The sequence below is a fragment of the Bacillus sp. FSL R7-0672 genome, assembly GCF_038601465.1.
Classification (GTDB): domain Bacteria; phylum Bacillota; class Bacilli; order Bacillales; family Bacillaceae; genus Bacillus; species Bacillus pumilus.
The window spans coordinates 749,397-864,739 of sequence record NZ_CP152010.1 but is presented as its reverse complement, the minus strand read 5'-3'; the positions used below and the strand labels follow the sequence as shown (position 1 = coordinate 864,739).

The following is a 115,343-nucleotide window of genomic DNA, read 5'->3' as shown; positions in this document are numbered from 1 at the left end:
AATCCCGCATCCCACTATAAAAGGCGGTGTACATTCCTGCTGGACCGCCGCCAATAATGGTGACGTCAAACAATTCAAGCTGATCTGTCATTTGAGTCCCTCCAGTTTTTCATCGATTGATCTATTTATAAGTGATATTGATTCTCATTATCATATGTACCTATTGTAGTCTACTCTGGTGAAGGGAATCAATAGCTTTCTGCAAAAAAAGAACAGGACGAGCGCTTTCTCGTCCTGTCATCCATCACACAATCGTTAATCCAAGGTCTTTTAATTCAAGCGAAACAAGTCTTGCAATCGCATCTGCTCCTTCTTTTGTAAAGTGCGTGCGATCCTCTACGCCTGTTGACAGCATAAAGTAAGAAGTCGTTTTCTCTATGCCGGAAATTTGATAAAATTGAAGGCTTGCCGTATTTAAATCAACAAGAAGGACTTCTTCTTCATCAGCTAGTTCTTTCATAGCGGCACAGTAATCAGGGAAATCATTGATATATTCTCCGTCTTTTTCATGAAAGCGGCCGACTGGCGTTAATAAAAGAGGTGTAGCGCCTTTCGCTCTTGCTCCGTGAATATATTGAGACAAATAGCTTTTATACGTCGTGAAAGGGTCTGTATGCCGTTCAGGCTTCTCCGTTGAAGCATCATTGTGCCCCATTTGTGTAAGCAGCCAGTCCCCAGGCTGAATGTCAGCCAATATTTTATCAAGCCGTCCTTCTTCAATGAATGTTTTTGAGCTTCTTCCACCGATTGCGCGGTTGTCGACGCTCACGCCTTGCGCTGTATAGCGATGTAAAAACTCTCCCCATCCTCCTTGAACAGGACGATCCGGGTAAGATGCAACGGTTGAATCACCAGCTAAATAGATGGTTGTCATGTTCATACGCCCCCTTGTTCATATAGCCACTTTTATAAGCGATGCGGACATCCAAGTGGCTGCTGAAAAGATATGAAACAATCAGCATCGCTACTTCATTCATTCTCTTTTTAATGATCAAAACCCTGCTTACCGGTAGATGTGAATACGTTAAATATGCGGCGGAAGTTCTACTTTTGTCTCAACGGCTTGCTTTAATGCCTGAAGCATATAGCCAATTCCTTTATATGGAGCTAGCGGATAAATCGCTGTTTGATGAGGAAGTAATAAAGGATCGATCACCTTTCGATATTTCTTTCCACCTAGTATCACTAGTTCATCATATGCAGTGAGATGTTTTTCATGAAATTGCTCACTTAGTGCTTCTCTTGTCATCTGATCAGCATGCGGTGTACCAAAAGCCACATCATAATTTTCATGAATGATTTCATCTTCTTTTAAGAATCCATGCTTCGCTGATATGATCAGCCAGTCTGAAAAGAACGTTTGGGCATAGCTTTTCGTACGCTGATGCAGTGGACTTAAATAAACGAGGTTCGCCGGCTGGCTCCCTGCTTCTGGATGGACGTCCCAAATTTTCTTCGCCCCACATGGAATGATACATACTCGCTTCACTTGATTTTCTCCTTCCTTCGTCGATACATTCGATACAACATACAACCTAGCGCTGTGCCGAGTGTATTTAAGAGAATATCATCTATATCGCTGCTTCTTGTAATCATACCAGATTGCGAGAATACCCATTGAAGCACTTCAATCATGGTTGACAAGAAAAAGCCAGCAAGAATCGCCTTTTGCCAGCACATGGTTCGGAATGCTTGATAGAGAAAAAAACCAAGTGGCACAAATAACAAAATGTTCCCTGCCAAATTTAAAAAAACAAGATTGGGATAGCCGTGATGATAGGCATGGAGATTTTGATAAATGGACTGCAAAGGCATGAGGTTGACACTCACCTGATCCCTTGGTGCGGAAAAACGATTAGGAAAGACCGTCAAATACAATAAAACATTCGTATAAATAAACAGACAGGCAAGAACGATTTCTGTTCGTAAATAGATAAATCGTTTTTGCTTTTTCGCCTGTCTGTATCTCATATGTAAATAGAGCGGGACGAGCAAGAGAAAATAGGCAATGGAAAACATCGCACTGAATGTCATACGGAGAGCTGCCCCTTTCTCACATGATGCTTGACCATATTTACAGCTTATTCAGGCCTGCCCGCATCTATTCATCACTTATTCTCCTATTCAATAACGAGACACCCATATTGACAAATCGTCAGTTTTCCGCTAAACTGACTGACATTCAGTCATTTAAGGTCGGTGATGATGTGTCGAAACGAGAAAAGATTATGCTTGCTGCCATTGACGCGTTTAAAGAAAAAGGAATCGAAAAGACGACCATTTCGGATATTGTGAAAGTAGCAGGAGTGGCGCAAGGAACATACTATCTATATTTTCCTTCAAAGCTGTCTGTCATGCCTGCTATCGCAGAACATCTGATCTCGCAGATGGTCCCAGCTATTGAAAAGGAATTGACTCAGCATGCGGATGTCCTCGATCAAGCAGATGCGCTTGTTGAATTCATCTTCTCTTTTACAAGACAATACCGTGACGTCCTTGCTCTGACCTACTCAGGCTTAGCTGCCACGGAGCATTTAAAGGAATGGGAAGATATTTATGAGCCGATTTACAAATGGGTCGCTGCTTTTTTAGAAAAAGCTAAGCAGGACAAAAGAGTCCGTGCGAATTTGAACTGTCAATATGCAGCCAAATTCATTATCGGTTTACTTGAATCGTCTGCTGAACAAATGTACTTATTTACAGAAACAGATACAGAAGAGGTTCTGATTCAAAAGCTAGAGGTAAAGCAATTTCTTCTTTACGCACTTGGCATAGAGACACCTTAACTTAGTACAGCACTTGCTGTACGCTCTTTTTTGGTTTTAAAATGACGAATCGTCAGTTTTAAGTTTTAGGAGGAAATACGATGAAAAAAAGCTGGATGTATGTCGCACTCACTTGTTTATTCGAATTACTTTGGGTGTTTGGTTTAAATAGAGCTGATGCGGTGTGGGAGTGGGCGATCATTATCTGCCTGATCCCGGTTGATTTTTATTTTTTAATGAAAGCCTGCGAGAAGCTGCCGACAGGGACCGTGTACGCCGTGTTTGCCGGAGTTGGAACGATTGGTACGTCTTTGATGGATTACGCGCTGTTCGGCGGTTCGTTTTCATTAGAAAAGCTCTTATTTATGGGCATTTTAATTCTCGGCATTATTGGACTAAAAGTGTCTGATGGAGATGCACATGAACAGAAAGGAGAAGCGGTATAAATGGGTTGGTTTTTTGTACTATTAGCCTCTGCCTGCGAAATCGGCGGAACCATTGGTCTCAATATGTTTAGTAAAAAAAAGCAAATCACGACAGGCATTTTATTTGTCGGCGGATTTGCCTTATCCTTTTTGTTTTTATACGCCTCGTTCTCTTCCGTTCAAGTATCCGTTGCCTATACGGTCTGGATTGGACTTGGGACGGCGGGCTCTGTCTTGTTTAATATGATTCTATTTAAAGAGCCGAAAAACATGATTCGTATACTCAGCTTGCTGCTGATTGTGATTGGCGTCGTTGGGCTGAAGTTATTTGCGTAATTGAATAACAAAAAAGGAAGGGAGTCAAAGCCCCTTCCTTTTTCATTTCTCGTTTAATGGGTATCTTGCTGCTCGAGCAAGAGATCCATTGCGTAAATCGATTCGCCTTTTTCATCTAATAAAAAGTACACAATTAAAGGTTCTCCAAAAGCTGCTGTCTGCTGCGTGAACAAAACACAGGTGAATTTTTCGATACCAATTGGAAGCTTTTTTTTCAATATAGGATGAAGAATAGGCGAAGTCCGAATTGTATCTACATCAACATCCCAACGTTCGTTTTTTAATGTTGGATAATGCTCTGATAACATTTGGTGTAACATGTCGGTCGTCCACGCTGCTCTTCCATTGTACCCATCATCTATTATGTTGATGTTATACATCCGACGGTTGCTCACCCTTTGAAGCATTGATTCGTATTCCTTTTAAGACAAATCGTTTCTGACCATCAAGAGTACAAGTGATCAATGTCAGTTCATTTTCCCCACGATCCTTTAGTACATCAACATCCGTCGGTTCAATCGTAGCTGAGCTGACAATTTTGTATTCATATGTTTCAGCTTGATGATGTAAGACGACTTTTTCTCCTTTCGGCACCTCTGGCAGCTGCCTGAAAAGCCGATCACCTCTATACCCTCTATGCCCTGCAATCGTGAAATTCCCTTCACCTGGCATTTGATGAGATTTGATCTGAGTCAGTGCAATACCTAAATTTTCTTTTGATGTAACAGGAAGCACTTTTTCGTTTAAATCAATTGACGGGATCTCTAGCTCCATCACATCTCGAAGGTCTTCTTCTGACACAGTTAGATGTGGAATAGAAGAAAGGGCATCACTGTCATTTTCTTCAATCATCTTTAATGCCTGTTCCATTGCTGCTGTCTCTTGAGAAGTTCGCCACTCATATATAAAAGGAACGGAGATGAGCATTAGCCCCGCGACCACCAAAAAGCTGCCTAATAAGGTTCTTTTTTTCATCAATACACTCGTTCCTTCCTTTTACTGAATGGTTCTTCTTCTAAGAACAAGAAGAACAGTTCCAGAAACTACTAGTAAAATCCCTGCATACATCATATAACGCAGCCATTCTTCTCCAGTCTTTGGCAGTTCACCGTTTGAGTCATGAGGTGGATGTTGATCCCCTTTAGGTGAGGCTGGAGGATTCGTGTGGTCCTCTTCATTCTTCACTGGAGCATTTTTCACAATCATTGTCTTGATCTCCATTTCGCCCATTTGAATTGTAAAAGCGAGTGGTTTCTTTAAAGCTACATAACCATTTGGAGCTTTCGTCTCTGTGAGTGTATATTCACCAGGTTTAAGCCCTTTGACAATGGCTTCTCCGTCTTTTCCTGTTGTCACAGATTTTATGGTTTTCCCGGCTTTTGTACGAATGTCAAAGGCTGCACCTTTTAAAGTTCTATCTGTCTGCTGGTCTACCTTTATGATACGCAGACTTCCTAAGATCAAGTGATTCTTCGCTGTTAATTGAAGTGGCTTCTGCTGATTTTTCTCAATTGTAAACAGGATCGGCTTATGATCCAATTCATAGCCATGAGGTGCTTTCGTTTCAACGAATTGATATTCTCCCGGTTTTAGATCGTTGATGCGAAGCTTTCCTTTCTGGTCCGTTACAAGTGATTTCTTCAACGTTTTCCCTTCTTTACTCAGAAGAGCAAACTTTGCATTTTCGAGCGTATGTCCCTCATCATCCACTTTGGTCAGTTCCACTGCTCCCGGCGTCAGTTTGTTGATCATTTCTACTTTTGCTGGTTTGTCTTGACCTAAACGGATCGTAAATGAGACAGGTGTCTGATCCAATTCATAGCCGGCAATGCTTGCTGTTTCGACAAATTGATAGGTTCCTGGCTTCAGTTGATCGACTGTCAGTTGACCGTTTTTGTCTGTCTTTAAGTCTTTCTTCACACGCTGATCGTGCGCATCAATCAGGTCAAAGGTCACGCCAGCGAGCAACTGACCATCCTCCCCTTTTTTCTGAAGCTTCACAGCACTTGTCGTCCGAATATTTTCTTTTGTCACTTTTACCAGTTGATTTGGATTGAAATCAATCTTAAAGTCTACTGGTTCTGCATCAAGTTTATGTCCAAAAGGAGCCTTCGTTTCAACCAATTGGTAAGCGCCTGGTTTCAAATCGTTGACAGTGATGATGCCTTTCTCGTTGGTTGTTAAACCTGACATCAATTCTTTACCATCGTCATTGAAAAGTGTAAATTCTGCGCCTTTCAATCTTTCTTTTTCTTCCCCTATTTTTGTTAGTTCTACAGAACCTTTCTTGAGCTGATTGATGGCCTCCACTTGAATCAATTCTTTTTGACCTAATTCAACTTGAAAGACAAGTGGTTTCGCACTCAATTCATAGCCTTCAAGACTCTTTCTTTCAACAAATTGATAGGTTCCAGGTTTTAGACCTGTGAAGGTGATTTTTCCATCCTGATTGGTTGTAATCCCTTCTCCTCCTGCCACTATCTTTCCTTTGGCATCAGATAGATCAAAGACAACCCCTTCTAATGATTTCCCATCTTCGCCTTTTTTGTGTAACAGCACTCCGCCTGTTGTGCGGCCATTTTCTTTTGTCACACTGACCAGCTTCTGAGGGTTAAATGGAATAGCAAAAGTGACAGGTGTTTCGTCAAGCTCGTGACCGAATGGAGCCTTCGTTTCAACAAACTGATAGGTTCCAGGTTTAAGATCGTTGACGATGATTTCCCCGTTCTGATCAGTGACGAGACCTGTTTTCATCTCTTTTCCATTTGCATCTACAAGCTTGAATTCTGCTCCTTCAAGCGCTTCATTCTTTTCACCAAGCTTCGTGAGCTGGACAGCTCCAGTTTTGAGATCATTGATCACTTTGATCTCTGTCGGTGTTTTTTGTGCGATTTCGATGGTAAACGGATAAGGTTTATTTTTCTTTTGATAACCATCAATACTCTCTGTCTCCGCGAGCTGATATTTGCCCGGGTTGAGGTTATCGACCAAAAGCTTCCCATCTTCATCTGTTGTCAAATCTTTACGTACAACTTCGTCATTTTGATCCGTGATTTCAAATCGAACACCTTGAAGCTTCTTACCATCTTCCCCTTCTTTCATCACTTCTAATGCACTTGTTTCATATAGGTTCTTTTGTGAAATGATGACTGGTTCTGTTGGATCGAGTGGTACTTCAAATTTGATTGGTGTTTCATCTAATACATAACCATCAGGTGCTTTTGTTTCAATGAGCTGATACGTACCCGGTCTTAGTTCGTTTATCGTGATATTGCCATTTTCTCCTGTGACAAGCGAACCATTTAGCTCATGCCCGTCTTGATCTAAGAGCTTGAACTGTGCACCTTCTAGTCTCTCTCCGCCTTCACCTATTTTGCTCAATTCAGCAGAGCCTTTGATGATGTCATTTACTGCAGTTACAATCGTTGTTTCTGTTTGATTTTCTTTGATTGTGAACGGCCATTTTTGCTGATTTAATTGATAGCCTTTCGGTGCGTTTGTCTCAACAAAATAATAGGAACCTGGCTCAAGATGTTTGAAAAGGATTTCTCCTTTTTCGTCCGTTTTCAAATGGGTTTGGACGGTATCTCCAGATTCATTTTTTAGTTCAAATTCTGCATTCTCTAATACCGCACCCGTCTCTTTGTCTTTTTTCGTTAACTTGACATGCTGACGGATTTCTTGGTTCTGCACCGTCATGCTATTTCCTGTTTTCGCTTGATCCCCTGATTCGTAGGGCTGATCAATCGTTACATTGATTGGTTCCTTCGTCTTAATATAACCATCAGGTGCTTTCTCTTCTTTCACGATATAGTCACCATACAGAAGACGATCAAATCGAAGAGCTCCTTCTTCATCTGTTGTCTTTGTTCCAATGACGATACCGCTCGCCGCATCTGTCAGAGAAAAGCTTGCTCCTTTTAGCGCTTTTCCACTACTCTCATCTACCTTATTAATGGTTAAAGCGCCAATCGCTCCTGTGCCATCTCCCATGCCAGCGGTGCGTTTGACTACAATTGAGGCTTCGGATTCCTTTTTGATTTCTTTTACATTTTCACCTCTAAACGTTACTTCGTTTTGAAGTGTACTTCCCACCTTATCTAAAATGAGAGATTGGTATTCTAAAATATATGGTCTCGTGATTTCTTCTTTAAATTTGATTTGAAAAGAATCTGGATCGAATTCAAGGTCTAGTTCATAATCCTTCCCTTTTTCCAGCTCTTCCTTTTTGGTCACTTGCCCCTTTTCATCTATTGTCGTTGAATACAGATGAAATGAGTTTTCTATTATGGCTTGGTTACTGCTCGGATGGTCTATAATCGTCGCATCTTGGACTGTTGATTGACCAAAGTTGATATTCAGTTTCCAATCAATGACCTTCCCTTGTTGATTTCCTGATTTGCTCGTGTATTTCCCCCCATTTGGAATGGACACCACAGCATTCACGTCTGATTCTTTCGTCTTCCCATCATAAAGAGTCGCTTTATTTTCGTAGGTTTTCTGTACTAAATCCATTCCTTCAACACTTGTTTGATACGTGATTTTGTACGGGGAATCAATGGTTTTTTTGAAAATGACTTCGAAGCCTGATTCTCCTTTTTCATTTTCAAGGAATTTGATGTCATAATGTTCTTTCGCTAATACCTCTTTTTCTTCCGCTCCATTTTCCCCGCCTTGTAAATCAAGCGAGTAGATGGTGATTGAATCTTTAAGCAAACGCTGATTTCCTTGAATGAAATCCTCGATTTTCGCCTCTTCTAAATGTTTCAAGTTATAGTTCACACCGATATTCCATGTGATCTCTTTTTTCTTTGCATCATAGGTTCCGTTCTTGAACCCATTTGACTGTGTGTATGTGTCAGGCGTGAAGACAGATTGATTTTCCTTCGTCAAATCCTTGCCATCTTCATTTATCCATTCAAGCTTTACATGATTACGCAGGTTCTTTTGATCTTTATCTGCTCTTTTTTCATAATCAAAAGACGTTGTATATGTGACGGTATGTTCTGTCTTAATTTCTTTCGTAAATTGAATATCAAATCCATTTGCATGTTCAACTATTTGATAATCTGTGCCTTCTTCAAGCACTGTATTACCTGTCGTCACTTTTAAACTATCTTTTTGCAGCGTCAATCCTTCGTTTGTAAACGTATCTTTTAATATCACGTTGTTCATGGTTTGTTGATCTTTGTTGAAGGTGATACGCCATGGAATGGTCTTGTTCTTGTAATTCGGTGTTCCATGATTTTTCGTTAGGATTTGTTGGTCAATTCTTTGCTTCCCTTGTTTGCTCTCTTTGCCAGTTGTTACAGTATTGATAATCTCTTCTGCTTCAAAAATCCGCTCGGTTGCTTTTGTTTGATATGTGATGAGATAAGCCGATTGAATATCTTGATTGAATTGCAAGGTAAACCCGTTTTGTTCATCCTTTTTTTGAGGTTGAACCACGTAATTTTCAAATGCTTTTGTTCCTGCTTCGTTGCCGTTCTGATCAATTGTGACTTCTTTGACTTGAATTGAGTCAGATATTAGCGCCTGTGTGCCGTTAAAGAAGTCTTCTATCAAAGCATCCTTTTGAGCCAGCTTTTTTTCGTTATAGTTATACCGAATTTCCCAAGTAATCGTTTGTGTGACTGGATCGTAGTGGGCGGCTTTTTTATTTAAAGGGCTGCCTCTTGTCACATTCACGGTTCCTTCTGCTGAACTAATCACTTTATCAGCAGAGATAAGGGATGCTTTATTACGAAACGCAGACTGATCTTGATTCGTAATGTCCGTTTCATACATTAAACGGTAAGCTAGATGCACGTCATCTTTAAATTCAATCGTGAAATCTTGACCATCTGCTGTTTGGCCAATTGTGTAGTGGTTTTCGTCAAGCAGCTGACCAAGCGATGTTTCACCATTTAGCTTTGTATCAACACGATAAAGCTTGATTGAATCTTTCTTTAACGCTTGACCTTCTTGAATCGGATCTAAAAGTCTCGCTTGTTTCACATCGTCTAAGTCCATATTAAAATCGACTGTCCATTGAATGGTTTCAGCATTGTAAGATCGATTTGGTTCTCCCTTTTTAGAGACGTTTGGACCATTTGGAATGTATTGAATCGGGATCGATATCGTATCTTTGCCTTCAATCGGGGTAATGACCACTTCTTTTTCTTCAGTAATGACTGTTTTTTGATCTAATTGCGTCCACACTTGAAGTGTTCCATGGATATTTGAAAATTGTTTGATAAAATCAGTGAATTCGATGGAGGCATTTCCGCTCTCATCTACAGAAAAATAACCAATGGTTGCCTGATTAAATTTCATCTCGAGACGATCGATTTTTTCATAAATCACTAATTCCTCTGGAACCTTGAAATGGAATTTATCCCCGCCATTATAACTATGACCATTTGGGATCGCCCACTCATAGTTAATGGAAATAAGCGAGTTGATGTCAGGCTTATCAATTGAATTTCCTTCTTGATCTTCAAAAATTAATTTCGCATCAGTGAGAAGATTTTCTTGTATCTGCATTTGTTTTGAAACACTTTGCAGCCCTACACGCTTAGATACGCTCACTTTGTTTTTTAGTAATTCATCTTCATCACTTTGTTTCGTTTGAGCGGCTTCTTGATTCTTATCGTTTTTTTCAGATGAGGTTGAGTCATCTTTTGGAAGGCTTTCTTCACGCTCTTTTTGCTTTGTTTTCTCTTTTGGCTCAGCTATACTGGTGACATCGATGTCTATTGATCCTTCTAAATTTGGATCAAGCTCAACATCTTCTTTAAATATGACCGTTACTTCATTTTGTTTTGAAACGGTATACTCACCAACAAGTATGTCACCCACAGTAATGGGTTCTTTCTGCTCCTTCTCTACCTGTATGGCTGAAGGAAGAGAGAGAACATAGGGATGTTGCTTTATTAGATCCATTCCTTTTATCGACCAATGGACAATTGCCTTTCTGACTTGCTGGTCTTCCATGCTTGATAACTTGTTTCCTTCGCTGTCAGCAAACTCAATATCTCCATAAATGTTTTCTTGGCTTTCTTTTGCTTGTGCCCCTGCTAAAGGCAAGATTCCTAATATACTAGACTGTATGACTAACACCGCGATGAGAGCCAATGACAATATTCTTTTCAATACATCCACCCTTTTCTAAAATTAATTTTCAACAATGATAAAAAAATCATTTGTATACTGTCAGATCAATCACTCCGCTTCTGATCAAATATTTTCTACAAATTTGCACCTTAAGACCCTATGAATAAAATGAGTTGATCAATCATGAGCTTGAAAGGAAATCATGAGTAGTGGATATAATAACTGGATAGGGGTCTATAGAAATGGGAAATAGTGAGAGGATCGTGAAAAGAATAAATGTGAATTTTTCTATTTATACTGGAATGAACAATAAATAATGTGTACATGCATATATAAGCATGTACTCACATATGGTTCGTTCATATGAAACAAGCATGTATCATATGGTATGTATGGTGAGACAGTTCAGCATCATATAGATCGCATTCCTTTCTACTCCCTTTCATATGGTAATCAAAAAGCTGCTGCGTTTTATTCTTACATTTACCGTTTCAACAGCAAAAAAATAAACAAAATATCTAAAATGATCCATTTTTATAGGATTCATGGCTTACTTATCACCTTTTAAATGAAAAATATGGAGAATCAGGGCATAACATTTGTTTTCGTCTAATTTTTTTCTCTTTTATCATGAAAAGTGAAGACAAAACGATTTAGCCTAAACATTACAATCATTTCATGCCTATTTTGAGAATCAAATGTTCTTTAAGTGAACTTCATAATATAGAGGCAAGCCAAAGGAAGGAGTTAGTTGTTTGATGGAGCTCATTGATAATAAATCAAAGAGATGGATAAACATTTTAAAACTGCTTGTATCCAAAAATAAGTGGTGGAGCCTTCAAGAGATATCGAATGAACATATCGGTTCGGTTCGTGCCATTCAAAGCGATTTAGAACAAATGAAATCGTTCAAAACAGAGAACGGTGAGCCGTTAATCCACATAAAGCCAAGACAAGGCATATCCATTTGTTATACACAGACGATACGAGTGGACTACTATATCAAGGAAATTTTAAAAGATACGATTGAAATTCGATTGATTGACGGCATTTTTTTCGAACAAAACAGGTCTTTCTATGAATGGATGGACACGCTTAATATCAGTAGATCCACATTGTATAACACCATTCATAAAATCAATTCCATTCTTATCTCTTATGACATTGAGTTACGCCCAGATAGTATGCAGTTCCATGGAAATGAGAAGGAGATTCGTCAATTCTTTGTTGAATTTTTGTTTGAAGTGTATGGAAGCCGGCTTTGGCCATTCGATGATATTCAAAAGCAAGATGCAGTTGATTTATTACAAGAGCTATTTCAGGTGATCGAAGTCAATGTACCAGATGTGGCGATAGATAAATACTGCCTGTGGTTCGCCGTTTCCATTCACCGAATGAGGAAAAATTTCACAATAAGCCGTAAATATACGTACTCAATGAAAGAGGAAAAACAAACTTCTGCAGCCAAAGGGATCTATGATCAAATCAAAACATGGGAAGAGCATATTTGCCGAATGACCAAAGACGTATTTGATGTGACGCTGGATCATCATGAATTTGTCTTCTTGCTATTGATCGAACCAGCTATTGGACACTTTAAATCAATTGAAACTGTCGAAGAAAAATTGACGTTCTTCCAGTCACATACACCACGACTTTATGATGCCATTCATTCATTTATCAACCAATTGGAGTCGATTTTTCATCAAGAAATAGCGAATCGCAAGGTGATGACACTCGTTCTTCTCCAATATTATGTGTATTCCAATGAAATTACCGTGAGAGATGGATTCCTTTTCAAAAAGAAATCGAGCTATTTATCAGAGGTGAAAAAACAGTTCCCTTATTTCTATTCGAGGATTACTCATATCATCCAAGAGTTAAAAACAGACGATATCCTCGGTCCTTTTGTGAAAAATGAACGGGAATTGATTCGTATGATTACGTCGTCCTGGAGAGGGCTTGTTCAATTGGAAATGGAACGGAGAAACGTGTTGAACATATTTGTTATTTCAACATTAGGCTATTATCATAGTTTGTTTATTGCGGATTTAATTAAATTAAGCGTGCCTCCTCTCATTCACATTTTCACAAGTCCAGAGAATACATTAAATGATGTCACGATGGAGGAACTTGGGATCGATATGATTGTGACCGATACTGAGCTGCCTCTTCAATTCGGACAATCTACGCTACTGATCAGCTCTTTTCCAACAAAGAAAGAATTGGACAACTTGCACTCAAGATTGGTTGATATGATCGACTAATGTATATCAAAAAAAGCTGCTGAGGAGCTCTCAAGCAGCTTTTTGCTTCTGTATTAATGAAGCACTATTTGTTCATTCATCAAATCAATGGCATAAAGTGATTGCTCATATTCATCTAATAGAAGGTATACTTTGAGCGGTGCAGCCGTTTGATCTGTCTGCTGCGTGAATAGGACACAAGTGAATTTTTCGATCCCCTCTGGCAGCTTGCTTTTCAGAAAAGGATGAAGAATAGGAGAGATTCGAAGGGTATCAACATCTTTTAGCCAAAGTTCATCTTGTAACGCAGGATAATGGTCAACCAAAAACTGACGAAACACTTCCAATGTACTCAAGGTAGATATCCTCACTTTCTTCTATCATGGCTTCAAGCTTACCTAAACCAAACATGTTCAAAGTCATCCTATGATGTCAGCCCACCAAATGTCGTATACTACTAGAGACACGATTTCATTTTTTTCAAAAAGCATTGTAGATCAACTTTACTGTCATGAGTGTTTCATATGAATGACGTCTACTAAATTCCAACCGATGGACCTATGATCATATTCTTATCTGTTTCTTTCGTGATGAAACGACAACTTCCTGCTACAAAATTCCAAATTTCTTCAAAAAATTGGTGCGATGAGACAAAAAAGAACAGCTCCTCACTGTTCTTTCAAAGAAAACACTTCGCCGCTCTCTGCATCAACACCATCATGGCAATCGAGCTTTCCGCATAGAACATAATGTTTTTGCGCTTCGTCATAGACGTAAATAGGTGTAAGTTCAAGACGTTCTCTCAATTTTTCAAAAGCTTCTTTCTGAGATACAGAAATTTCACTTGCCGCTTGAGAAGGGCTCAGTATCCCGCACACTTGAAACATTTCTTTTTTATCTATGTAATTAACGGCTTCAAACGAGGTGGCGTCAATGAAGATTTTGATCTTGTCCATAAACCCACTGCCTTCTTGCCCGTTCGTTTTTAATATCGCATCGATGTATCCATGATCTCGATGGAGTGTTTTCAGAACCCACTTCCCTGTATCCTTTGGATATTTTTGCGCCAAGAAGGTTCGGACTGCTTTGATACACTCAGCTTGCTCTTCTTTTGATATCGGGAAGGTATCTGGTGACGGTTCCAATGAGAAAGCTTGTTCAGCTGAAATATTCTCATGAATATTCATTTCCTTTTTTTCAAAAGCATTATTTAACGGTTCATTCCACTCAATGATCTCATTCATGTGTATACAATGCGTTTCTTCACGTCCAATTTCAAACGGAAGAGTTCCTGTTCCATCGTTCTTCACATAAATTTCTTCTAACGCATAAATAGATCGGATTCGATTGTGCTCAAAGGAAGGCCATTGAAACAGCTCCACTTGCTGCTCAGCTAAGTTCTCCAGCTTATCAAGGGAAAGCGCATATTCCTCAGCTTTCAGTAATGTTTTGGCTAAAAATGGGCCGTGGTGTGTAAAGTACATGAGCTGTCCATGTTCATTCCATTTCACTTCGATTATGCCTGAAGGTGTTACTTTCATACCATCTATTGCTTCTTCGAAAGAAAGTTCCCCTTTCTTCTTCTGATGCATATGAAAATGCTCACCATAGATCAATCCTGTTTCTTGTTCGATCCATTGAATGACATGAACTGGATAAGGTCTCTTAAACATGACCCCATGCTGCGCATAGGTTTTATCCATGACAAAAATAACCGATTCGATCTGTCCTGTATTCAAATTGACTTCAATGACAGCTGTGCCGTCTGGGTTGACATCGTCGTCCGCAGGTTCAGCTTCATGAGAGGGGAACCATTCCATATTCAATGTATAAATCGTTTCATTGAACATGTTGACGTAACGATGAAAGCTGTGTCTTTTTAGATCATAAAGATCTAAGCCAAATTTCGACTTTGTCTGATCAATCAGTTGTTGAATGTTTGCATTCAATCGTTTCACCTCAAAATAATGATGTTTTATGGAAGAAGAAAAATGACGATAAAGATGAAGATGATGATTACAGTAAAGAACCCTAAAGCTATTGCCATTATGTTTGACTCTTTTGTGTAGCCTGTTAATTCACCTACAGTCGATCGGTCGATTTTTCTAAAGCGAAAAAGCATGCTTATATTAATAAGAGCTAGAGCCATAATCAATAAGAAAAGTAGAAACATAGGTTGGATATCAAAGAATGGGTTCGATACATCTTGGAAGCTAAGTGACTGAAAGAACATAAGCCCACTCATTATCAGTTTCCAAACATTATCCATCCTCTGTTCCTTCTCCCACTCTTTCCCTAATTTTTCTCTTTCATAAATAGCTATCTGCTCGAAAATTGGAATAAAGGACTTTGTTGATCCTTTTTTAATAAAACCATAAATGCTTTGAAGGAGCATTAAAATTCCTAAACAAAGAAAGAAATGTGTAAATCGAATTTCAACAATTTGAATCAACATATAAAAAGCGATGATTAAGATAACAGCTATTAAATTAGAGACAGCTATTTGTTTCGTCCTCATCTTTTTTAGTGCAGCTTGTTCCATGCAATACTCCTCTCCGTTTCAAAGGCTTCTGTGAACGCTCTATCTTTATTACGATTTTACCCGAAAAAATGTTTCAATATTTTCCCTTTCTATTGTCAATTCGGCTTTTTTCGCAAATGAAAAGACGCCCATCATTCAATGAACGTCTTATCCTTCTTCATGAAATCAGCACATCATTTCTTGAGCAACTGTTCTGTCTTTTATTTGTTGAGTTGCCAGATGTTTAAAGTCATCAATAGACAACTGTCTAGATGTCTTTTCTCCATGCTGTCTGATATTCAGTGTTTTTTCTTGCATTTCTGTATCGCCAATGACAGCGATATAAGGGATTTTTTGCATTTGTGCTTCTCTCATTTTATAGCCGAGTTTTTCATCCCGTTCATCGATTGTGACTCTGATTCCAATCTTTCTTAATTGCTGCTGCACCTCAAGGCAGTGGTCGAGGTGAACCTTTGAGACAGGGATGATTTGTACTTGTACTGGTGCCAGCCATAACGGGAAGGCGCCTGCAAAATGCTCGGTGAGAATGCCAAGGAAGCGATCAAGAGAACCGAAAATGGCACTGTGAATCACAACTGGCCGTACCTTTTCATTCTTTTCATTGATATATGTTAAATCAAATTTCTCAGGCATTTGAAAATCTAGCTGGATTGTGGCGCACTGGTGGCTCCGCTGCAAGGCATCTTTAATATGAAAATCGATCTTCGGGCCATAAAATGCCCCATCTCCTTCATTTAACTGGTAATCGACCTTTAGCCGATCAAGCACATTCTTTAGCGCTGATTCAGAAATATCCCAAATGGCATCATCCCCTAGCGCTTTTTCTGGACGAGTGGATAGTTCCACAGAGTACTCAAAACCAAATGTCCGATACACATGATCAACTAATTGGAAAATCCGTTTGATTTCAGCTTCAATTTGATCTTCTCTCAAAAAAATATGGGCATCATCTTGGCAAAATGTCCTGACCCTGAACAATCCATTTAATGCTCCGCTAAATTCATGACGATGCACCTGACCAAACTCAGCCATTCTGATCGGGAGGTCTCTATATGAATATAAGTTATTTTTAAACATGAGCATATGTCCTGGACAATTCATCGGTTTTAAAGCAAAGCTTGTATGATCTACTTCTGAAAAATACATATTTTCATGATAATGATCCCAGTGCCCTGACTTTTCCCATAGCTCTTGGTTCATCATAAACGGTGTGCTCACTTCTTCATATTGCGCTTTGCTTCGTACTTCTCTTGAAAAAGCCATTAATTCATTTCTCACAAGCTGACCTTTTGGTAAATAAAACGGCATACCTGGCGCTTCTTCTGAAAACATGAACAGAGATAATTGTTTCCCTAATTTCCGGTGATCACGTTTGTTTGCTTCTTCTATGAAATGAAGATAATTAGCTAGTTGTTTTGGATGTTGAAATGCGACACCATACACTCGCTGCAATACATCTTGATGACTATCACCCCGCCAATAAGCCCCTGCAACACGTGTTAGCTTAAATGACTTTACGAACCCAGTAGAAGGTAAATGAGGCCCGCGGCATAAGTCGATAAATTCACCTTGCTGATACACTGTGATGGCTTCTCCAGATGGGAGACGTTTTAAAATATCCAGCTTATATGGATCATGCGCAAACATCGATTCAGCTTCTTTGTAGGAAATCTCCTTTCTTTGGATATGATGATTCTCGTTTATGATGTTTTCCATTTCTTTTTCAATAGCAGCCAAATCCTCTACACTTAATGTTTGATTCAGCTTCATGTCATAGTAAAATCCATTTTCGATAACAGGCCCGATTCCAAGTGTGACATTGTCGTATAACCTTTTCACAGCTTGGGCTAATACGTGTGCAGATGTATGGCGCAGCACTTCAAGGCCTTCTTTTGAATCGAGTGTGACAATAGACAGCCGAGCATCACTTTCCAGCTGATGACTGACATCGACCATTTGTTCATTGATCTTTCCTGCCACTGCTTTCTTCCTTAAGCTTGGGCTAATATAGGAGGCAATATCTGCGACAGTCGTACCTGCAGAGAACTCCTTGATCTTTCCATCTGGAAATAGAATCTTCACCATTTTTTCTCTCATGACTGACACACCTTTCATTTTTTGAAATAAAAAAACACACCCATCCCTCATAAAGGGACGAATGTGTAATCCGTGGTTCCACCCAAATTCCCATAACGCATATTCGCTTTATGGCTCTGGTGCCGTAACGTGGCATAGTCGGTATTGGATACTTCAATTTTCCCCAATACAGCTCAAAGGTGGTAAGACAACTTTTCTGCGTTAGGAAGATTTCAGCGTGACTTCCCTCTCTGGTAACCGATAAAAGCGGCTCATGTCCTTTTCAAAGCAATGATGATAGTTGAGTGAACAAAAAAACACACCCATCCCTCATAGAGGGACGAATGTGTAATCCGTGGTTCCACCCAAATTCCCATAACGCGTATTCGCTTTATGGCTCTGGTGCCGTAACGTGGCGTAGACGATATTGGATACTATGATTTCCCCAATACAGCTCAAAGGTGGTAAGACACTTTTCTGTGTTAGGAAGATTTCAGCGTGACTTCCCTCTCTGGTAACCAGTAAAAATGGCTCATGTCCTTTTCTTCGCTTTTAATTTCTCCATATCTTACATGAAGATGATGGATCATGTAAAGCTTTATTTTTTGCATCGCAATTGAAATTCATTCTTTAAATGAAATATTGCGTGTATTCACTTGGGCTGTATTCAATTTGAAACGCAGGGGATAAGGCTCGTTTCACTTCTTCAGTGATACGCTCTCCTTCTTGATTGAATTTCTTTTCCATGTCTGCACCATTTAGTACCAATTCATCTGTCTCTTCGTCAAACCAGCGGCCATACTGCATGTTCCAATTCCAGATTTTCGAGAAAAGTGTATCACTTATTGGTACATCGTCTTTTTCTAAATGACATTGACAATGCCCACAATGAAAAGGTTCATATCCATAATCTCCTTCAATTTTCACAAAAGGATGATCCTCATACTCTCGACAGCACACCCACTTTTTGAAGTTCTGACCGAATTCTGTCAGTTTAATTGAGTAATAACGCATAGAGGTGCGCCTTCCTATCATGTCAAAAATCCCTTGATCAATTAATGTCTTAAGTCGATACTCAATAAAATCATCATCGATATACTGTTCTAAATAACCGATGACTTCCCCAATTAAACGTGGCGTTACGATGTACTCCTCTTCTGGATGGGACTGATGAAGCCGCTTAGCCATTTTCACTAAATAAGCATCAAATTCATCTTCTGGTACGCTGATCGTTTGTCCTTTTTGCCATATTCGCAGCGTATGATTTTCTTTAGCAAATGAAAGCCATTCGATGAGGAATTGCGCTCTTTCTTCTTTTGTTACTGAGTGCATATGCTCTTTACTTTTGTACAAAACTTTCAATTTTTCAGTTGTGATTTCACCGGCATGCCGAATATCCATTCTTCTTGTATTTGTATTGAACAGTTGATCAAATGCAGTCGTTGTATTGATGAGAGACAATTCAATGTTTTTCTCTTTTAATAAATAGATGGCATATCGTAAGCCAATTTGCTCATGTGCATTACTGCCTGTCCAGATGAAGATACTCGTACCATCTTTTATATCTTTTATTTGCTGAAGCATTCTATGCTGATCGGTGACCATGTCGTCAAAATGTCCAAATTCATTTGATATCACGTTACGTAGCCACTCTATACGTTTCTCCTGTCCTTCATGTTCATGCAAATGCAGAAGGGGTCCAATCGAATAAATGTCATCAAAGGCGATGATATCATTTACTTGGTCTTGCTTCATTTCGCGCAATGCTTGTTTTAAACTACCGGCAGCTGCTGCTCCAAATACGATATGTATCATCAGTCGTCTCCCTTTATATTACAGTTTACTTCATCTTCACCTATTCATGGTTCCCTCGTCAATTCTATTGAGTCAATTTCATTCAAAAGTATGACAATGAGATGATCAGAGATCTTTACATAAGTGATAAAGGCAGAACCGCGGAAGCTAGACTTTTACGAAAAACGAAAAGCCCCTCGAAGTGGGGCCATTTGCGTACACCCCGCTCTTGAGGCTTTCTTTCTGATTGATTTGTTTATGTAAATATTCTTAAAAAAGGAATTTCAGTTCAAGCCCTTATTCACAGATTTCCCTTCACAATCGTTCTCTTGGCTTTCTTAACAATTCTGCTAGTCGCTTTTGTATCAGAATCCTTTGACCACTGTTCACAAAGGCTCACGACCCAATTGGGCTGTGTTTTACTCGCGTCATTGAGCCAGTTTCCTACAGAATCTTGAACATATGTGGATGGATCGGATTTGAGTAAATTTAGAATAGGCAGTGCCCTCTCTGGCTCCTGTTTTAATAACTCAATATGCTTTGTCCATACCCCTCTCGGACGGATTGCCTCTAAAGAGAAACGGCGAAGATTTTCATCCTCGCTTTTTGCCCATTCTGTTAAATGCTCTATACTTTGATCGAGCTGAAGACTTAGACTTTCTCTCACTGACATCCACGCAATTTCTCGAACACCAAAATGATGATCAGCTGCAAATGGCTGAATGTACGCAAGTTTCTCTTCCAGTGTTGATAAACTCTGTTTGTTCATATAAGCAGCCCAACAGCGAACGCTATCAGATACATGGTGAGCAAATACCTGTAGCACTTCCGTTTGTTTTTCTTCATTCTCTTCATGTAGCACGTCATCTAACAATTGACCAATGAGCCGAATGGCTTTCATTCCTGATTCAGCTTTTTGTTTAGTGATCTCAGATGATACATCGTCTAAACGATGCTCTAAACCAACGGACGGCAAAACATGCTGTATTAGCGTCATATGATTGACAGCCAGCCATTCAGTTAAATTCACACTTTCGATCTCTCCCTGATTCAAAAGGGTCAAGACGTCATGAGGGATATCAGTCCCCTTTCGAGCGCCTTTTCGATTGATCATTTCCTCACTTATTGGCATTCTGTATTCTCTCCTTGTCTAGCAGCTTGGATATTGACTCCTATTGTAGCAAATAAACAACTTCACTGGTGCATTCTTCAAATCAAAAAGGAACTACCCGAAATAAGTAGTTCCTTCCATACAAAATTGAATGTAAGTTAGCTTCCTTGCTCGATCATCTTCAAACTCTTACGCTGAGAAAACCGATCAAACGCTACCATTAGAATGGTCATGAGTAAAGCGAGAAAAACAGTGCCAGCACTGATCCAGCTTAGGTTTAATATAGATGTTTCGCTTAGCACAATCCCTCCTACACCAGAGCCTAAGGCAAATCCGAATTGAATAAATGATGTATTGACACTTAAGGCGATATCAGGAGATTTTGGTACAAGTGTGACAAGATATAACTGCTGAGCTGGTGATGTGCTCCATGTAGCGATCATCCATATCATGATGACAGCTACCATGACCACGAGATTACCTGTGACAAATGATAGCAGCAAGAGCATGATGATTTGCAAAATGATTCCTGAGAAAATCGTGAATATTGGGCCTTTTTTATCTGCCGCCATCCCTCCAAGACTGGAACCCAAAAAGCTGCATATTCCTGCTAGTAACAAAATACCACTGATTTCTGTGATGCTAAGGTTTGCTGATGCTTGCAGGAAGGGCGTTAAATAGGTAAATAACGTGGAATATCCACCTACATAGAATAGCGTCACTGCCACCGCGAGTAAAATTCGCTTATCTTTTAAAATCGATAACTGCATACGAAGCGTCACCGGTTCTTGTTCTTTCATAGAGGGAATCCGCCTATACACAACAATCAGCGGAATAAGCGTGATCAATCCAATGGCTGCGAATAATGCTTTCCATCCGATCATACTGCTTAAAAATGTCCCGATTGGAACGCCTAAAACCAAGGAGCTGCTGAGTCCCATTAAAATGATACCAATAGCTGTTCCTCTTTTTTCACGTTCTACAAGACGAGTCGCAACAGCCATTGCCACCACAATAGCCGTCCCCCCACTGATTCCTTGTAAAATCCTTGTCATCATCACCATTTCAAACGAATGGCTGACACTTGTGATGAAATTACTTAAAATAAAAATAATCAGCATCCATGACAATATTTTTCTGCGGTCTATATTGATGGTCAGTGCAATGACAATCGGTGCGCCGATTGCCGCTGAGAGCGCTAAAGACGTGACCAATAATCCAGCGGCAGACGTCGTGACATGTAAATCATCTGCGACCATCTGGATAATGCCTGTAATGATATATTCGATTGTTCCGATTAAAAAGGCTGCTAATGCAAGTAAATAGACAACGGTTTTATTTTTCATCGTGACGTTTCTCCTTTGGGCAATGTTTACGATTTGATTTCATCTATAATAGGAATTTGAATTTCAATGAGTCTGCCTTCTTCATTTTCAGACAATGGGTAATAAATCTCTCGGCCCGGCTGGTCTTCTTTCACGCGGTATCCATTATTTTCGATCCATGTCGCCAGGTCAATACAAGCTGTTTGTGCGGATGGAGAATGTGAATGAAATAATAGTGTCGCCATGGTTTCTTCAGCGGGTAACGTACGTATCTTGATTCCTTGAGGAAGAGTGCCCCTTAACGCTTTGACGGAATACCCCACCTCAAACTCGAACTCACTTTCTTTTTCGAATGATTCCCTCCATAGCACTACTTGTGGTCCAGAGATCGATTCTTGTTGATGTTTAAGTAATAAATGATGAAACATTTGAAAGAATGAAGGAATTTCGTCAACAGATCCGTTGGATTGAAAAGACATGATGCGTTTGCTTTCAACGGATTTGATGATGACTTCCTGTTCTTTTTCAACACATCCCTCTCGTTTGATGAGGTGCATCCGCTCCTTAATACGCGCTAATTTCTGTTGTTCTCTCTCGATCAATTGCTGAATTTCACTTTCTTTCAGCAGAAACATGCCCTGAATTTGCTCTACTGAGATATCTTCACGAAGAAGCTGAGCCATTTGCTTTAACGTAAAGCCCAATTCCTTGTACAGAAAAATTCGGTTGACCTCAAGCAGCTGTTCAGCTGAGTAATAACGGTATCCTGAATCTTGATCAATCTGCTTAGGCTTTAATAAATCAATTTGGTCATAATATCTTAACGTTTTGACAGGGACTTTACTTAACATAGAAAAATCACCGATTTTGAACATCCTGCATCTCCTCCGTTTTGTTGATCTGATCACAGTATAAACCCTTCAGTTAAGGGGAAGGTCAACAGAAGATTTTAAAATAAAATTTACCGCATATAAAAAGCCCTATATCAAATAGGGCTCATTGTTTGATGAACTTTATTCGTCCTCCAAAATATGTTTAGCCGCTTCTAGTGCTGAAGCTGCTTTAGGCCATCCGCTATAAAAACTAAGATGGGTGATGAGTTCAATCAATTCTTTCTTCGTTACACCATTTTCTTTGGCAAGATGTAAATGATATTCCAGCTGATTCAGGTTGCCCGCACTTACTAAGGCTGAGACTGTAATTAGACTGCGATCTCTTAGAGAAAGTTCCTCTCTCCTCCACAAATCTCCAAAGAGAACTTTTTCTGAATACTCAACAAATGCTGGAGCAAAATCTCCGAGAGTGAATTTTACAGTTGGCTTGATTGGTTGATGCATAGCTATTTCCCCTTTCATTCGTTCCGTTACTTGATCATCTGCGCAAGCCCTTCTCCAAAGGACCAATTCTCCAAGCCTGTCTCAATCAGCATAATGAATACATTTTCTTTACGTATATTGAGCTGGCAATACAACTGGTCAGCTACTTCCTTATATAAAGACTGCTTCTGTTCCTCGTTTCTTCCTGAACCACATGTAATTTGGATATATAAAAGACGATGATCCCTCTCATGACGAAGAAGATAATGGGGATCATAAAAAAATTCTTCTTTCTTATGTGAACTGAACACCTGAAAGTAGTCTTTTTTAGGAACTTGAAATTCTTTCATCAGAGCCTTCATGATCGTTTGGCTAACAGAAGCTAAGCTTTCTTGATCGTACGCCTTTTCCATATAACTGACTTTTACAAATGGCATGAATGTCATCTCCTTTTTTCTGTCTTACTTCATTTTACATCCCAATACTCATTTTATATAATTGAATAATATATAAAATTATATTCATATATCGAATGGAGATTATTAGAAATGGACTTAAAAGAGTTAAAAGCATTTCAAGCCGTGATTCAGGAAGGGACATTCTCAAAAGCCGCTCAAAAATTGAATTATGCACAGTCGACCATAACGAATCAGATCAAACGATTAGAAAAGGAGTTAGGATTTCAATTGTTTGTAAGAGGATGGGAGGCTGAATTAACCCCTTCAGGACAATTGTTTGCCAAAGAGATTGATCAGTTGATACTCCATTGGCACTTTGTATTAGAACAATCACAAAAACTCCAAAAAGAAGAAATCGGAACCTTGAATATAGGCGTCATAGAACCAATTGCTGCCACTATTCTTCCTTCCGTCCTTCAAATATTCAGGAGACATAAACCGAATATCACATGCCACTTTATCATCGGTAATACAGACTTTCTTCACAAGCTTCTGCTCAAGGGTGAGATTGATTTTGCCATTGCAGGGGAACCAGTGATGAATACACTTGCGTTTGAGGAGTTGTACAAGGAGGAAATGTCATTTATTATCGCAAAACAGCAGGCAGATCAAGTTGGAACGATTTCATTGATCAAGGATCTTTATCAACAGCCTTTGATCATAGGCGGGGAAAGCTGTTTATATCACATGAAGTTACAAAAGGAACTCTCAAGAATAAATGTGGAGCCGTTCACTTATACCATCAGCCAGATTTCAGCAATTCCATCATTTCTAAAGGAATTCCCCTCTGTCGGAGTCGTCCTTTCCTCTATCCCATTGTCAGACGAGTTTGTGCAAGTTCCAATTGAAATGAAGGACCCTTTTATCTCGATAGGAATCTTAACTCATAAGGAACCCCATCTTTCTCTGGAAAAGACCAAGCAGCTGCTGCTTGATCTATTTCGTCAAGAAGCGGAGCAATTCACATTCTCGTGATCTCGTTTCAGAAACAAAAAACCTAGATTTCATACATCTAGATTTTTCAATCTTTCAAGCCATTTTAAGATGGCTCCACTTTTAAAGGAATTGAATATGGTACCATCGCAAAACCGCTCAGCTCTCACCACTCCCATGATGAGAGCAAGCACACACTGCGCATTTAAACTAGAGATGTCCACATTTTCCATATCGTTCGGTCCACCTTCAATGCCATTTTCTTTGAGGATCTCTCTGTAGCGGGTAAGCTCCAGCTCTTGATGTTGTTCCGCAAAGTTATAGACATCTTCGATCAAGTGACGGACCGTTTCGGAATATTTCACAAAAGGCATTTGAATTGGATGTTCCGCTGTTCCATCATTTTCTTGATCGATCACCCATTCTCCAATATGATCTTCTTGAAGCATCGGTATGTATTTAGTCAACATCTTGAATTGACTCATTCTCATCCTCCTCTATTCTAATTATATGGTTTACTTTGTTTCTCGCGAATTCATCAAGTATTCTACTAGTGAAATTTTTTAGCCAAACTGGTCTACCCCCAGAACGAAAAATTGTGCTTACTTGTCATAAACATCTCATTTTTCGTTTTGAGTAGATGGTCTACCTCAAACCTTTTATTTATCCCATACTCTCATCTGCTTTATGACCAATGCTGCTGTTTCACTCGGATGGCTAAGTGGGAAATGATGACCATATGGAACAAAATCAACCTGACCAAGATGCGATGGGGCAGAATAGCCTTTGTCATAATCCCCCCAAATAACATGGAGATTATCCTTTGTGACCTCATTGAAATCATCTTGATCGGTTTTCTGTAGTAAGCTGTTAAGCTGAACCGTCGTATTTAATATTCTAGGAGACGTAAAGCTGTTTCTGATTTTTTCAATATAATGTTCAGGGATGCTCTCCGCCCTTTCAAACAAACCATTACTTAATAAATAACGCTCTATCATAATAGTCGTTGCCCATTTCAATGTCCATTTGTTCATAAATTGTGGAACATTTAGCGATTTAGCATATTTCTTATCAACAGGTGGCTGAAGTAAAGTGATTGAATACTTCTTATCGATGTACTCTTGTACCAATGCCTCCAGAAGAATATACGCACCGAATGAATGGCCGATTAAATGTGCACCATTCGTCGCTTTCTCCAATACCTTTTTCACGACATTCAAATAGATATCTAGAAGATGTTTCTCTCGTTTAAAAGGAGAACGTCCCAAACCTGGAAGATCCAAAATCCATACAGGTTGACCCGTTTTTTCATGAAGCTCTTGTGCTAAAGGGAATAAATCCTCTCCATCACTTAATAAACCATGTAGTAAAATAAACGGTTTACCCTCTCCTTGTAATTGGTAAAGGGTCGTGTTATCACATAATGTTCGTTTAAATAAATGATCATCCTTACCGTTTGGATTCATCATTCGATAATCCAGATCAGCTACTACAGCAGGGAAAAATTTCATGACACTCGTCTTCTGAAACCAATCTTCTCCCATTATTTTTTTTACTGCAACATTTGAAAATGTTCGTTTTGTCATAAAGTTCAGTCCATCAGAAGGAATGTTTGTTATTTTACTTACGCCACTATTCATCATAGCTTTCATCAGTGGCATTGGGACAGAGATTTTTGGTGTCCTCATATTCATACTTTTTGACATCATACTTAATAATTCACCAATGTTCTGATCGTGCTGCCAGTCTTCAACAAGCGTATATGTTTGAATAGCTGGCTGCTCCAATCTGAAAACCTGCACAATAAACCTTGCAAACTCATCGTTTGAAATAAGTGGCAATCTATAGTCCTTACCTCCAGGAATCACCGGCATGAGCCCTCTTCGCATACTCTTCACAAGCAAACCTAATCCTGCTATTTGCTCTGTACTCCCCGTTTGACTACTACCGACTACAGTTGGCGGATTAATGACAGAAAGCGGATAACCTACTGCTGATGCCTGTTGACGAATATAAAGATCTGCTAAAAATTTTGTTCTCTCATATGGATTTTTTATTTTCAAATAGCTGTTTCCTTCTTTAAACACATCAATTGTAATCTTGCTATTTTGATCATCAAAGGGACTCATATAACCGACAACATGAATAAATTGTTGCAAGCCCTTCAATTGATGAATACTTTTAGCTAAGTCACTCATATGTTTGGCGCCATTTAAAAAGACGGAAGCTGCCTTTTTACTTGTCGCTTGAATATCCATGGGTCCTCCTGCGTGAATGATCACATCCGTTTTCAACACCTTCTCCTTATCTTCAGCACTTAGACCCAAATCGACTTTCGTCAAATCACCTTCAATAAAGTGCATCACTGCTTCTTTTAAGATGCCTCTTTCTTGAAAAATGCGTGTTGCTTTACTTTTCGATCTCACTAAAAGAAGAATGTTCACATCCTCATTGGCTAATTCTTTCACTAACTCCTTTCCAATAAAGCCCGTTCCACCAATTAATAATACTGTTCTCATATAAAATCTCCTTTTAGTACTATTCAGTACTAATTTAATGTAAAAAAAAGCTTCTTTATCGAAGCAAGTTAAAAATATGATCGGCTGTTTTTGTGATGACAGTGGCATCCTTCAATGTTTCTGAAATAAATAACGCGCCTTCAAGATTGGTAATAAACAGTGATGCAACCTCATCAATATGAATCGTCGTTCTGAATTCTCCATTCTCTACTCCTTGTTTCAGTAATAGAGAAACCTTCTTTTGTAATCCTGTAAAAAACAAACCTATTTTTTCTTTTATTTGCGTGGCCTGATTAGGACTTTGAATATAAAGAGTAATAAATGGACAGCTTCCCTTATATTCTCTCGATTGAACTCCTTGTGATAATTGCTTTAAAAACAGTTGGATACGTTCTTCAACTAAAAATTGGTTCTGAGATAGTACATCATCAATTGCAGATTGATACATGTCAATCCAATAATCAACGACCCCTTCTAATAATTCTTCCTTATTAGAAAAGTGATAATACACATTAGACTTTGACACTTTGCTTACACGTACTAATTCATCCATGCTTGTATAAGCAAATCCTTTTTCTAAAAATAAAGTTGCAGCTACTTCAATCACACGTTTTTGATTCATTAATTTTACTTTTTTCATAATTAGAACTATATAGTACTAATTTAAACATTGCAAGTGTTGATGTTCATTTAGAAAAAAGTCTGATGAAAGAAATGCCCGCAAAACAAAAAAAGCTCGAAAATCTAATATTGATTTTCGAGCCTTGATTAAAGTCTATTTTTTCACGAGCGATACAACAGTCTCCACATGTGCCGTATGCGGGAACATATCGACTGGCTGCATGTATTCGATTTTGTAGTCTTTTGACATGTATTCGAGGTCTTTTGCTAGTGTAGATGGGTTGCAAGAGACGTAGACAAAGCGTTTTGGTTTGATTTGTTTGACCGTGTCTAAGAAGGTGCTTTCGCAGCCTGTTCTTGGCGGGTCCACGACGATGACGTCAGGACGGAAGCCTTCTTTGACCCATTTTGGCAGCCAGTGTTCGGCTGTTCCGGTTACATAGGTCGCGTTTTTCATGCCGTGTTTTTTGGCATTTTTCTTGGCATCATCAATTGATTCTTTGATGACATCCATTCCTCGTACTTCTTTGGCGCCATCTGAAAGCCACATCCCAATCGTTCCAACGCCGCAATACGCATCGACAATTTTTTCTTTGCCAGTCAGTTTTGCCGCTTTTTTCGCTTCGTCGTAAAGCTTTAGCGTTTGCTTCGGATTCAATTGGAAGAAAGCACGTGCACTCAGTTCAAAGGAGACGTCTCCTAAAAATTCTTGAATGACCATGTTGCCAGCTAGGTGAGATGTCTTATGACCAAAGATGACCGACGTTTTTTCACCATTGATGTTGTGCATAATGGACGTCACTTCTGGCAGACGTTTTTGAATGGCTTCGGCAATTTCTTTTTTCTTTGGAAATTCAGGTTTTGATGTGACAAGAACGACTTGTACTTCACCTGTTTCAAAGCCAACTCGAACAACAATCGACCGCACGTCACCTTTTCTTGTCCGTTCATTGTAGACCGATACACCGAATTTCTCTAAAATTTTGCGAACAACGCCTGTTGTTTTGTTCGTTTTCGGATGCTGCACGATGCATTCCTTGATCGGTACAAGCTTATGAGAGTTCAGTCCGTATAGCCCCGCAATAATGTCGCCGCTATGAGAACGCCCTACTTGGAACTGACTTTTATTCCGGTAGTGCCATGGATCTTCCATACCGATCGTTGGTCGAATATCCAGCGTTTCGACCGATAGCTTCGTGTGTCGTTCCATTGATTGAATGACAATATCACGTTTTTCCTTTAGCTGCTGCTCATACGCCAAATGCTGAAGCTGACATCCGCCGCACTCTTCGTATACTGGGCATGGCGGTTTCACTCGATGCTCGGAGCGCTTTCTAACTTTTCTAACCGTACCTTCTGCATATTTTGCTTGGACATTCGTTGCTTCCACAACCACTTCTTCGCCTGGAAGCGCACCTGGGACAAAGACCACTTGCTTTTTAAAATAACCGACCCCTTCACCATTAATGCCAAGGCGTTTAATGGTAAGCGGAAACTGCTGTCCCTTTTGCAAAAGGGCACCTTGCTGTTTTTCCTTCACTTCATTCTCTCCGTTCTATCTGAACCCTTGATAGGTTGTCTTCATTTTATTCCATCTCATTAGTATACCATGACTTGGACAAAGAGAGAAAATCCCTTTCATTTATCTGTCTCAATGCTTCTCCATAAATATAAAGAAGCGTAGCTTAAATAAGGAGTCCAATCCTTGCTTAATGCTGCCATCTCTTCTTTTGTCGGCTTTGCAGGCAGGTCAAAGTGCCGTTTGATGGCGTTTTGAATCCCGATATCTGCCATCGGAAAGAGATTCGGTCTTCCAAGTCCATTCATGAGCACATTTTGAACTGTCCAAGGTCCAATCCCTCTAATCGGAAGCAGCCGTTCTTCCACCTCCAGATCAGTTAAATCATGTAATTCTTCTAAAGAAAGAGAGCCGCTCACAATTCGCTTTGAGACATCGATGACATATTCCGCTTTCCTCTGACTAAATTGGAGCTTTCTCAAATCCTCTGTTTCAAGTGAAGCGATGGCTTCTGGTAAAGGATCAAACCAAACCCCCTCTATTTGCTCGCCGTACGTATGAACAAACCGTTTCGTGAGTTCATAAGCAAACGCCAGATTGAGCTGCTGATGAATGATGCATTTCATCAAGCAATGATATAAGTGAAAATCCAGCATGAGCGGTGTTCCCTTATGACGCTCAAAAACGGGGGCTAGATTTGTTTGAGAAAAATGCTCATGCACAGCGTCTAATTGATGCTCCATGCCAAATATCCGCTTCACCTCACATATGAGAGGTTCCTCAGGACCATTTCCTTTCACCCGAAACGTGGGCGCTTCTTTTGTTCCGGTGGCTTGAACGACGACAACGTATGGTTTTTGTTCTAATCTGATTGGTACTTTGATTTCTCTTTTATTCAAATCGACTGCTTTTAATGGATCATTTGATAAGCGTCTTAGCACTTGATTGAAGTGATATGGCGGTTCAACGGTCAGCTCTTTTTCCCACATGTTTTCCTCTTCCTTTCTGCAAACACGCAGATGCGATTGTTTCACTTTGCATGAATGATTCTCTTGATTGAATACATTTAAACATAAAGAGTACAAGAATTTATCAGTTATATCTTCCTTATTTCCGGTCATTTTCCTTTTGGATGAAAGAACATTTTTAGTCGAATTCAGCTAAAATTCGACAGCACCCTTCAAGATTTTAGGCTCATTTTCCTTAAATTAGAAATAGAACCTCTGGGTGATATCTTCTATTCCAAAAATATTTGTATAATTATGACATATCAAGGAGGTGAACAAAGGAATTAGCTGATTAGGCAATCATTTGTTTTATCTTGCAGGAACATATTTTACCTCATTGATAACCGGCTTCACCTAGTTTCACATTTTACGAAAAAGAAGACCCAAAATTAAAAAACAAAGGAGATCCGACCAATGAAAAAAACCATTCTTTCTATTGCCCTTGCCACTGCTGTTTCTTCGACACTACCAGTATTCGCTGATGCTGCTGAGAAAAAAACATCAGCACCCGTCTCAACTACACTACAGCAAACTGTCTTAAACAAAGCGGCTGAAGGAAAAGCTGGAACGACTGCTAGTCCTAATGTTAACGTCAACTTCGATGTTCTTGGAATTGCCAATGCAATTGTTAACGCAGTAAACGCAAATGCCAACCGTTCTGGATTCGTTAAAAGCGTGATGGAAAGCACATTCTATGCTGCTGGTGGCAGATATAATGTCATGGTCTTTAACCTAAGCCAAAATTATGAAGACCGTTTTAACGGCGTGAAAACTTTCGCTACTGCTAATCTTGGTAACGTTGTTTACGGTATTTGGGTATTTGAAAGTGGTACCTTTAAAAACAACGGCGATGGCGGCTGGGATAACTGGGCGTTCAGAGGCTGGTTCGATCGTCAAGATAAATTTGTTACGTTCCATCGTCCTTAATTCTCGGTTTTATCCATCAATCATACACGCACATTGGACCGATCTCAGTGATGAGATCGGCTTTTTTATGGAGAAACTGTATAAGTTCACTGGCGTTGCTTCATGATATAATGCAAGTCTGGAGGGGTGTATATGCTGAAAAAACTTGCAGTGACAAAGAACGGAGACTTGATTGAACATGCAACATTGCAGCAGCTTTCAAGCCCCGATATCGCCTGGTATTGGATTGATTTTCATGCGCCTACGGAAAAGGAAGCAGCGCTTTTAAAGGAATACTTTCAGTTCCATCCGCTTGCGATTGAGGATTGCTTCCATTATTTACAGCGGCCGAAGCTTGATTTTTATGAAGGGTATTTATTTTTTGTGCTTCATGCCCTGAATCAAAAGACGCTTCGATCTGAGGAAATCGATCTGTTTGTTGGTGAGAATTATATTGTGACCTTTCATTTGAAGGAAGCACCATACATTGATTGTGTCATTCGAAAGCTCAAAGAATCTGACAAAACCCGAAATAGCGGACCTGAGCATATTGCTTATATGCTGATTGATCAGCTTACCGATGATTATTTCCCAATCATTTATCAAATTGAGGACAGGCTGAATGAAATCGAGGATGAAGAAGGTCATAAAACATATGGAACGCTGATGAACGAAGTATTTGGAATTCGATCCGATTTGCTCAAGCTGCGACGAACGATTATCCCGATGAGGGACCTTTTATATCGTATTGTAAACATGCACATGATGAAAAGCGATACAAATCGTCAAGCATATTTTAATGATATTTATGATCACTTATTGAAATTAACAGAGATTGTCGAGTCGAACCGAGAAATGACAGCAGATTTAAGAGACAGCTATCAGACGCTGAATTCCAATCGAATGAATGCGATCATGATGACGCTGACCATAGTGTCGACCATTTTTATCCCATTGACCTTTATTGTTGGAGTGTACGGAATGAACTTTGATAACATGCCTGAATTACACTGGAAGTATGGCTATTTTGGCGTACTGATTTTCATGGGTGCGCTCGTCTCGGGTATGCTTTTGTGGTTTAAGCATAAAGGATGGTTCCGCATATTCAAATAATGTGTGGAGAGAATGGCTGAGGAGGCGGTTAGATGAAAAACTGGATTCCATTGTCTCATCAAGAACTAAAGCTCGTATGGGAGACGCTCTATCGAGATTTCAAATTTAATCCGAGCATCTCTCGTTTCCCTTCATTTCGCGTACCTTCTCCTTTCATTACATATGATATTTCTGCTTATTTTGAGGACTCTTCCCTTCTACATGCAGATGAAGACCTTGAAGAGAAAGCATTACTTGTTTTTCAGGAGCTTATCAGAACAGACGAATATATGCTGGCACTTGACTGGCAGCACGAATGCTACTGGATCACACCATACGGCTCATTTGAAAAAGATGAATTTGGAGAATGGACAGTACCTGTCCTGCCGAACGGGGATTATTATTTCTTTTTATCAAAAGAGATGCATTGGGGCTTGCTAGGACATCCTTGGGAGCAAAGTATCACGATTTTCGGTGAGGGCTTGATTGACTCTTTCACGCGTCATCATCCGATTTTGTTTCAGCGTAAAATAAGAGAAGGATAAAGAAAAAGCTCGCAGGTCTTCTGCAAGCTTTTTTCTATAGCTGAGGCAGATGCCATACTTTTTCAAGCATGAGATCGTCTAGGCTTTTAAAGGAATAACCTTGTTTTTTCAGTGCCGTGATGGCATCATCCAATGCCTCGGCATTGTCTCTTGAGACGGTATGAAGTAAGTAAATGGCACCTGGATGCGCCTGCTTCATCATTTGATCGTAAGCATACTGTTTTCCTTTTTGATGATGAATATGCCAATCCACAAACGCCACTGACCAAAAAACGGTTTGGTAGCCTAGCTCTTTTGTTTCCTTCAGCACTCTTTCACTGAATACACCGCGCGGCGGACGAAGATAGAGGTTGTCTTGTTTTCCAGTGATTTTGTACACGGCTTCATTGACACGCCCCAGCTCTTCTTTGATTTCTTCCGTACTCTTTGTTGTTAAATCTGGATGGTGATAGGAATGGTTGCCGATGATATGACCTTCCTCTGCCATACGTTTGACGAGCTCAGGCTGATCCTTTACAAAATGCCCTGTCACAAAAAAGGTGCCTGGTACTCGATGTTTTTTCAGCACATCTAAGATCTTCGGTGTGTACCCATTTTCATAGCCATTGTCGAAGGTAAAATAAATCTCTTTCTTTTTCGTATTTCCTAAATAGAAGGCATCATACTTTTTTAAAAGAGCGTTCAGTTCTTTACCCGCATCTGCTGGCTTGTGTTCTTTGCTTTTCGCAAATCCCCAATGGACGGGCTTATTAGATACGGCTTCCGCTTCTGAGAGAGGCATGGATACAAAAAGCGCACATAAACAGATGAGCATGTATTTTTTCATTTACGTCACTTCCCGGTTTTTCTTCTATTGTGCAGAATAAGACCGAGACTCATACACTGATTCACCTGCCAATTTAAAGAAAAAAGCCCGCACTGTGCGAGCTATTCTTCCTTCCAATCACTTTTAAACCGTTCATATTTCGCTTCTAGGTCGTCAATCATCTGGATCAGTCTGTCTATATCCTCAACATCTGTTGATTCAGGATCTAATGAATCAATCACATTCATAAACATATCTAATCGGTTCTTTAAATAATCAACCTGCTGCTCTTTGCTGTCTGCTGCCTTGCCCATAGATACACTCCCTTTAGCATTTGTTTCTAGCTTATCTTTTTTTCCCTTGTAAATCAATGAAACCCCACTTGCGTATAACGGTGATGGGGCTTAAAATTAACTGTTGGCGGGTCCACGTTTGCCCGAATGAAAAGGAGATAGATACCATGAACCAAAAAACAGCACTTCGTCCGATTACACCTGCATATGACCCTTGGGAAGCCTATCTCGATGTGCAGGATTACGGAGAGATGAAGCTGACAAATATTGAATTTACAACAACGACGTTGTGTAACATGAGATGTGAGCACTGCGCGGTCGGCTATACGTTGCAGCCAAAAGACCCGAATGCACTGCCGCTTGATTTACTGCTTCGCCGTTTAGATGAAGTTCCGCTACTGCGCTCCATCAGTATTACAGGCGGAGAGCCGATGCTTTCTCTCAAATCTGTGCGGGAATATGTCGTCCCTTTATTAAAGTATGCCCATGAACGCGGCGTCCGTACACAGATCAATTCAAACTTAACACTTGATTTGGCGCGATATGAAGAAATTATTCCATACTTAGATGTTCTTCACATCTCACATAACTGGGGAACTGTCGAAGAGTTTGCAACGGTCGGTTTTGCGATGATGGACAGAAAACCAACCTTTGAGCAGCGCGAGAAATTATTTAACCGCATGATTGAGAATAGCCGGGCACTTGTCAAAGCAGGTGTTACCGTATCTGCTGAAACCATGCTTAATAAACGCACACTTCCATATATTGAACACATCCACCGGCAAATTGTGGAGGAAATGAAATGCCAGCGCCACGAAGTTCACCCGATGTACCCAAGTGATTTTGCCAGCGCCCTTGAATCATTGACGCTACCGCAAATGCGTGATGCGATTCATCAACTGCTTGATATTCGTGATCAAGACACATGGATGCTGTTTGGCACCCTGCCATTTTATTCTTGCAGTACAGATGAAGAAGACCAGCGCCTTCTCAAACGATTGCGTCAGGAGAAGCATGTCACGGTACGAAATGACCCTGACGGACGCTCACGGTTGAATGTGAATATTTTTGATGGGAATATTATTGTGACGGACTTTGGTGATACACCGCCGCTTGGAAATATTGCGACCGATACATTGCAATCAGCTTATACTCGCTGGATGGACACAAAATTAGCAAAAGAGCTGAATTGTCATTGTCCAAGCGTACAATGCCTCGGTCCGAATGTTCTTGTGAAAAACAGCTATTATCAAGATGTTGATTTTACTTCTCGTACAGCCAGGGGGTAACCGATAGATGGACGATACATTTCTGACAGTGGTCAAGAACAAATACATTGAAATTCTAATTGTTGGACTTGTTCTTTGGCTTGCCGTCTTTATCATCAACAAAGCCCTTCAGATTTTCTTTAAACGAACGGAGTTTATTGAAGATAAGAAGAAGAAAACGATCGAGAGCTTGGTCAAATCTGTGACGAAGTACACAGCTTCAATTTGCTTTGTATTCTATGTCATTTCTCTCTTCTTTCATGATTTTGGAAAAATTCTTGCAGGTGCTGGTGTTGCTGGGATCGTCATCGGTTTTGGCGCCCAGACGCTAATTCGTGATATTTTAGCAGGCATCTTCCTGATCTATGAACGTCAGATTCATAAAGGGGATTATGTGACAGTGAATAACCTCTTTAATGGAACGATTGAAGAAATTGGTCTCCGTTCTTTGCAAATTAGAGAATGGAGCGGCAAGCTGTTAACCATTTCTAACGGAGACATCCGGCAAATTCAAAACTATAACATGCACTACATGCGGATTACGGAGTCTGTATTAATTAGTGCGAATCAAAACCCAGATACAGCCTTTCAAGCACTAGAAACGGCCTGTGACAATTTAAATCAAATGCATCATGATTTTCTTAAAAAAGATGAATTCCAGCATGCCATTGAACCGTTTCAAGTCCATGGCATTATGGGTCTGAACAAGCTGAACCGCGGGATTGAGATCACATTGAAAGGAATGGTCGAAGACGAAAAATACTTCGATGCCGCCCTCGCTGTCCGAAAAGAAATGATCAAACAACTTCATCAGCATGATGTCAAATTGCTTGAAGATCTCGTTTATCCCCAGCCTGCAAAATAACCTCATTTGTGATGGGGTTATTTTTTATATCATTGGCCCTTATTTCTTTATTTATTAGGTGCGCCGAGCTGACTCGGGTTCTCGAAAAACATGAAACGCTTGAACAGCTTGGACACATCAGCTAAGAAATCTCTTCATTTCAGCCCTCTAACTTCTATCCTCTTGACTAATTCATGTATAATAGAAAACAGAATGATTTCATGCAGCATGGGGACCCTCATACTGTGTATTTTCTAAGTGAAAGAGAGTGAATAAGATGGGTCGTAAGTGGAACAACATTAAAGAAAAGAAAGCATCAAAGGATGCCAGTACAAGTCGTATTTACGCAAAATTCGGTCGTGAAATCTATGTGGCTGCCAAACAAGGTGAGCCAAACCCAGAATCAAACCAAGCACTTCGTTTTGTCCTAGAACGTGCAAAAACATATAGTGTCCCAAAACACATTGTAGACCGTGCCATTGAAAAAGCAAAAGGCGGTGCGGAAGAGAATTTCGATGAGCTGCGCTACGAAGGATTTGGTCCAAATGGATCAATGGTAATCGTTGATGCCCTTACCAATAACGTGAACCGTACAGCGTCAGATGTTCGTGCGGCATTCGGGAAAAACGGTGGAAACATGGGCGTAAGCGGCTCTGTTGCCTACATGTTTGACCAAACAGCTGTCATCGGTGTCGAAGGAAAAAGTGAAGAAGAAACGCTTGAGCTTTTAATGGAAGCAGACGTTGATGTACGTGACATCATGGAAGAAGATGAAACAGTGATTGTGTACGCTGAACCAGATCAATTCCATCAAGTACAAGAAGCATTCAAACAAGCCGGCGTAGAAGAATTTACTGTTGCTGAAATTACAATGCTTCCTCAAAATGAAGTGACATTAGATGATGAATCTAAAGAACAATTCGAGAAACTAATCGATGTATTAGAAGAGCTTGAAGATGTGCAGCAGGTTTATCATAATGTGGATTTAGGGGAATAAAAATTTAAGCCATAGTCGAGGTTGGGTTCATAACTGCTGCTATGGCTTTTTTATTTTCTCAAAACATGTAATATATAAATAAAATGTTAATTTCTACAACTCTTTAAGGAGCTGAGCTTCATTTTTAAAACATGGTGGTTTTCTTATTATGGATTTATGATCATTCCTATTCTTGGGCTAAGTTTAATTTTCAGCAACTTCATGATAGTAACAAAAATTTTCTTCTTTCTCTTCATCGCATGGTATTTATATACCATATTTGACTTTTACAAAAGTGAATTGAAAGGGAAAAATGATAAAACCAATTAGCAAAAAACAGTCATCTCCCCTTGATAAGAGGAGATGACTGTTTTAATTCATCCCTTGAAACCCAAACGTCAGGTGATCCTGAACAGGAATCCAAGCACCGATTCCTTGTGAGGTCACGTTTTTCACGACGAGTTTGCGTTTATTTCCTTTTAGTACAAGGTACACTTCTCCGTATGTGACCTTCCCTTTTTCGTTAATCGCTGGTGCATAGGCATGAAGTGACGCTGCTTTTTTCGCAGAGACATGGTACGACTGATCTCGTTTTGTTCCTGCGCCAATGACTGTGTCAAATGCGAGGGGCAGCTTTGTTTTTTGAATAGCTTTTTGCATCATCAATGTTTTCACATCTTCCGGGTTTGGTACCTTTGCTGTGAGCCCGCCGCTTACTTTCACTTGCTGCTTTTGAACGTATTTGCCAATGGCTGTTTTGTTGCCGCCTCTGTTATCAATATGGTTCGTATTCACTTTTTTGTATTCCCAGTTGGCGACCGTTTCGTTTGAATCGTAGCTCAGTGCCCATCTGCCAAGGAAAATGGTCGCGCGGTAACCAACAGCTAATGGCGTCCCTGAAATGCTGGATTCATTTAGCATTTTGATCAAATGGGTATTCTCAATAGGAACATTCGTTGTTTTAAACAATTCTGCTGTCAGCTCGCTCGGTTGGAGCAATGGCTGATCCTGTGACGCATTCGGATACGTATTCTCCTTAGAAATACTGGCGACAGACGATGGCACCTTAAATGACTTCGCCGCCTCCGCTGGAAAGCTGTATAGAAAACTTAAGGATAAGAGAACAACAAACATGATGCGGGGCATCTTTTTCATATCATCACTCTTTCTCATTCATTTTTCCATAGTATTTTCCGCAAAGACGTCCCTTATCCACAAAAGATTATAAAAGGAAAAATCCAATCGCCATAATGAAATAGGCAGCAAGTAATGTGGCGCCTTCAAACCAATTGGTATCTCCGTCATTAGATAAAATGACTGTGAGTAACACAGCGGATGCCATCGCAATGAGCTCTGGTAAGGAGAAAATGAGTGGCATCTGCGTATTGAAAAAAAGCGAGCTGATGACAAGGATTGGTGCCACCATCATCGCAACCTGAAGTGTGGAACCAAAAGCAATTTCCACTGCGACATCCATTTTGTTTTTATACGCCATGATGACAGCTGAGGCATGTTCTGCGGCATTGCCGACGATGGCCACAATAATGACTCCGATAAACAGCTCACTCCAGCCAAATTGTTCCCCCACTGTATCAAATGTATGGACGAGGCGCTCTGAAATGTACGCAACGGCCATCGTTGCAAGCAGCAAAATCAAAGTGGCAAACTTACCAGACCATTCAGGTATTTCTTCTTCCGTCTCCGCCTCTCCGTCCATGCTCTCCTGCTTGGCAACATAGACACCTCGGTGGCTGACCAATTTGAAATAGAGTGCTGCAACATAAAGCAAAATCATCACAATGCTAATGCCAATACTTAAAACAAATTGCTTATCCTCAGCCATCTCCACCGAAAATACTTCTGGAATGACAAATGCCACAATAATGGCAAACATGAGCAAGCCCGAGTTGTGCCTTGCATCGTGGACATTGAACACTTGGCGCTTATATTTTAAACCGCCAACGAAAAAAGACAGCCCCGCCACGAGCAGTAAGTTTCCGATCACTGAGCCAGTTAACGATGCAAGGACGATGGCTGTCAGTCCTTGCTTTAATGCAAAAAACGAAATGATTAACTCCACCGCATTTCCAAATGTGGCATTTAAAAGCCCACCAATTCTTGGGCCCGCTATGATAGCTAGACTTTCTGTGGCTCTTCCCATAAAACTAGCAAGGCCAATAATGGCGATACAATACACAGCAAACATGATGACCTGCGGAAAATGAAGAAAACTGCCAATCACCGATAGCGGCACACCAATTGCGACAATCACAAGAAACAAACGATTCATACAGCCATTCTCCTTTACATATGTCTGACTGTTATTCTTTCGTGAGTGCCGGCTTCATATACATTTAGATTCTCTCGTGTGAGAAGGTGATTTCAATACTTCCTTTCACGGACTGCACCATCGCGCAGTGCTTCAATGCAAGTGTAATGACTTTCTCTATTTGTTCAGCAGATGTACGGACGCCTTCAAATAAAATATGTAAATGAATACGGGAGATTTTGTTTACAGCTCCTGCTCTTGTCGTTTCAGGTGTAATCGTCAGCCCTTCCCAGGATATTCGCTTTTTCCGGCATACATGAATGAGCATTTCTCCAAAACAGCTAGCAATAGCTGAGCTGAACAATTGAGATGGTCTGTACCCCGTTTCTTCATTTGCTGATATATACAGCTTCCTTTCATCTATTCCCGCGATCCACCGGCCTGATTCGTATATCAGTTTCATTCCTTTTCCACCTTTCTATTGAAACCGCTATGGTTCCATTGTACGATGAAAATATGAACTTGTAAGGAGCTTCTTATGTCGAGAATTCACTTTATGATTTTAATTTTACTTGTATCTGTATCTGGTTTTTCGCAGGGAGCGTTATTGCCTGTCATTTCGATTATTTTTGAACATGCCGGGACTTCTCCTACGTTAAACGGACTGCATGCCACAGGCTTATATCTCGGCGTGCTGCTAGCATCTCCCTTTATGGAAGCGCCGCTTCGCCGGTTTGGATTTAAGCCGTTAATTGTCATTGGAGGCGCCGCTGTCTTTTTAAGCTTGTTCAGCTTTGTGTTTTTTGAATCTTATGTTGTGTGGTTCTTCCTGCGGCTCATGATCGGGATTGGTGATCATATGCTGCATTTCTCTACACAGACTTGGGTGACCTATGCGTCGTCTTCAAGAAATCGCGGGCGAAATATTTCATTGTATGGGTTATCCTTTGGACTTGGTTTTGCCGCTGGACCTTTTTTAACACCACTCATTGAAATCAACCCATCTTTACCTTTCATTGTTTCCGGTGCTGTTAGTTTATGTATTTGGCTGCTTGTTTTTGTTTTGAAAAATACATATCCAGATACGGACGAAGTGCAGACGTCAGAGCAGACAAACAGTTTGAAGCGCTTTAAGAAAGCCTTTCAATTTGGCTGGGTCGCCTTTATGATGCCGTTTTGCTATGGCTTTTTAGAAACGACACTCAATAGCAACTTCCCTGTGTATGCACTTAGAAGCGGGGTGACCGTAGATGCAGTGGCGTTTATTTTACCTGCTTTTGCCATTGGAAGTATTGTCTTTCAGCTGCCTCTCGGTATGCTTAGCGACCGGTTTGGCAGGCGCCGCATCATTTTATGTGTGACTCTCGTTGGGTCTTTCTTTTTTCTACTAGCAGGGATTTTCATTCAATCAGTTTTAGCTGTTGCGATTTGTTTCTTTATTGCCGGAATGGCTGTAGGCTCTACCTTCTCACTTGGCATCAGTTATATGACCGACTTATTGCCAAAGCATCTGCTTCCTGCTGGAAATTTGATGTGCGGAATGGCATTTAGTGCGGGAAGTATTCTAGGGCCTGTTCTCGGTGGAATCTTTGTGCAAACGTTTGAAGGAATGAATTTACTTTACCTTGTCAGCATCGTGATATTGTTCGTATTTTTCTGCGTTCGATTTGGGCGAACGGCGGCAGTGGTGGAAAGTCATTAAAATGGAGGGTCGATCTTTGTTTTCATACGACGTCACGAATGAATTGACTTTAGCATCTCTACAATTAGATGATGCGGACACATTATTGGAGCTTATTCAAGAGAATCAGGCTCATTTAGGGGAATGGCTACCGTGGGTTCATCACTGCAAAAGCATAGAGGATGTCAAAACGTTTATTCAATCGACTCAAACCATCTACAATGAACAAAAAGGGTTGGAAGCTGGCATTAAGCTGAATGACCAATTGATCGGGGTGTTCCGCCTGACGTTTAATCAGAAAATAGGCAATATCGGTTATTGGATTCGTCAAGACGCACAAGGTCGAGGCATTGTGACAACGATCTTGAAATATATGACAGAAACATTTTCTTCAAAAGTCGATGGATTTGAAATTTTTTGTCCCGTAGGTCATGTTCGAAGTGAACGTGTAGCAATGAATGCCGGATTCGAGCTAGATCCTCACTATGAGTCAAAGCCTGATGCCGCTTTTATCCTTAAACGATATATACGATTGTGAATGAAAAACTCCCCTGCACACATGCAGAGGAGTTTTTTTCATTTAGTGATATCCATTTTGCCCGTTCGCACTGCCGCTTGTTTTGTGCTTAGGCTGATGGCCTTTGTTTTGTTTCGTATTGCTTCCGCCTTTTTTCGATTGTTTGGACATATGTGGTTTCCCCCATCCATTCAGTTTGAACTTGATCGTTCTTCTTTAGGATGCCCGGATTTCTTTATAGTTTGCCTGGTACGATTTTACGCTTATGTAAAAGCGCATTGAGCTCGCCGCCAAGGATAATCATGATGCCGGTTAAATAAAACCAGATCATTAAAATAATGATTCCCCCAATGCTTCCGTACATCGCACTGTAGTTAGCAAATTCGCCTACGTAAAATGAAAATAGCATGCTGACCAAAATCCATCCAATCGATGCAAAAATGGCACCTGGCAGAACAAATTTTAATTTCAGCCTAATGTTTGGAGCAAAATAGTATAAGGATGTAAAAACAATCAATAAAATCAGCGGGCTAATGATCCATCTCATTGCAGTCCATACGGTGAGAAAGGCGTCTGACTGCCCAACTAATTTAGCGACAAATAAACCGAGTTCTTTGCCAAAGACAGGTAGCATCAGGGCAAATATTATGGTCAAAACCATCGCGATCGTTAAGATGATCGATGTTAAACGTACGAGAATGAAGGAACGATTCTCCTCAACTTCGTAAGCATGGTTAAATGCTCTGACGACGGCATTAATGCCGTTAGATGCTGACCAAAGGGCGGCAATAATCCCGAACGACAATAACCCGCCGTTCCGATTATTCAGCGTCTGTTCGGCAATGGATTCAATCATCGAAAGCGCTCCTTCTGGCGCATAGCCAGAAATGACGCTCAGAACATCCTTTGACGTCAGCGGCAAATACCCGACCAGCGTCAGCACGAAGATGAGAAACGGAAATAATGAAAGCAAAAAGAAATAGGCAAGCTCAGCAGATTTTGCCGGTCCTTCATGCAGCAAAAAGCGTTCAATTAACGCTTTAATAAAACCCATACGCCTCATCTCCAATGATCAATCTGTCTGTTTCGATTGAAAGTGATCCTTTGTTTCTTCAATAATTTCTAATACCCTTGGGGTTGTTTCCTTTAACTGATTGACCTGTTCATTTAAAAATGACAAATCATCTGAGACTGTTCGCATCAGCTGCTTCGTTTCTTCCATCTTTTCTTTCATGCAAGCCGATATTCTGCCTGGCTCCTCACGGTACTCATCAAGCTTTTGCTGGCAGTCATTCCATTTTTCTTTGAGTGCAATTCTTGTTGGCCGATGAAATAAAGTCAGCAATGCGCCGCAAGCTGCACCTAAGAGAGCTCCTCGGAGCACGATTTGATTTTTTTCTTCCATCTCGTCTGATCTCCTTTCAGTTAAAGGTGGTTCTCTTTCTTTACATACGTCAAAAAACGGTCAATTCCTGTTTCAATTAATTCATGGACTTCCTCAAAGTTCCCAGTGTAATAAGGATCTGGCACATCATCTCGATCGTCGTCTTCTACAAAATCAAGAAGACGGCCAATAAAGTGATGTTTCCCATAGCCGGCTATACTGCGAAGTGCCCCTACATTTTCAGCATCCATCGCAATGATATAGTCATATGTTGTGATGTCCTCATCCATGATTTGTCTTGCGGACATTCCTTCATAGCTGATGCCTTTTTCATCAAGCAGCTTTCGCGTTCCTTCATGCGGAGGACTGCCTTGATGCCAGCCGCCAATACCTGCTGAATCAATCACAAAGTACTCGCTAAGCCCCTCATCTTCTACTTTTTTTTCTAAATATGGCCTCTGCCATCGGTGACCTGCAAATATTGCCAAGACACACGAATAACACATGAATCATCCTTCATTCTCCTCCTATCTTTTCCCTAAGAGTTCTTTTCGAAAACCTTTTCTCTATCATATCAAGCCCTTTTTCTTTTGGAAACTTTGCAAGAAAAACTCTCATCGGCATTGACAAAATACACAAAAACAGGAGAAACTTTAGGAGAATTATACAAACAAAGGGGGATATTAGATGGGGATAATTGAGCAGTTTGTCACAACGATGAACAATTTTTTGTGGGGGCCTCCCCTGTTGATTTTAATTGTTGGTACTGGAATATACCTCACCTTTCGCGTTCTCTTCATTCAAATTAGATTACTTCCTTATTCTTTAAAGCTCGCTTTTTCAAAACAAGACAAAATATCAGAAGGGGATATTTCCCATTTCCAAGCGTTAATGACGGCTCTTGCTGCAACTGTCGGTACAGGAAATATCGTAGGTGTGGCCTCGGCTGTTATAGCGGGTGGTCCTGGTGCAGTATTCTGGATGTGGTTTGCTGCATTTTTCGGGATGGCCACCAAGTTTGCAGAAGCTGTTCTTGCTGTGAAATACAGGGTCAAAAACGAAAAAGGCGAAATGTCTGGCGGACCTATGTATTATTTAGAGCACGGGTTAAAGCAGAAATGGCTAGGGGTGCTATTTGCTGTTTTCGGTGCCAGTGCTGCCTTTGGGATCGGCAACCTGGTACAGTCTAATTCCATCTCAGGCGTTATGAATTCTACTTTTCAAATTCCAACATGGATAACAGGTATCATCATTACAGCTTTTACGGCACTTGTGATTTTAGGCGGAATTAAAAGCATTGGCCGGGTCACATCTATATTTGTACCGGTCATGGCTTTATTTTACGTCATTTGCGGTCTGATCATTCTTGTTATGAATGCTGATCTTGTTCCAGGCGCAGTCGGTCTTATTTTCTCAGATGCCTTTACCGGTCAAGCCGTGGCAGGTGGTGCAATTGGGACTGTCATTCGCTGGGGTGTGGCACGAGGAGTATTTTCCAATGAAGCAGGTCTTGGGTCAGCACCAATTGCTGCTGCGGCTGCGAAAACGGATATGCCTGCCCGTCAAGCTCTCGTCTCTATGACGCAAGTGTTTATCGATACAATCATTGTTTGTTCTATCACAGGCATTACCATTGTCATGGCAGATATGTATTTAACAGTGAAAAGTGATGCACTCACCTCGTTATCCTTTGCACATTTCCTCGGTCCAGTTGGCTCAACCATTGTGGCAATCGGTCTGCTCTTGTTTGCCTATTCCACCATCATTGGCTGGTCCTATTATGGCGAAAAATGCTTTACATATTTGGCGAAGGATTCGTACGTCATGTATTATCGCATCGTGTTTGTTATTGCTGTCTTTTTCGGTGCCGTGTTTAAAAATGACTTCGTCTGGGGTGTGGCAGATATGCTGAATGGACTGATGGCGATTCCAAACTTAATTGGGCTCATCGGTTTATCAGGGGTTGTCGTATTTGAATCCAAACGAATCATTGATAAGATTAAGCAGGAGAAAAAGGAGAAAAACATCTCCGTATCGTCTTAATAGCCCTTTTATTCTTTTGCTTTTCTGTTAAAATAGACATATTATTCAACACATATGCAGGAAAGGACGTGCCGCCCTTGTCAGAGCAAAAAGCGGCTGAAGTCAATCAGCTGATTGAAGACATTTCGCAAAAGTTAAATATGCTGAACATTGGAGTCATCAAAGCAGAAGACTTCAGTCCAGACAAGTACGAAGATATCGAATTTCTTCACCAAATGGTGATGAAAAAATCTTCATTCAGCCCAAGTGAAATGCAAGCCATCGCAAGCGAGCTAAAAAACTTAAGAAAATAATGGTGCAAAAGGAAACTGTTTTTATGGTCTACACGCAGTTTTCTTACATCATGCACACAAAAAGCCAGCACCCCGCAAGATGCTGGCTTTTTTATATCCTTTTACAACTGCGGTTTATTTCTCAAGCAGTTTTAATGATTCACGGTTAAAGGCTGGAATGTCATCAGGTGTACGGCTTGTCACAAGCTGATCCTGACAAACGACGACCTCTTCGTCTTTAAATTTAGCGCCTGCGTTTTCCATATCGACTTTGATGGATGTATACCCAGTCGCGCCTCTTCCTTCAAGCGCCTTCGCTGTAATGAGCAATTGCGGTCCGTGACAGATCGCAAATACTGGTTTTTTCTCATCCATAAATGCTTTAGTGAATTGGACGTAACGATCATCTGCACGCAGAATATCTGGTGAGAAACCGCCAGGAATGAGAAGTGCATCGAAGTCTTCAGGCTTCACGTTGTCAATAGACGCATCCACTCTCACTTCTGCCTCTCCTTGCTTCCCTTTCACTGTTTTTCCTTTTTCATTTTCAATGACTGTGATCTCATGACCTGCATCTTTAAAGGCTTTTGCAGGCTCGGTGAATTCAACATCCTCAAAGTAATCTGTTAATACAACTGCAATTTTCTTACCCATGTAGAAACCCTCCTGCTTGATTATCGTTTACACTACACACTATACCCGGGCATGTTGAAATCAAACATCCTATCCCTATCAGAAAACCCCTTATGATAAAAATAAGTATTTCGACTCATTCACATTCCCTCAACAAGGTAATTCGTATGATTTATGTTATCTTTACAATAATCTGCAAAAAATAACTACAAAAGTTAACGAAACATTTCTACAATAGGTATTGTGGTCAAAAAAATTAGAAAGGCGGAGATCAGGTGAAGAAGCAAGCACATAGGTCTAAACGAAGGAAAAACCTGTCTATTCTGCTCACTTCCATTATGATGATTAGTCTCATTCTCCCAGCAGTACCTACTCATGCAGAAACAGAAAACGGCAAAGCCGTAAAGGTCAGCATCTTAGCCACAACCGATGTTCATGCGAACATGATGAATTATGATTATTACAGCGACAAAGAAACAAATGAATTTGGTTTGGCAAAAACAGCCGAGCTCATTGACAAGCACCGATCACAAAACCCAAATACACTCCTTGTGGATAACGGAGACTTGATTCAAGGAACCCCTCTTGGAGAATACGTTTACAAACATGAGAAAGACAGCATCATCAATCAAACAAAGGTTCACCCTATTATTCATACACTCAACAAACTAAAATACGATGCAGGAACACTTGGCAATCATGAATTTAACTACGGATTATCCTTCCTTGACGGTACCATTGCGGGCGCAAACTTCCCTATTGTCAATGCGAACGTCAAAAAGCTAAATGGAGAACACCGTTTTACACCTTATGTGATCCAAGATAAAACCTTTAAAGATGCAAACGGAGCCTCACAAACTGTGAAAGTTGGTTACATAGGATTCGTCCCACCACAAATTATGACGTGGGATAAGAAGCATTTAGATGGACAAGTCCAAGTGCAGGACATCGTCGAATCTGCCAACGAAACCATTCCTGAAATGAAAGAGAAAGGCGCAGATGTCATTGTCGCTCTTGCTCATACAGGAATTGAAAAAACCGCTTCACCTAAAGGATCAGAAAATATGATCTTTGACCTTGCCACGAAAACAAAAGGCATCGATGCCATTGTATCAGGCCACCAGCATGGCACATTCCCAAGCGCTGAATATAACGGCGTCGACAAATTCAATGTCTCAAAAGGAACCATCAATGGCATCCCAGTCGTCATGTCAAAAAACTGGGGCAGCTACCTCGGGGTCATTGATTTAACACTAGAGCCTGACGGCAGCAACTGGAAGGTCACAGACGGAACAGGCAAGATCGAATCTGTTGCCGGAGTATCATCTCAAAACAGTACCGTAAAAGACGCCATTCAAACAACGCATCAAAACACACTTGATTACGTGAGAAAGCCTGTTGGCAAAACAGAAGCAGACATTAATAGCTTTTTTGCTCAAGTGATGGATGACCCTTCGATTCAAATTGTGACAGATGCCCAAAAATGGTATGCACAAGAAAAAATGAAGGACTCATCGTATAAAAATTTACCGATTTTATCTGCAGGTGCTCCGTTTAAAGCCGGCGGCCGAAACGGTGTAAACTATTATACAAATATCGCAAAAGGAGATTTAGCGATTAAGAATATCGGCGATCTCTACCTTTACGATAACACTGTGCAGATTGTGAAACTGAAAGGCAGTGAAGTGAAAGACTGGTTAGAAATGTCTGCCGGTCAGTTTAATCAGATCAAACCGAACGATGCAAAAGAACAGCCGATTTTAAACGAGGAATACCGCTCGTATAACTTTGATGTAATTGATGGCGTGACATATCAAGTCGATGTGACGCAGCCTGCTAAATACAGCACAACAGGCACACTTCTCAACGCCAATGCCAACCGCATCAAAAACCTGTCTTACAACGGGAAACCCGTCTCTGACAATCAAGAATTTTTAGTCGTAACAAATAACTATCGTGCTTCTGGCGGCGGAGGCTTCCCTCACCTGACGCAAGATAAAGTAGTGCTTGCCTCAGCAGATGAGAACCGTCAAGTACTGATGGATTATATTATCGAACAAAAAACGATCAACCCAATTGCAGATCAAAACTGGTCTATTGCACCGATCAAAGGCGCAACAGTCACTTTTGAATCTTCTCTTTTAGCCAAACCGTTTGCTAAAGAATCAAGCAGCGTAGACTTTATTCGTAACGCAAGTACAGATGGTCTTGGTGTGTACAAGCTAGCCTTTAAAGACGATGGCACAACAGAACCGCCTACATCAGACAACTGGAATTTAACAGTGATGCATACGAACGATACACACGCACACCTTGATGATGCGGCAAGACGCGCAACAAAGATCAAAGAAGTCCGTGCTGAAAACAAGAACAATATTCTATTAGACGCTGGAGATGTCTTCTCTGGTGACCTGTACTTCACAAAGTGGCAAGGGCTTGCCGATCTGAAATTGATGAACTTAATGAAATACGATGCCATGACGTTTGGTAATCATGAATTTGACAAAGGTCCTTCTGTACTCCGTCAATTCCTGACAGGTGATGCATCAGATGTCGATCCGAAAAACCGTCATCAATTTGAAAAGCCTCGATTCCCGATCGTGTCATCAAACGTGGATGTCTCGAAGGAAAAACAATTGAGTGACTTAATGAAAAAACCAGCCTTATTTAAAGCTGGTGAGAAAAAAGAAGCCGGGATTTACCCTTACATCCTGCTCGATGTAAACGGTGAAAAGGTGGCCGTATTCGGTTTAACGACTGAAGACACAGCCATTACATCCAGCAGCGGTCCTAACATTCAATTTAAAGATGCGTACAAGAAAGCAAAAGAAACAGTCAACACCATTCAAACAGAAGAAAAAACCAATAAAATCATAGCGTTAACACACATTGGCTACAACCGTGATCTTGAGCTCGCTCAAAAAGTCGATGGGATTGATTTAATCATTGGCGGTCACACGCACACACTTGTAGAAAAATTAAAGGTCATCAATAAAAAAGAACCTACGATTGTCGCTCAAGTGAAAGATTATGGACAATTTTTAGGAAAAGTAGACGTAGCCTTTGACAAAAAAGGTGTCATCCAGCCAAAAGAATCTTCTTTTGACCTGATTCCGATCGATGACTCTGTCAAAGAAGATGCAGAGGCAAAAGCGATCCTTGATGGATACAAAGCAGATATTCAAGATTTAAAAACAGAAAAAGTCGGCCATACAGATGTTCTTTTAGATGGTCAACGTGAGCATGTCCGTGCGAAAGAAACGAATCTTGGGAACTTTATCGCCGACGGCATGCTGCAGAAAGCGCAAGAATCTGCTGGAGCTGACCTTGCCATCACAAACGGCGGCGGTATTCGTGGAAGCATCCAAAAAGGTGATATCACTTTAGGTGATATTTTAACGGTGATGCCTTTTGGAAATACACTTTATGTCGCAGATTTAAAAGGCAGTCAAATTAAGAAAGCTCTCGAACAAGGGCTGTCAGGCATTGAGGAAGGCGGTGGCGCATTCCCTCATGTAGCTGGCATTGAATATACGTTTACGCTCAGTAAACCAGCTGGCAGCAGACTAATTGATGTGAAACTGAAAGATCAAAAAGGTCAACTGACAGACATTGATGATGAGAAAACATACCGCGTAGCCACAAACGCATTTGTTGGCACAGGTGGCGACGGCTACAGCGTCTTTACAGAAGCCTCTCACGGCGAAGACTTAGGGTATGTCGACTATGAAATTTTCAAAGAGCAAATTGAAAAGGCAGACGGTCAAATTTCGCCTGTTATCGATCACAGGGTGAAAGAAGTATTCCTTCCTCGCGTGAAAGGAAAAGGCGCTTATGACATTCAAGATGACAATAAATTCCAAACGTATGTACAGCATACAAACAAAGCATTGCTCTATCTAGACAAAGCAAGCAAAGCGAAAAACGTTCAATTGTCTCTATCAAAAGCACAAGTAGCCGAGCTGAAAAAAAGAGAGCAAGATCCAAACGTCACCATCTATCATGACAAAGTGGGGCTCGCATTACCGCTCTCGAATTTGTCCGAGACAAGCGCAGATATATGGATGACAAAGACGGATAAAGTGAAAAACGCATTAACGGATACGTATGATTTCCAAATCAAACAAGACAAGAAAAAGGTTTCGACCTTTAAAGACCCGGTCACACTATCCTTTACACTAGACGAACCTCAAAAGGCGAAAAAACCTAGTGTATATTATGTGGATCGCAAGAAAAATCGTTACACCAAAACTAGTAATGGATCATTTGAAAACGGAGTCGTATCAGGTCAAACTGAGCACTTCAGCGAATACACGGTCCTTAACCAAAGCGGGGCAGCTGGAACAACTCCAGATCAAACTGGCGGAGACGGCGGAACAACAGCACCAGGCGGAGGGACAGGTACAGATCCAAACCAAGATGGAACAGGCCTTCCTGGCGGCACATTGCCGAATACTGCCACAATGATGTATACAGCTGTATTGATTGGCGTGCTCATGCTCGCTGCTGGCGGTATCCTATATTACTACCAGCGCAAGCGTACAAGAAAAAATGTATCATCCTAAAGGAAAAGGACAGAGCCTATGCTCTGTCCTCCAGATTGTTGACAAAGGGCTAAAATGATCTTGATTTTAGCCCTTTGTCTTCTTTTCAGCTTGATAGAAAACCTTTGAAGTCTAGGAAGGACGAGTACTGGCGCGGAGCGAATTTGACATTCGTGAGCACCAGCACGCAGGACTGACACCGAATGCAAGGGTTTGCCTACATGCTGAAGGACAGAGCCTATGCTCTGTCCTCTTTTCTTGGAATAAGACATCAATCTTGAGATAAATAGATCCAATTGCGGTCGTCGAATTCTTTTACATCATCTGACCCTATATGCCGAAGCATCCTATTAAAGAACATCATGTCATTTTCATCATCGACATCATATAAATCCTTTAAAACATAATCTCTCGTAATAAAATTCGTTAAGTCCGTATTATTTACTAAATCAGCAAAAAAACCTTTTACCATCGTTAAATCCTCTTCACTTAATTTTTCATCATTGATAATGGAAATATGAAAAACATTCAAAATCGCTTGTATATCTTCTTCATCCATATAACATAATGGCTCTAGCTTTCTGTCTTCTGCCGTAAACGGTTTTCGCGTATCTTCAATGATGACATAACATAAAATCTGATGATCTTTCATCACGCTGAATATTTCTAAGTCTCTTAATTTTAGTGGTCTATTTAATCTCATCATCTTTCCTCCTGAAAATGGTGATCTATTCGTCGTCTACTTCTCCCAAAACCTGAAAAGGACAGAGCCTATGCTCTGTCCACTTTTTCTCTTCTTGCAAAATCGACGAATCTGAAGCGGTCTAATCGGTGACGGCTTTCTGTGTATTGAAATAAACTTGTATCTTCTAAGAACACGTAATTCTTCACAACGACGACATGGTCAAACCCGTTCAAATCAAGATACTTGGCGTCCTCTTCTGTACATGGCTCTACCACAAATTCCTTTTGGGCATAGCTGATTGATACACCGAGCTCTCCTTCAATATACTCGTAGATGGATCCTTCGCATATGTCCTTCGACAAGACCGACACATGCTTTTGCAAAAAGTAATCCTTGTCTAAAATCACTTCTTCTCCGCTAATATTACGAGATCGAATGACTTCCCAGACATCCTCCTGCCCATTAATTTTCAGCTGAGACTGAATATACTGATCCGGTTTGATTAAACCAAATTCGTGAACCGTCGTAACGGTCTTTCGGCCAAGCGTTTGGGAAAGTTCTTTAAAGCTGACAAGACCCGAGACGGGGAATTGCATTTTCTCTCGATTCAGCAAAACAGAACCTTTGCCGCGGATTTTTTGGATATAGCCATTTTGCACAAGGATATTTAATGCCTTTCTTACCGTCTCACGGGATGTGTCATACATCAAGGACAGCTCATGCTCTGATGGCAAAATGCCTTTATCCTGCCATTCACCTTGTTCAATTCGTTTTGCGAGCTGATCATAAATCACTCGAAACTTATTCTCTTTCATTTTCCCTCCGCCCCATTTTCTAGCGTTTGGTTAAATGATAAACGATTGACTCGTATGGACGCAACGTAAATCCCTTCATATCTGCCGGTGCATCCTCATAATTGGATAACAGCACTTGCCCCTCCATCTCATCTACAGCCTGCATAAGCTCATCAGGAAGCGTAAAGTCCGTCTCTCCTGCATAAAAGTGATTGATCACAAGAAGCTTCTCCTCACCGCTTTCTCTCACATAAGCAAAAATCTTTGGATCTTCTGCTAAGAGTAAAGTGAAGCTTCCATATGTGATCACATCAAGTTCTTTACGCAGCCTGCAAAGGGCTTGATAATGATAGAAAATAGACGACTGGTCCTTTAACGAAGTTTCGACCGAAATGTCGTTATTGGCTGGCTCAATCCAAGGTGTCCCTTTTGAAAAACCTGCGTTCTTTTCTGAGGTCCACTGCATCGGTGTTCTCGCATTATCTCTTGACTTGACCTGTAAAATGGCGAGCGCTTCTTCCTTTGATTTCCCTTTTTCAAGCATAACTTCATACATATTGAGTGATTCGATATCGCGGTAAGATGAGATGTCCTCAAACTGAGGATTCTTCATGCCAATCTCTTCCCCTTGATAAATATATGGAGTCCCTTGCATGAGATGAATGGTGGTCGCCAGCATCTTCGCTGATTGCTGATGGTATGTTTCATCATCACCGTATCTTGAGACGATACGCGGCTGATCATGATTGCACCAGAAGAGCGCATTCCAGCCGCCGCCCTCATGCATTTTCGTCTGCCACTCAGACAGAATCGACTTCAATTCCTGAAAATCAAATGGTGCGAGGGCCCATTTTTCTCCGTTTGGATAATCGACCTTTAAATGATGGAAATTAAACGTCATATCCAGCTCCTGCCGATCCGGTCTTGTATACCGAATGCAGTCTGCAATATTCGTTGAAGACATTTCTCCAACTGTCATGCTGTCATATTTCGAAAAAACCTCTTGGTTCATTTCGTGCAGAAACTCATGAATTCTTGGACCATCCGTATAATACATTCGGCCGTCTCCTTGCACAGACTGCCCGGCGTCATCTAAGAAGCGTTGATCCTTTGAGATGTTGTTGATGACATCCAGCCTGAATCCATCAATTCCTTTTTCAAACCAAAAATGCATGATGTCATATACTTGCCTGCGCACCTCATCCTTTTCCCAATTGAGATCCGCTTGGGTGACATCGTATAAATGAAGATAATACTCTCCTGTTTCTTCATCTAGCTCCCATGCCGGACCGCCAAATTTTGACTGCCAATCATTCGGCGGTGATCCGTCCGCCTTGGGCTCCTTCCAAATATAATAATCTCGATAAGGATTATTCTTTGACTCGCGTGATGCTTGAAACCACTTATGGAAAATGGATGTATGATTGACGGCTAAATCCATGATGACTCGTATACCTCGATCATGGGCTTCTTTCAGCATGTGTTCAAAATCCACCATTGTGCCGTACATGTCATGGATTTTTGTATAATCACTAATATCATAGCCGTTGTCATGCTGCGGGGACTCATACATTGGCGTGAGCCAAATACAGTCCACCCCAAGCTGTTTGATATAATCGAGCTTTTTTGTCACACCATTGATATCGCCTGTACCTGAGCCCGTTGTATCTAAAAAGCTCTTCGGATAAATTTGGTAGACCACCGCTTTTTTCCACCACGGTTCGTTTGTTTGTTGTTTCAATTTCCTTCACCACCACTAGTTAAGTTCTTGTGATACATCTTTCTTCTTTTTCAACTTTGCATACAAAAGGGTTCCGATGAATGGGGCGATGAGGACAATGACCATCCCTATCGCAAATGCGCCCCAATATTTCGGGATAATAGAGAAGATTCCTGGAATGCCTCCAACACCAACTGAGCTTGCCAGCACCCCTTGAGAGGCGATAAACATACCGGCTAAACCAGAGCTAATGAGTGCGAAAATAAATGGGAATCGGTAGCGCAAGTTGACGCCAAACATTGCTGGCTCGGTAATTCCTAAGTAAGCAGAAATACTTGATGTGAGTGAGAGACCTTTTTGCTTTTCATCTTTCAAAACAAACATCATCGCAAGTGCGGCTGATCCTTGTGCAATATTAGACAGTGCGAGCATTGGCCATAGAAACGTGCCGTGCAGTTTTGAATTAATCAATTGAATATCAACAGCAAGGAACGTATGATGCATTCCAGTAATGACTAACGCCGCATACAAACCGCCGTATAATAGACCACCTAGTGCTGCGAACTGCTGGAATACAGCGACAAGTCCAGATGTTAACACGTTGCCGATTGCAAATGTAATAGGTCCAATGACGATAAAGGATAAAAAGCCAATAACTAATAACGTAATCGGAGCAACCACTAATAGCTGAATGCTTTCAGGTGTCCGTTTTGTGATAAACAATTCGAGCTTCGCTAGTAAATACGAGGCGACGAGTATCGGAAGAACCTGTCCTTGATAGCCTACCTTTTGCACTTCAAGTCCAAACAAATTCCAGACTGGAATCTCACCGGACTTTTCAGCCGCTCCATAACCCCACGCATTTAATAAGTCCGGGTGTACGAGCATCAGCCCAAGAACCATCCCTAAAAGCGGATTTCCTCCAAACCGCTTCACGGCTGACCAGCCGATTAATGCGGGCAGGAATGTGAAGGCAGTGCCTGCAATCAAGTTGATCATATTCGCTAAATCAGCCCATGCCGGATACACATCAACAATCGATTTTTGATCAAAGAAAATATCAGGAGCTGTTAAAATATTATGAATCCCCAATAATAAGCCGGCTGTGACGATGGCAGGAAGAATCGGAATAAAAATATCCGCAAGCGTTTTCACAGCACGCTGTAATGGATTTAATTTTTGATCAGAGGCACGCTTCACATCCTCTTTTGTGGCTTCCCCAATCCCCGTCTGTTTCACCATTTCGGCATATACCCGATTGACGACCCCTTGGCCGATCACCACTTGGTATTGACCGTTCGCTGAGAAAGATCCCTTCACTTCTTCTATTTGTTCAAGTGCTTTCTCATCAACCTTTCCTTCATCCTTCAGCACAAAGCGCAGCCTTGTCACACAATGTGTCGCTTGATCAATATTTTCTTTGCCGCCGATGGCTTTCACAATCTGATCTGCTGCTGCCTGGTAATCAGCCATGCTATCCCCTCCGAGATCGTTTTTATAAGAAAAAAGAACCAAGAAAACTTGTATATACATGTTTGATTATTATTTTATATTTGTATATACATGTAGTCAATAACAAAATGTAGCGCTTTCATAAAAAAAGCCCCCTCAATGTGCTCAGGAGAGGCAGCGTGTCATCATCTTTTTTTATGCTCCGTTAATTTTTCGTAGACCCTGTTTTTATAAAAGGAGGAGGCTGGACGGGCAAAAGTTTGGCGCTTAGATGTGAGTTCATCCAGTCGTTTTTGTTTTTCTTCACATATGAGAGAAAGCTTTTTTCTTTCCTCTCCGTCTATACTGGAGTGAAGCAGCTCTTTGACGGTCATGAGTTCTTTTTTCAGTGCTGTTTCTTCCCCAGCAAAGCCAGCATTTTTCATCATCCGGTAGCCCATTCTTAATTCTTCAGGTACATGAGCAGCGTCATCTTTAGGCAGAGGTTTGCCAAAGCCAGATAATCCTTCAAAAGCCCCGTGATCCATCGCTTTTTTGATCCGTTCTTCTGATAATCTCTGCGCAAAATCCATGGCGTTCTCCTTTCGTCTGAAACGATTTGATTTATCATAGCAAAAAAGCTGACTCTCTCACAAGAGTCAGCTTTCTCGTTATTTATTGTCGATTTTGAAAGTAGAAACCATATGTGCTAAGTCCTCTGACATATCAGAGAGCTGTTCAATCGCACTTGAAATTTGCTGCATGCCAGCACTTTGCTGTTCTGTTGCTGCCGCTACTTCTTGAGAGCTGGCTGCATGTTCTTCTGACACAACAGAAATTTGTTCAATCGATGTAGAAATCGTTTGATATGCTCGTTCTACCTGCTTAATGGATTGAAGCAAATTGTTCGTTCTGCTTGCAAATTGAGACACTCCGTCGTAAATACCAGTAAAGTTCTGTGACGTGCCTTTCATTTGCTCACGTCCTTCTTCCACTGCTTTACTGCTTTCCTCTACGCTTTCAAGAACGCGCTGACTGTTTTCCTGTGTGCCGATGACAAGGTCTGAAACGGTTTTAGCCGCATCCGCTGATTGCTCAGCTAACTTGCGCACCTCATCTGCCACAACAGCAAACCCTTTTCCTTCTTCTCCAACACGTGCCGCTTCAATTGAAGCATTCAGTGCAAGCAGATTCGTTTGGGCTGAAATGTCCGTAATGATCGAGATGACACTTTCAATCTCCGTTGAATGAGATTGTAATTCTTCTGCTGCCTGCTTTGAGTTGGTCATCTTGTCATGTAGCATATTCAGATGATCAAGCACATGGTTCACTAATTTTTGACCAGATTCTGACTGCTCTTGTACGTCAGATGAAACAGATTTCATTTCATCGACTTCTTTTGTGACGCCTTCGATTTGAGTATCGATCTCAGCAACGGATGTCGTACAATCCGTAATATTTGCGACAGAATCATTGATTCCTTCACTCATATTCGTCATAGCTTCTGATACTTGCTGCGCACTTTGACTCGATTCGGTCGTCACCGTACGAAGCTGTGATGACATTTTAGACACTTCACTAGATGAGTGAGAGATTTTCGAAATAAGCTCTTTGATCCGCCCCTGCATCTTTTGGAAGGATGCGGCAAGCTGGCCGATCTCATCTTTACTTTCAACCTCTACCATACCAGTTAAATCACCGTCAGCAATTCGGTTCGCTGATTCCATCAAGGAACGTGCTGGTTTCGCAATTCTTCTTCCCATAAAGAATGAGAAGAGTAATCCACCGATGAGCACAATGGCAGAGGCCACTGTGATATAGATCGTCAGCTTCTTCGTTGTTTCTGGCACAACTGACGCATCTAAATCAATTCCTAAAATACCCGTCAGCTCACCGCCTGAATCTTTAATTGGTAAAAAGACTGATTTATGTGTTCCAAATGAATCTTTGTAAATATCACTTTTGACTATTTTATCTTCAGAAAGAGCTTGTTTCATCTCATCTGAAAATACATAATCTTGATCAAAATCATTTTCTTCCCCGGTTAATATAATAATTCTTTCTTTGCCGCCTTTATTAGATAGCACGTATAAGTTCTCAAGCGTATGATCTTCTTGAAGCTCTGTGAATTTCTTTTTGACCTCCACATAAAGGGGATCATCTTTCCCACTAATACCAAGGACGTTCCCATCCAGATTATCGATCTCTTTCTTCGCTGTATCAACATCTGTTGTTAATCGATAATCAAATTGCTTTAATAACTGGGATGATAAATCCTGGCTGACTAGATAAAATGTTAGAACGAATAGTGCAACGGTTGCGAGTAATGTTACGACAACGACTGACATGATTTTAGAGGATATCGTGAGTCCTCCAAATTTCCTTTGTTTCGCCATTTTTTCCTACATCTCCACTCTCAGATTTGATTTAAGCATGTACATGTTCAAATTGTCCACAAACAGATGCGATCACATCTTTTAAATAAGATACGATATGTGGGATATGCTCTGGTAACGTATAAGGTGAGATGACAAAAAACTTACTAACACTTAGATAGAATTCTTGTCCTTCTTTTGCATTTACAAGTAAGAACTTCGTTGTATCACCAAAGAACATTTCGTCTCGTTTCTCTCCAAGCTTTTCAAACAGCATTTTGTTCAATTCATTGTTCCGCTCAATTTCCATTGCCGTCGCTTCGCCTGAAATTTCTTCTTGAAAGCGTGGTGAGCCGTCTAGGTAAATTCTAAATAATGTAGCCATTCCGACGTTGTCATCATTTACGACTTCTGCTTGCGGAATTTCTTGACTGAGTGCTTCTCTGAAGGCAAGGTTCACCTCTAAGAATTGACCGAGCAAGCGCTGGTAGCCTTCAACTCCAAACGTTAACAGCACACTCAGCATACTGATCGAGCTTCCCATTCTTGAGCATTCCAGCGTATAACCTGTATGGTATTCGCCGTAGCCTCTATGACCAACGTATGGTGTCTCTTGTTCTTCCAGATCTAAACGCTTTAGGTCTGCCGCGTTTTTCACTAAGAATAAACTAGATGTGTAAGGTGTTTGGCCGAGCTTTTGAAAGTCAAAGCACATCGTGTCAGCAAGAGAAAGATGCTGGAATTTCGCTTTGATTTCTTTTAGCATACGAAGAACACCGTCTGAGAATTGCAGCGGGTTTTCAGCTAGATCATACTCATTAAAGAAAGCAAAGAATCCGCCGAGCGCTGAATCCGCATGAATATGCGGCACCTTTAGACCATACTCCTCAGCAATGGCTTCTGCTGTTTCACGTACCCCTTTTACATCATCAATTGCAATGGCATCTGTTGTTCCGGTTGTTGCGACAATATAAACGGGAATTCCGCCATTTTGTGCAACACGTTCCATTTGACAACGCAAATCTTCCATATCCATCGAATGATCTTTATTCGTTTTAATTCTGATCAAGTTGTCTGTGCCAAGTCCTGTTGCTTCCATTGACTTAAATAAGCTGTAATGTGCCGCATCAGAACAAAACGCATAAAGGTTTTGTGGAACACCTTTTCGCAGTGACTCCGGCGCAACTTTTGCAATCGCTAAACGCAGTCCTGAGAAAATGGCTCCTTGACCTCCCCATGTTGTATATCCCCCGCTCACACTTGGATCATATCCGATGAGCTTAGACATCATTGAGACCACTCTGACCTCAGCCTCCGCTCCTGCTGGTCCATACACATCCCATAGGTTGTTTCCATTTACCAGCATCGCCGTCAGCATGCCTAGAATTCCTGGTGTACTTGCCATCGGCAAAATGTTCGTGAAGAAATACTTTGTGTGGTAAGGATGGTTATGTAAAAGCTTCAGTAATTCTTCATTCACAAGTTCCGCTTGTTGGCCGTTCAACGGAATTTGACTTGTTTCAGTGAGCTTTTGGTAAAAATCCTCCTCGCGATTCTTTTCACCCTTTAGGTGTGCACGGTTCGGATCTTTCAGGTGATCGACCCCTGAAACAATCTGCTCCATCAATTTGATGAGTTCTTTACGCTCTGCTGCATTTCCGTCCTCACTCGGAAACCAGTTCTGAACGAGGTTGTTTGCTCGTACAGTCATATACTATCAATCCTTTCAATGGAAGATTTCCTGTCAAAGTCTATATCGACCCCAATTCAAAAGTTTATAGTCTCGAAATGTCCACTTAAGTATATTTAGATAATTTGTTCATTCATCAAAACAAATAAAACCCTTACAAAACACATCGAAACCATTTTGTTGATGAAATAAAAAATATATCAATATATCTTATATCAGGAAATTTCATCCATGCCCTTTCTCCATTCTTCTTCTCATTTTTTTTACTTAACCTGCATAAACATTAAGAAACACTGGAAATACTCTCTAAATCATCATTGTAGAAACCAAATTAATTCTTTAGACTCGTGCCTTTTTGCCTGTTTTATTGATATAACAACTGGAAAATAGCTGAATTTTCTGTCAATAATAGGGTGAATTTCACAAAAAGTTTTTCGAAGAGTGAATATTTTCGTTTTCTTCCTTTTTATTGCTCGGACAGGCTGCTAGACACTCTTCGCCGGTTATCACTTTTCTATTTGATCATTTCATGGTATATTCTAATGGTTCGTTTTCTTTCGTTCCGCCTCTTCCGTGTATCGGAGAAAAGGAGTGTTTTTATGAAAACATTTATTCAAAAACGAGGCCTCGGCTTCTTTGTTATTGCAGTCATCTTACTGTGGCTCAAAACGTATTCAGCGTATTTAATTGAATTTAAACTTGGTATATCAAATGTGCTTCAGCATATTTTGCTTTTCGTGAATCCTATTAGCTCCAGCTTGTTCTTTCTTGGCTTTGCTTTATTGTTCAAGAAAAAATGGCAGCCTGCCGCTATCATTGTGATTCATTTTTTCATGTCTTTTTTACTATACGCAAACATCGTGTACTATCGATTCTTCAATGACTTTATCACGCTGCCTACCGTGATGCAGGCAGGAACGAATGGCGGACAATTAGGTGATAGTGCATTTTCACTCATGCGTTGGACTGATATGTTTTACTTTATGGATACCATCATTTTGATCGTACTCGCAGTCCGCATGAAAAAGAAGCAGCAAACAAGTACAGCTACTGTACCTGTTCAAAAGTCAAAATCGTTTAGACTCGTCCTTGTGTCCTCTGTTGTAATCTTTGTGATGAATTTAGTCGCTGCAGAGATTGATCGTCCAGAGCTTTTATCAAGAGCATTTGACCGCAATTATTTAGTGAAATATTTAGGTGCTTATAACTTTACTGTGTTTGATGCCATTCAAAATGTGAAGTCAAACAGCCAGCGTGCTCTGGCAAATTCAAATGACGTCACAGATGTAGAGAACTATTTAAAAGCGAACAGCGCTGATCCTAACCCGGCTTATTACGGGAAAGCAAAAGGCATGAACGTGATTACGATTTCTCTTGAATCTCTGCAAAAATTTGTCATTGATTACAAAGTAAACGGAAAAGAAGTAACGCCATTCCTTAATTCATTGGCACACGACAACAAAACGTTTTACTTTGATAACTTCTTCCATCAAACAGGACAAGGAAAGACGTCTGATGCTGAATTTATGATGGATACTGGGCTATTCCCATTATCACAAGGCTCTGTTTTTATTAACAAAGCGCAAAACACGTATCAGGCACTTCCTGGCATTCTGAAGAAGGATCAATACACGTCAGCAGAATTCCACGGCAATACGAAAACCTTCTGGAACCGTAATGAAATGTTTAAGTCGTTTGGATATGACAGGTTTTACGATTCTGAGTATTACGATATGAACGAGCAAGATACGAAGAACTATGGGCTGAAAGACAAACCATTCTTCAAAGAATCTATGCCAATGCTTGAAAACTTGAAGCAGCCGTTTTATTCGAAATTCATTACGTTATCGAACCATTTCCCATTTGGAATGGATGAAGGGGATACCGATTTCGAACCTGGTGACTTCGGAGACTCTGTCGTCAATAACTATTTCCAATCGGCTCATTATTTAGATGAAGCGATTGAACAGTTCTTCAACGACCTGAAAAAGTCTGGACTCTATGACAATACAGTCGTCATTATGTACGGAGACCATTACGGCATTTCTGAAAACCACAATGAAGCGATGGAAAAAGTGACAGGACAAAAAATCGGAGATTATGAAAATGCGCAACTCATGCGCGTACCGCTCTTTATTCATGTACCAGGCGTAAAAGGCGGACAGATTCATAAATACTCTGGTGAAGTCGATGTCGCACCAACCCTTCTGCACCTGCTTGGTGATGATACGAAGAACTATTTAATGTCTGGTTCTGATATCTTATCGAAAAATTTCAAAGAGCTTGTGCCATTTAGAAATGGTGACTTCGTCTCTAAGGATTACACAAAAGTAGGCAATAACTATTACAGCAACAAAACAGGCGAGAAAATCGAGCCGACTGATAAGGCATCACAAGAAAATGAAACGGTGAAAAAGATGCTTGAGACATCTGATAAGATCGTCACCGAAGATTTACTCCGTTTCTACAAGCCTAAAGGCTTTACACCGATTGACCGAAATCAATATGACTATACAAAGAAAGTACAGGATGAAGAAGATTCCTCTTCCGCCAAAGATAAATCCGGCACTTCATCAAAATAGCTTTCTCATTTTAAGAACCAGCCGATCCATGATCAGCTGGTTCTTTTTACGTTTGACCCCTATTGCACCGGGTATAGAAAGAAGAAGGAGGGATTTTAAAATGAAGAAAACAACCGCTTTTGTCATGACTGCTTCACTTTCACTCGCTACGTCCGCCCTCATTGGATTCAGTCCTGCAGTCTCAGCACACGCCATGAACAAAACAGCAGTCGAACAATCCGTTCCTCAAGGTCCGAAAACCGCACTAAACAACATTTATGAGCTGGCACATAAAGGACAAATGCCTTATTATGCAAAAGGTCTTAAAATTGGAGTTCAAACAAAGATGGATGTCCATCATAAACTAGGAAATCCATATCCAGAAACAGGTCAAAGCAGCTTTGATTTGTATCATGCTGAAATGGGGAATCCGGGATTTGCTTTTCATTATGATGCCAAAGGCAAAATTGACGAAATCCGTTATTTCGGTACAAATGTAGAAAAAGAAACGAATATCGGCGGAATGACCCCTTCCCTATTAAAGAAACAACTTGGACAAGCAGATTCGGTCAGCACCATTCCACAGACAAAAGAGAAAAAATACGTGTATCGTACTGGAGATTATGAGCTGGAATTTATCGTCGGCCATGACCCAGATATAAATCAGCAGAAGCTCACCGTCCTGCATATTAATCTGGTGAAAGCTGATTCCTAAATAAAAAAAGCATCCTTGAGCAGAAGCTAAGGATGCTTTTTCTTTATTATGAAGCCACTTCTAAATGCGGCTTTCTTTTCATTGTACGTTTCAAGACTGGACCTGCGACATAATCAAGTCCAAATTTGCCTGCATTTCCTTTCGCAGCCATGATGACGATGGCAATGAGCAGAAGAAGCGGGTTGACAGAGACGGTACCAGCTAGTAAGAAAGAGACATTCATCATGCTTCCGAAAAAGGCTGCAGTTGTTGTGAATAATCCAACAATTAATCCTAGACCTACTAAAATTTCCCCCCACATGACCATGGCACTAAATAGTCCAGCATTCGGCAAAGCGACATTTTCTAAAAACCATACATAGAACGGATACACGAGGTTTCCATCTTTGACAACAGGTTCAGCTATCGCAAATTGTAAATATCCTGATGCATCGAATCCGCCTGTTAGTTTTCCTATACCAGATGTGAGCCAAGTCCAACCGATATAAAGTCTTGCTGCCAAAAGGATAACCGCTGCCCATACATTCGTTTGTAAGAATTTTGTAAACATGATGATGCCTCCCTTTAATTTATGTGAATTTTTTCACATTTTCTTTATGATCTTATTATACTACGTTAAAACTAGTTTGTGATCTTTTTCACATACATATTCACAAATTGTTCATGAATATATAGGTCAGGTAACTTTTCCCTTGCTAAATCCGTCTTAGTCATTTCAGACAATGAAAAGAGGTTTCATTTTGTATGAAAACATTATTCCAGTTTGCTTACTTACAGGCGATGTCGTGTCTATTCCCCGTCATGATCTTTGCGGCGCTTGCCCTATCAAAGATAGTGACGATTCCTTTTCTACACCGGTATGATTTCATTCTACTACTTTGCCTTCTTGCCCAGATGCTCATGCTGACGCTTCGGCTGGAGACATTGAATGAATTGAAGGTGATCTGTCTATTTCACATAATAGGTATTGGCTTAGAAATGTATAAAGTTCATATGGGTTCTTGGTCCTATCCTGAAGAGGCTTATACGAAGGTCTTTGGGGTTCCGCTCTATAGCGGATTTATGTATGCGAGTGTAGCAAGCTATATTTATCAGGCACTGTCCCGGCTTCACGTGCAGGTCAGTTCATGGCCCCATCCGTTTCTTTCAATTGGGATTAGCTTGTGTATTTATCTCAATTTTTTTACGCATCACTGGCTCTATGATCTGAGATGGTGGCTGACATTACTGCTTGTTGTCATATTTCGAAAAACGTCCGTCTCGTTTCAGGTTGGCTCTTCTACCTTTCGAATGCCGCTTGTCATCTCTTTCTTGCTGATTGGTTTCTTCATTTGGATTGCCGAAAATGTCACCACCTTTTTAGGGGCATGGCAATATCCAAATCAACAGCACGCTTGGTCTCTCGTACATCTTGGGAAAATCAGTTCTTGGTTTTTACTTGTTGTGATCAGTATTGTGCTCGTCATCGAACAGCGCAAACAAAAAAACGTTCAGCCCATTTGACCTGGCTGAACGCTTTTTTTAATCTCGATCGACTTCCTTGCGGAGATCATTTGCGACAAATTCTACATTCGTTCCAATGATGATTTGTACGGAGGTTTTCCCTGAAGTCAGTACCCCTTTGGCACCTGCTTTTTTCAATGTGCCTTCATTTAATAAATGTGTATCTTCTACTGTTAAACGCAGGCGGGTGGCACAATGATCAATGGCGGTGATATTGTCTTTGCCGCCAAGTCCCTCTAAAAGTATACTCGCACCTGCCGTCTTCGTATCATCGGCTGCAATATCTTCAATGTCTTCATCTTCTCTGCCCGGTGTTTTAAGCTTTAACAGTTTAATGAGGAAATAGAAAACGACAAAGTACACAATGCCATAAAGCACACCAACCCCAAGCAGCATGAGTGGTTTTTGTGCAATGCCAAAGCTTAAAACGTAATCAATCGCTCCTGCTGAAAAAGCGAAGCCGCTATGAATCCCGAGAATGTTCACAATAAAGAGCGAAAGACCCGTTAGTACAGCATGGACACCATATAAGAGTGGAGATAAAAACATAAATGAAAATTCAATTGGTTCAGTGATCCCTGTAATAAATGACGTAAGCGCCATCCCAATCATCAAGCCAGCCGTTGCTTTTCGCTTTTCAGGCTTTGCGGTCACAATCATGGCTAGACATGCCGCTGGCAGACCGAACATCATCACTGGGAAGAAACCAGTCATAAAGACACCCGCGCTTGGATCTCCTTTAAAGAATCGCGCTAGATCTCCTGTTGCCCCGCTGAATTCCCCGAATTGAAACCAAAATAAGTTATTCAGCACATGATGAAGCCCTAATGGAATGAGCAAGCGGTTAAAGAAACCAAACAGCCCTGCACCCGTTGCACCAAGACTTAAAATCCATTCCCCTAATCCATTGATCCCGCTTTGAATCGGAGGCCATACAAATCCGAAAACGGCTGCTAATAAAATGGTGAAAAGTGCGGTCATAATTGGCACAAGCCGTCTTCCGCTAAAGAAACCTAAATATTCTGGCAGCTTCGTATCCTTGAAGCGATTGTACACATAACCTGCCAATAGCCCGCATAAAATACCGCCCAATACCCCCATATTGTTCGTTGAATTAATCGACGTTGTACCAGCTGATAAAATAAAATAAGAGATCGCACCTGATAATGCCGCTGCCCCGTTACCATCCTTTGCAATACCGATCGCTATCCCCATTGCAAAAATTAAAGCCAAGTTTGCAAAAATGGCATTTCCAGCCGCATGAATAAACGGGATATCGAATACATCCTCCCGCCCAATAGCCAAAATAATCCCTGCTGCTGGAAGTACAGCGATTGGAAGCATAAAAGATTTGCCTAGCTTTTGAAAAAACTGAAATACCATTTGTCTTCTCCCCCTTTGTCATCATCATGACTAAACGTGCATGATGCTCATAAAAAATATATCATATGCACATCTAGTTATCTATACCAATTTGTCCACATTCATTTGAATTCCGCTCTTTACTCTTTTTGCGTAAAATGTGGTAAGCTATTGAATAGAATGAAGTTATAGAAAGCGGGAATGAACAGTGATTGTCAAACATGATCATGAGTTAGAAGCCTTAAAAAAAGTCGGCCGAATTGTCGCTTTGGCAAGAGAAGAAATGAAAAGCCAAGCGAAACCAGGCATGTCTACAAAAGAACTAGATTTGATTGGAAAAAAAATATTAGAAGAGCATGGGGCGAATTCAGCACCCGAAAAGGAATATGACTTCCCTGGGACGACTTGTATCAGCGTGAACGATGAAGTTGCTCACGGTATTCCAAGTGAAAAAACCATTTTACAAGAGGGCGACCTCATCAATATTGATATTTCAGCAGAGCTGGACGGCTATTATTCCGATACCGGTATTTCATTCGTATTAGGTACAGGTGATGCTCGTCTTGAAGCATTATGCCAGTGTGCAGAGGATGCATTCCTCGAAGGATTAAAGCATGCAAAAGCCGGTAAAAGGCAAAACCAAATTGGCCGTGCGGTCTACAATACAGCAAAAGAACAAGGATTTACTGTCATTAAAAACCTGACAGGACATGGCATTGGGAAAAGTCTACATGAAGCACCTAACCATATTTTAAACTATTATGATCCTTTCGATAATGCTTTGTTTAAGAATGGCACCGTGATCGCCTTCGAACCTTTTATTTCAACAAATGCTGAATCGATTTATCAAACTGATGACGGCTGGACATTTAAAACACCAGATAAAAGCCTTGTCGCACAGATTGAACATACCATTGTCATCACAAAAGACGAACCGATTATATTAACGAAGCTATAAGCCAGCTGATCCCCTTCTTCATTGGAGGGGATCTTTTCGTTTCCCTTTCACGAATCTGTCACGACTAAACAAAAATGCCTGTGGTAAAATAGGCAAAGATATGCGAAAGGGGTCTTATTTGATATGTGGTTCATCATCATCGGCGTTATCTTTTTGATTGAAAGTATTATCTTAACGGTTGTAGGTATTAAGAAAAAACAATCCATGATGACTTATCTTGGTATTGTCATCATGATTATGACGGTCGGCATGATCATCGTTACCCTCAACCCGCCAAATTCATAAATGATTATTTCCAGCATATACATGGATCATAGGAAGATAGAATCAGTTTTCATTTATTCATACCTGCACACTTTTCACGTCCTTTTTTGTGGTGTTACAATGCAGGCAGTTTCAATTGAAAGGAGTTTTCTATCATGCATTATGGTAGCAAAGGCTGGTATGTCGAAGAATTAAAGAAGCTTGGTGTGACCAAGCATGAAGGAAGAAAGCTTCAAAGCTTAAAAACATATTTCCTTGCAAATCTTCTTGAGCAAAAGAAACCTAGCTCATAAGCGCTTAAAAGCCGTACATCTTATGCTGATGTACGGCTTTTTTTAAATGGGCTGAATTCGTTTTTCTAAAGACTTCCTCACGACATCTGCTAAGGCATCTACTTTAAGAACGGCTTTTAGCCTCTCTGGACTTGTTTGACGATATTTGACCTCGTTCACTTCATGAACTGTAATGTGATGAGATGCTTTTTCTACTAATACTAGAGAAGCATCAGCAGGCACTAAGCCTTCTTTCAGCACTCGTAAATAAAAACCGGTATACCCCGTTTGTTGCACTTCCTTTACAAGCTTCATGTTACCATGCTTAAAAGATAGTTTCACACACGGCTGTCTTGGCTGGCTCACTTCAACAAGTGCTTCTCCTAGCTGAAATACATCGCCAATCCGCACTTCTGTTTCAACTAGTTGGTGCACGGTTACATTCTCGCCGAAGGCAGCTTCCTGTAACGGAACCCCTAAAAACTGCTCAAAATAAGCATAATGATCGTATGGAAAGACGCAGACGGCTTTATCATATCCTCCATGATGAACCAAATCACCTTGACCATCTCCCTCAAAATTGACCTTACTCAAATAGACAGGCTCATGAATTCGCTTTTTGTTGATGGCTGTTTTGATTTCTTTTCCGTTTGCATAGGTCGTGATGGGTTGTCCTACTTGGATTCCTACTATGTCGTATCTCTTCTGTCCCACGTTGACCATCTCCTTTGGTTGTCTCATGGCTATTATTTTACATCGTTAGACAATGAAATCATAGTCGATGCGTGAAGGTCAGTTACATGCTATGGTACGATGAGAAAAAAGGAGAGATGACATTGATTCATTACCATGCCATTGTCACAGGACGGGTGCAGGGAGTCGGTTTTCGCTATTTTGTACAAGGAGAAGCCGTCAATCGCGGGATGAAAGGCTGGGTACGCAACACAGATGAAGGGCATGTTGAGTTAAAGGTAGAGGGTGAGCAGCAGGAAGTGCTTGATTTCTTAAAGACTGTCCGGAAAGGAAGCCCTTTTTCAAAGGTCACAGATATGCAAATGGAGCCGCTCACTGAGTTCGCTCATTATCAGGATTTTTGCATAAGGTAATAAAAGAGCTAGGCTTTTCTCAGATTGTTGACAAAGGGCTAAAATGATGTTTATTTTAGCTCTTTGTCTTCTTTTCAGCGTGATAGAAAACCTTTGCAGCCCTAGGAAGGACGAGCACTGGCGCAGAACGAATTGAACATTCGTGAGCACCAGCGCGCAGACCTGCGGGCGAATGCGAGGGTTTGTCTACACGCTGAAACCTAGCTCTCGCTAGGCTTTTTCTGTTCCATGATAGGGCTTTTCCTGATAAAAATAATTCGGCTTCACAATGGTATTGTCGTAATGCTTGTGGAAGATGTGGGTAGCAGCTGGTGATACCGGCGGAATCAACCAAGTCCAGTCCCCAGTCAGCTTGCGGTCAGCCTTTTCTTCCTGCTTTTCAAATTGTTTGAATTGATGTGCTGCTGTATGGTGATCAACAATGGTCACCCCTGCTTCTCGGTAAGAATGAAGAACCGCCACATTCAACTCAACAATCGCTTTGTCCTTCCAAAGCGACGCATTCTTTGTCGTGTCCAGTCCTAAAATCGAAGCGACTTTTTTCAGCATATTGTAGCGATTTTCATCGGCTAGGTTACGTGCGCCAATTTCTGTGCCCATATACCAGCCATTGAACGGTGCTGCATTGTAATGAATACCACCAATCTCCAATTTCATATCAGCAATAATCGGTACCGCATACCATTTCAGTCCTAAATCACGAAATCCTTCATACTCAGGATGGATGATCTCGACTTCTTGGACGATTTCTTTCGGAAGCTCATACAGAACGGGCGGCTGATCCTTTAGCTGAAACATGAGAGGCAGAATATCAAAGTGCGTGCCCTCCCCTTTCCAGCCATGGGCTTCACACAACTTAGTTAATTCAAGAGAAGCCTCGTCGCCGATGATGCCATACTCCGTCTCATAGCCTGCATAACGAACGAGCTGATGATTATAAATGACGACTCCCTTTTGCGAATGATTTTCTGGAGGAAAGATCGTAATGGATGGTTTGATTTTCCCATCATTTGTCGCATACTCAATATGATGAAAGAGTGCCTCTTTCACCTCTTCTTCTGTCTTCACGTGACGGCAGTCGTGAACATGCAGAGTTGACCAAAATAAACGGCCAATGCAGCGGTTGCTGTTGCGCCATGCCATTTTCGCCCCGTGCGCCAATTCCTCTTGTGTGTGAGTATACGTCCCTTTAGAGTTAATTTCTTGTTTTATTTCATGCAGACGTGCTGCTTTCTCTTCATTTGACTTGCCCAATTCTTCATAGCATACAGAAATAAAAGCTTCTGCTTCATTCCACAACGCTTCTTGATTACTCAAACATACTCGCCTCACTTTAATACGAATATATCCATTGTAGCGGTTTCTATTTATAAATTCACTAGTTTCAAACCATTTTTTATCATATCATCCGACCATTGTCCTTAGAGCGTGGATGAATCAATCCGTTTAAGGGTTTGCTCGAGCCAGCGGACATAGCCTTTTTCTCTTTCAATTGCCCTTGTCAGCACTAAGTAATGCCCAAATTGGGCTGAATGAAGCGATTCAGCACCACGATCTTCCTCTATTAACGCGTGCAGCTTCTGCTTTAGCATGTCTACTTTCTTCGTGCGCTCTAGTAGTTGATGTGTAAACAGGTCAGCCGCTTCTTTTTTGTCCATGGAGGAGATGAAAAATGTTTTGAGCATGAATTCATCCTTTGTTGTTTCTGGGATCGGGTCTTTTGTCCTTAACCACTGATGCAATGCCGCTTGCCCTGCCTCTGTGATTTGATAAACCTTCTTCTCTAGCTTCTTTCCTTGTATACGAACATCAAATTCAATAAACCCTTCTTCTGTGAGCCGTTTTAGCTCAGGGTAAATTTGGCTATGCTTCGCGCTCCAAAACTGTCCAAGGGAATCCTTAAAATGTTTGGTGATATCGTATCCAGTCAGCTCACACTGATCTAGTAAACCAAGAATGGCATATTTCAAAACTCTCATGATGTGCCTCCAACGTTTATTCTTTGACAATATTATACCACAGGCTTTAAAATAAACATGTAAATCACGACATGTTTGAAACAACATCATTCTAATGAAAGAAGGAATAAACATGGATCAATTCGTTGGACTTCATATGATTTATACGTATGAAAATGGCTGGGAATATGAGATTTACATTAAAAACGATCACACCATTGATTACCGCATTCATAGCGGAATGGTTGGAGGCCGCTGGGTTCGTGATCAAGAAGTGAATATTGTGAAGCTAACAAAAGGCGTTTACAAAGTTTCTTGGACAGAACCAACTGGGACAGACGTCTCTCTGAACTTTATGCCTGAAGAAAAACGCATGCATGGCGTCATCTTCTTCCCAAAATGGGTCCATGAACGTCCAGATATCACAGTTTGCTATCAAAATGACTACATCGATCTCATGAAAGAATCTCGTGAAAAGTACGAAACATATCCGAAATATGTTGTTCCAGAATTTGCGGACATTACGTATATGAATCATGCAGGTGTAAATGACGAAACGATTATCGCCGAAGCACCGTATGAAGGCATGACAGATGAGATAAGAGCAGGACGAAAATAAAAAAGCAGCACACACTGTGCCGCTTCTAGATTGTGGACAAAGGGCTAAAATGATGTTTATTTTAGCCCTTTGTCTTCTTTTCAGTGTGATAGAAAATTTTTGCAGTATAGGACACGCTGAGGGCTAAATCATTTTAGCCCTCTAAATCATTTTAGCCCTTTTTATTTAATGCCTAACGTCCTTTTAGATAGCAAGAACCGGTACACTGGCAGTTCATCGCCTACTTTTGAAGCAATAAATCCAGATGACATATAGCTATCTTTTGATTCTGGTTCAAGGGCAAGTGACAACAAATTCGTTTGCGGCTGCGCCGTGAAATATACCTTTGTCCCTTTTGGTAGCTGACGTTTCTTTTGGGTGAGTTCTGTTTCAAGCTGAATATCTGTTTTGCTCTTTTCGTCTCGTTTTGTTACTTGATAGGCTTGTACCGGTACTTTTACACTGGCAGGCAATGTGATACTTTTTAACCCTAAGGTTTGAAGCTTCCGTTCTACCCCTTCATGTCCAGGTAAAACAAGATAAGCTGTCGGTCGTTCTCTCGATATGACAGGAATAGCATCGCTCGCACTGTGAAAGCGTACAGGGACATTGATGGTCTGTCCTTTTTCAATATCTACCATTTCAAGCGAATCATCCACCGGCGCTTTGAAATCATCTTGAATGACCACTTGATCGTCATCATTCGATTGGAGACCTTTTTTCACCAGCTTCAAACGCTCCGTCACCATTTGCTGCTTCACCTGCTTTGCATGTTTCACCGTTGTTTCAATGATTTTTTCATGAGTGGTGACTTGTGCTGCGACGCGGCGGGTAAAGTCCTCTCTTCCAATTCCAATCCCTCTGCTTTCTACAAGAAAGGATAGCGCTGGGGAGAGCGCCAGAGCATTTCGACCAATTCGTGCATCCGTTCCGCCTTCATAGAGATCGATCTTTCCATCCTTTCCTCTTGTGCTTGTATAATATAAATCATTTGAAAATCCTTGATTTGTTAGCGTTTCACGGACGCCGTTCACGTATAATTCATTTGACGTGAGCCGGATGCTTTCTGGAATATTCAAGTTCTTCCCTGATAAGATCAGTAAATCGTGATATTTGAGTGCACCCGCTGATCCGATATCATCAAACTGTTTTTGTCCTACATCGTATTCATGGGCATCAATGACCACTTCTGGTGCATACCGATTAAATTCTTGATGCAGGGCTGTGAGCTCTGGAGATTCTAATGTCATATGATCACGGTTTCCATCCATTCCGTTTGCAAGTCTGCGGTCAAACGCATAAGCACCATCAGGATTGATTCTCGGGACAATGATGATATTGACATGATTGAGTATACGCTCTCCTTGTTCACCAGCTAATCGTTTTGCGATGACGAGAGCAGATTCACCGGAGGCTGGTTCATTTCCGTGTATTTGTGCTTGAAGCCAGATCGTTGGCTTTTTTGAAAGTGGAGAAATATGACGATCCTTTGTAAAGTAGAGGGCTGGAATGGACCGTCCTTCAATGGATGTTCCAATCTGCTTCTGCGTAGCGTAAGGACTTTTGCGGACAATATCACGTAAGAATTGTTGAAGCTCTTCTTGTGTGGTGAAGGCTTCTCCTTTTTTCTGAAATGCGGGGGTATCGAACGTCTCATCAGGCTCAGGGTATAGCTTCTTCACTGAGGCTGGCTGTTCATAACTCTTTCCATAATAAGGGGTGTCTGCATGAGCTGAATCTGGACTCACCATCGACAAACTTCCTGCTATGAGGCATACTGCAGCAAAAAGAATCGTGCCTTTTCGTTTGGACATGCTATCCTCTCCCTTCGTTGATTTGCATTATAAAGAAAAAAACAGTAAAAGTGTCAGTATTTTTCAAAAATATATCTTTTGGAGGAAAAGGCATGTTTTTTGTATAGGGCAAATGAATTGAGCCTGCTCGGCAATATGACCTAAAAAAAGTGCCTGCTCAGGTAGCAGACACTCTTTTATTTACCAAATGGAAATGGCCCCAATGAGTACCGACATGACCGTCATGGCGACAACTGCAAGCACAGCCCATTTCATGCCAAACTTCTGATGCTGATCCAGTGATACCCCAACAAGTCCAACAAGTAAATGAGTGGATGGAACAAGTGGGCTTAACATATGAATCGGCTGGCCAATAATAGAGGCTCTCGCGATTTCAATTTTATCAACACCGTATGCTGCCGCTGTTTCTGATAGGATCGGCAGGACCCCATAAAAGTATGCATCATTCGGCATAAAGAACGTAAATATCCCGCTCGTTAACGCAACAATGACTGGAATAAAGCCGCCAAGCTGCTCTGGAATGGCAGATACAATCGAAATCGCCATTTCATCGACCATTTTTGTGCCTGTTAAGATGCCTGTAAAAACCCCTGCCGCAAATATCATGGAAGCAATCGCTAAAACGTTGGTTGAATGAGCCGCAATCCGCTCACGCTGCTGTTCAAGGTTCGGATAGTTCACGATAATCGCCACACAGAATGCAAGAACAAATAATACCGTTAAGCTGACTTTTCCAGAGACGAGAAGGAGCACCAATAACAACGTAAGCGACAGGTTAAACCACCAAAGTTTCGGTCGCTTGATGTCATCCTGTAGTGCCGCTGCCATTTCATTTGCATGAATCGGCTGTTCGAGCTCAATGACACCAAGACGCTTTCTTTCAGACTTCCCAAGAAAGTATGCCACCACAATCATGCTCAAAACCCCTGCACCAATGACTGGAATCATCGGACCAAATAAAAGTGATGGATCAACACCAAGTGCACTCGCCGCTCTAGGTGTGGCTCCTCCCCATGGAATCGTATTCATAATCCCCATGCCAACTCCGGCAATCCCCGCTAAAATAATCGGCCGGATGCCAAGCAGCGTAAATAATGGAAGCATCGCTGTTGTTGTAATCATGTACGTTGTTGTCCCATCACCATCAAGTGCAACAAGCATGGTCAGGACAGCTGTTCCGACGACAATTTTTAATGGATCGCCTTTGACAATGTTTAAAATTTTCGCCACCATCGGATCAAATAAACCCGCATCAATCATAATGCCAAAGTACAAAATCGCAAACATGATCATGACCGCTGTCGGTGCAACTTGCTGCACACCTTTGACAACCATGTCTGAAATTTCAGTAAAATGAAAACCTGCAATAAGAGCAAAAGCAATTGGTGTTAATACCAATGCCGTTAAAACAGACATACGTTTCGTCATAATCAAAACCATAAATACAACCATCATAAGAAATCCTAAGATTGCTAGCACTTTGTTCACCCCTTATGTTGTATACGCTTTCATTAAATGTTGGTATCCCATTTCCAACCCTTTCTGTCATGATATCTGACGCCTCAATTGAAGTAAATATTATGAATTTTAATTCTTTTTCGGTCGATAAATGCTTTTTGTTCATTTTGTTCAAACCTTGGTTTTGATGAATTCCATGAAAAAAAGCGATCTCATTCGACCGCTTGTTCCCCTTGGATAAACTGCTCATATCGCCTTAATTGCTCTTCCATAAAGATCTTTGCCTCTTTACTGTTCATATAGCGACCTGTCCAGCCCTTTTGCTTTAATTGTTTTTTCCAGGACTTAGTCTGTGTCATTTTTTGAAGAAGCTGATCCCATTCACGAATCTCGTGCTGATTCATTTGTTTGGGTCCCATGACACCACGCCAATGAGAAAAGATGAGCGGGATTCCTTGCTCTTTCCAAGTAGGCACATCTTCAAATCCCTCTAAACGCTGATTGGTTGTGGTCGCTATGAGTTTTAGCCTCTTCTTTTCATAATCATGACGAACCTCTGTAATCGTTGTTGTTGCTGCATCCACCTCATGGTCAATGAGCGCCTGAAATAAATCATCTGCACTGTCAAACTTCAAAAATTGAATGCGGTATGGATCAATTCCTGCCATTTCTGCCGCTCGTGCGAATGAGATTTGATCATCATTTCCAAAGTCTGGGGCAAATCCAATTTTTAAGGAATCCGGTTTCTTCTTTAGTGTGTTTAATAGCTCCTTCCCATTTGAAAAGGGAGAATCCACTGGGACTGCGACGACCTGCCACTCTTCCGCAAGAATCGCAAGTGGCGTGACATCATTCATTGTCATGTTACTGCTGCCAAGCAAATTACGGCTTAACAATAAACTTGAATTCAAACTAATATAGTTGGTATCTCGCTCCAACATATATGTCCATCCTTTATCCACCGTTCCGCCTCTTTGATAAAGGATATTCACCGGCCGCTTCACCAGCTTTTCCTTCTCGAGCACTGATTTCATCACTTGAGCTGTTTGGTCAAATCCGCCGTCAGGGACACCAGACACCACGATAGATAATGGGCTGTGCTGCAGGAAAGAGTCACCTCCCTTTTTTTCATTAAAGGTGAGCGTCATACAAAGACATATTATGATCACGACAAGGCATATTGCTTTTTTCATCTTTTAAGACTCCGCTTGCTTTTTGGCAGGATAATATTTTCGCTCTGGTCTGCCAATGATTCCGTACGCAAGCTCTGCCCGGCATTCTCCTGTTGTCACGAGATACTCAACATACCGTCTCGCTGTTGTACGTGATGCCCCCATCTTTTCTCCTAGTTCTTCTGCTGTAATTCCATTATTCTCTGATGCCATCAATGTTTTCACCTTGTCCAAAGTCAGCGAATTGATGCCTGTAGGCAGGTCTCTGTCATCCTTTTCCTTCGGCTCTTCTTGCATCTGTCCAAAAAACAAATCAATCATCGTTTGATTGACTTCATCCTTGGAATTGATGATGTCTTTCTTCTCTTTATATTCGGTTAAAACTTGCGCAAACTTTTGTGCGGTCACTGGTTTGATTAAATAATGAACCACTCCGTATTGAAGGGCATCTCTTAAAAGTGTCGTTTCCGTAGCCGCAGTGATAATAATCACATCTATTTCTGGATAGCGTTCTCTTAAAAGCGGCAACAGGTTTGTGCCGAGCTCATCGGGCATATACACATCAAGCAAGATGAGGTCGACTTGTTCCTTTTGAAGCGCATCCCACATATCCTTTGCACTCTTTGCCTTTCCGGCGACTTGAAATCCTTCTATTTGTTGTATATAAGATGCATGAATGGCTGCGATTCGAAAATCATCCTCCGCAATGAGTACCTTCATCACAATCTATTCCCCCTTTGTGCCTTTCGGTATGTATGCAGTGAAGATGGCACCGCCTTCTTTTTGGTTCGTCACTTCAATCCAGCCCCCAAGTTCGTCCAATACTTCTTTCACATTCGCTAGTCCATAGCCTCGCCCTTCTCCCTTTGACGAATGACCCCTTGTAAAAATGTGTGACAATTCCTTATCATTGATGCCATCACCTGAATCAGAAACTTCTATAATAATATCAAATCCAATATCTGTGATAAACAGACCTACTTCTCGCTTCTCTTTGTTTAATACGGCCTCAAAGGCATTGTCTACAAGATTGCCAATGATGGTGATAAAGTGAGATAAACTTAAATGAGCGGGAAGCGGCTCCAATGAACTATTTTCATCAATCTGGAAATGAACCTTTTTCTCAGATGCCTTTCCTAATTTCCCTAGTAAAATAGCTTGAATTTTAGGAGAACGAATTTGCTTCATGAGTAAATCATGCTGACGATTTTGCAGCGTATATTCTTCCTTAATTAAGTCGATCGCTTCATCCACTTGTTTCAGCTCAAGCAAGCCTAAAATGGCGTACAGCTTATTTGAAAACTCATGTGTTTGCGCTCTAAGGTCTTCTGAATATTGGCTTACCTCTGTTAATGTATCCAGCAGCTTCGTCAGCTCTGTTTTCTCCCTGAAGCTCACAATTCCTCCGAACACTCTATTGTCCTGCTTAACTTTTTTCACGTTTAACACAAAGGTTTTATTATTGACGACTATTTCTATGTTAGGCTCAATCGTCTCTACCGTTAAATAGGATAGAAGATTAGCATTTGGCAAGACTTGGTCAATATGAAGGGGTCGCTTTGAAGAAACGCGCAGCATGTGTTCAGCTGACGTATTCATCATCGTCATCGCACCTTTGCGGTCAAACGCAATAATCCCCTCTTTAATGGCGAGCAGCATCGCTTCTCTTTCTCGGTATAATGATGCAATCTCATGTGGTTCAAGCCCCAATGTATCTTTTCGAATACTCCTTGTTAAAAAAATCGCTCCGAATAGGCCAGGCAAGAGCACAAGAAGGGCAATATAACTCAACTTGAATAGTTGATGAGCTGTTGCTTGGTCGATTTCTCTTTTTAAAAATTCGACAGTAACTATCCCAATAATTTCTTCATGCTGTCCTGTTTCTTTCATAATCGGCGCACTGCCTCTGACAACGGTTTCACCGTCAGAATCACCAGTGGATATGGAGGTTCCTCCAAACAGCAAAGTACTCCTTCCTTCCGATACACTGATGGTTTTACCTACATCCTCATGATTCGTATGAAAAAGGACCTTTCCTTTTTGATTGGTGATGAAGATAGCATGTCCTCTTACTTGCTCCTTCATTTGCTCAAGCACTGCCTGTTCTTCATTTTTCGATGCAGATGTGGCCACCGATGTTTTAATGGGCGGCATATATGAGATTGTTCTAGCGGTTTGCACCGCCAGTTGTTCTGCTTGCCGCTGCCTTTCTGAGGTCTGCAAAAAACCAAAACAAATGGTCAATAACGCAATGACAACAAGCAAAAGCCCGATAATTAATCCAAAAATTTTCGTTTGTAAAGTGACTTTCCTTTTGCCCATCCTCACCGCCACAACCCCTAATTCAAGTAGATTCATCGAATAGACTCTAAGAAAATCATATCATTTTTTCTTGCGAAGTTAAGAGAAAATTCATGCAAACAAAAAAGGACGACTCAAATCGAGTCATCCCTGTTTCAATTACGTGATGGATAAGCCTGCACTCGCATAACCTGCCACGGTGTTAATTAAAGATAAGCCTGTTGCAGTCGCAGAGAATACAACCAGTAATCTTGTTTCTGCTGTAACTGGCACATTCAGACCAGTAGCAATGCCGTTTGAAATGGCACCAAGAGTTAAAATCCCCGTTAATGGTGGTGCCAACGTGACACTCGCTACTTGAGTGAAGCTGTTATTTGGTGTCGGCGAAGCAAATAATCTAGCTGTCACTGTAATACTCGTGCCGACTAAAGTCAATGCTGCCGTAGTACTAAAGTATCCGGCAAATGAAGTAATAGTACCATCTCTTGGTACAGAGATTGCCATATTTAAAAGCGTACCTGCTGCACCTGTTAAGTCGATGATACCACCAAGTATGCTAACGCCTGTTGCAGAGCTACCAAATCCGACCAAGCTAGATGTTCCAACAAGACCGCCTGCAATTGTAGTCAAGACAGCAGGGGTACCTGATGCAACTGGAATAATCGCACTCGCTCCAATTACTCCAGTTGCTCCCGTTGCTCCGGTTGCTCCGGTTACTCCGGTTACTCCGGTTACTCCGGTTGCTCCGGTTGCTCCCGTTACTCCGGTTGCTCCTGTTACACCCGTCGCTCCGGTTGCTCCCGTGACTCCAGTCGCTCCGGTTACTCCGGTTGCTCCCGTTACTCCGGTTGCCCCCGTTACTCCAGTCGCTCCGGTTGCTCCGGTTGCTCCGGTTGCTCCCGTTACTCCGGTTGCTCCTGTTACACCCGTCGCTCCGGTTGCTCCCGTTACTCCAGTCGCTCCGGTTACTCCGGTTGCTCCGATATCTCCGGTTGCTCCGGTTGCTCCGATATCTCCGGTTGCTCCCGTGACTCCCGTTGCTCCCGTTGCTCCCGTTACTCCGGTTGCTCCGATATCTCCGGTTGCTCCGATATCTCCGGTTGCTCCAGTTACTCCAGTTACTCCAGTCGCTCCGGTTGCTCCGATATCTCCGGTTGCTCCGGTTGCTCCCGTTACTCCAGTCGCTCCGGTTGCTCCGATATCTCCGGTTGCTCCGGTTGCTCCCGTTACTCCAGTCGCTCCGGTTGCTCCGATATCTCCGGTTGCTCCCGTTACTCCAGTCGCTCCGGTTGCTCCGATATCTCCGGTTGCTCCCGTTACTCCAGTTGCTCCCGTTGCTCCGGTTACTCCGGTTACTCCGGTTGCTCCGATATCTCCGGTTGCTCCGGTTGCTCCAGTTACTCCAGTCGCTCCGGTTGCTCCCGTTACTCCAGTTGCTCCCGTTGCTCCGGTTGCTCCGGTTACTCCGGTTACTCCGGTTGCTCCGGTATCTCCCGTTACTCCGGTTGCTCCGGTTGCTCCCGTTACTCCTGTGACTCCGGTTGCTCCTGTTACACCCGTCGCTCCGGTTGCTCCCGTTACTCCAGTCGCTCCGGTTACTCCGGTTGCTCCCGTGACTCCAGTCGCTCCCGTTACTCCGGTTGCTCCGGTTACTCCCGTGACTCCAGTCGCTCCCGTTACTCCGGTTGCTCCCGTTACTCCGGTTGCTCCGATATCTCCGGTTGCTCCGGTTGCTCCAGTTACTCCAGTCGCTCCGGTTGCTCCGGTATCTCCCGTTACTCCGGTTGCTCCGGTTGCTCCCGTTACTCCTGTGACTCCGGTTGCTCCTGTTACACCCGTCGCTCCGGTTGCTCCCGTTACTCCAGTCGCTCCCGTTACTCCGGTTGCTCCCGTTACTCCGGTTGCTCCCGTGACTCCAGTCGCTCCCGTTACTCCGGTTGCTCCGGTTGCTCCGGTATCTCCCGTTACTCCGGTTGCTCCGGTTGCTCCCGTTACTCCAGTCGCTCCGGTTACTCCTGTTACACCCGTCGCTCCGGTTGCTCCCGTGACTCCAGTCGCTCCCGTTACTCCGGTTGCTCCCGTGACTCCGGTTGCTCCGATATCTCCGGTTGCTCCAGTTACTCCAGTCGCTCCGGTTGCTCCGATATCTCCGGTTGCTCCCGTTACTCCAGTCGCTCCGGTTGCTCCGATATCTCCAGTTACTCCAGTCGCTCCGGTTGCTCCGATATCTCCGGTTGCTCCCGTCGCTCCGGTTACTCCGGTATCTCCTGTTACACCCGTCGCTCCGGTCGCTCCGGTTGCTCCCGTTACTCCAGTCGCTCCGGTTGCTCCGATATCTCCGGTTGCTCCAGTTACTCCAGTCGCTCCGGTTGCTCCGATATCTCCGGTTGCTCCCGTTACTCCAGTCGCTCCGGTTGCTCCGATATCTCCAGTTACTCCAGTCGCTCCGGTTGCTCCGATATCTCCGGTTGCTCCCGTCGCTCCGGTTACTCCGGTATCTCCTGTTACACCCGTCGCTCCGGTCGCTCCGGTTGCTCCCGTTACTCCAGTCGCTCCGGTTGCTCCGATATCTCCGGTTGCTCCCGTCGCTCCGGTTACTCCGGTATCTCCTGTTACACCCGTCGCTCCGGTTGCTCCGGTTGCTCCCGTTACTCCAGTCGCTCCGATATCTCCGGTTACTCCGGTTGCTCCGATATCTCCGGTTGCTCCAGTTACTCCAGTCGCTCCGGTTACTCCGGTATCTCCTGTTACACCCGTCGCTCCGGTTGCTCCGGTTGCTCCCGTTACTCCAGTCGCTCCGATATCTCCGGTTACTCCCGTTACTCCGGTTGCTCCGATATCTCCGGTTGCTCCCGTTACTCCAGTCGCCCCGGTTACTCCGGTTGCTCCCGTTACTCCAGTCGCTCCGATATCTCCGGTTACTCCCGTTACTCCGGTTGCTCCGATATCTCCGGTTGCTCCCGTTACTCCAGTCGCCCCGGTTACTCCGGTTGCTCCCGTTACTCCAGTCGCTCCGATATCTCCGGTTGCTCCCGTTACTCCAGTCGCTCCGGTTACTCCGGTTGCTCCCGTTACTCCAGTCGCTCCGGTTACTCCGGTTGCTCCCGTTACTCCAGTCGCTCCGATATCTCCGGTTGCTCCCGTTACTCCGGTTGCTCCAGTTACTCCGGTTGCTCCAGTTACTCCGGTTGCTCCAGTCGCTCCTGTGATTCCCGTGGCACCGGGATATCCTGTGGCTCCCGTGGCGCCGGTTGCTCCTGTAGCTCCCGTGGCGCCGGTTGCTCCCGCAGTTCCTGTAGCTCCTGTGGCTCCCGTGGCGCCGGTTGCTCCCGTGGCGCCGGTTGCTCCTGCGGCTCCCGTGGCGCCGGTTGCTCCGGGATCTCCTGTGGCTCCCGTGGCTCCCGCAGCTCCTGTAGCTCCTGTGGCGCCGGTTGCTCCTGTGGCTCCTGTGGCGCCGGTCGCTCTTACTCCGGGTCCTATTGGCCCCGTTGGCCCTGTTGGACCTGTTGGACCTGCTGGGCCTCTCCTACCTCTACCTCCTGACGGACCTTGAATAATACAAACACAAGGATCTTTTCCGCAGCAAGAATTTTTCTCTGGGTTTCTTGTTCTTCCTTTCTTACAACTATCACATTCCCATCCATCATCCTTATACACATCATACCAGCTTCCTTTTTGGTAATGGCCTTTAGAATGAAAGGGATAGGTTTTTCCACATTGTCTACACCTTTTCATAGAATCACCCCCATCCATTGTATTCATCCCCATGGTGAAAGGTGTATGTACATTTTTATTTTTATTTGGAAAAATTGAAAAGACCTTGCACTCCATGCACAAGGTCTTTGTTTCATTGAAATCTCATCGTCATTTTTAAATCTTTTCCTACCATACTATATTCAATATCCGCTGGACGGATCGCCTCTTTTAGTTTTTTCACACCTTCTCCTTCGAAGAAAGTAGGCGCATGTTTTCCACCTATCAATAAAGGTGCCATATAAATAACAACTTCATTTACAAGTGACGCTTCTAAAAATGATGCACTCACGCTTCCTCCTGCCTCTACAAGTACCGACATCACAGAACGCTTCTTTAACATGTTTAACACTTCATGAATATCTGTCCGTTGTTCCCCGTTTGTGACAAATACTTCATACCCTTTTTGCACAAGCTGATCATACTTTTTTTGATCGTACATTCGTGAGGTACAAATAATGGTTTCCGCCATGTGATCTGTTAAGCATTTAGCATGAAGCGGAATTCTTAATGTGGAATCTAAAATGACACGAATGGGCTGGGTGATGAATGAATCCTTCACAATTAAACCTGCATCATCTTGAATAATCGTTTCCACTCCTGTAAGTACCGCATCTGCTTCTTGGCGCAATTGCTGCACTTCTTGCCTCGCTTCTGTTCCTGTGATCCATTTACTTTCAAGATCAGCCGTTGCAATTTTCCCATCTATTGAAATAGCTGATTTTAATATGACGTAAGGAAGGTCTGATTGAATGAAATGAAAAAAAGGCACATTTAAGCGGTCCGCCTCCTGTTTACATATTCCTTCATCTACTTCGATCCCTGCTTGTTTCAACACGGTAATCCCTTTACCTGCTACAAGCGGATTCGGATCTTGCGTCGCAATGACTACCCGTTTCACACCACTTTTGATAATCGCTTCTGTGCAAGGACCCGTTTTCCCATGATGCGAACAAGGTTCGAGCGTTACATACAGATGAGCTCCTTCTGCCTTTTCTCCTGCCATGTGCAGTGCATGAATTTCAGCATGCGGTTCACCTGCCTTCATGTGAGCACCCATTCCAACAATTTCACCTTGCTGTACAATGACTGCACCGACAAGCGGGTTTGGGGAGGTTTGCCCTTTCATTGCCTTTGCGTTGGCAATCGCCAGTTTCATATAAAACACATCGTCTTTCATGTGAGTCTCCTTTCTTCTCTTTCAAGGGAAAGAACTCCTTCAGGAAATGAAGGAGTTCTATTCTCATATTTTTTCCATCCGTTTCTTTTCAGATCGATCATAGTAAGGCAAGGAATAAAAAAGTTTATATGATGCTCGTTGTTTACAAAAACAGCATTTGCGACATTCATATTTATTAATGAGGAGCACATGCGGACAATTGAGTACAGTCAGGCCTTTTTTCATATGTTCCTTGCAAACACTTATCATGAGAATCCCCCGCTTACATTCTTTTTCTTAATGAGAGATTACTTCTTTTGGAAATTGTTCAAATAAGCGCAGTACTTCGGTATACGTGCCATCTTCTCGAATATGATAAATCCCACCATCATACGAGCTTGCGTATACATCATTGCCTAATTGTCTGATGGCACTAATTCCATTCTTGGCAATTCTAATTGGGCCGGTATTGACCCCAAGCTCTGGATTCCACACAACGATATAGCCCCAATAATCTCCGCTCACAATATAGCCAGAGTCTGTGACAGAGACCGATTTAATCGAATACTGGTGTTCATTATGCTGGTCTAAAATTCTTCCTGTATGCAAATCAAACAATCTCACATTCTTGTCACGGCTGACAATGGCAATACGATCTCTTTTGCTATCAATGAATACGTCATTTAACAGCTCTGTCGCCCCGATATATTTCGCTTTTAAAGACAAGCTCTTCTTATCTAAAAGACAGATGGTTCCTTCTACTGCGGCTGTGATGATATGATCTCCTTCTACTTTTAGTGCTTTCACAGCACAATCGTGTGCTTTGGAACGGCCAACTTCCTTTAAATGCTCCGTCGATATGACATGTACATAGCCGCCGTAAGTTCCAATATAGAATTGCCGGTCCTCCTCGTGGAAATACACACTGTTGACCGGCCCTGTATTGAGATCAAACGAAACCATTTGCTGTAATGATTCATGAACAATATGCACCTGACTTGCATGATCTCCCCACGCATAATAGCTTCCATCTCGTGCGACAGCCACTCCATTTGTTAAAACGCCTGTCGATTTAGCGATTTCAAGCCCATTTTTTCTGAATTTTCCGTCATCTGATGCTGTGATGATATCTCCCGCATCAGTTAGCGCAATATCATTAATAGATGGTGTCGCCATTTCGATCTCATCTGATACAACTTTCCCCTGTTCAATAGACCATTCACAATACGTTTTTCCAAAGCTGGCTCCTAGGATGGCTTTCTCATCCTCCGTCCAGACAAGCGAGCGCTCCCACTGATATTTATGAGGCAACAGCGTATCGACTAAATCCCCTGTTTCGTAATTCCACAGCTTAATTAAATGGTCATAGCCTGCTGTCAGCAAGTAATTGCCGCTTGGAGAAAAGTTCACACGCTTGACGCCCTGTAAATGAGCTTTGATGATTTTTTTCTCCTGTAACGTCACCGCATCATAAATAATAACGGTGCCATCGTCTCTGCCAAGTGCGAACACTTCTTTTTGATTGCTGCCGCTGATTGTGTCCAGCTCATAATCAAACGGACCGATTTCCCCTACAATTTCTCCTGTATCATACAGCCATACAAGAACGTAGCCATCATCACCTGTTGTATAAGCTTTATCGCCGTGTATCCATACAGCTAATACATCCTTGCTATGTCCATGAAATTCTCTTAGGATGGCTCCTGTTTCGATATCCCAGACTAAGCATCTTCTATCTCTGGACACCGATACAAGCAACGTATCCTGCTTCGCAAAAGCAACGGCTTCTACATCATCCGCATGACCAAACAAGGTGCGAATTCTAGTATGTGTGCCTGTATCATACAATTGAATGGTGTAGTCTGACGAAGCACTCGCTAAGTACTTTCCGTTTTCAGAAAGAGATAAAGAGTTAATGATATGCTCGTGACTTCCAATAAACGTTCCTTCTCCTGTCGCCCGGTTCCACTGATAAATACAGCGGTCATAGCCGCCAGTGTAAACAATTTGGTCCTGCTGAGTTGATAAAACAGATGTAATTGGTCCTCTATGCATAGTTTTACACTCCCACCTTTATATGTTGTTTTTGACGAGTCATTACACGAAACCCAGTAAATCGAAAAACAGGGTCTGGGTGCTTTCCGTGTCTTCTAGCGACTCTGCATAAATCCCCGCCTCTTGCAAAGGAGCCGCCTTTTAAAATGTAGTAATCACTGCCAAGCGTTTCCGTTAAATCATCTACGACCTCAATGCCGCCTTCGTACACATGATTTTTGGTGTTGACCCATTCCTCGACGTTGCCCCCCATATCATAAAGACCGAATAAGGATCTTCCCTTTTCGTAATGGCGGACAGGCGTCGTTTTTTCGATATTTGATTCGTACGTATTACAGTAAGAAGGGTCAAACTCATCTCCCCATGGGTATTGATTTCTCGTGTTACCCCGGGCAGCATATTCCCATTCTTCTTCAGTAGGAATCGACACGTCTATCCCGAGTTTCCCGCTCAGCCACTGACAGAATGAGAAGGCTTCCTCGATCTCCATGCCCCACGCCGGATGATCTTTCCCGCCGCCTAGTTCTTGATTTGTTAAGCTCTCCGGGTACGACTGGCCTGTTTCATCACAATAGCTTTGATACCATTCATTGGTGACGACCGTATCTGAAATGAAAAATTCATTGATATACGACTGATAGGATGGAAATTCTTTATACAGCCATTTTTGAAATTTTTTCTCACGGCCGTAAGTTGGATTGAGAAGCTTGTCCTTCCAGAATTCTGATGCCTTTTTCATATCTTCTTCATTACTTCCGATTGTTGCATAGCCGCTTGGGATTTGAATCCAATTGATTTCAGGTTTCACGCTTTTCTCCCGCCTTCTTTAAAGTAAACTCATCTACTGATTAATTAATTTTTTCTCATCGACCATATGTCCTGAGGCTGCTTTTGCTTTTAAATAGGCTTCATTATAGAGAGAGGCTTCGACCGTATGATCAAACCGTAAAACAGGAAGACCGTAAGCAGCAATGGAATCGACTTTATCTGGATTGTTCGTTAGGAGATGCATTGGTTTCCCGTTGTTTAAATAGTGCAGAACAGCCGCTGCCTCCTCGTAATGCCGGTCATCATCTCCGCAGCCAATCAGACGGTTGGCTTCAAAAGTATCCAGCTGCATTTCCTGTAATTTATACGTCAATGCTTTCGCCATCAGCCCAATTGACCGCCCTTCTTGATTGGCCATATAGACGAGCATGCCTTTTCCGTAATCAGTGATTTTTTTCAGCGATAACGCAAGCTGTGGACCGCAGTCACATTTCAGTGACCCAAACACATCCCCTGTTTGGCAGACACTATGAATTCGCACAAGCGGCGGCATTTCATTTTCAAAGTCGCCAAATAAGAGACAAGAGGAAAAGGTTTGCTGCGCGGTACTCATTTTGACAATAGATTCGATCGTTGGTTTTGTCTCTTCTTCAGCAGGTGCGAAGGCATACCATTTAAATGGCACTTCTTCATGTTGAATGGAAATCGGAAGGTTCACTGGCCCCACGAGCAAATAGTTTTTTTCTTGAAAGGTAAAATGATGAATCATTGATTGTAATTCATCTACAAACTTGTTCATTTGTCTCCCCCCTATTCATCGCTGCACCCAAATCGACTCAGGTAGCGCAGTGATGGTGATGAATATGTGTCTGCACTCATGGCTTAAAAGAACATAGATGTGCGTTTCCTCTCATCGTTCAGACCTTAATTCCACCTATTCTAGCGATATGTCAATCTAGGTCTTTTCCAGTACAAAGGAGCAGAATTCTTGGTTCATAACGCCTTTCCCTTACATGATGCGCACATACTGTTTCTTAGAATGAACACCTCTGCTACGTTTGAGTGTTCACCTTTGTACTAGATTTTGACGGCAATGACATGATGCTGGCTAATGCCGGCTTTTGCTTTTAATGGTGTAATCGATACAAGCTCCAGACCTGATGAACAAATTCTTTCTCCAAGCTGAGAGTCTGAAAACGAAAAGTGGAAACGGCCATCCTCTCCGATTAATCCTGTTCTCCACTCTTCTCCCCATACAACAAGTGAGAAGACGCCGCCTTCATGAAGCAAAGAGGAAACCTGTTTTAAATAACGCTCATGATCATCAGGGTGCTGGTGATGAAAGCAGCCATGATCTAAAATTAAATCAAACTGCATCCCTCGACCCTGGCCCATCGACCAGGACATAAAATCTTGATGAACAAAATGGACAGGAACCGTTTCTCTTTTCTGTAATCCTTCCCACTCCTCATGCTCATACAGGTCGATGCCGACATATGCGGAAAGTCCGCTTAAATGTTCCAGCGCCCGGCCGTTCCCGCATCCGATATCGAGCACAGCAGCAAGTGCATTCTTTTCCCTTGAACGCCATGCCTTTAATGACATCACAGCTGCATCTGTTAAGGATGGATCAGTAGACCACATATCTGTTCTTTTCTCATAATGTTCTTGAAATGCCATACGCATTTTTTCTAGATACAATCCACTGTCTTCATGGTACAAAGCTTTTTTCATCACAGGACCTCCTTCTATTAAAATCGATTTTTCGGGCAAAGGTCATTTTCAAGCAAAACACCTTATGTTAAAATGAAAGATGGATTTTTTAGGAAATCTGTTTTCTGAAAAAGGAGAGAAGCATCCCACATGTTCACTCTTCTTTTTCAGCATGCATCCTCATATGCAGCCATTTGACAGCTACACCGCATCAGCTTGTTATCTCTTTTTTTCATATGAGTTCACCTCCTTCACCGTTCGATCAACTCACTGCCTTTATTGAAAACGCTTTCTCTTCTGTACAGGAATACGACGTCTTTTGAATATCTTTTGCAAAGTGATCATAGTAGAAAGATCATCTACTGTTTAAATCGACTATCATTTCTTCTTCATGTAAAAACCATTTTCTTATGTTTTAGTAGAAATTTCACGAGTGCTTTTACCTTGGTTTTATGCCACCACCTATCACTAGAGTGTGCCTAGAATAAACCCATCAGAAATTTAACAACTACTTCCATAACAACTGGAATAAGCCAAATATATTGTTTTTAGATTATTTTGTCAACAAATTATTTCCTAAATATTAAAATGAATTTTCTAATTGAAAATACAGGTATTTTTCGTGGTTTTTTGACCTCAAAACACATATTTCTACATAAAAACACAACATAAACCAATAGAACTAAGAAATTTATCTACTAAATTACACAAGATTCCCATTACATTTTGAAAAAAATTGAAAGATACAATAATTATTTCCCGAATAGATTTTTGTGATATTTCGACTATTCTTTTCTCATTTCCTATCATTTTCTTTGGTATATCTGCATTTTCAATTAGATGATTTACTGTTTATTCCAATCTGCTATTTTTTCTTAATATAGTAAAAAAGATGCATCCTCTCCTTCAGAGATGAAGGCATGAAAAAAAGCCCCTTACGAAAGTAAGAGACTTTTTTCAGTTGGCGTTTATGCCCAAGTTTTCACTTTTTCATGGTCTGTCACAAAGAGAAGGACTTTCCCTTCGTCTAAATGTTCTTCAAATGTTTCAGCTTCTTCTTTAGAGAAACCAATTTCATGGATTTTATTTCGGAGCTCATCGCCCTTTTTACTAAAGATGTTTCCAACAGCATGTTTCAGTCCAACTTCTCTTGGACCTATCGTATTGGCATCTGCATTTTCAGCAATACGCTCTGTACGATCATCGTCATGGGACAGAACATAAATGTCCTCTCTTGCAACACCGAGTGATTTTAATTGCTCTACATCTCTTTGAAGTGTTTCATCATTTGAATACTCTCTTACAACAGGTTTCATTTTATATTCCTCCTTTAGCGTCTTACGAATCTTTTACCCGTCACTTTTATCATTAAACCTTCCTTGAGCACATCCATTTTACATTGTGTACTAGCCATGCCTATTGACTTATTTTTGACAAAAATCCTGTAAAAATGACTAAATTTTCTGAAATATTGTGTTCATCCCTGCTGTTTTATTGTACAATTCTTGTACTGGAGGCTAGAAATGAGGTAGAGCTGATGTATTACTTTTCAGCGGAACAGCAGTTTAATGCTTGGGTTGTCAGTGATTTGGTGAAACAGCTTTTTCAAAAGTGGAATCCTGAAGAAGCAAAAGCAAAGCCGCTTACATTGTTTGCTGAACAGCACTTTCGCATCTCCATTGATTATCTCTTTTCCATCATTATCAATATTGGAGATATCGAGTCGATTGAACAAGATCCACAAGACCTGTTGTCCTCATACTTGAATATCCTTTTTCCTTTTGTGACGCGCGATATGATGAAAGCCTCTATGCAAAATGCGAACGAATATTTGTTAAAAGAACGTGATGCGGACGTGTATCAGCTGTTTGGCTGTCTGCCGCCGCTCCTCTCTGTTGACTTCCAAAAAAGTAGTCCTCATCTCTGAGATGGCGGCTGCTTTTTTGTATGTGTTTGAAATAGACCGTATGTTTTGAATGAAAAGAAGCAACATGTTAATGTAAATCTAGGTTGCAAGTGAAAGGGAGGATTTGACATGAGTCAACAAAAGCAAATTCAATTAGCCAAACGTCCACAAGGATTACCTACAAAAGATGTTTTTCATTTTGAAACAGTCGATATACCTGTGCCGCAAGATGGTGAAGTCTTGATTCAAACGAAATATGTTTCTGTAGATCCTTATATGAGAGGACGAATGCAGGATACAAAATCCTATACACCTCCATTCAAGCTAAATGAAGTGATTCAGGGCGGTGTTGTTGGAGAAGTTGTCGAGTCTAAATCGCCTCAATTTGAAAAAGGTGATTTTGTTCTTGGATTCCTTGGCTGGCAAGAATATTCCACGGCCAAAGCTGAATCTCTCACTAAAATTGATCCATCTATTGCGCCATTGTCCTATTATTTAGGCATTTTGGGCATGCCGGGACAAACCGCTTATTTCGGACTTCTTGCGATTGGTCAGCCAAAAGAAGGCGAGACCGTTGTCATTTCTGGGGCCGCAGGTGCTGTTGGTTCCGTTGTTGGGCAAATTGCTAAGATCAAAGGCGCTCACGTCGTTGGGATTGCGGGATCTGATGATAAGCTGGCTTATTTAAAAGAACTGGGCTTTGATGAAACGATTAATTATAAAACAACAAATGACTTAGATGATGCTATTGCAAAGGCATGCCCTAACGGCGTCGATGTGTATTTTGACAATGTAGGCGGCGAAATTTCTGATGCTGTGATGAATCATTTAAACCGCTTTGCACGTATTCCAGTGTGCGGCGCGATTTCGTCTTATAACATTAGCGCAAGCGAGGACATCGGACCGCGTGTGCAAACAAAACTCATTAAAACAAGCGCATTGATGCAAGGCTTCATTGTTGCCAACTATTCAGATCGTTTTGAAGAAGCAGCAAGAGATCTCGCACAATGGGTAAAAGAAGACAAACTGACGTATAAAGAAACAATCGTTGAAGGCTTTGACAACATTCCTGATGCATTCCTCGGATTATTCAAAGGTGAAAATGTCGGAAAACAGCTAGTCAAAATTTCATAAAAAGAAAGGACCCTGCCATTTGGAACTGACCCCATAAGATGAGACAAATAAAAAACACCTTCAAGTTTGAAAATGGATCGTTGTGATCCGAAATAAAACATGGAGGTGTTTTTTCTATGGGGACAAGAGTGAGTTATCCGGTTGAAGTCAAACAGAAGGCTGTAGAAATGAGATTGGCAGGCGTACCTATGAAAGAGATCATGCAGAAATTGAATATCAAGAATAAGACGCAGGTTCAGACATGGGTGAGGTGGCATAAAGCTGGGGATACACACCGGTTCGAACAGCCTGTTGGAAAACAATATACCTATGGAAAGGGTCCCGAGTACTCTTCCGAATTAGAGAGACTGCAGGCAGAAAATCGCTATTTGAGTCAACAGAATGAAGTTTTAAAAAAGTACAACGAATTGGAAAGGAAGTTGATAAGGAAACGTCAATCAAACTGGTAGAAGAATTGTGCAAAACGATGACGGTACAGGACATCTGTGTCCATTTAGGCATCTTACGTACTTCGTATTATAGATGGAAAAAGGATCTGACTCAGAATCATTCTAAAAGACAACTAGAGAAACAGGTCGGCACGTTGTGCCGAAAGCACAAATATCGATATGGTTATCGAAAAATCACAGCCATACTAAAAAGGAGAATGCGTATTAACCATAAAACTGTTCAACGCATCATGCAGAAAAACCAGTGGCAATGCCGGGTTAAAATGAAAAAGCGTAAGAAGAATGGGCAGCCCTATGCCGTGGCCAGTAATATACTGGATCGGAACTTTCAGTCTGATCGCCCTCTTGAAAAACTAGTAACGGACATCACGTATTTGCCTTATGGACAGAAACAATTGTACCTTTCCAGTATATTGGATTTATATAATGGAGAAGTGATTGCTTTTACGATTGGTGATAAGCAGGACACAGACTTTATCTTAAACACACTTAATCAGCTCCCAGCACTGCCTGAGAATTGCGTGTTACATAGCGATCAAGGTTCTGTGTATACATCTTACGAGTATCAGAAAGCTGTTCATATAAAAGGCATTACCATGAGCATGTCCCGTAAAGGGACGCCCGCTGATAATGCCTCCATCGAATCGTTTCATTCCTCACTAAAGTCTGAAACGTTCTATCTTAACAGGATTGACCGCACTACGACCAGCATCGTAGAACGCACTGTCAAAGAATACATTTATTATTATAACAACATTCGTATTCAAACGAAACTAAACAACCAATCACCGATAAACTATCGGCAATTGGCTGTATAAAGGTGTTTTGATCCCTGTCTCAAAAACGGGGGTCAGTCCCATTTGGCGGGGTCTTTTTTTATTTATATAATAAACATTTAATAATTATTGGTAATTTTTTTAGATTTCTTATCTTGAAAAAATAAAAGAAAAACTAAACCAACTAGAATTGTACTGACAATAGCATAACTTTCCAACAAAAAGGATATTTTTATAGAAAGCAGCAAATCTGAACTATAATTCACTTCAATCAGATATATAAAGAGCAAACCTATAAAAAAAGAATACATGAAACATATAATTAATTCTTTAAATAAACCCCATAATGTCCAATTAGGTGGTTTCAATGATGATGGTTTATTCACAGAATTGAATTGTTGTTTTTCTCTTAATTTGAAATTCAATTTAGTCATTAACACGATAACTAGATTAATAATAATACTGAAAATTAGAATGTTACTCAGTTTATTAATAAAACTTAGTAGTGAAAGTTGTTTTTCAATTTGTTCATGTTTATTTTCGTGGTTACCCTCCTGATTATTATCATACATTTTCTTAATAGATAATTGTGTCTTTTCATATGCTTTGGCACTTACTTTTTCTTTTAGATAAATGTATAATTCTAAATAACCTTCGAATATCTTTTCATTTTTTACTAGCCTTTCGGGTATAGCAATAGACAAACCACTGTTCTCTATATGTATACCATTAAAGTTTAAAGTATAACTTTTATTAATAATTTTTCCAACTTTCAAATCCCAATCTTTATATTTAATTTCGTTTTTTTCATCTAAATCTATTCTCTCTAACTTTATACTATCTCCATCTTTAATTTTGTCCTCTTTCATTCCATTAATTGAAGGGAAGAACATAAGAATGGAGTCACTTTGATACTTATTTTTCAACTTATATTTACTTGTTAAACTAGTCCACTCTTGTTTATTTAAAACATAGTAGTTCACATTAGGTATTGGCGTCAGCTTCTTTTTTATCGGTAATTTTTTTATTTTATTTTCGAGATCAATAGGTGTTTGATATGTATCATCTTTTTCACTCATATTACTAACCCAACTTTTTAAATATCGAGATAGATTACTCTCATTTACAGATAGAGAAGTTCCAATCGAATAAGGAACCTTTTCTATATAATTTATGGTATCATCCTTCTCTAACTTTTCAATATCTCTAAATTTAAACGTGTTTGCTTTTTGATCTTCAATAACGTAATTGTTAACTAAATCATATGCTACTGTTTGTTTTGCAAAAAGACTAAAGTCCGGTTCATTTTTAAGTTTTTTAGGAGTGTTTTCTTCAACTATTAGATTCGAAATATAATAAACCGGTATAAATATCGCCACAATAACAATAATTGTTAAATTCCCCTTCCAGGAAAATGCATTATCTTCTACAAACTTCTTCTTTGGTATATTGACACTTTCTTTACCACAATATTTCCTATTGAAGAAAGAAGTCGATTGTTTCATAATATAAATAATATCAACACAGAATAATATTATTAACCAAGATAAGATACCTAAAAAATCGACTTGAAAAAAACCATTAATAAAAATATTTGTCAAAAAGAATATAATAGTACCAAAACCTGTTAATAGAATAGCTTGGCTTAAAAAATAAAATACAATCTTTTTTTTGTTAAAGCCATATGATTTAAATATTTCTTCAATTTCATTCTCTTGCTTCTTAAAATGAACACTCTTCGTATAAATTAAACTAATTAAAATTATAAATAATGAAATTATAATAAAGGAAAGTCGCAAAGTAGGGATGGATTGTTTATAAATAAATTCTTCCTCAAAAAATTTAGTATTCAGATACACATTTTCTGACTTATCAAAAAGATCATTTATAACCTTAACTGCTTCATCAAAGTCATGATATTCATTTAGCTCTATCAGTGCACTAGTATTAAGCTGCGTTTTATTCATTAAATCATTGTTAAATATAACATTAGGATAGCTTGTTTTTCCTATTTTATAGTTATTTGGAGTTGTCCAATTTGAGGAGTAATTTTTTATAACGCCTACTATTTTATAGTATTTTTCTGTGTTATTTATTTTTATTTTAACTTTTTCTCCAATTGCATTTCCAGTAAACGCCTCTTGTAGATATGATTCAATAGTTACTTCGTTATTCCTTTCTGGATATCTTCCCTTTTCAATTATTATATGGCCCATTTCTTTAGCTTGAAAATCCATGGTACCGAAAGTTGCAGGCAATTTAGTATTGTTAAAAGAATTTGTATAGCCCATGTTTTTTATAATACCGTAATGCTTAATACTCTTTTGAGCTTTTATATAATCTTCTTCATTTTGTTTAATACCATTGACCACTGCATGAAAGGCTCCATACTTATTAGTTGTATTCCTTTCCAACTTTTCAATTAATTTATTTGCTTCTGCCTCACCGAAGGTTATTATAAACATAGATAATGTCATTAAGATGATTACCGACGCTGAAAACCATTTTTTCGATAAAACTGTCTTAAAAGCTAGCTTGAATATCATTCTATGCACCTCGAATAACTAACATATATCAAAGAAATACAAATTAACTATGAATTCAAATATAATCTCTTAGTAAATTGATCTTTATATTAATATATCATTAAATTATACATATAAATGAAAAGAAGCGAGAGGTCTCCTCAATAAGTTGAGGGAACTCATGCTTCTTTTGCCGTACCTAATATACTCTCTTCACTAGAAAATTACTGTCTAATTTCTCCAGACCCATTTAGGCCCACACCATCTTTAGTTTGAGTATGTTTAGTTACAATAACTCTATAATTTCCTTCTTGGACCTTGCCGATTGATTTGGTACTTTTATTAGGGGTTTTAAAGTTTTCAGCAATATATTTCTTACCAAACCCAATAAAATTTTTTTTCTGAACTGCCACACTGTAACGGTGTACGCTATTACTATAATTTCCTGTGATTTTATTATATATTCTAGCATTAGAATAAATTTTTGTAGTTTTATTTTTAAGTTTATATTTTACCGGTCCTTTTACTTCGGCTCTTACTATATCGTTTTTTCCTCCTATACTAAACTTTTGGGTACTTGCTTCTCCTAGATGAGCAAAACCAAAAATAGTAAAAAACCCAATTACTACAAGAGCCGTTAATTTTTTAAAATGTTTTTTCAATTTCCTTACCTCCTATATTTTATACATTTATAATTTTAATACATTTTTTTCTACATATCAATATATATTCCAAAAAAAATATTTTCAGCCAAAAAAACGATTACTAGATCATTAATCTTAAGTAATCGTTTCTTCCTGTATTTTTTATATAGAAAAAATTCGGCCTTGCTTATAAACAATTTCCTGAAGCGAAAGATTTAGCTTTTTCGCCATTTTTTTAAGCATAGAATGCTCTTGAGGTGTGACTAGGCTGATAACAGCCCCTTCCTTTCCTGCGCGCCCGGTTCTGCCTGAACGGTGGATATAGCCTTCTTCGTTTGGCAGATCAGCATGGATCACGTACGGCAGATCGTCAATATCGATCCCTCTTGCTGCGATATCCGTTGCAAGAAGAAGTGGGAATTCACGCTGTTCAAATTCCTTTAAGATGATAGCACGCTCTGCTTTTTTCGCTTCACTATGAAGGACACCGAGGTCGACATGGTGATACGCCAATTTCTCTGCGTAAATGCTTAAATTCGTAATATCACGCACAAAGACGAGCGCATGCATGTCCTCAAGCCGTGATAGCTTTTGCAGTAGTTTTACTTTGTCTCGCTGGTCACATAATAGATAATAGTGTCCTACTTTCTGCGCTTCTTCCTCACTTCTGGCAATTTTCAATACTTCTGGTTCAGTCGTCATTTCTTTAATCAGTTGAACCGTTTCGTCTTTCAGTGTCGCAGAAAAACAAAGGATTTGTCTTTCTTTTAATGTGGATTTAATGATCGCTTGGATCGTTTTCATATGCTCTGGCACAAGAAGCTGATCTGCTTCATCTAGCACGATCGTTTTGACTTCGTGCATTTTCAGTTTCTTGATTTTGATTAATTCTTGTACACGGCCAGGTGTTGCGACAACGATGTTCGGGTGTTTCTTTAGTTTTTCCTGCTGCTTTTTGATGTTCGCTCCACCAATCAAGGAGACCGCTTTGATGTCTGATCCTTGTTTGAACGCTTGCACGACATCAAAAATTTGCATCACAAGCTCTCTTGATGGTGCCAAGATTAAGACTTGCGGGTGCTTGATATCCACATCGATTTTATTTAAAAGCGGCAACACATACGCCAGTGTCTTCCCCGTTCCTGTAGGCGATTCTGCAATCACATCACGCTTCTCCGTAATCCATTCTGCTGTTTTTTCTTGTATAGCTGTTGGTTTTTCGAAGCCAGCCGCTTGGAAGTTCTCTTGAATAAATGGCTTTGCTTCTTTTAAAAATGCCCAATTTTCTATCATGTCGATCTCCTTTATCCTCATTCAATCTATCCTTTAGTATCTCAAAATCAGCTTTGAAACGCAATTTTTCTTTTGATGCTTTTATCAAGCCGGACAGTTCGATATAATCATGAGAGGCACTAGCCGTTTTGAATCTATTTGAGGTGTAAAAAATGATATTATCTGTTAAAGATTTAAGCCATGGCTTTGGCGACAGAGCCATTTTTCACGAAGTCTCCTTCCGTTTATTAAAAGGCGAGCATGTCGGCTTAATTGGCGCCAACGGTGAAGGAAAGTCAACGTTTATGAATATTATTACTGGCAAGCTGGAGCCAGATGCAGGAAAAGTGGAATGGGCGAAAAATGTCCGTGTCGGCTACCTTGATCAGCACACTGTGCTAGAAAAGGGCAGAACGATCCGCGAAGTGCTTCAGGATGCATTCCACTATTTATTTTCCATGGAAGCAGCGATGAATGACATTTACGGCAAAATGGGTGAAGCCGATCCTGATGAGCTGGAAAAGCTGTTAGAGGAAGTGGGCGTCATTCAAGATGCGCTCACAAACAATGATTTCTATATCATTGATTCCAAGGTTGAAGAAATAGCGAGAGGTCTTGGGTTAACCGATCTTGGACTGGACCGTGATGTGACGGAGCTGAGCGGCGGGCAGCGTACAAAAGTATTGCTTGCGAAATTGCTGTTAGAGAAGCCAGAAATTCTCCTTCTCGATGAGCCGACCAACTATTTAGATGAGCAGCATATTGAGTGGCTGAAGCGCTATTTACAGGAATATGAAAATGCGTTTATCCTCATTTCACATGATATTCCGTTTTTAAATAGCGTCATTAACTTGATCTATCATGTTGAAAATCAAGAGCTCACGCGCTATGTTGGTGATTATGATCAATTTAAACAAGTGTACGAAGTCAAAAAGCAGCAGCTTGAAGCAGCTTATAAAAGGCAGCAGCAGGAAGTGGCTGAATTAAAGGATTTTGTGGCAAGAAACAAAGCGCGTGTCAGCACAAGAAATATGGCCATGTCCCGTCAGAAGAAACTGGATAAGATGGATATGATTGAACTCGCAGCAGAAAAGCCAAAGCCTGAATTCCACTTTAAGACGGCACGGACTTCCGGGAAATTGATTTTTGAAACAAAAGATTTGGTCATTGGTTATGATGAACCGCTCTCTCGTCCATTGAATCTGAAAATGGAACGCGGGCAAAAAATTGCGCTATACGGCGCTAACGGGATCGGAAAAACGACATTGCTGCGAAGTCTCCTTGGAGAAATCTCGCCAATTTCGGGTGAGGTGGAACGCGGAGAATTCCTTCATATTGGCTACTTTGAGCAAGAAGTAAAAGAGCAAAACAGCAACACCTGTATTGAAGAAGTATGGGGCACCTTCCCTTCTTACACGCAATATGAAGTGAGAGCTGCTCTTGCAAAATGCGGATTAACGACAAAACATATTGAAAGCCGCGTGTCTGTTTTAAGCGGTGGAGAAAAAGCAAAGGTCCGTCTTTGTAAGCTGATCAATGAAGAAACCAACCTACTTGTTCTCGATGAGCCGACCAATCACTTGGATGTCGATGCCAAAGAAGAACTAAAACGTGCATTAAAAGAATACAAAGGGAGCGTCTTATTGATCTCTCACGAACCTGAATTTTATCAAGATGTAGCAACTGAAACTTGGAATTGCGAGTCTTGGACGACAAAAGTATTATAGGCTTCAAATTGTTGACAAAGGGCTAAAATGATCTTTATTTTAGCCCTTTGTCTTCTTTTCAGCGTGATAGAAAACCTTTGAAGTCTAGGAAGGACGAGTACCGGAGTGGAGCGAATTGAACATTCGTGAGCACCGGAACGCAGTCCTGACAAAGAATGCGAGGGTTTGTCTACACGCTGAGCCTTATATCTGATGCAGATATAAGGCTTTTTCTATTTAATGACCTACTTGAATATTGATAAGATGCTTACGACCAATAAGCAAGATGATCATGCCTAACAGAACGACAGCCGCCCCAACATAGTAAGGGGTGCTTGCTGTATAAGATTCAGCAAGTACGCCGGCAATCCAAGGAGCAATCGCGCCCCCAATAAACCGTACAGCACTGTAAGAGGATGAAGCAATGGAACGCTCAACCGGTGCTGATCCCATCACAGCGGTCGTGAGCACAGTATTGATCATGCCAAGAATACCCCCAGCAATGACAATTCCGCAGATGACAACTACTACATGTGAAGTCCAGATCCCAATACCGAATAAAATCACAGCAAACGAAGCAAACAGAACCACAAGAGAAGTCAATGTCCCAAGCTTTCGATGAATGACCGGCGCTGAAAAGACGGATGTCACGGCCAAAAATAGCCCCCATCCAAAGAAGACATAACCAAGACCATGCTCATCCAGATGAAGCACAAATGGCGAATACGCTAAAAGCACAAAGAAACCAAAATTGTATAAGAAAGCGGCAGATGCCATCGTTAAAAGTCCTTTATATTTTAATGCCCCGACAGCCTCGAATAATTTCACCTTTTTCTGAGGCTTCTGCATCGGTGGAAGCATAAACGTAATAGCTAAAAGAGCAACAAGCATTAACACTGCAACGCCAAAGAATGGTCCACGCCAAGAGATCGTCCCAAGCTCTCCGCCAAGCAGCGGCCCAACCGAAATCCCAAGACCTAGTGCAGCCTCGTATAAAATAATGGCCTTCGCACTTCCTCCAACAGACACGCCAACAATGACAGAGAGAGCCGTTGAAATGAATAAGGCATTCCCAATGCCCCATCCGCCTCTAAAGCCGATTAATTCGTTAATCGTTGAAGAGGTACCGCCTAAAGCAGAAAAGACAATAATAAAAATAAGTCCGATTAATAACGTCCATTTCGCACCAATCCGACTAGAGATATAGCCGGTAAAAAACATCACAAAGCCGGTTACAAGTAAGTAGCTCGTAAATAAAAGTGAGACCTGACTTGGAGATGCATCTAATTGTGATGCAATGGCCGGCAAAATCGGGTCCACAAGTCCTATCCCCATAAATGAAATCACACATGCAAAGGCAACAGCCCAGACGGCCTTCGGCTGCCTAAGCAGACTTGTACGCTGTTTTAACACTTCTTCTTCCTTCATTCCATCAGAACCTTTCCTTCAAATGTTGACAAAGTGCTAAAATGATGTTTATTTTAGCACTTTGTCTTCTTTTCAGCGTGATAGAAAACCTTTGCAGCCCTAGGAAGGGCAGCTACTTTTGCGGAGCGAATTGAACATTCGTGAGCACCAGCGCGCAGACCTGCGGGCGAATGCGAGGGTTTGGCTACACGCTGAAATAAACACACTGAGGTGTTTATTTTTGTAATTGCTCAATCGCATGAGCCGCTCTTTCTTTCATCGTTTCAAGATCCTTTTTAAAGGATTGAATCGTTTCAAGCTTTTTTGTAATCAATTGATGCTGCACAGTCAGCTGCGCCTCAATATCTAACAGCTTCTCTAATCTTTCCTTCGGATCAAGCGACAGCAAGTAGCCTTCTTTATTCAGCTCTAATTGCTTTCCTATTTCCATAAACGATTGAAGCTCTTGTAAAGAAAAGCCGAGTACCTCTTTTGCCTGCATTACTTTTTCTAGTTCTTCCATGTCGTCCTCTGAGTACAGCCTGACACCGCCCTCTGTCCGCTTTGGTGCTGATAATAAACCAATCTCTTCATAGAAACGAATCGTCCGTTTCGTCAGTCCGCTTCTTTTCGCCACTTGATCAATTTTCATCCATTCCATTGCCAGTGCCTCCTGCTCATCAATTCATGATTTATTATACACCTTTATAACCTTAACGTAAACGTAAATGTTTGAGTTCTTGATTTTCTCGTGTTTTGATGTAAAGTAAAAAAACCTGTAGAAAAGGAACTGACCCCATAAGATGAGACAAATAAAAAACACCTTCAAGTTTGAAAATGGATCGTTGTGATCCGAAATAAAACATGGAGGTGTTTTTTCTATGGGGACAAGAGTGAGTTATCCGGTTGAAGTCAAACAGAAGGCTGTAGAAATGAGATTGGCAGGCGTACCTATGAAAGAGATCATGCAGAAATTGAATATCAAGAATAAGACGCAGGTTCAGACATGGGTGAGGTGGCATAAGGCTGGGGATACACACCGGTTCGAACAGCCTGTTGGAAAACAATATACCTATGGAAAGGGTCCCGAGTACTCTTCCGAATTAGAGAGACTGCAGGCAGAAAATCGCTATTTGAGTCAACAGAATGAAGTTTTAAAAAAGTACAACGAATTGGAAAGGAAGTTGATAAGGAAACGTCAATCAAACTGGTAGAAGAATTGTGCAAAACGATGACGGTACAGGACATCTGTGTCCATTTAGGCATCTTACGTACTTCGTATTATAGATGGAAAAAGGATCTGACTCAGAATCATTCTAAAAGACAACTAGAGAAACAGGTCGGCACGTTGTGCCGAAAGCACAAATATCGATATGGTTATCGAAAAATCACAGCTATACTAAAAAGGAGAATGCGTATTAACCATAAAACTGTTCAACGTATCATGCAGAAAAACCAGTGGCAATGCCGGGTTAAAATGAAAAAGCGTAAGAAGAATGGGCAGCCCTATGCCGTGGCCGGTAATATACTGGATCGGAACTTTCAGTCTGATCGCCCTCTTGAAAAACTAGTAACGGACATCACGTATTTGCCTTATGGACAGAAACAATTGTACCTTTCCAGTATATTGGATTTATATAATGGAGAAGTGATTGCTTTTACGATTGGTGATAAGCAGGACACAGACTTTATCTTAAACACACTTAATCAGCTCCCAGCACTGCCTGAGAATTGCGTGTTACATAGCGATCAAGGTTCTGTGTATACATCTTACGAGTATCAGAAAGCTGTTCATATAAAAGGCATTACCATGAGCATGTCCCGTAAAGGGACGCCCGCTGATAATGCCTCCATCGAATCGTTTCATTCCTCACTAAAGTCTGAAACGTTCTATCTTAACAGGATTGACCGCACTACGACCAGCATCGTAGAACGCACTGTCAAAGAATACATTTATTATTATAACAACATTCGTATTCAAACGAAACTAAACAACCAATCACCGATAAACTATCGGCAATTGGCTGTATAAAGGTGTTTTGATCCCTGTCTCAAAAACGGGGGTCAGTCCCAAAATTCTACAGGTTTTTTTCAATCATCTTATTAGGATTAACCCTCTAATTCCTCAATCATCAGTGACAGTTCTGTCCAGCGGTCCATTGCTTGTTCTAGTTCTTCAGCAACGGCTTTTTGTTCATCCATCAGTTCTTGAATTTTCCCAAAATCACTGCCTGCTTCTGCAATGCTTGCTTCAAGCTGCTGATGTTTTTCCTCTAATGCCTGAATCCGGTCTTCAATTCCGTCCCATTCAAGCTGGTCTTTGTAAGAAAGTTTTTTTCTCTTTTTAGGCGCCGCTTCTACTTGTTTCTCAGCAGGCTTTGTCTCTGTCCGCTTCGCCTCTTTTTCTTGCTCCATGTAATCGCTGTAAGCACCTTGGTAGTGCGAAATGCGGCCATTTCCTTCAAAGACAAGCAGACGATGAACCACTCGGTCTAAGAAATAACGATCATGCGATACGGTCATGACAACGCCAGGAAACTGTTCTAAATAATCCTCTAAAATGCTGAGGGTCTCCGTATCAAGATCGTTCGTCGGCTCATCTAAAAAGAGAACATTTGGTTCTTCCATTAAGACTTTCAATAAATACAATCTGCGGCGTTCTCCTCCTGACAGCTTGCGAATAAACGTCCGCTGCATGGATCTTGGAAATAGGAACCGTTCCAGCATTTGCTCTGCTGTCACTATGGCGCCATCAGATGTCTTAACGATTTCAGCTGTTTCCTTGATGTACTCAATGATCGTCAGCTCTTCATCCATTTCTTTGTGATCCTGCGTGTAATAGCCAATACGAACGGTTTGTCCAATCGTCAATTGTCCTGAAGTCGGTTCTATTTTCCCCGCTAGACAGTTGAGTAGCGTCGTTTTTCCGACTCCATTCGGTCCGATAAATCCAATCCGGTCGCCCGGCACGACTAAGTCTGTAAACCGCTCCACAAGGGTCTGGCCAGCAAATGAAATCGACAAGTCTTCTGCCTCTATGACTTGTTTTCCTAGGCGATGGGAACCGATGGCGAAATCCAGCTCTCCCTTTGCATCAGGCCCTTTTTGATCCATCAGCTCTTCGGCTCTGCCGATGCGTGCTTTCTGCTTCGTCGTTCTTGCTTTTGCCCCTCTTCTCAGCCATGCAAGCTCTCGTCTGAGTAAGTTTTGACGCTTCGTTTCTTTCACCTGAGCTTCTGCTTCTCGTTCCGCTCTTTTTTCTAAAAAGACTTCATAATTTCCTTTATACGTATAGAGCTGTCCTTGATTCAATTCATAAATCCGATTGGCCACACGGTTGAGGAAATAACGATCATGCGTCACCAGAATGACAGCACCGCTGTATTGACTCAAATATCCTTCGAGCCATTCAATCGTTGCATTATCGAGATGGTTGGTTGGCTCATCTAAAATCAGCAATCCCGCAGGCTGAATTAAATTTTTAGCAATCGCGACACGCTTTTTCTGTCCGCCTGATAAGGCATGAACAGAACGGCTCACATCTTTGACGCCAAGCTTTGTCAAAATCGTTTTGGCTGACAGGTTCGCATCCCATGCGTCTTCCTGATCCATTCGATTTTGCATGCGCATGAGCGCCTCTTGTTTTGCTTCATTTTGCGGATCATGCTCTAAATCGGCGAGCGCCTGTTCATATGCCTTCATCGTTTGAATCATGGGTGCCGTTCCAGAAAAAATGTAATCAAGAATCGTTTCATCCCCGATCATTTCAGGGTCTTGCTCAAGAAATTCGATATCAAGTGTCCCTGCCTTCGTAATATCACCCTCTTCAAACGATTCAAGTCCTGCAATGACCTTTAGGAGCGTTGACTTTCCTGTTCCGTTTGGTCCAATCAATCCGATGCGTTCCTTTGGTTCTATATGAAAAGAAATATGATCAAACAGCGTTTTCTCGCCATAGGTTTTATATAATCCTTCAACATTCAATAAACTCATTTTTATCAGCCCTTACATAGATTCTTCCTTTATTTTAAATCAGCCAGTAGCAGAAAACTAGTTTTAAAAAACCTGCTGCTGAAAAGAATGTTTCCTTTTGCTGCTCGATACACTATGAAGAGGTGATCTAAAGATGGTAACCATTAGCTTATGTATGATCGTGAAAAATGAAGAGGAGGTGTTAGCGGACTGCCTTTCCTCTGTCCAAGACATTGCAGATGAGATAATCATCGTTGATACAGGATCAACAGATCGTACGAAGGAGATTGCTCACTCCTTTTCAGCCAAGGTACTTGATTTCGAATGGGTTCAGCATTTTGCCAAAGCCCGTAATTTCGCTTTCTCACGTGCAACGAAAGAGTATATTTTATGGCTTGATGCAGACGATGTTCTGCTAGAAGAAGACCGTCAAAAATTTCTTCAGCTCAAAGAGACGCTTGATCCTTCAGTAGATGCCGTCTCAATGTTTTATCATGTGGGATTTGATCAAGACGGTCGGGTGAACTTTAAATATAGAAGAAATCGCCTTGTGAAGCGTGCCTTGAACTTTCAGTGGTACGGGGCCGTTCATGAGTTTCTTCAGGTGTATGGAAATATCTTACCAGCCGATATAGCTGTCACACATCAAAAGAGCAAGAAAACGACCGCTGGTGAGCCCGGGCGCAACCTGCGCATCTATGAAGACATGCTGGCAAAAGGCGAAGAAATGACGCCCCGCGATCTCTTTTACTTTGCCAATGAATTAAGAGATAACAGGCAGCATGTCAGAGCGATTCGCTTTTATCATGAATTTTTAGCGACAAAACAATGCTGGATTGAGGATGAAATTCGCACATGCCAAAATTTAGCTGACTGCTATTATGCAGTCGGTTTCGAGGAAGCGGCTTTATCCTCATTATTACGTTCTTTCTTATATGATCAGCCTCGTCCAGAATTTTGCTGCCGAATCGGGGATCATCTAAAAATTCAAAATAAACATCAAGCAGCGATCTTTTGGTATGAGCAGGCGCTGAAGGCTCCTGAAATCGAAACAGCCTTCACACTCACACAGTATAAAACGTGGTATCCTCACCTTCAGCTTTGCTATTGTTATTATCAGCTCGGCGATCTGGAGAAAGCCAAAACCCATCACCATGCATCCGCCGCCCATTCCCCCACTCATCCAAGTGTACTGTATAATGAAAAAATATTTACTAAACAGACGTAGACTATATGTCACCACATCCGCCTTCCATCTCTTGGCGGATGTCTCTTTTTGTGCACAAATTCGATTGTGTCGTTTAACACTTTAGTGATTTAAAGCGTTCTCCAACCAATTGACTAAATTGTCATTTAAGCATATACTAACACTCGTCTTACGAAAAGATTTATCCATTAGGAGGTCAACATGAGTTCTTTATTTCGAAAAAAGTCTCTCGACCAGCTCATGCTTGAAAGTCAGACGAAGCGGCTCAGCCGATCGTTAAATACGTTTGATTTAATCTTGCTTGGCATTGGCTGCGTGGTCGGGACTGGTATCTTTGTGATTACGGGGGTTGCTGCGGCAAAAGATGCGGGACCTGCGATTATTATATCTTTTATTTTAGCTGCGATCGCATGCGCCCTTGCTGCTTTTTGCTACGCTGAATTCTCCTCGTCCATTCCTGTGTCAGGCAGCGTCTATACGTATTCCTACGCCACACTTGGGGAATTTCTCGCCTTCTTAATGGGCTGGGATCTCATGCTTGAATATGTCATTGCGCTCTCTGCTGTAGCAAGCGGATGGTCGTCCTATTTTCAATCACTGCTCAGTGGATTCGGTCTGCACATACCGAAGGCATTATCAGCTGCACCTGGAGCCGCTGATGGGGCCGTCTTTAACCTTCCAGGCGCACTCATTATTTTGCTTATCACCTTTATCGTCTCAAGAGGCGTCAAAGAAAGCACGAAACTGAATAACATCATTGTGCTGATTAAAATTGCCATTGTCCTTCTCTTTATCATCTCAGGTTTTGCGTACGTCAAACCTGAAAACTGGACACCTTTTATGCCGATGGGCTTTGAAGGCGTGATCGCAGGCGCGGCAACAGTCTTTTTTGCTTATCTCGGATTTGATGCGATCGCCAATGCATCTGAAGAGGTCAAAAATCCGCAAAAGGCGATGCCGATTGGTATTATTGGAGCGCTCGGTGTTTGTACCGTTTTATACATCGGTGTGTCCTTTGTCTTAACCGGCATGGTTCACTATACGAAACTGAATGTCAGTGACCCTGTCGCATTTGCTCTTCAAGTCGTGGGCCTTCATAGTGTGGCAGGTATCATATCAGCCGGTGCCATTATTGGGATCACAACGGTTTTAATTGCCTTGGTCTATGCGCAGGTACGCCTAACCTTTGCGATGAGCCGCGATGGACTCATGCCAAAGATTTTCTCAAAGGTTCATCCAAAAACGCAAACACCCGTTGCCAACACATGGCTGACAGGTGCTGTCGCAGCATGTATCGTAGGTTTTGTGAACTTATCGACGCTCGCGAATTTAGTCAGCATCGGTACACTTGCAGCCTTTACAGTGATTTCAATTGCCGTCATCGTTTTACGGAAAAAACACCCGAATGTCAAAGCAGCGTTTAAAGTGCCTTTCGTGCCTGTTCTTCCGATTATCAGTGCGGTCATTTGTATCACACTCGCAACGACCCTTTCATGGGTGACATGGAGAGCCTTCCTGATCTGGGTGGCCATTGGTGTCGTTGTTTATTTCACCTATGCAAGACGAAAAAGTCATCTGAATGCAACACATTAGAAAAGAGACACGGGGTTTCCCGGTCTCTTTTTTTTTGCTTAAATCACGCTGTTTTTGGCTGAATTTGAGTCCACCATATCTGGATCTAACACGCTTGAAATCGGAATGACAAGCGGTGAACAATCTCCATTGTCCTCTCCAAATCCTTGGTTCAATTTCATTGAGAGAAAATAATCGATCTGCTGATAAGGACCTAGCGTCAGTGATGCACCCCGATCCATTGCATTGATTTTAAAAGCACCGACATTGACAACTGAGGGTGAGAATAACATCACACGTCACTTCCTTTGAATGGGTTTAGCTGCTGGTGAAAAAGAGGCAGGTGAGTCCACTTGATCTCGATCATCTACATGGCTTTTTGTCCCGACAAAACCGCTGGCATCTCCAAAATTTTGTCCGTACCCCTGATTTTTTTTATCTGAGTTTTGCCACTCTGCTAACAAATTTTGTCCGACATTCACCGCCGATGCATTTTCCAGTCTATCCCCCTCTGTCACCGAGCTGGAAAAAAGACTCATCGCTCTCGAGCAAAAAATGTCCGCACCAGCTTCTCCTGTCTCAGAGGATACACACATTCATATTGAATCCCTGCATGTGGACAAAATTGATTACCATTTAGAGTTTGGGGAGCTTTCCATTGACCAGCTTCAAGGCAGGCTCAATATTGGGGCAACCTATTACACGCCAAAGGACACTCACATCAAAAAATCAACACCACCACCGAAGCCAAAAGAAACAAAAACACCGACAGTCTCGATTCGATCAAAGCCTTCCTCCTCTTAATGCGCTCAGCTTTTAAGCACAATCGGGAGCCAGAAATACACCGCAAGGACAATCACCACAATACTCATGATATTTAACCAAAAGCCTGCCCTGACCATATCAGATATTTTCAGCACGTCCGCACTAAAAACAGCGGCATTTGGCGGCGTGGAAATCGGCAGCATAAACGCACATGAGGAAGCCAAAGCAGCCGCAGCCATTAACCCATAGGGCTCGATGCCAATCGCAAGCCCAAGCCCTACCGTAATCGGAATAATCATATTGGCAACAGCTGTATTTGACATAATTTCAGTCATAAACAAAATCGCTCCCGTTAAAATGATCAATAGCATGATATACGAAAGCCCATTTAAATGCTGTAGATTTTCCCCGATCCATCCTGTTAGATTGGTTTCTGCAAAGCCCGTAGCGAGCGACAGCCCACCTCCAAACAAAAGCAACAGCCCCCACGGTAGCTGTTTCATATCCTGCCATTCTAATATTCTCTCTCCATTTGTTGCTGGAATGAGAAATAACAGCATGGCACCGAAAATGGCGATAGATGTATCAGATACGGTGATCCCTCCAAACAAAAAGAGCTTAAAAATCCACAAAAACGCCGTCATAAGAAAAACAACAAACACCCATTTTTCCTCTTGTTTCATTTTCCCTAAATCCTCTAAACCTTTTCGAATAAACGCTACACTCATGTCCCCTGTATGCTCTACTTTGAACTGTATCTTTGTTAAATACAGAAATAAGAGAATGAGCAGAACGATCGCAACGGGAAACCCAAACAAAAACCATTCGAAAAACATAATCTCCCGATCTAGCAGTTTTTTTGACATGGCAGCAAACACCGCATTTGGCACAGAGCCGACAAGTGTTGCTAGACCACCAATTGATGCTGAATACGCAACCGACAATAAAATGCTTTTACTGAATCGCTCAAGAGATGGACCAGCTAAGATGTCATTAGCCTTGACCTCTTTAATGACTGCAAGTGCCACTGGCAGCATCATCAGTGCTGTCGCTGCATTTGAAATCCACATAGATAAAAAAGCAGTCGCAATCATGACACCTAAGACAATGCGGTCACTTCGTGTGCCAATCACCCTTAAAATGTGTAAGGCCATTCTTCTATGCAGATTCCATTTTTCAATGGCAATTGCGATCATAAATCCTCCCATGTACATAAAAACGATCGGATCTCCATAAGCCCTTGATGTCTGTTCCATAGAAAGTCCGCCAAGTGTCGGCAGTAGGATGATCGGCAATAAAGATGTTGCAGGGATGGGCAGTGCTTCTGTCACCCACCATGTAGCCGTCCAAGCGGTAATGCCCAAGACTACCCTCGCAGCATAGGTCAATTCATTTTCAGGTATGAGAAAAAGAACGAGCAAGAAGAGTGCCGGTCCAAGAACAAGTCCAATCACATTCACCTTTTTATAAACGATAACAATTCCCCCCTATTGAAAGCGCTTGTATATTTTTCTTTTTTTCCACATTCGATGATCTCTTAAGAAATCCTTTAAATCATAAGAAAAAATGAAGATATCTTTCATAGAAACCATCTATCATTTTCGTCCCATTCCCAAAACCATGACATGATACATTGGTCTATTTTCATAGGAGAAACTATACAAATCATGTGCAATCACTGTAAAATATAGAAGATCTAATCAAAAATTGAGGTGTTTTCATTGTATACAGATCAACGAAAATCATTTTGGAAACAGAAAAAAGTCATGATCCCCATTCTTAGTATCATCGTAGTTGCTGCTGCTTTCTTTTTCTTAAAAGATTCTCTTTTGTCAAAAGAAAAAGAAGCTTTAAAAGCGGCTCAATCCTTTACAAAACAAATGGAGAAGAAAGACTTTACAAAGCTGGCTGATGAGGTAACAAGTGCGTCTTTGAAAGCCAATGACTTCTCAAAAAAACAACTAGCCGAAAAATATGACAATATCTTCAACGGAATTGGTGCTTATGATCTGAACATATCAAAGCTCAACGTCGAAAAACAGGACAAAGGAAATGGGTATCAATTTTCCTATGATGTAACAATGAAAACGTCATTTGGCAAGCTGCACAAGCTTTCTTACAAGGGCGTTCTCTCAGAAGAAGATGACAAATGGAAAGTCGACTGGAAGCCAAATCTCATCTTCCCGCAAATGGAGAAGGGAGATACCATCAAAGTCAAATCAGACCCTGCTGTCCGCGGAAACATCGTCGACCGAAAAGGACGTACCCTAGCAGAAACAACTGGTGGAAGCGCACTTGGCATCATCCCAGGAAAGCTTGGCACAGGGGAAGAAAAAGAACGCAATATCAAAAAAATCAGCAAGGCATTTGATATAGATGAAGAACTAATCGACAATCAGCTGAAACAAGCATGGGTCACAGACGACACGTTTGTCCCGCTCAAATCGATGTTAGAGCAAAAGCCGATTCCAAAGGATGTAAAAGGCGTCACCTATCAATCGAAGGAAATGCGCTACTATCCTTATAACGAAGCCGCCGCCCATCTCACCGGCTATGTCGGAAAAGCAAATGCAGATGATATCAAAAGAAATCCGGCATTAAAGGCAGATCAAATCATTGGCAAAACCGGACTTGAATTCACATTTGACCAAAACTTGCGCGGACAAGATGGCGGAAGCATTTTGATCGTCCATGATGAAACAGGCATTGAAGAAACATTGCAAAAATCAGATCGACAAGATGGAAAAACAGTGAAGCTGACCATTGATGCCTCTTTACAGAAAAAAGCCTATGAACAGCTGAAAGGTGAAAAAGGGGCTGTCACCATCATAAATCCATCATCGGGGGATCTATTAGCGCTTGTCAGCGCCCCTTCCTATGATGTCAATCTTATGACAAACGGGATCACACCTAAGCAATATCAGGCATACAGTGAAAACCCAGATCTCCCATTCCAAGCCCGGTATGCGAGCCGGTATGCACCAGGGTCTACATTCAAAACCATTACAGCAGCCATCGGGCTGGAAACAGGTGTCACAAAGCCTAATAAAGTACGCACCATCCATGGACTAAAATGGCAAAAAGATCAATCTTGGGGTAATTATCGAATTACACGGGTTCACGATAAAGAAAACGTAAATATGGTTGATGCCCTCGTGTACTCAGATAATATTTACTTTGGACAGGAAGCTCTGGAAATTGGCAAAGACACCTATGAGAAAAAAGTAAAAGCATTTGGATTTGGCGAAGATTTGCACATGCCATTTACAATGAAACCAGCGCAAGTATCGAACGACGGCATTCAATCGGACATCTTACTTGCTGACTCGGCATATGGCCAAGGCGAATTACTCATGTCACCGATTGAACAAGTACATGCCTATTCTCCATTTGCAACAGGAGGCAAGCTTGTCTATCCTCGAGTCGTTCAAGACGAGAAAACAGCATCACCAAAACAAATCATCAAAGAAGACTCGGCAAATACAGTGAAAGACGCGCTCACTCAGGTCGTGACGAGTCCAAACGGTACAGCTCACTCCTTACAAATGGAAGGAGCTGATATTGCCGCTAAAACAGGAACGGCAGAGCTAAAGAGCAAACAAGGGGCAACAGACGGTTCTGAAAATGGATTTTTACTTGCATTTAATCCTAAAAAAGAAGATTACGTCCTCGTCGGCATGATTGAAGATGTAAAAAACCGCGGCGGTAGTGGACTCGTCATTCAAAAAATGAAGCCTGTCATCGCAACTTTTTATAAGTAACCATTTAGAGACACAAACGCTTGTGTCTCTTTTTTCTAAATCATGACAATTTGCTATTGTTTTATAGTTCACCTTATGAATAAAATGAGAAGAATGCAAAATTGAAAACAGTTGAATGAAAGGAGGAAGTCTCATTGGCTATTGCTGCTCGTACAAAGGATAAACCTCAAAATTCTGTCACTGGATCAACGATTTATCCCATTTTATTGATTATTGGCATTTGTCATATGCTCAATGACACTTTGCAAGCCGTTATTCCTGCGATGTTCCCTATTTTAGAACGCTCAATGGGGCTGACCTTTACACAATTAGGGCTAATTGCCTTTACATTAAATATGGTCTCCTCCGTGATGCAACCCGCTATTGGGTGGTACACAGATAAACGACCGATGCCTTATGCACTCCCAATTGCTTTATTTTCTAGTGCTGTCGGTATATTCGGGCTTGCGTTTGCGCCTTCCTTTGCCACCATTTTGCTTTGCGTTGTCTTTATCGGACTCGGCTCTGCCATTTTTCATCCAGAGGGCTCCCGCGTTGCCAACATGGCAGCTGGTCCAAGACGAGGACTTGCACAGTCCATCTATCAAGTAGGCGGAAATACAGGTCAAGCCTTTGCTCCGCTGATCGCTGCATTCATGCTCGTCCCTCTCGGTCAGCCAGGCGTGGCTTGGTTTACGATTGTTGGAATGATTGCTGTCGGTTTCCTTCTTTATATTTCAAGATGGTACGCAGGAAGACTTCAAACCATTCGAGCTCAAGCGAAAAAAGCTCCCGCAAAAGCTGCAAGATCTGAACTTCACCGTAAGTCAGCACTCACAGCACTTGGCATTATCGTCTTTCTCATCTTTGCCCGCTCTTGGTATGGAAATGCGATATCAAATTTCTATGCGTTTTATGCGATTGAACAATATGGATTGACGATTAAAGAATCACAGACTTATATTTTCTTATTTCTCATTCTAGGTGCAATTGGGACATTTTTAGGCGGGCCGCTTGCAGACCGCTTTGGCAAGAAAACCGTGATTTTAATTTCCTTATTGGCATCCTTTCCACTTGCCTTGCTGCTGCCATTTGCCGGACCTGTTTTTGCCTATGTTTTACTTGGACTGATTGGGGTCATTCTGACGTCAAGCTTCTCTGTCACAGTCGTTTATGCTCAAGAACTATTTCCCGGGAAAATTGGCACAATGTCTGGTTTAACGGTTGGGCTTGCGTTTGGTATGGGTGCCATCGGATCGGTCGCTCTAGGCTCATTCATTGATGCCTTCGGTTTAACGCCTACTATGATCGGAGTCGCCTTTTTACCGATATTAGGTATCCTGGCCTTCTTACTACCTAGCGATCAAACCATCTCCAAATGGAATGAATCATAAAAAGGAGAAAACCGCTCAGTGATTGAGCGGTTTTTTTCATATCTCATAAAAATGCGTATCAGGTACATGCTTCTTTGCAATAAACCCTTGCTGGAATTCTGGAAAGACCTTTTGCACCTGTTTAATTTTTTGATGAACCAAATCGGCATATGGAATATATAAATGATTCACAAGCCTTTGTTCTGTCATATAGTAATACCAATTCAGATTAAACGTATTCTCATCAATGATCGTAAAGGCAGAAAAATGATAGAACAAGAGTGGACATTCGTCGAGATACATTTCCCCTTTCACAACTGAAAGCTTGTAGTTTTCAATATTCCAAATCGCGGCATTGGCTCCTTTAGATGTCACCACATGAACCCCTTCAAAATCATCGACCCATCTTTCAACATACCGCTGATCTCCATACGTCTTATTTTTTGTATCCATTTCGACTGTACAGTGTGCAAGACAGTTTTCCTTCCATTGTGTGACCGCCCGTTTGGCAACGTCTGTGTTGCGGCAGCCGACAAATCCAGTATTAAAGCGGCCAGACAACTCATAAAAGTGATAGAACCGCTCGGAATTCATATGATCCGTCAAAAATAAATGAGCGAGTGGATTCTCTGCAAATATCGCCTCTGGATCATGATAAAAATACAAATCCGTATCCAAATGGGCGAGATAATCCGCTTTTGAAGACTCAAGGATTTTGAGCAAAAAAACGGGCTTTAACGTCCAGCAATACTCATGGAACGTCCGATCATCCTTTGCCTTTCGCAGCGTCTCATCTTCAATATTTTCAAGCTGTTCATATTGAACATGCGGATGAGGAAATTCACTTAACACCTTGTAAGCCAAAGGGTCTGCACATAGAACAGACAGCTTGAATGAATGAGCGGTTTGTTCAAGCGAATGAATCAGCGCCAAAAGCTTAAAAACATGGGTATTCGACACAATGGTTGTAAAATGATAAGACGCCATCTACAACACATCCACTTGGAACAAATCAACGCGTAATAGCTCTTTCGTCAGCCCTTGAATGGCTTCTACAACCACTGTGCAGCCATATTCCTGCCGTGCAAGCTGCGCTGCCTCTGCCAGCTTTTTCAAAGGGACATGTCTAGCTGTTAGCTGATCTTTATTATCGCGTTTGACGCCCACATTCCGCTCTGTGATCAAATGAAGCAGCTCTAAAAAATAAGAGAGCAGACCATCGAATACCGGATTATCACGCAGCTGCCGGACTTCTTTTACAATGTCATTTGTGACGGTGTGAGAAAATGGACCAGAGAAAGCCAAATGGACATCAATGGCATCAATATTGTTGTACTTCTCGCACATATACAAAATGTTATATTTGATGTCATCAAATGACGTTAAATTACTTGGATGCTCCTGATGCACGCTCATGATATCCTCTCGCAATTCAAAGGAGAGACCCAGCTGATGCAGACGAATTCCTAAATCATAATCCTCAAACCCGTACCGAACGATATGTTCATCAAACATCCCGAGCGTGATGACATGCTTGCGTTTGACAGAGGAGTTATTCGTAATAAAAAATCGCCACGGCAGCTCATAAGAGCCTAAATCATAGTTGTACGTGCGCAAAATGTCTTTGAGGATAGCAATAAACTCAGACTGCAAATCGAAGCTTTTCTCTAGAAATGCACCATTTTCAACTTCCTTCATTGATAAAAGAGGCGTTTTATCTTTCATTTTCCGCTTATACAAGCCTTGCTTTTTCAACCGCTTGATATGCTCCTGCTCAAATGCTTCGTAAAAATAACGATAAATCCGCTTCCAGCATACACCGCAAATGACAAGGTCCTCATGATCAGCATGTGCCTCCGCATGCTTTTGAATAAATTGCGGCTCTGCCAGCATATCGCTGTCATGGAATATCAACAGGTCCCCCTCCGCCTCGCGAATGGCATGATTGCGACCCTTGGCAATCCCTTGATTGACAGGAATACGTACCTTTTTAAACGGAAAATTCACCTCAATGTTCTCAAGCATTTCCATCGTGCCGTCCGTTGACCCATTATCGGCGACAATGACCTCAAACGGAATATTCGTATCCTGAAGCGTTAAGGAAAAAAGACTCCCTTCTAAACGCTCTTTGGCATTATAGCTCGGAATAATGACGCTTACCTTTGGTTTCTCATTCATGCGTCATCCTCCTCCAATTTGGCATAGCCGTTAAACAGCGGATCGACCTGCTCAACAGATTCAATCACATGGCGCAGCACGTTTCGATAGGCTTCTTGAAAAAACGGCAGATCATCTCTCCCCTTTTCATGAATTTGCTGCATCTCATCCTTGCTCACGATGCGAAAGCCGCTGAAATGATAGCAAATGAGCGGATGCCCATCCTCCAGCAAAATCCGTCCATTTTCTTCCCGATAGGAATGCTGCCCATAGTTCCAATGACCAATATTCACGCCTTTTGTTTGAATATCCTCCACTTTTTCAAACAGCTTCGGCATATGATCGAGATATCCTTGATCGCCAAACTTGCCTTCGCCCGGTGCATTTTTGCATTCCTTTAAGCATTCTTCTTTCCACCAGCTGAGGCATTTTCGTCCGGCTTTATCTCCTTTAAAATGCAGGAAGCCAGAGTTATAGCGACCTAAAAGCTTCTGAAGCATCTTCACTTCCTCAGGATCAAAGCTCGGAATCACAATATCCCCTCTCGAAAGTAAAACAGAGGCATCCGGCTGATGTTGAAAAATCACTTGCGGGCTCTCATAAAAAAATAAATCCGCATCAAGATAGGTTACTCCTTCTGCCTGCTCCTGTTCAAATAACCACTCAATCCACATCGGTTTTAATGTCCAGCAATATTCCGAGGCATCCCGTTCCTCTTTTTTCTCCAGCAGCTCTGGCGTTTCGAGCACCCGTACATGAACAAGATCAACATGAGGAAAATTCATTTGATGAAGCAGGTCAAATGCAGCATCATCCATACATAACGTCTTGATGACAGCATCATCTTCTACTTGCTTCAATGACAAGAAAAACGCAATGGCTTGATAAAGTCTTCCACTTGATAGAACCGTACAATATATGCTGTTCATCTACTTACACCTCTATTTTTGAAAGAATTCGCGGTACCATTCAATCGTCTTCTCTAAACCTTCATCAATCGAGTAGTCTGGCTTCCAATCAAGCAGCTTTCTCGCCTTTTCTGCCGACAAATATTGATGCTTTATCTCATGCGTTCCTTGGTTTAAAATACGAGGCTTCAGTTCACTGCCCATCGCCTTTAAAATCTTATCCACGAGCTCAAGAACCGTCAGCTGAATTTCATTACTAAAGTTAAATGCTTCTCCGGCGAGCCCTTTTTCCTCCATTTTCTCAGCTAGCAGCAAATAAGCCTTAACCGCATCTTCAATGTAGAAATAATCACGAATAAAAGTACCATCACTTCTAATTTCAGGCGCTTCTCCTTCTAGCACAAGCTGGATGGTTTGCGGAATGATTCTGTTAAAGTTTAAATCCCCACCCCCGTATAAATTGCCGCAGCGCGTAATACAAACTGGAAGACCATATGTGTTGTAATACGTGTGAGAAATTAAATCTGCACAGCTCTTTGATACATCATACGGATGTTTCCCATTTAGCGGCATGTCTTCATCGTATGGGAGCTGCTCCTGATCGCCGTATGCTTTGTCACTTGATGCCACGATGACTCGTTTGATTAGAGGCTGTCTTCTGCAAGCCTCGAGTACATTCCATGTCCCTAAAATATTGGCTTCAAATGTAGAAACAGGGTGTCTATTTGCAACCCCAACAATGGCCTGCGCCGCCAAATGGAAGACAGTATCAATTTCGTATTCTCCTAACGCACGTTCAATCGTTTGCATATCCTCCAATGCACCTTGTACCACATTCATCTTTTCAAATTGACTGCCTTGATATAAATTCGACCTTGGCACCTGATCACGCACAAGTCCAGTTACGTTTGCACCTTGATCAATCAATTCCTTGACGAGATAGCTTCCCAATAGTCCTGTACATCCAGTCACAAACACGTTTTTCCCATTCCAAAATCCGCTCATGCCGTCACCAAACCTTCCATGGTTGTTTTCCATTTATCCACATGCCATTGATTTCCTTCAGGTTCTTATACGTATCGATCGCTGTCCAAAATCCGTGGTGCTCATAAACCGCAAGCTCTCCATCATTCGCCAAATTTTGAAGAGGCTCCGCTTCAAATACGCATTGGTCATCGTCTGTCAAATAGTCAAATACCTTTGGAGACAACACAAAAAATCCTCCATTGATCATCCCGATACTGTCTGTCTTCTCAGAGAAGGATTGTGCCATCCCGTTATATACCTTCAACGTCCCGTACTGTGACTTCTTTTCAATTCCTGTGACAGTCGCAGCTGCCCCAAGCTCCTGATGACGCTTCAGCAGATGAAACATATTGACATTGGCAAGTCCATCACCATACGTCATCATGAATGTCTCATCCCCAATGTAGTCCTGTGCCTGCTTTAACCGTCCGCCTGTCATCGTATTCTCGCCCGTATCTA

At 41.4% G+C, this 115,343-nt stretch carries 102 protein-coding genes and 1 pseudogene (2 of these 103 cut by a window edge); 34 read left to right on the top strand and 69 right to left on the bottom strand.

Annotation, left to right across the window (positions count from 1 at the left end; translation table 11 throughout):
- The 4 genes from MKY18_RS04075 to MKY18_RS04060 form a co-directional block, all read right to left on the bottom strand.
- A protein-coding gene (locus MKY18_RS04075) for an NAD(P)/FAD-dependent oxidoreductase (protein ID WP_065097466.1) crosses the window boundary here: on the bottom strand, positions 1-91 show its beginning. The gene continues 953 nt to the left of window position 1, outside the view; only the first 91 of its 1,044 coding nucleotides appear in the window; it begins with the start codon at positions 89-91; the stop codon falls past the left edge of the window.
- Between the two features lie 153 nt (positions 92-244).
- Positions 245-874: a rhamnogalacturonan acetylesterase gene (locus MKY18_RS04070; RefSeq protein ID WP_003217853.1), complete on the bottom strand. Its 630-nt coding sequence runs from the start codon at positions 872-874 to the stop codon at positions 245-247.
- 150 nt (positions 875-1,024) lie between these two features.
- Complete coding sequence (locus MKY18_RS04065) at positions 1,025-1,489, bottom strand: DUF6884 domain-containing protein (RefSeq protein ID WP_065097467.1); 465 nt, start codon at positions 1,487-1,489, stop codon at positions 1,025-1,027.
- Positions 1,486-2,034, bottom strand: a complete 549-nt coding sequence (locus tag MKY18_RS04060) for a VanZ family protein (protein ID WP_126741117.1) — start codon at positions 2,032-2,034, stop codon at positions 1,486-1,488. The genes MKY18_RS04065 and MKY18_RS04060 overlap by 4 nt, the downstream gene beginning before the upstream one ends.
- A gap of 194 nt (positions 2,035-2,228) precedes the next feature.
- Between MKY18_RS04060 and MKY18_RS04055 the strand changes: the two genes are divergently transcribed.
- The 3 genes from MKY18_RS04055 to MKY18_RS04045 all read left to right on the top strand — a co-directional run bounded on the left by MKY18_RS04055 (position 2,229) and on the right by MKY18_RS04045 (position 3,526).
- Positions 2,229-2,786 carry a TetR family transcriptional regulator gene (locus MKY18_RS04055; protein WP_065097478.1) on the top strand — a complete coding sequence of 186 codons (558 nt, stop codon included), beginning with the start codon at positions 2,229-2,231 and terminating at the stop codon, positions 2,784-2,786.
- Positions 2,787-2,866: 80 nt separating this feature from the next.
- The gene (locus tag MKY18_RS04050) at positions 2,867-3,211 is read left to right on the top strand and encodes an SMR family transporter (protein ID WP_003217798.1); all 345 of its coding nucleotides are present in this window, start codon (positions 2,867-2,869) and stop codon (positions 3,209-3,211) included.
- Entirely contained in the window at positions 3,212-3,526 is a 315-nt protein-coding gene (locus MKY18_RS04045; protein WP_003217878.1) for a multidrug efflux SMR transporter, read from the top strand.
- A gap of 53 nt (positions 3,527-3,579) precedes the next feature.
- Here the strand turns inward: MKY18_RS04045 and MKY18_RS04040 are convergent, their stop codons facing one another.
- Genes MKY18_RS04040 through MKY18_RS04030 form a run of 3 tightly spaced genes read right to left on the bottom strand, consistent with a single transcriptional unit; the run spans position 3,580 to position 10,669 of the window.
- Positions 3,580-3,906 (bottom strand): hypothetical protein, encoded by a 327-nt coding sequence (locus MKY18_RS04040; protein ID WP_044139713.1) that lies wholly within the window; start codon positions 3,904-3,906, stop codon positions 3,580-3,582.
- Positions 3,899-4,501 carry a class D sortase gene (locus MKY18_RS04035; protein WP_044139755.1) on the bottom strand — a complete coding sequence of 201 codons (603 nt, stop codon included), beginning with the start codon at positions 4,499-4,501 and terminating at the stop codon, positions 3,899-3,901. The genes MKY18_RS04040 and MKY18_RS04035 overlap by 8 nt, the downstream gene beginning before the upstream one ends.
- A 21-nt stretch (positions 4,502-4,522) precedes the next feature.
- A complete protein-coding gene (locus MKY18_RS04030) occupies positions 4,523-10,669 on the bottom strand; it encodes a SpaA isopeptide-forming pilin-related protein (RefSeq protein ID WP_342497742.1) in 6,147 nt (2,048 codons plus the stop codon).
- Between the two features lie 710 nt (positions 10,670-11,379).
- Here MKY18_RS04030 and MKY18_RS04025 point away from each other — a divergent pair.
- Positions 11,380-12,888: a helix-turn-helix domain-containing protein gene (locus MKY18_RS04025; protein WP_106067565.1), complete on the top strand. Its 1,509-nt coding sequence runs from the start codon at positions 11,380-11,382 to the stop codon at positions 12,886-12,888.
- Between the two features lie 53 nt (positions 12,889-12,941).
- Here MKY18_RS04025 and MKY18_RS04020 read toward each other — a convergent pair whose 3' ends face one another.
- The 10 genes from MKY18_RS04020 to MKY18_RS03975 all read right to left on the bottom strand — a co-directional run bounded on the left by MKY18_RS04020 (position 12,942) and on the right by MKY18_RS03975 (position 23,468).
- Positions 12,942-13,223 (bottom strand): hypothetical protein, encoded by a 282-nt coding sequence (locus MKY18_RS04020; protein ID WP_003217864.1) that lies wholly within the window; start codon positions 13,221-13,223, stop codon positions 12,942-12,944.
- Between the two features lie 312 nt (positions 13,224-13,535).
- Positions 13,536-14,825, bottom strand: coding sequence for a hypothetical protein (locus MKY18_RS04015; RefSeq protein WP_311771824.1), 1,290 nt, complete (start codon positions 14,823-14,825; stop codon positions 13,536-13,538).
- A 17-nt stretch (positions 14,826-14,842) separates the two neighbouring features.
- The gene (locus MKY18_RS04010; RefSeq protein ID WP_106067567.1) at positions 14,843-15,409 is read right to left on the bottom strand and encodes a hypothetical protein; all 567 of its coding nucleotides are present in this window, start codon (positions 15,407-15,409) and stop codon (positions 14,843-14,845) included.
- A gap of 165 nt (positions 15,410-15,574) precedes the next feature.
- Positions 15,575-17,506 (bottom strand): threonine--tRNA ligase, encoded by a 1,932-nt coding sequence (thrS, locus tag MKY18_RS04005; RefSeq protein ID WP_185108737.1) that lies wholly within the window; start codon positions 17,504-17,506, stop codon positions 15,575-15,577.
- Positions 17,507-18,115: 609 nt separating this feature from the next.
- Complete coding sequence (locus MKY18_RS04000) at positions 18,116-19,300, bottom strand: DUF1835 domain-containing protein (protein WP_185108735.1); 1,185 nt, start codon at positions 19,298-19,300, stop codon at positions 18,116-18,118.
- 280 nt (positions 19,301-19,580) lie between these two features.
- Complete coding sequence (locus MKY18_RS03995) at positions 19,581-20,411, bottom strand: DNA alkylation repair protein (RefSeq protein WP_126741122.1); 831 nt, start codon at positions 20,409-20,411, stop codon at positions 19,581-19,583.
- A 137-nt stretch (positions 20,412-20,548) separates the two neighbouring features.
- Complete coding sequence (locus tag MKY18_RS03990; protein ID WP_278178247.1) at positions 20,549-21,736, bottom strand: MFS transporter; 1,188 nt, start codon at positions 21,734-21,736, stop codon at positions 20,549-20,551.
- A 26-nt stretch (positions 21,737-21,762) separates the two neighbouring features.
- Positions 21,763-22,590: a MerR family transcriptional regulator gene (locus MKY18_RS03985; RefSeq protein ID WP_106067571.1), complete on the bottom strand. Its 828-nt coding sequence runs from the start codon at positions 22,588-22,590 to the stop codon at positions 21,763-21,765.
- 138 nt (positions 22,591-22,728) lie between these two features.
- Positions 22,729-23,052: a carboxymuconolactone decarboxylase family protein gene (locus MKY18_RS03980; protein ID WP_217013009.1), complete on the bottom strand. Its 324-nt coding sequence runs from the start codon at positions 23,050-23,052 to the stop codon at positions 22,729-22,731.
- Between the two features lie 26 nt (positions 23,053-23,078).
- A complete protein-coding gene (locus MKY18_RS03975) occupies positions 23,079-23,468 on the bottom strand; it encodes a tautomerase family protein (RefSeq protein ID WP_113768288.1) in 390 nt (129 codons plus the stop codon).
- Positions 23,469-23,579: 111 nt separating this feature from the next.
- Between MKY18_RS03975 and MKY18_RS03970 the strand changes: the two genes are divergently transcribed.
- Entirely contained in the window at positions 23,580-24,464 is an 885-nt protein-coding gene (locus MKY18_RS03970) for a LysR family transcriptional regulator (RefSeq protein ID WP_268506790.1), read from the top strand.
- 29 nt (positions 24,465-24,493) lie between these two features.
- Here the strand turns inward: MKY18_RS03970 and MKY18_RS03965 are convergent, their stop codons facing one another.
- The 5 genes from MKY18_RS03965 to MKY18_RS03945 form a co-directional block, all read right to left on the bottom strand.
- The gene (locus MKY18_RS03965; protein ID WP_265209048.1) at positions 24,494-24,907 is read right to left on the bottom strand and encodes a DUF6508 domain-containing protein; all 414 of its coding nucleotides are present in this window, start codon (positions 24,905-24,907) and stop codon (positions 24,494-24,496) included.
- 174 nt (positions 24,908-25,081) lie between these two features.
- A complete protein-coding gene (locus MKY18_RS03960; RefSeq protein ID WP_283924239.1) occupies positions 25,082-26,941 on the bottom strand; it encodes an alpha/beta fold hydrolase in 1,860 nt (619 codons plus the stop codon).
- A gap of 55 nt (positions 26,942-26,996) precedes the next feature.
- Positions 26,997-27,563, bottom strand: coding sequence for a TetR/AcrR family transcriptional regulator (locus MKY18_RS03955; RefSeq protein ID WP_126741125.1), 567 nt, complete (start codon positions 27,561-27,563; stop codon positions 26,997-26,999).
- A gap of 153 nt (positions 27,564-27,716) precedes the next feature.
- Positions 27,717-29,102, bottom strand: a complete 1,386-nt coding sequence (gene rlmD / locus MKY18_RS03950; protein ID WP_106067575.1) for a 23S rRNA (uracil(1939)-C(5))-methyltransferase RlmD — start codon at positions 29,100-29,102, stop codon at positions 27,717-27,719.
- A 98-nt stretch (positions 29,103-29,200) separates the two neighbouring features.
- Complete coding sequence (locus MKY18_RS03945) at positions 29,201-30,070, bottom strand: DNA-3-methyladenine glycosylase (RefSeq protein ID WP_341027283.1); 870 nt, start codon at positions 30,068-30,070, stop codon at positions 29,201-29,203.
- Between the two features lie 432 nt (positions 30,071-30,502).
- Between MKY18_RS03945 and MKY18_RS03940 the strand changes: the two genes are divergently transcribed.
- The 3 genes from MKY18_RS03940 to MKY18_RS03930 all read left to right on the top strand — a co-directional run bounded on the left by MKY18_RS03940 (position 30,503) and on the right by MKY18_RS03930 (position 32,631).
- Complete coding sequence (locus tag MKY18_RS03940) at positions 30,503-31,015, top strand: hypothetical protein (RefSeq protein ID WP_044139727.1); 513 nt, start codon at positions 30,503-30,505, stop codon at positions 31,013-31,015.
- A gap of 132 nt (positions 31,016-31,147) precedes the next feature.
- Positions 31,148-32,107: a magnesium/cobalt transporter CorA gene (gene corA, locus MKY18_RS03935; protein ID WP_342497741.1), complete on the top strand. Its 960-nt coding sequence runs from the start codon at positions 31,148-31,150 to the stop codon at positions 32,105-32,107.
- Between the two features lie 32 nt (positions 32,108-32,139).
- Positions 32,140-32,631, top strand: coding sequence for a DUF2716 domain-containing protein (locus MKY18_RS03930; RefSeq protein WP_044139729.1), 492 nt, complete (start codon positions 32,140-32,142; stop codon positions 32,629-32,631).
- 34 nt (positions 32,632-32,665) lie between these two features.
- Here the strand turns inward: MKY18_RS03930 and pdaA are convergent, their stop codons facing one another.
- Positions 32,666-33,457: a delta-lactam-biosynthetic de-N-acetylase gene (gene pdaA, locus MKY18_RS03925; RefSeq protein WP_217013015.1), complete on the bottom strand. Its 792-nt coding sequence runs from the start codon at positions 33,455-33,457 to the stop codon at positions 32,666-32,668.
- 101 nt (positions 33,458-33,558) lie between these two features.
- Positions 33,559-33,750, bottom strand: coding sequence for an SE1561 family protein (locus MKY18_RS03920; RefSeq protein WP_044139757.1), 192 nt, complete (start codon positions 33,748-33,750; stop codon positions 33,559-33,561).
- 146 nt (positions 33,751-33,896) lie between these two features.
- Between MKY18_RS03920 and yfkAB the strand changes: the two genes are divergently transcribed.
- From yfkAB to MKY18_RS03905, 3 genes are all read left to right on the top strand, one after another.
- Positions 33,897-35,018, top strand: coding sequence for a radical SAM/CxCxxxxC motif protein YfkAB (yfkAB, locus tag MKY18_RS03915; protein WP_050944782.1), 1,122 nt, complete (start codon positions 33,897-33,899; stop codon positions 35,016-35,018).
- A 7-nt stretch (positions 35,019-35,025) separates the two neighbouring features.
- The gene (locus tag MKY18_RS03910; protein WP_342497740.1) at positions 35,026-35,862 is read left to right on the top strand and encodes a mechanosensitive ion channel domain-containing protein; all 837 of its coding nucleotides are present in this window, start codon (positions 35,026-35,028) and stop codon (positions 35,860-35,862) included.
- Between the two features lie 256 nt (positions 35,863-36,118).
- Positions 36,119-36,838, top strand: a complete 720-nt coding sequence (locus MKY18_RS03905) for a YebC/PmpR family DNA-binding transcriptional regulator (protein WP_012009270.1) — start codon at positions 36,119-36,121, stop codon at positions 36,836-36,838.
- A gap of 351 nt (positions 36,839-37,189) precedes the next feature.
- Here the strand turns inward: MKY18_RS03905 and MKY18_RS03900 are convergent, their stop codons facing one another.
- The 3 genes from MKY18_RS03900 to MKY18_RS03890 form a co-directional block, all read right to left on the bottom strand.
- A complete protein-coding gene (locus tag MKY18_RS03900) occupies positions 37,190-37,951 on the bottom strand; it encodes a YfkD famly protein (RefSeq protein WP_223252876.1) in 762 nt (253 codons plus the stop codon).
- An 88-nt stretch (positions 37,952-38,039) separates the two neighbouring features.
- Positions 38,040-39,107 carry a calcium/proton exchanger gene (gene cax, locus MKY18_RS03895; protein WP_044139734.1) on the bottom strand — a complete coding sequence of 356 codons (1,068 nt, stop codon included), beginning with the start codon at positions 39,105-39,107 and terminating at the stop codon, positions 38,040-38,042.
- 64 nt (positions 39,108-39,171) lie between these two features.
- Complete coding sequence (locus MKY18_RS03890) at positions 39,172-39,549, bottom strand: OsmC family protein (protein WP_106067579.1); 378 nt, start codon at positions 39,547-39,549, stop codon at positions 39,172-39,174.
- 75 nt (positions 39,550-39,624) lie between these two features.
- Between MKY18_RS03890 and MKY18_RS03885 the strand changes: the two genes are divergently transcribed.
- Complete coding sequence (locus MKY18_RS03885) at positions 39,625-40,788, top strand: MFS transporter (protein WP_106067580.1); 1,164 nt, start codon at positions 39,625-39,627, stop codon at positions 40,786-40,788.
- A gap of 16 nt (positions 40,789-40,804) precedes the next feature.
- Positions 40,805-41,305, top strand: a complete 501-nt coding sequence (locus MKY18_RS03880; protein WP_044139736.1) for a GNAT family N-acetyltransferase — start codon at positions 40,805-40,807, stop codon at positions 41,303-41,305.
- 214 nt (positions 41,306-41,519) lie between these two features.
- Here the strand turns inward: MKY18_RS03880 and MKY18_RS03875 are convergent, their stop codons facing one another.
- From MKY18_RS03875 to MKY18_RS03865, 3 genes and pseudogenes are all read right to left on the bottom strand, one after another.
- Positions 41,520-42,338 carry a YhjD/YihY/BrkB family envelope integrity protein gene (locus MKY18_RS03875; RefSeq protein WP_044139737.1) on the bottom strand — a complete coding sequence of 273 codons (819 nt, stop codon included), beginning with the start codon at positions 42,336-42,338 and terminating at the stop codon, positions 41,520-41,522.
- A gap of 18 nt (positions 42,339-42,356) precedes the next feature.
- Positions 42,357-42,689 (bottom strand): YtxH domain-containing protein, encoded by a 333-nt coding sequence (locus tag MKY18_RS03870; protein WP_003218013.1) that lies wholly within the window; start codon positions 42,687-42,689, stop codon positions 42,357-42,359.
- A gap of 20 nt (positions 42,690-42,709) precedes the next feature.
- Positions 42,710-43,181: pseudogene (locus MKY18_RS03865) on the bottom strand (low molecular weight protein-tyrosine-phosphatase).
- Between the two features lie 174 nt (positions 43,182-43,355).
- On the opposite strand from MKY18_RS03865, the gene MKY18_RS03860 reads away from it, so the two are divergent.
- Positions 43,356-44,711 carry a sodium:alanine symporter family protein gene (locus MKY18_RS03860; protein WP_044139738.1) on the top strand — a complete coding sequence of 452 codons (1,356 nt, stop codon included), beginning with the start codon at positions 43,356-43,358 and terminating at the stop codon, positions 44,709-44,711.
- Positions 44,712-44,788: 77 nt separating this feature from the next.
- Positions 44,789-45,004 (top strand): DUF1128 domain-containing protein, encoded by a 216-nt coding sequence (locus tag MKY18_RS03855; protein ID WP_003214000.1) that lies wholly within the window; start codon positions 44,789-44,791, stop codon positions 45,002-45,004.
- 114 nt (positions 45,005-45,118) lie between these two features.
- Here MKY18_RS03855 and MKY18_RS03850 read toward each other — a convergent pair whose 3' ends face one another.
- The gene (locus tag MKY18_RS03850) at positions 45,119-45,637 is read right to left on the bottom strand and encodes a type 1 glutamine amidotransferase domain-containing protein (protein ID WP_003214211.1); all 519 of its coding nucleotides are present in this window, start codon (positions 45,635-45,637) and stop codon (positions 45,119-45,121) included.
- Positions 45,638-45,891: 254 nt separating this feature from the next.
- Here MKY18_RS03850 and MKY18_RS03845 point away from each other — a divergent pair, with 254 nt between their 5' ends.
- Positions 45,892-50,181, top strand: coding sequence for a multifunctional 2',3'-cyclic-nucleotide 2'-phosphodiesterase/3'-nucleotidase/5'-nucleotidase (locus MKY18_RS03845; protein WP_342497739.1), 4,290 nt, complete (start codon positions 45,892-45,894; stop codon positions 50,179-50,181).
- Between the two features lie 250 nt (positions 50,182-50,431).
- On the opposite strand, the gene MKY18_RS03840 is transcribed toward MKY18_RS03845, so the two are convergent.
- The 7 genes from MKY18_RS03840 to MKY18_RS03810 all read right to left on the bottom strand — a co-directional run bounded on the left by MKY18_RS03840 (position 50,432) and on the right by MKY18_RS03810 (position 58,876).
- Positions 50,432-50,866, bottom strand: coding sequence for a terpene synthase (locus MKY18_RS03840; protein WP_106067740.1), 435 nt, complete (start codon positions 50,864-50,866; stop codon positions 50,432-50,434).
- Between the two features lie 65 nt (positions 50,867-50,931).
- Positions 50,932-51,660: a trehalose operon repressor gene (gene treR, locus MKY18_RS03835; protein WP_044139741.1), complete on the bottom strand. Its 729-nt coding sequence runs from the start codon at positions 51,658-51,660 to the stop codon at positions 50,932-50,934.
- A gap of 19 nt (positions 51,661-51,679) precedes the next feature.
- On the bottom strand, positions 51,680-53,380 hold the full coding sequence (treC, locus tag MKY18_RS03830; RefSeq protein ID WP_342497738.1) for an alpha,alpha-phosphotrehalase: 1,701 nt from the start codon (positions 53,378-53,380) through the stop codon (positions 51,680-51,682).
- A gap of 15 nt (positions 53,381-53,395) precedes the next feature.
- Positions 53,396-54,832, bottom strand: a complete 1,437-nt coding sequence (treP, locus tag MKY18_RS03825; RefSeq protein WP_106067738.1) for a PTS system trehalose-specific EIIBC component — start codon at positions 54,830-54,832, stop codon at positions 53,396-53,398.
- 164 nt (positions 54,833-54,996) lie between these two features.
- Entirely contained in the window at positions 54,997-55,383 is a 387-nt protein-coding gene (locus tag MKY18_RS03820; protein WP_034665171.1) for a DUF1992 domain-containing protein, read from the bottom strand.
- Between the two features lie 78 nt (positions 55,384-55,461).
- The gene (locus MKY18_RS03815; RefSeq protein WP_003214104.1) at positions 55,462-57,186 is read right to left on the bottom strand and encodes a methyl-accepting chemotaxis protein; all 1,725 of its coding nucleotides are present in this window, start codon (positions 57,184-57,186) and stop codon (positions 55,462-55,464) included.
- Between the two features lie 31 nt (positions 57,187-57,217).
- Positions 57,218-58,876: a pyridoxal-dependent decarboxylase gene (locus MKY18_RS03810; protein ID WP_003213862.1), complete on the bottom strand. Its 1,659-nt coding sequence runs from the start codon at positions 58,874-58,876 to the stop codon at positions 57,218-57,220.
- A gap of 578 nt (positions 58,877-59,454) precedes the next feature.
- On the opposite strand from MKY18_RS03810, the gene MKY18_RS03805 reads away from it, so the two are divergent.
- Together MKY18_RS03805 and MKY18_RS03800 are read left to right on the top strand one after the other, a co-directional pair.
- On the top strand, positions 59,455-61,437 hold the full coding sequence (locus MKY18_RS03805; RefSeq protein WP_342497737.1) for an LTA synthase family protein: 1,983 nt from the start codon (positions 59,455-59,457) through the stop codon (positions 61,435-61,437).
- Positions 61,438-61,537: 100 nt separating this feature from the next.
- Positions 61,538-62,131 (top strand): YjgB family protein, encoded by a 594-nt coding sequence (locus tag MKY18_RS03800; protein WP_335351590.1) that lies wholly within the window; start codon positions 61,538-61,540, stop codon positions 62,129-62,131.
- 46 nt (positions 62,132-62,177) lie between these two features.
- On the opposite strand, the gene MKY18_RS03795 is transcribed toward MKY18_RS03800, so the two are convergent.
- A complete protein-coding gene (locus MKY18_RS03795) occupies positions 62,178-62,681 on the bottom strand; it encodes a DoxX family protein (protein WP_003214123.1) in 504 nt (167 codons plus the stop codon).
- A gap of 194 nt (positions 62,682-62,875) precedes the next feature.
- Here MKY18_RS03795 and MKY18_RS03790 point away from each other — a divergent pair, with 194 nt between their 5' ends.
- Positions 62,876-63,634 carry a DUF817 domain-containing protein gene (locus tag MKY18_RS03790; RefSeq protein WP_003214429.1) on the top strand — a complete coding sequence of 253 codons (759 nt, stop codon included), beginning with the start codon at positions 62,876-62,878 and terminating at the stop codon, positions 63,632-63,634.
- Between the two features lie 18 nt (positions 63,635-63,652).
- Here the strand turns inward: MKY18_RS03790 and nagE are convergent, their stop codons facing one another.
- Complete coding sequence (gene nagE / locus MKY18_RS03785; RefSeq protein WP_044139747.1) at positions 63,653-65,017, bottom strand: N-acetylglucosamine-specific PTS transporter subunit IIBC; 1,365 nt, start codon at positions 65,015-65,017, stop codon at positions 63,653-63,655.
- 187 nt (positions 65,018-65,204) lie between these two features.
- On the opposite strand from nagE, the gene map reads away from it, so the two are divergent.
- The 3 genes from map (at position 65,205) to MKY18_RS03770 (ending at position 66,511) form a co-directional block, all read left to right on the top strand.
- Positions 65,205-65,954 (top strand): type I methionyl aminopeptidase, encoded by a 750-nt coding sequence (gene map / locus MKY18_RS03780; protein ID WP_044139748.1) that lies wholly within the window; start codon positions 65,205-65,207, stop codon positions 65,952-65,954.
- Positions 65,955-66,077: 123 nt separating this feature from the next.
- Entirely contained in the window at positions 66,078-66,239 is a 162-nt protein-coding gene (locus tag MKY18_RS03775; protein ID WP_003214360.1) for a hypothetical protein, read from the top strand.
- A 134-nt stretch (positions 66,240-66,373) separates the two neighbouring features.
- Positions 66,374-66,511 (top strand): YflJ family protein, encoded by a 138-nt coding sequence (locus tag MKY18_RS03770; RefSeq protein WP_003214303.1) that lies wholly within the window; start codon positions 66,374-66,376, stop codon positions 66,509-66,511.
- 42 nt (positions 66,512-66,553) lie between these two features.
- Here MKY18_RS03770 and MKY18_RS03765 read toward each other — a convergent pair whose 3' ends face one another.
- Positions 66,554-67,204 carry an MOSC domain-containing protein gene (locus MKY18_RS03765; protein WP_044139749.1) on the bottom strand — a complete coding sequence of 217 codons (651 nt, stop codon included), beginning with the start codon at positions 67,202-67,204 and terminating at the stop codon, positions 66,554-66,556.
- A gap of 122 nt (positions 67,205-67,326) precedes the next feature.
- On the opposite strand from MKY18_RS03765, the gene MKY18_RS03760 reads away from it, so the two are divergent.
- On the top strand, positions 67,327-67,596 hold the full coding sequence (locus MKY18_RS03760) for an acylphosphatase (RefSeq protein WP_340913776.1): 270 nt from the start codon (positions 67,327-67,329) through the stop codon (positions 67,594-67,596).
- 210 nt (positions 67,597-67,806) lie between these two features.
- On the opposite strand, the gene MKY18_RS03755 is transcribed toward MKY18_RS03760, so the two are convergent.
- Together MKY18_RS03755 and MKY18_RS03750 are read right to left on the bottom strand one after the other, a co-directional pair.
- A complete protein-coding gene (locus MKY18_RS03755) occupies positions 67,807-68,913 on the bottom strand; it encodes a nitric oxide synthase oxygenase (protein ID WP_340909417.1) in 1,107 nt (368 codons plus the stop codon).
- A 104-nt stretch (positions 68,914-69,017) separates the two neighbouring features.
- Positions 69,018-69,575: a PadR family transcriptional regulator gene (locus tag MKY18_RS03750; protein WP_111913149.1), complete on the bottom strand. Its 558-nt coding sequence runs from the start codon at positions 69,573-69,575 to the stop codon at positions 69,018-69,020.
- Positions 69,576-69,687: 112 nt separating this feature from the next.
- On the opposite strand from MKY18_RS03750, the gene MKY18_RS03745 reads away from it, so the two are divergent.
- A complete protein-coding gene (locus tag MKY18_RS03745; protein WP_044139752.1) occupies positions 69,688-70,173 on the top strand; it encodes a phenolic acid decarboxylase in 486 nt (161 codons plus the stop codon).
- Positions 70,174-70,334: 161 nt separating this feature from the next.
- On the opposite strand, the gene MKY18_RS03740 is transcribed toward MKY18_RS03745, so the two are convergent.
- From MKY18_RS03740 to MKY18_RS03685, 12 genes are all read right to left on the bottom strand, one after another.
- Complete coding sequence (locus tag MKY18_RS03740; RefSeq protein WP_113768270.1) at positions 70,335-71,966, bottom strand: M14 family metallocarboxypeptidase; 1,632 nt, start codon at positions 71,964-71,966, stop codon at positions 70,335-70,337.
- A gap of 180 nt (positions 71,967-72,146) precedes the next feature.
- Entirely contained in the window at positions 72,147-73,445 is a 1,299-nt protein-coding gene (locus tag MKY18_RS03735) for a citrate:proton symporter (RefSeq protein WP_044142226.1), read from the bottom strand.
- 191 nt (positions 73,446-73,636) lie between these two features.
- A complete protein-coding gene (locus MKY18_RS03730) occupies positions 73,637-74,617 on the bottom strand; it encodes a tripartite tricarboxylate transporter substrate-binding protein (protein WP_044142228.1) in 981 nt (326 codons plus the stop codon).
- A gap of 3 nt (positions 74,618-74,620) precedes the next feature.
- Positions 74,621-75,319, bottom strand: coding sequence for a response regulator (locus tag MKY18_RS03725; protein ID WP_126741147.1), 699 nt, complete (start codon positions 75,317-75,319; stop codon positions 74,621-74,623).
- Between the two features lie 3 nt (positions 75,320-75,322).
- On the bottom strand, positions 75,323-76,918 hold the full coding sequence (locus tag MKY18_RS03720) for a sensor histidine kinase (RefSeq protein WP_342497821.1): 1,596 nt from the start codon (positions 76,916-76,918) through the stop codon (positions 75,323-75,325).
- A 138-nt stretch (positions 76,919-77,056) separates the two neighbouring features.
- The gene (locus tag MKY18_RS03715) at positions 77,057-80,632 is read right to left on the bottom strand and encodes a collagen-like repeat preface domain-containing protein (protein WP_342497736.1); all 3,576 of its coding nucleotides are present in this window, start codon (positions 80,630-80,632) and stop codon (positions 77,057-77,059) included.
- Positions 80,633-80,744: 112 nt separating this feature from the next.
- Positions 80,745-81,830, bottom strand: coding sequence for a bifunctional diaminohydroxyphosphoribosylaminopyrimidine deaminase/5-amino-6-(5-phosphoribosylamino)uracil reductase RibD (gene ribD / locus MKY18_RS03710; protein ID WP_342497735.1), 1,086 nt, complete (start codon positions 81,828-81,830; stop codon positions 80,745-80,747).
- Between the two features lie 276 nt (positions 81,831-82,106).
- A complete protein-coding gene (locus MKY18_RS03705) occupies positions 82,107-83,864 on the bottom strand; it encodes a WD40 repeat domain-containing protein (protein WP_342497734.1) in 1,758 nt (585 codons plus the stop codon).
- 4 nt (positions 83,865-83,868) lie between these two features.
- Entirely contained in the window at positions 83,869-84,672 is an 804-nt protein-coding gene (locus MKY18_RS03700) for an SUMF1/EgtB/PvdO family nonheme iron enzyme (RefSeq protein WP_044141256.1), read from the bottom strand.
- Between the two features lie 33 nt (positions 84,673-84,705).
- Complete coding sequence (locus MKY18_RS03695) at positions 84,706-85,431, bottom strand: GTP cyclohydrolase II (RefSeq protein WP_342497733.1); 726 nt, start codon at positions 85,429-85,431, stop codon at positions 84,706-84,708.
- Between the two features lie 278 nt (positions 85,432-85,709).
- A complete protein-coding gene (locus MKY18_RS03690) occupies positions 85,710-86,366 on the bottom strand; it encodes a methyltransferase domain-containing protein (RefSeq protein ID WP_113768261.1) in 657 nt (218 codons plus the stop codon).
- 947 nt (positions 86,367-87,313) lie between these two features.
- Complete coding sequence (locus MKY18_RS03685) at positions 87,314-87,661, bottom strand: general stress protein (protein WP_044141254.1); 348 nt, start codon at positions 87,659-87,661, stop codon at positions 87,314-87,316.
- A gap of 221 nt (positions 87,662-87,882) precedes the next feature.
- Here MKY18_RS03685 and MKY18_RS03680 point away from each other — a divergent pair, with 221 nt between their 5' ends.
- The 3 genes from MKY18_RS03680 (at position 87,883) to MKY18_RS03670 (ending at position 90,652) form a co-directional block, all read left to right on the top strand.
- Entirely contained in the window at positions 87,883-88,272 is a 390-nt protein-coding gene (locus MKY18_RS03680) for a YfmB family protein (RefSeq protein WP_003214189.1), read from the top strand.
- Positions 88,273-88,380: 108 nt separating this feature from the next.
- Positions 88,381-89,385, top strand: coding sequence for an NADP-dependent oxidoreductase (locus MKY18_RS03675; RefSeq protein WP_185108703.1), 1,005 nt, complete (start codon positions 88,381-88,383; stop codon positions 89,383-89,385).
- A gap of 116 nt (positions 89,386-89,501) precedes the next feature.
- Positions 89,502-90,652, top strand: a protein-coding gene (locus tag MKY18_RS03670; protein WP_185108217.1) for an IS3 family transposase whose coding sequence is annotated in 2 segments (ribosomal slippage) — positions 89,502-89,775 and positions 89,775-90,652 — 1,152 coding nt in all. Because the reading frame shifts where the segments join, the coding sequence is not laid out codon by codon here.
- 77 nt (positions 90,653-90,729) lie between these two features.
- On the opposite strand, the gene MKY18_RS03665 is transcribed toward MKY18_RS03670, so the two are convergent.
- The 3 genes from MKY18_RS03665 to MKY18_RS03655 all read right to left on the bottom strand — a co-directional run bounded on the left by MKY18_RS03665 (position 90,730) and on the right by MKY18_RS03655 (position 95,072).
- The gene (locus tag MKY18_RS03665) at positions 90,730-93,156 is read right to left on the bottom strand and encodes an ABC transporter permease (protein ID WP_185108943.1); all 2,427 of its coding nucleotides are present in this window, start codon (positions 93,154-93,156) and stop codon (positions 90,730-90,732) included.
- A gap of 203 nt (positions 93,157-93,359) precedes the next feature.
- The gene (locus MKY18_RS03660; protein ID WP_185108941.1) at positions 93,360-93,797 is read right to left on the bottom strand and encodes a hypothetical protein; all 438 of its coding nucleotides are present in this window, start codon (positions 93,795-93,797) and stop codon (positions 93,360-93,362) included.
- 144 nt (positions 93,798-93,941) lie between these two features.
- Positions 93,942-95,072 (bottom strand): DEAD/DEAH box helicase, encoded by a 1,131-nt coding sequence (locus tag MKY18_RS03655; RefSeq protein ID WP_185108939.1) that lies wholly within the window; start codon positions 95,070-95,072, stop codon positions 93,942-93,944.
- A 152-nt stretch (positions 95,073-95,224) separates the two neighbouring features.
- Here MKY18_RS03655 and MKY18_RS03650 point away from each other — a divergent pair, with 152 nt between their 5' ends.
- A complete protein-coding gene (locus tag MKY18_RS03650) occupies positions 95,225-96,778 on the top strand; it encodes an ABC-F family ATP-binding cassette domain-containing protein (RefSeq protein WP_044141251.1) in 1,554 nt (517 codons plus the stop codon).
- A gap of 216 nt (positions 96,779-96,994) precedes the next feature.
- Here MKY18_RS03650 and MKY18_RS03645 read toward each other — a convergent pair whose 3' ends face one another.
- Both MKY18_RS03645 and MKY18_RS03640 read right to left on the bottom strand, forming a co-directional pair.
- Positions 96,995-98,185, bottom strand: coding sequence for an MFS transporter (locus tag MKY18_RS03645; RefSeq protein WP_044141249.1), 1,191 nt, complete (start codon positions 98,183-98,185; stop codon positions 96,995-96,997).
- Positions 98,186-98,399: 214 nt separating this feature from the next.
- On the bottom strand, positions 98,400-98,825 hold the full coding sequence (locus MKY18_RS03640) for a MerR family transcriptional regulator (protein ID WP_044141247.1): 426 nt from the start codon (positions 98,823-98,825) through the stop codon (positions 98,400-98,402).
- A gap of 220 nt (positions 98,826-99,045) precedes the next feature.
- On the opposite strand from MKY18_RS03640, the gene MKY18_RS03635 reads away from it, so the two are divergent.
- A protein-coding gene (locus tag MKY18_RS03635; protein ID WP_106030396.1) for an IS3 family transposase occupies positions 99,046-100,196 on the top strand; the annotation gives its coding sequence in 2 pieces (ribosomal slippage) (positions 99,046-99,319 and positions 99,319-100,196; 1,152 coding nt in all).
- A gap of 77 nt (positions 100,197-100,273) precedes the next feature.
- Here MKY18_RS03635 and MKY18_RS03630 read toward each other — a convergent pair.
- Positions 100,274-102,157: an ABC-F family ATP-binding cassette domain-containing protein gene (locus MKY18_RS03630; protein WP_044141594.1), complete on the bottom strand. Its 1,884-nt coding sequence runs from the start codon at positions 102,155-102,157 to the stop codon at positions 100,274-100,276.
- A gap of 133 nt (positions 102,158-102,290) precedes the next feature.
- Between MKY18_RS03630 and MKY18_RS03625 the strand changes: the two genes are divergently transcribed.
- Both MKY18_RS03625 and MKY18_RS03620 read left to right on the top strand, forming a co-directional pair.
- Positions 102,291-103,364, top strand: coding sequence for a glycosyltransferase family 2 protein (locus MKY18_RS03625; RefSeq protein ID WP_044141592.1), 1,074 nt, complete (start codon positions 102,291-102,293; stop codon positions 103,362-103,364).
- Between the two features lie 180 nt (positions 103,365-103,544).
- Complete coding sequence (locus MKY18_RS03620) at positions 103,545-104,936, top strand: amino acid permease (RefSeq protein WP_044141591.1); 1,392 nt, start codon at positions 103,545-103,547, stop codon at positions 104,934-104,936.
- Between the two features lie 38 nt (positions 104,937-104,974).
- Here the strand turns inward: MKY18_RS03620 and MKY18_RS03615 are convergent, their stop codons facing one another.
- Together MKY18_RS03615 and MKY18_RS03610 are read right to left on the bottom strand one after the other, a co-directional pair.
- The gene (locus MKY18_RS03615) at positions 104,975-105,208 is read right to left on the bottom strand and encodes a hypothetical protein (RefSeq protein ID WP_003214167.1); all 234 of its coding nucleotides are present in this window, start codon (positions 105,206-105,208) and stop codon (positions 104,975-104,977) included.
- Between the two features lie 6 nt (positions 105,209-105,214).
- Positions 105,215-105,454: a hypothetical protein gene (locus tag MKY18_RS03610; RefSeq protein WP_044141590.1), complete on the bottom strand. Its 240-nt coding sequence runs from the start codon at positions 105,452-105,454 to the stop codon at positions 105,215-105,217.
- Positions 105,455-105,470: 16 nt separating this feature from the next.
- Here MKY18_RS03610 and MKY18_RS03605 point away from each other — a divergent pair, with 16 nt between their 5' ends.
- Positions 105,471-105,719 (top strand): hypothetical protein, encoded by a 249-nt coding sequence (locus MKY18_RS03605; protein ID WP_223252861.1) that lies wholly within the window; start codon positions 105,471-105,473, stop codon positions 105,717-105,719.
- A gap of 5 nt (positions 105,720-105,724) precedes the next feature.
- On the opposite strand, the gene MKY18_RS03600 is transcribed toward MKY18_RS03605, so the two are convergent.
- Positions 105,725-107,140, bottom strand: a complete 1,416-nt coding sequence (locus tag MKY18_RS03600; RefSeq protein WP_044141586.1) for a DASS family sodium-coupled anion symporter — start codon at positions 107,138-107,140, stop codon at positions 105,725-105,727.
- A 261-nt stretch (positions 107,141-107,401) separates the two neighbouring features.
- Here MKY18_RS03600 and MKY18_RS03595 point away from each other — a divergent pair, with 261 nt between their 5' ends.
- Both MKY18_RS03595 and MKY18_RS03590 read left to right on the top strand, forming a co-directional pair.
- Positions 107,402-109,441 carry a penicillin-binding transpeptidase domain-containing protein gene (locus MKY18_RS03595; protein ID WP_044141585.1) on the top strand — a complete coding sequence of 680 codons (2,040 nt, stop codon included), beginning with the start codon at positions 107,402-107,404 and terminating at the stop codon, positions 109,439-109,441.
- A gap of 134 nt (positions 109,442-109,575) precedes the next feature.
- On the top strand, positions 109,576-110,814 hold the full coding sequence (locus MKY18_RS03590; protein WP_106066702.1) for an MFS transporter: 1,239 nt from the start codon (positions 109,576-109,578) through the stop codon (positions 110,812-110,814).
- Positions 110,815-110,850: 36 nt separating this feature from the next.
- Here MKY18_RS03590 and MKY18_RS03585 read toward each other — a convergent pair whose 3' ends face one another.
- The 5 genes in view from MKY18_RS03585 to rfbF are tightly spaced (at most 12 nt apart) and all read right to left on the bottom strand, a layout consistent with a single transcriptional unit that may run on beyond the window.
- Positions 110,851-111,780 carry a putative nucleotide-diphospho-sugar transferase gene (locus MKY18_RS03585; RefSeq protein ID WP_044141583.1) on the bottom strand — a complete coding sequence of 310 codons (930 nt, stop codon included), beginning with the start codon at positions 111,778-111,780 and terminating at the stop codon, positions 110,851-110,853.
- A complete protein-coding gene (locus tag MKY18_RS03580) occupies positions 111,781-112,971 on the bottom strand; it encodes a glycosyltransferase family 2 protein (RefSeq protein WP_044141582.1) in 1,191 nt (396 codons plus the stop codon).
- A complete protein-coding gene (locus MKY18_RS03575; protein ID WP_185107522.1) occupies positions 112,968-113,879 on the bottom strand; it encodes a putative nucleotide-diphospho-sugar transferase in 912 nt (303 codons plus the stop codon). The genes MKY18_RS03580 and MKY18_RS03575 overlap by 4 nt, the downstream gene beginning before the upstream one ends.
- 12 nt (positions 113,880-113,891) lie before the next feature.
- The gene (locus tag MKY18_RS03570) at positions 113,892-114,863 is read right to left on the bottom strand and encodes a GDP-mannose 4,6-dehydratase (protein ID WP_041816148.1); all 972 of its coding nucleotides are present in this window, start codon (positions 114,861-114,863) and stop codon (positions 113,892-113,894) included.
- 4 nt (positions 114,864-114,867) lie between these two features.
- Positions 114,868-115,343, bottom strand: the 3' portion of a protein-coding gene (gene rfbF, locus MKY18_RS03565) for a glucose-1-phosphate cytidylyltransferase (protein ID WP_185107520.1). It continues 289 nt past the right edge of the window; 476 of the gene's 765 nt are visible here — the last part of the coding sequence; its start codon lies off the right edge, out of view; the stop codon is at positions 114,868-114,870.

Bases quoted from the DNA above. Each gene is read 5' to 3' on its own strand.
- MKY18_RS04070 (WP_003217853.1), bottom strand. From the start codon at position 874: ATGACAACCATCTATTTAGCTGGTGATTCAACCGTTGCATCTTACCCG.
- MKY18_RS04060 (WP_126741117.1), bottom strand. From the start codon at position 2,034: ATGACATTCAGTGCGATGTTTTCCATTGCCTATTTTCTCTTGCTCGTC.
- MKY18_RS04055 (WP_065097478.1), top strand. From the start codon at position 2,229: ATGCTTGCTGCCATTGACGCGTTTAAAGAAAAAGGAATCGAAAAGACG.
- MKY18_RS04050 (WP_003217798.1), top strand. From the start codon at position 2,867: ATGAAAAAAAGCTGGATGTATGTCGCACTCACTTGTTTATTCGAATTA.
- MKY18_RS04045 (WP_003217878.1), top strand. From the start codon at position 3,212: ATGGGTTGGTTTTTTGTACTATTAGCCTCTGCCTGCGAAATCGGCGGA.
- MKY18_RS04040 (WP_044139713.1), bottom strand. From the start codon at position 3,906: ATGTATAACATCAACATAATAGATGATGGGTACAATGGAAGAGCAGCG.
- MKY18_RS04035 (WP_044139755.1), bottom strand. From the start codon at position 4,501: ATGAAAAAAAGAACCTTATTAGGCAGCTTTTTGGTGGTCGCGGGGCTA.
- MKY18_RS04025 (WP_106067565.1), top strand. From the start codon at position 11,380: ATGGAGCTCATTGATAATAAATCAAAGAGATGGATAAACATTTTAAAA.
- MKY18_RS04010 (WP_106067567.1), bottom strand. From the start codon at position 15,409: ATGGAACAAGCTGCACTAAAAAAGATGAGGACGAAACAAATAGCTGTC.
- thrS (WP_185108737.1), bottom strand. From the start codon at position 17,506: ATGAGAGAAAAAATGGTGAAGATTCTATTTCCAGATGGAAAGATCAAG.
- MKY18_RS04000 (WP_185108735.1), bottom strand. From the start codon at position 19,300: ATGATACATATCGTATTTGGAGCAGCAGCTGCCGGTAGTTTAAAACAA.
- MKY18_RS03995 (WP_126741122.1), bottom strand. From the start codon at position 20,411: ATGCCAATAAGTGAGGAAATGATCAATCGAAAAGGCGCTCGAAAGGGG.
- MKY18_RS03990 (WP_278178247.1), bottom strand. From the start codon at position 21,736: ATGAAAAATAAAACCGTTGTCTATTTACTTGCATTAGCAGCCTTTTTA.
- MKY18_RS03985 (WP_106067571.1), bottom strand. From the start codon at position 22,590: ATGTTCAAAATCGGTGATTTTTCTATGTTAAGTAAAGTCCCTGTCAAA.
- MKY18_RS03980 (WP_217013009.1), bottom strand. From the start codon at position 23,052: ATGCATCAACCAATCAAGCCAACTGTAAAATTCACTCTCGGAGATTTT.
- MKY18_RS03975 (WP_113768288.1), bottom strand. From the start codon at position 23,468: ATGCCATTTGTAAAAGTCAGTTATATGGAAAAGGCGTACGATCAAGAA.
- MKY18_RS03970 (WP_268506790.1), top strand. From the start codon at position 23,580: ATGGACTTAAAAGAGTTAAAAGCATTTCAAGCCGTGATTCAGGAAGGG.
- MKY18_RS03965 (WP_265209048.1), bottom strand. From the start codon at position 24,907: ATGAGTCAATTCAAGATGTTGACTAAATACATACCGATGCTTCAAGAA.
- MKY18_RS03960 (WP_283924239.1), bottom strand. From the start codon at position 26,941: ATGAGAACAGTATTATTAATTGGTGGAACGGGCTTTATTGGAAAGGAG.
- MKY18_RS03955 (WP_126741125.1), bottom strand. From the start codon at position 27,563: ATGAATCAAAAACGTGTGATTGAAGTAGCTGCAACTTTATTTTTAGAA.
- MKY18_RS03945 (WP_341027283.1), bottom strand. From the start codon at position 30,070: ATGTGGGAAAAAGAGCTGACCGTTGAACCGCCATATCACTTCAATCAA.
- MKY18_RS03940 (WP_044139727.1), top strand. From the start codon at position 30,503: ATGAAAAAAACCATTCTTTCTATTGCCCTTGCCACTGCTGTTTCTTCG.
- corA (WP_342497741.1), top strand. From the start codon at position 31,148: ATGCTGAAAAAACTTGCAGTGACAAAGAACGGAGACTTGATTGAACAT.
- MKY18_RS03930 (WP_044139729.1), top strand. From the start codon at position 32,140: ATGAAAAACTGGATTCCATTGTCTCATCAAGAACTAAAGCTCGTATGG.
- pdaA (WP_217013015.1), bottom strand. From the start codon at position 33,457: ATGAAAAAATACATGCTCATCTGTTTATGTGCGCTTTTTGTATCCATG.
- MKY18_RS03920 (WP_044139757.1), bottom strand. From the start codon at position 33,750: ATGGGCAAGGCAGCAGACAGCAAAGAGCAGCAGGTTGATTATTTAAAG.
- yfkAB (WP_050944782.1), top strand. From the start codon at position 33,897: ATGAACCAAAAAACAGCACTTCGTCCGATTACACCTGCATATGACCCT.
- MKY18_RS03910 (WP_342497740.1), top strand. From the start codon at position 35,026: ATGGACGATACATTTCTGACAGTGGTCAAGAACAAATACATTGAAATT.
- MKY18_RS03905 (WP_012009270.1), top strand. From the start codon at position 36,119: ATGGGTCGTAAGTGGAACAACATTAAAGAAAAGAAAGCATCAAAGGAT.
- MKY18_RS03900 (WP_223252876.1), bottom strand. From the start codon at position 37,951: ATGTTTGTTGTTCTCTTATCCTTAAGTTTTCTATACAGCTTTCCAGCG.
- cax (WP_044139734.1), bottom strand. From the start codon at position 39,107: ATGAATCGTTTGTTTCTTGTGATTGTCGCAATTGGTGTGCCGCTATCG.
- MKY18_RS03890 (WP_106067579.1), bottom strand. From the start codon at position 39,549: ATGAAACTGATATACGAATCAGGCCGGTGGATCGCGGGAATAGATGAA.
- MKY18_RS03885 (WP_106067580.1), top strand. From the start codon at position 39,625: ATGTCGAGAATTCACTTTATGATTTTAATTTTACTTGTATCTGTATCT.
- MKY18_RS03875 (WP_044139737.1), bottom strand. From the start codon at position 42,338: ATGGGTTTTATTAAAGCGTTAATTGAACGCTTTTTGCTGCATGAAGGA.
- MKY18_RS03870 (WP_003218013.1), bottom strand. From the start codon at position 42,689: ATGGAAGAAAAAAATCAAATCGTGCTCCGAGGAGCTCTCTTAGGTGCA.
- MKY18_RS03860 (WP_044139738.1), top strand. From the start codon at position 43,356: ATGGGGATAATTGAGCAGTTTGTCACAACGATGAACAATTTTTTGTGG.
- MKY18_RS03850 (WP_003214211.1), bottom strand. From the start codon at position 45,637: ATGGGTAAGAAAATTGCAGTTGTATTAACAGATTACTTTGAGGATGTT.
- MKY18_RS03840 (WP_106067740.1), bottom strand. From the start codon at position 50,866: ATGATGAGATTAAATAGACCACTAAAATTAAGAGACTTAGAAATATTC.
- treR (WP_044139741.1), bottom strand. From the start codon at position 51,660: ATGAAAGAGAATAAGTTTCGAGTGATTTATGATCAGCTCGCAAAACGA.
- treP (WP_106067738.1), bottom strand. From the start codon at position 54,832: ATGGCTGATTACCAGGCAGCAGCAGATCAGATTGTGAAAGCCATCGGC.
- MKY18_RS03820 (WP_034665171.1), bottom strand. From the start codon at position 55,383: ATGGATTTTGCGCAGAGATTATCAGAAGAACGGATCAAAAAAGCGATG.
- MKY18_RS03815 (WP_003214104.1), bottom strand. From the start codon at position 57,186: ATGGCGAAACAAAGGAAATTTGGAGGACTCACGATATCCTCTAAAATC.
- MKY18_RS03810 (WP_003213862.1), bottom strand. From the start codon at position 58,876: ATGACTGTACGAGCAAACAACCTCGTTCAGAACTGGTTTCCGAGTGAG.
- MKY18_RS03805 (WP_342497737.1), top strand. From the start codon at position 59,455: ATGAAAACATTTATTCAAAAACGAGGCCTCGGCTTCTTTGTTATTGCA.
- MKY18_RS03800 (WP_335351590.1), top strand. From the start codon at position 61,538: ATGAAGAAAACAACCGCTTTTGTCATGACTGCTTCACTTTCACTCGCT.
- MKY18_RS03795 (WP_003214123.1), bottom strand. From the start codon at position 62,681: ATGTTTACAAAATTCTTACAAACGAATGTATGGGCAGCGGTTATCCTT.
- MKY18_RS03790 (WP_003214429.1), top strand. From the start codon at position 62,876: ATGAAAACATTATTCCAGTTTGCTTACTTACAGGCGATGTCGTGTCTA.
- nagE (WP_044139747.1), bottom strand. From the start codon at position 65,017: ATGGTATTTCAGTTTTTTCAAAAGCTAGGCAAATCTTTTATGCTTCCA.
- MKY18_RS03775 (WP_003214360.1), top strand. From the start codon at position 66,078: ATGTGGTTCATCATCATCGGCGTTATCTTTTTGATTGAAAGTATTATC.
- MKY18_RS03770 (WP_003214303.1), top strand. From the start codon at position 66,374: ATGCATTATGGTAGCAAAGGCTGGTATGTCGAAGAATTAAAGAAGCTT.
- MKY18_RS03750 (WP_111913149.1), bottom strand. From the start codon at position 69,575: ATGAGAGTTTTGAAATATGCCATTCTTGGTTTACTAGATCAGTGTGAG.
- MKY18_RS03745 (WP_044139752.1), top strand. From the start codon at position 69,688: ATGGATCAATTCGTTGGACTTCATATGATTTATACGTATGAAAATGGC.
- MKY18_RS03740 (WP_113768270.1), bottom strand. From the start codon at position 71,966: ATGTCCAAACGAAAAGGCACGATTCTTTTTGCTGCAGTATGCCTCATA.
- MKY18_RS03730 (WP_044142228.1), bottom strand. From the start codon at position 74,617: ATGAAAAAAGCAATATGCCTTGTCGTGATCATAATATGTCTTTGTATG.
- MKY18_RS03720 (WP_342497821.1), bottom strand. From the start codon at position 76,918: ATGGGCAAAAGGAAAGTCACTTTACAAACGAAAATTTTTGGATTAATT.
- MKY18_RS03715 (WP_342497736.1), bottom strand. From the start codon at position 80,632: ATGAAAAGGTGTAGACAATGTGGAAAAACCTATCCCTTTCATTCTAAA.
- ribD (WP_342497735.1), bottom strand. From the start codon at position 81,830: ATGAAAGACGATGTGTTTTATATGAAACTGGCGATTGCCAACGCAAAG.
- MKY18_RS03705 (WP_342497734.1), bottom strand. From the start codon at position 83,864: ATGCATAGAGGACCAATTACATCTGTTTTATCAACTCAGCAGGACCAA.
- MKY18_RS03695 (WP_342497733.1), bottom strand. From the start codon at position 85,431: ATGAACAAGTTTGTAGATGAATTACAATCAATGATTCATCATTTTACC.
- MKY18_RS03690 (WP_113768261.1), bottom strand. From the start codon at position 86,366: ATGAAAAAAGCTTTGTACCATGAAGACAGTGGATTGTATCTAGAAAAA.
- MKY18_RS03685 (WP_044141254.1), bottom strand. From the start codon at position 87,661: ATGAAACCTGTTGTAAGAGAGTATTCAAATGATGAAACACTTCAAAGA.
- MKY18_RS03680 (WP_003214189.1), top strand. From the start codon at position 87,883: ATGTATTACTTTTCAGCGGAACAGCAGTTTAATGCTTGGGTTGTCAGT.
- MKY18_RS03675 (WP_185108703.1), top strand. From the start codon at position 88,381: ATGAGTCAACAAAAGCAAATTCAATTAGCCAAACGTCCACAAGGATTA.
- MKY18_RS03665 (WP_185108943.1), bottom strand. From the start codon at position 93,156: ATGATATTCAAGCTAGCTTTTAAGACAGTTTTATCGAAAAAATGGTTT.
- MKY18_RS03655 (WP_185108939.1), bottom strand. From the start codon at position 95,072: ATGATAGAAAATTGGGCATTTTTAAAAGAAGCAAAGCCATTTATTCAA.
- MKY18_RS03650 (WP_044141251.1), top strand. From the start codon at position 95,225: ATGATATTATCTGTTAAAGATTTAAGCCATGGCTTTGGCGACAGAGCC.
- MKY18_RS03645 (WP_044141249.1), bottom strand. From the start codon at position 98,185: ATGAAGGAAGAAGAAGTGTTAAAACAGCGTACAAGTCTGCTTAGGCAG.
- MKY18_RS03640 (WP_044141247.1), bottom strand. From the start codon at position 98,825: ATGGAATGGATGAAAATTGATCAAGTGGCGAAAAGAAGCGGACTGACG.
- MKY18_RS03630 (WP_044141594.1), bottom strand. From the start codon at position 102,157: ATGAGTTTATTGAATGTTGAAGGATTATATAAAACCTATGGCGAGAAA.
- MKY18_RS03625 (WP_044141592.1), top strand. From the start codon at position 102,291: ATGGTAACCATTAGCTTATGTATGATCGTGAAAAATGAAGAGGAGGTG.
- MKY18_RS03620 (WP_044141591.1), top strand. From the start codon at position 103,545: ATGAGTTCTTTATTTCGAAAAAAGTCTCTCGACCAGCTCATGCTTGAA.
- MKY18_RS03615 (WP_003214167.1), bottom strand. From the start codon at position 105,208: ATGTTATTCTCACCCTCAGTTGTCAATGTCGGTGCTTTTAAAATCAAT.
- MKY18_RS03610 (WP_044141590.1), bottom strand. From the start codon at position 105,454: ATGAGTCTTTTTTCCAGCTCGGTGACAGAGGGGGATAGACTGGAAAAT.
- MKY18_RS03605 (WP_223252861.1), top strand. From the start codon at position 105,471: ATGTCCGCACCAGCTTCTCCTGTCTCAGAGGATACACACATTCATATT.
- MKY18_RS03585 (WP_044141583.1), bottom strand. From the start codon at position 111,780: ATGGCGTCTTATCATTTTACAACCATTGTGTCGAATACCCATGTTTTT.
- MKY18_RS03580 (WP_044141582.1), bottom strand. From the start codon at position 112,971: ATGAATGAGAAACCAAAGGTAAGCGTCATTATTCCGAGCTATAATGCC.
- MKY18_RS03575 (WP_185107522.1), bottom strand. From the start codon at position 113,879: ATGAACAGCATATATTGTACGGTTCTATCAAGTGGAAGACTTTATCAA.
- MKY18_RS03570 (WP_041816148.1), bottom strand. From the start codon at position 114,863: ATGAGCGGATTTTGGAATGGGAAAAACGTGTTTGTGACTGGATGTACA.